We start from the raw sequence: 115,343 nt of genomic DNA on the forward strand, positions 1-115,343 counted from the left end.
CGTATGACAACGTCTCATTTGCGCTCGCAGGGTTTGCAGTAGAAAATGCTACTAACACCCCTTTCTCAAAATATATGGAAAAAAATATTTTCAAACCATTAGATATGGAATCTACGAGTATGAGCTTTACGCCTGACCTTCTCAAAAGAATGGCTACCCATTATGGTCCCACTGGCGATCCGATTCCAACAAGTGGGAGCGGTTTAAGGGATACACCACAAGGAGGCATTTTATCTACTGCGGAAGACATGTCAAAATACATGATTATGCAACTACAGAAAGGAACGTTTAAAGACAAAGAAATTATAAGTAAAAAAGGCATAGATATGATGCATGCCTATCAAGTTTTTGATGATAAGACAGTCCCTGTTGCGACAATTGGATTTGAAACGCCTTTTAATAAATTTGCTAACGATCAACATGTTGTAATGAAAGGTGGAAGTATGCCTGGGCATCAATCACTGCTGATTTTAGTGCCTGAACAAAAAACAGCATTCTTCATGTCTTACAATAATGATTCAATGATGAGTATAGACATATATGAAGCTCTCATGGATCACTATTTCCCCGCTAAGAAGAATGAAGTAAAAACAAGTTATCTCCCGTTAGAGGAAAAAGAGGCTCATAAATACTTGGGTTTATTCCAGAACACGCGTTTCGCTGCCATTCGCACTCATTTTACTTATGAAAATGGGAATTTGATCATGGAGGGTGGAACAACGGGAAAACAAGTTCTCAAAATGATTCATTCATTGTTATTTGAGGATTCAGAAGGCAATAAAGTCGCTTTCAAAAAGAATTCAGCAGGAGAAATCACATATTTTCACTACACCTCTCCTAAAAGCCTTGATTTTGTAGCAGATGCTCAGAAAATTAACAACAAATCACCGTTTGATGACGTGCCAGCAAAGAGTAAATATAGAAGTCACATTGATAACCTTCATGCTCTAAACATTATGGGTGCTAAAACAGATAATCTATTTAATCCGATGGACACCATGACACAAGGAGAATTTGCGGATATGCTGTTACTTGCTCACGGATGGAACGGTTTTCCAGACGAATCCAAGGAGGCCAGGGAAAAAATGATAAATGGAATTCCAGAGTATAATCGTGCTACCCCGATTACACGACAGGTCGCAGCAACCATGATTCAAAACGTTAAGCAAATTCAAGACTTGAAACCGATTCGACCTGATAAAGCTATTAAAGTTAAATTACTTGATGCCGCAGACGACTGGGCAGTCCAATCGATTCAGGCACTTGCCTCCCAAGGAATTCTAGACCCTGATACTTCCATCAACGCTGACGGATCTTTTATGTTCCGTCCGAAAGATGTGTTACTGCGTCAAGAAGCAAGTTCCTTGCTGGATTTAGCTTTTGGTTATTATTCATTACCTATTAAACGACAGTAGATATTTATTCTAATTTAAATAATAAAAAAATAGGATGCTAGTACCTTATCAATATAAAGCTAAAATAAAACAAGAAATTTAACTTTATAAGATTTTTATAAAAATACAAACGATTCGAAGCATAACTCTATATATTTGAAATTTTTGTATTAAAAAAGGAACCTATTAGGAAATATGATAGGTTCCTTCCTTTAATTTAACAGACGTTATACACTGTAAATATGGTGAGTTAGATCTTCAACCTCTTCTAAAACAATTCTCTTAAAAGATAGAAATCTTACATGCTTGTAAGGTAAATGTAAGACAATTCAATATGAGGACTATAATACTTTAGATTAAATTATATATAGCCAATAAAAGAATAGGAGATAACAACTATGAGTATATTAACAGTCCGTAACTTAAGTAAAATTTATAATACAGGAAAAGTATCTTATAAAGCTCTTTCCAATATTGATTTGACAATACAAAAAGGAGAATTTGTAGGAATTATGGGAGCATCAGGAAGTGGCAAATCAACTTTACTGAATATGATTTCTACTATTGATGCACCAACATCAGGAGAAGTATTTATTAACGAAAAAAATCCCCATTGTTTATCTTCTAATGATTTAGCATTATTTAGACGCCGTGAACTAGGGTTTGTCTTTCAATCCTTTAACCTTATGAATACTCTAACTGTAAAAGAGAATATTGTTTTACCACTTACATTAGATAATATAAGTTTGAATGAAATGAACAACAAAGTAGAAGTCATTTCCAAAAAACTAGGGATTGAACAGATTTTAAATAAAAGAACCTATGAAATTTCAGGAGGACAAGCTCAACGAACCGCCATTGCTCGTGCCCTTATTCATTCTCCTCAATTAATATTAGCAGATGAACCAACAGGAAATTTAGATTCAAAAGCGGCAAATGATGTGATGGAACTCCTAAAGAAATTAAATCAAGATCAACAAGTAACTATGATGCTAGTGACACATGATCCCGTAGCTGCGAGTTACTGTGATCGAGTAATCTTCATTACAGATGGATCTTTTTATAATGAAATTTATTGCGATGACAATCGTTCAAAATTTCACAAAGATATTACAGATGCACTATCTTTACTAGGAGGTAATTAACATGAATTTTCGTCAACTTGTATATAATAATGTCACTCGTAATAAACGATTATACCTTGGACATTTTTTGAGTAGTACATTTGCCGTGATGATTCTATTTACTTTTGAATTGCTTGCATTTCATCCTAATTTCACTGGAAATCTTGTATCGACCAGTGAGACCATGAGTTCTTTAAGTACAAAAGGATTTAAAATTGCTCAATATCTAATTATATTTTTCTCCTTCTTTTTCATTCTCTATTCTATTACTATGTTTTTAAAAACAAGGAAAAAGGAATTTGGGATTTTATTACTCCATGGCATGTCTAACGCACAATTAAAAAAGCTAATTTTCATGGAAAATATGTTAATTGGATGTTCTGCAATTATTGTTGGGATTGGACTTGGATTAGTTTTTGGAAAATTAATCTTACTAATAAGTGGTTCCCTTTTCCTGTTAAAAGGTGGGCTTCCATTTCATTTTCCTACTAATGCAATTTTAGTGACATCTCTTATGTTTTTTATTTTATTTATACTTGTCTCTTTTTTCACTGTACGAGTAATGAAGGTATCACAGCTAATTGAACTCATGAAATCTGAAGAAAAACCAAAAGCGGAACCAAAGTCATCTAAATGGCTAGCTTTCTTCTCAATTCTTTGTATTTGCATTGGATATGCCTCAGCGTTTTATTTGGATATAGCATTAAAAAAAGGAATTGAGATATATGTTCTATTACTATGTGTTTTCTTAACTGTATTAGGAACATACTTTTTATTTACTCAGCTCAGCTTTTATGTCATTACAATATTGAAAAATCGTCAATACACTTTCTTTAAAAAAACCAATATGTTAATGATTTCAGAGTTAACATATCGAATGACAGATAACGCAAGAACACTCTTTCTAGTAAGTGTACTTTCCGCAGTTGCCTTTACCTCTATTGGTGCTTGCCTTTCTATTGGAAATGGCGCATTAGCGGCAGTTAACAGTCCTTATGCATTTGAATATAAATCATATAAACACAACAATGAGGAGGCATTTCATATTTCTCAAATAGAGAAACGATTACATAATGATGGATTCTCATATAAATTAGTAACTTCTACTGGTTTTAATACAACAAGACATGCAACACCAATTATGAAACTGACTGATTACAACGCAACTGCAAAAACACTAGGATACTCAGCAGAAACGTTAAATAAGGAAACAGACAGTCTAATCCTACCATCAAAAATATATTTGAGAGCAGCTTCTCAAGAGGAATTAAAGAAAATGTCTTCATCCCTTACACTGGAACACGGTAATATGAATTATAATTTTTCTGATAATAAAATATTAATGGATAATATTATCAGCCCATCTAATAATTTTTCTGTCGTTGTTTCGGATTCAATGTACGAAACAATACTAAATACACCATTAGAAGAAGCAAAGGTCGATCAGTATATAGACTATCGTTTCTTAATTAAAAACATGTATGAAACAGCAGATGTGGCTAAAAAACTTACAGAGATAATTCCAAATGATTATAGAAACGGACGCCCACCATTTATATTTGATTCCCCGGTATTAAAATGGTTAGAAGGTAAACAAGTGAATGCGATACTATCTATTCTTAGTGTACTAGTAGGAGTTGTATTTTTCGTGTTTACAATTAGTTTTCTTTACTTCCGTTTATTTACAGATTTAGATCGAGATAAAAGCCAATTTCAAATGCTTTCTAAATTAGGGTTAACTAAAAGAGAGATAAAAAAAATTGTAACCCAACAAATTAGTATATTATTTTTTATACCTATTGTGATTTCTGTTCTTCACAGTAGCGTGGCTTTCTTGGCAATAAGGTTTTTAGCACAGAGCAGGCACATAGACTTACCTATTGCAGGAAATTCTATTTTCATCTTCACGAGCTTTATTAGTGTACAAATAATTTACTACCTTATTATTAGAAGAAATTATTTGCGTCAAATACTGAAGTCCATATATTAAAGTGGAAAATGAGAGAAATGCTGGTGGTATTCTGTATATATACCTCTTACTTAAAATCAATTTTTTAGTAAGCTAATTAAATTCTTTATTTTACCAATGGAGTAACAACATATCTCTATCAAGCTAAGAAAATAAAATTCCTCTTAAAATGAAAAAATACGTTATTCCTTCTGCATAATTAGAGAAAGGAATAACGTATTTTTTACTTTATGGATAGTGTAAAATCTTAGCTTGAAGTCGATGTGATGTGCTCCTTTTTTAATTGATTCATGTTTATTCATTATCCGTGCAATCTTTTTTATCTATTATTCTTTATAAATTGCAAAATTTAAAACAGGCAAGGAATTCTATTTTTTATAAACAGGTGGAATACTTTATGGGAAATTGAAAATATCTTCTGGATCGTATTTAGCTTTCACTTGAGTCAATCGTTTGAAGTTTTCACCATAATATAAATCTGACCAATCTTTCATTATTCAAGGTGAAATAAAATTGTTTGCAAAGAGATTCTTCCGATATTTGGTATCATATACCTTAGATAAATTAGGTAGAGAAATAGAATTTTTTTAACAGGAAAATAATTTATAGCTGGAAGAATATAATTATATTAATGTGTTTTGAACTGTACCTTTAAGGAGACGTTGTCGATGAGAAAATATTTCTATTTCATTGAGCGAAAAAACAAGTGGATAACGTATCACTAACCCATAAACTACGTGGTTCCTCCTCAACATTGGAAGGAGAGTATCAGATTGAAGAAAATTTATTTAAATTCAATTGACAAAAGTAATTGGGAAAAAGCAATTAGACTGTCTGTTAAAGAAGAACAACAAACATTTATTGCATCCAACCTTTATTCTATCGCAGAAGTTCAATTTCTAGATAACTTCTATGCAAAAGGTATTTATCTTGATGAAAAAATGATAGGATTTACTATGTTTGGGATAGATTCTGATGATAATAATTATTGGATTTACAGACTTATGATTGATGAAGAATTTCAGGGGAAAGGTATAGGCAAACAAGCTATATATCTAGTTATTGATGAGATAAAAAGAAATAATAACGTAAACATTTCTATAATAATGAATTGAAACAGAGTTATCAGCTTTTGGGGAACAGTTAGCTAAATATTCTTTGTAAGTACTTGAATTCTCCACAATGACTTGTAGACTTATTAAAGAAAAGAATTTGATAGTGGAGCATTATAAGTAGAAAAGGATTAAACTTTTTTATAAAAGAATCAATCAACTGAAAATATTAAGAGCGTGTTTTGATTAACTTTTTTCAAAACACGCTCTTTTCTATAATTATTTATCAAAGTTATTAGTATCAATTTGAATAAGCTTCATTTAGAAGCAAAAACAATGTTCAAATAAAATTACGTCTAAATTGAACATACATACAGCCACAATTTGCTGTTTTCTAAGCTCAAAGTTTACCTCTCCAATAAGTGGAAATAATAAAACTATAAAGCATAAGATGGCCATTTTGTCCATCTTATGCTTCTTGTGGTTTACGATAAGCTTTTATTATTTAATTTTAATTTTGTTATTTTACAAGTGTTCAGTTGCAATCCGGTCCTATTTATGGTTCTCCTATTTGTAAAATCTATTTATTTTGTGCAATCTTAGCACCTTCATATAATTTATCCGTATAATTTTTAAGGTCCTGCCAATTATCCTTCGCTGTATTCAGATCTGCTCTTATAATCTCATCAAACAGGTCTAGATTAATGTTGTCAACACTGTCAATCAATGATTTATATTTTTTCTCCACGGTCCCCCACTGAGTCTTTATATTTTCAAGAGCAGTAACAGCTGTACCAACTGTTGCAGCCATATGTTCCGTTTTATTTTTGGCATCAGTCAAAATAACTACTTCTGCCTCTGCTCCAGAAATTCTGGACTTTAATTGTTCTATTTCTTGTTGTGCAGATGCGATATTCTTGTCAGTAGTGACAAGCAATGGTATACCAATCGGAGGCATAAATACAGATAAAGCTATATAGCCACCACGTTTATCATAGTTTTCTTTAATTGTATTATTACAATTCTCAATTCGTTGTTGTAGAAGCGGAATACCGGCGTTCGTACTTTCTAGAATATTCTCCAATTGATTAAAATCTTCTTTGAAATTTCTTGTATTTTCTGCTATTTCACCTTGAAAATTTTTCAATTTTTCTAACAGTACATCTAATTTTTGACTATTGTACAAAATACTATTGTACAAATTTTCTAGTTCATATTTTAATTTCTCTTTATCTTTTTGCTCTATAGCAGTTAGTAAAAGCTTATAACTTGCTTGAAACGTATCATTATAACTTACAATATTCTGATGCGTGTACATAATACGAGTTTTAAAATACATGAACCAAAAGTCGGCATTCTCTATTGCATCCCGTTGATGCTTAATCATGTTTGCTTGCAAATCACCATTTATAGAACTTATTTTACTTAAATCTGTCAGCTGTTGATTACTGATTGTATTGGCATATGAATCCATTGTAAGGATATTTGCCACCATTTTTCCCATTACTTCTTTAAATTCACCAGGACCAAGAGAATAGTTCTTCAAGCTTTCTTGCTGTTGGGATACAGTTGGTTCTGCTGCTAAAGTATGAAGTGGAATTACATTATTCGCTGCCATTCCCGTAATGATTGTTGACAAAATAATCTTCTTATATAAATTCTTATTCATCTTTTTCACCTACTCTTTTACATGCATCACATATTTTATTAAATTCATAAGCTTCTATTCTTTACTTCAAATGAATTAAGATTATTGCAAATAAAACAACATATTAAAATAGAGATACTCTTACTTTCTTATTCTATAATCTTTATTAAGTTTCATAACTATATAGGAAGTCTCCTGCTCAAACTTGAACAGGAGACTCATATTATGTGTTCTTCAAAAGGGAAACTTAGTATATTATATTTTTCATTACTTTACTAAATTATTGAAGTAATACTATTTTTTCTCTTCCACAAATTTAATCTCACTATTCTGAATATTTTCAGCGTACATTCTAATCTGCTCCCAATGTTCCTTCGCTGTATCCAGATCTGCTGTTATATCCATAGCAAGGAATTCTGGGTCAACCTTTTTAGCTTTATCAATCAATGCGTCATATTTTGTACCCATTACATCCCACGTAGTCTTTATATTTTCAAGAGAAACAATAGCTTTATCAATTGTATCTGTTAAATTTTTAATATCACCTTGCACTATCGTTAACCTACCTGACTGTAGTTTCGCCATTGAAATATCTTGTGTTAGCTTTATAATTTCTTCTTGTGCCTTGATTATCTGCTGCTGCGATGAAACTACTCCGTATATCCCACCTCCTAATATAGGTGCACCAATGGGCGCAAAAGGTGTAAGAACCAAATATGCACCAGCAGCAGTTGCAACCGACGATGCAATATAAATTTTGTTATTCTCATCGATTACTGCTTTATTTGTTTTGATTTGTTCCTGGAACAGTGGAATTCCAGCTTCTTCACCAGTTAAAATATTTACGATTTTTTCAGCATTCCCTTTTAAATTTTGTGTATCTTTTTCTAATTTGCCGCGAAAGCTTTTCAAATCATCCACTAATTTGGTAACTTGTCCTTTATTCTGTGAAATTTCACCATTCAACTTTGTAAGCAAAGCTGTTAGTTTGACTGGATCATTTTTATATTGTAATAAATAACGAGAATAATTTTGGAATGTTGTATCATAACTGATAATATTTTGATTCGTCGTAATTATTCCTGATTTCAAATTATTTAACCAGTATGTTGCATTTTCTCTAGTAATATTTTGGTTGGCTTTAATGTTTGTCTTTAAATCATCGCCAACTGAAGGTAAACCATCCAAATTAATATCTGCTTGTTTAAGTATAGTTAAAGCATACAGATCCATTACCAACATATTGGATTTAGTGTCCTTCATCGCATTATCAAGCCCTGTTGGTCCAAGGTAATAACTAGGGTATTTAAGGTCTTGATTTGCATGAATAGGTGCTGGTTCCTCTGCTGAGGCATATGATGGCATAATGCCACCCGCTACGATTGTTGCTATTAATGTAGATAAGGCCATTACTTTATAAGGTTTTTTCATCACATTTTTCTCTCCTTACATTATATTTTTAAGAATTATTGTTATTTATTCCACAAATTTTATCCTGTTACTTTTATTTTTGTAACACTCTCTTGATATTCCGTTGTTTGTTTTTTCAATTCATCTGTAAACTGTTTAAGCTCTTTTAATCGTACTTGTAATGAATTGGAATCTATTTTCGTATCAGCATTAAGACTTGTCCCCATTTGAATCATTATGTTATTAAAGGTGTCCCAACTACTTACTAGATTGTCAAAACTCTGAGTTTGATTTTTAACTGTTCTTGTAAAGTTATTTAATTGCTGCTCAATAAGTGTCATTTGAGTTGCTTGTACTTCAATATTCGATAAATTTTGTACCAATTGAATTAGTTGCTGTTGCTTCTGAGCAATAGCTTTATTCAGTTCTGTTACTTTATCATTTTTGAGTTGTCCATACTGGTTATAAATCGCTTCTAAATTAGACACGTCTACAGTTTTATCCTTAACTCCGTCTTTCAAAATATTAATAACCGACTTTGTAATATTTAAAGAACCGTCTAGATTTTCTTTTGGTAGAGCTAGAAGTTTTTCAAAATCTTCTTGAATGCCTACATTAAGTTGTCCCATTTCTGTTCTTAATTTTTCAATGTCTCCGTTTGAACTCTTATAAGATTCAAACGCTCTGATAACTTTAATAGAAAATTTATTACTATCTTCAACCAAATCGTCCTTAAAATTATTTAAGTCTTCTGAATTTATTTTTATATTATACTGAATTGTTTGCACGTCACCTTGAAGTAAATTAAAAATACGTACAAATGATGCTTTTGCTTGCGGATTTTCATTCATTTTTCCAGCTAGTTCAACCAATGTATTATAATAATTTGTAAATCTTATTCCGAAACTCTGTATGTCTTGATTTACTTTGAATAATTTTGGATTATATACATCCAACCAGTCTCGAACTTGGTTTCTTGCAGTACCTTGATCAGTTGTTATTCCATATATAGTATTTACATTAAGGTCTGGTTGCTGTAATATGATTAGCCCATATCCTTGAATTAATGGCGTCTGTGATCCTAATTTCGTAATCGAATTTGATAACCTATCCATAGCGGGTCCAAGTATACTGCTTGGTTGTAAATAAGTTGTATTACTTTCTGCAAAAGTATTTACAGGTGAGAAACAACTTGTAGATACTGCTGTAACTAATAACCCTGCGACTAACGCTTTTTTCATAGTGATCCCCCCATTTATTGTTGTCTTTTGATAAAATAGTTGGACTAAATTTTAATTAATTTGAAATCCAACATTACAACAATTAATATATATATATATTAATTTAAAGATGAATTTTAAGGAATATAAATATAGATTGTAAACATTTGTACATAATGCCCTACTATAAACTTATTCCCTAAGTCATTACATAAAAGACATATACGAAGATGATCTTGATTTTATATGTCTTAAAATGTAACTAACACCTTGTGTCCTTATTAAAACATCAAATTTTCAGTGCGTATATAGTAAAATTTTGTAGATTTTTGTATAATTTTATCCTTTTTTATTTTTTTATCTTAATTATTTAATATGTGTACAAATTAAAATACTATACTTCTAAAATTACTATGCAACTTCATTACTATAATTAAAATAATTATAATTTAATAATACCGATAAAAAGGTACCTAATTTAATTTAACTAGGTGAATTTTCATTCCCAAAAAATTATTTTAGCATATTTTTCAATACTCTTCGCTTATTTCTTCCTCTATATGGATATGTAAAATTGCATATCCATATAGAGGTAAGTTAACTATTATATATAGTCATAAGTAATAAGTTTCCAAATAACTATTATGCATTACCGATACATCAATATTAAGTTTCCATAACTTGTTGAAAACGTGAGAGTAACGGAACTTATCCATTACTTCTATAAAAATTATGCGTTGGATTCATCAGTCTTGAACAAAAAAATCCGACATGATCTAAAACAACTAAATGCCTCCTATAAAGTCAAAGAAACATATATGGGGTACCGGAAAATGCGGATTTAAAACGCTAAGACCATTTTCAAGTCGATCCCCCATTTTTAACAACGTTAAGAAAGTTTCAATGGTCTTAAAGAATCTAACGAGACCATTTTTGACATTTAACTGCTTATGTTAGATGTAAGGTATTCCAAATATTGATGGCAGTGATAATTTTGTTTAAAGCACTGGCTCTTTGCAATTGATGCTGTATGGTTCGTTCCCTAAGCAATCCCTGTTTTTCAAAGAAAATAGCTCTTGCCAGTCCATTCATGGCTTCTCCTTTATTCAATCCTATTTATATTTTTCTTCTTAGAGATTCACCTGAAATGTAATTAAGAATAAGAATGTATATATCACGAGCACGTCTCTAGAAGGAGTACCAACGAATAACGTGCACTCATTGTATTCATCGTTGACAAATTGAAATTTTGTTAAAACGTGGCAGTCATTTTTTGAAATTGATGAATGTAAAAATATTAAAAGAGAACGCCTAAATTGCCATTTATATGGACAACTCATTGGCATTCTCCTCTGTTTTTCTACGATGTTTCAAATGCGATGATTTCTACTTGAAAAGACAAAGCATGAGTGAATACATAACGATTTATATGATTAAAGATTACTTTCCGTTACTGTTTCAAGTGATAGCCGGTGGCGCAGAAGAACTTTTAAAAATTCTGCATCGTCTTTATCTACTACTCAAAAAGAACGGTCGTAAAGGTTCCGTTGCAAAGTTTTTCAAATGGAGCTAAGCTATAAGGAAAATGTGTTGAGGAGAATGATACATGAGATACTTTAAAGGGAAACAGTTCAAGAAAGACATTATTTTAGTAGCTGTTGGCTATTACTGTCGTTTTTCTTTAAGCTATCGTGATGTATCTGAAATCTTGAAAGAACGTGGTATTTCCGTTCATCCAACAACTATTATGCGCTGGGTTCATGAATATGGAAATCTAATCTATCAAATTTGGAAGAAGAAAAACAAATCAGCACTCCATGCTTGGCATTTGGTCATGGGAGTCACTTTTGTCTTGATGCGCCACTCGCTCGTTTAGAAGCAAAAATTGCAATTTCTACACTATTAAACCGTTTGCCAAATATACAAATACAAGGTGAAAGAGAGCAAATAAAATGGAAAGAAAATTATCTAATGAGATCTTTAGAAGAATTTCCTCTAAAGTTTTAACTCTTTTAGTTATTAACAAAGATTTTAGAGGGCAGTATCCTGCTATTTAGGCATACAGTAAGAATTTATCACTATTTTATTTAGAAGTAACAAATGGTTACAAATAAAGTTTTATCATTATTATATAGAAACAGAAAATATAAACTTAAAAGAATAAGAATGTAACAAAATTATTCTGATGTATATACTGATTAGCAAAAAAAGACTCCATTTTGATTAATCTTTTTCAAAATGAAGTCTTTTTGTTTGACGTAAAATCAAGGAATATAAATTTTTCTGATTAAATTCTATTCTAAACTAATAACATTCTTATGTTCTTTATTATAACATCCCTTGAGTTTAGTTAATTATCGAGTTAAATAACTTGTCTTACAGCTAAATCCTACTGATAGATATAACAAAAAGACGTTTTGACTACCTCTACTTTAAAAATAAAATGAATGGTAAATTATCTAGACGAGAATCAAATTACTTATCAATATGCTGAACAACAAGTGAAGCGTATTCTTTTGCTCCTGTTGGATTTAAATGAATTCCATCTGGTTCGAAATATGATTGATTTCCAGCACTTGCTGCATACCAATCAACTAGCACAGTATTTGGAAATTTGGAAGAGACTTCTTTTAATTTCTCATTAACTACGGCCTCCCACGGACGAGGTATTCTAGTATTAACTAATACAATTTCACGTTCATCACCTATTAACTGAATTAACGATTCTAGTTGCTGGGTAGTAAATGCTCCATTTGTACCTAATCCAATAATAACATGACTTCCTAAAGTGCCTTCCTTTTTCATTCCCTCTACTATCTCCAATGCTTGAGACATCTGTCTTCCAATTTTCGCATCAATAGTAATATTAGGAAAAGCATCTTTTAAATACGGAGAGACATCGATCATAATTGAATCACCAATGGCTGTAACAGTTTTAGGTTGTTTAATTTGTTTAGAGGAATCTTTATTTTCGTCCTCTAATGTTTTATCAACCGGTTTCTCTTCCTTAGTAACTGGATGAGCTGGTTCCTCATTTTTTTTCACTTGTACCGCCTCTGTCCTAACTTGTTTAGAATTGTCTTTTACTTTTCCGGCTGTTGAGAAACCAAAGATAACTGTTATGGAGAGGAATATTGTACATGCTAAAGCAACTCTATTAACGAATGATAAGTCTCTTATTTTCAAGTCCTTTAAACGAAGATTCTTCAATGCACCTTGCCGAATTGGATTTTCAATAAACTTCCACGAAAAATGTGCCATAAGTAGAATCAAAAAAACTTGAAAAATAGCTTTAGTAAAATGAGGTCCTTCTGTACTAGCTTGCGAGCTTGTCAATGTGATAATTGGATAATGCCAAAGGTATATTCCATAGGACCGAATACCAATCCAACGTAATGGTTTAAACCTTAAAAGCACACTAATTCTGCTAGTTGGATGAGCAAGGTTGGCTACTAATAAAGCAGTAACAACTGATAAAAATAACATTCCTCCACAATATAGGAATGAGTCATATTGATTTGTCTCCCAAAACATAATTAAAATAATAATTAAAGCGATTCCCCCAACTACATCTAAAACTAGACGGGCTGACGGAATAATTTTATTAGATAGTCTATTACTTGGCCAAAGTAGAGCGAGTACTGCCCCTATTAATAGAGAAAACGCTCTTGTATCGGTACCATAATAAACTCTACTTGGATCACTTCCTGGCTCATACAGTACAGCCATTGCAATTGCTGAAGCAATTGCTCCTAAAAAAATAAATAGTGTCATACGTGATCGTTTTTTTATGTAATAGAACCCTAAACTAAGTATGAATGGCCAGACTACATAAAATTGCTCTTCAACAGCTAACGACCAAAAATGATTTAAAGGAGTAGGTTGGCCAAAATTATCAAAATATGATAACTTATGATAAATGTACCACCAGTTACTAATATATAATACTGCTGCTAACGAATCTCCCCGCATTTTTCCTAGTAAGGAGTTATGAAATAACGTCACCCCTGCAAACACAATAATGAGCATAACAAACATTCCTGGAAGTAATCTTCTTGCCCTACGTATCCAGAAATTTTTTAAATCAATGCTTTTATATTTCTCCCACTCAGTAGCAAGTAGATCGGTAATTAAATAACCCGAGAGTACAAAGAAAACTGTAACGCCCAGGAATCCTCCAGGTATCCACTTATAGTTGATATGATATAACACGACGCCCAGTATAGCCAGTCCTCTTAAACTATCTAATCCGACCATATAACGATTATTTTTCTTTAATGGTGTGAGCATATATAATCCTCCCTTAAACTTTGCTGATATGTTTGGTTACTTTTTCTCATAAGTGATCATCAACAGAAAACAAATGAAAACTCTATGAATATAAGGAAAAGTACATCTATACAACGAAACTTTTATATAGCAATTCCTTAATTTGTAATTATGTTCTTTGTTACCAAGCAAAAAAGTCGAAAGAACATTATAAAATGCTTTTTCGACTTTTACAATATATCATTTAATTAACTAGTACTTGAATATCTCCTTCTAATATTTCACAATCCCAATTTATCCTTTTTACAGATTTTCAATATAAGAAGCTCGATGTAGGACTTTGATTTGTCCGTAGATAGAAGAATTTCAAGATACTTAAATTCATAAGTATTTCTCTGGCTTTTGCTCTTTTATTTCTATCTTCGCGCCTTTATAGAAACTTAATTTCTCCTTATTATAATCTATAGTATATTGATTGAACTTTTCTTTTTTCTTCTTCGCGTACCTTGAGGAAAGAGCCTTCTTGGTTAAAATAATAAAAAACACTCATTCTGATTAAGGACGAGTGTTTTTCTTTTTAGGTTATCTAACAGGGATAAACTTCCACGAGCTAGGTTTTTGTTTTTTTTCACCTAGTATAATCCAATTTTTCTTTGCATTTATATTTTCATAATTTAATGGATAGTCATCTGTAAAAATATTATATTCTGTAGGATTATCCAAGTTAATTTTAATTTTAAAATCAGCTAAACTATCAGATTTTTGAGCAAGGTGAATCCAACTAGAATAATTAGACCAATTTAAATATTGAAATTGATCGTAATTTGAGTGCTTCATGCGAAGGTATATACTTTCCCCGTGGTGTAGCTTTGCATCATTTTCTTTGTAGAATTCAAATTCCATAGGTGTACCAGATAAACCATTGTTTTCTTTATTTGCAAGTGTAACATAATCGTAACGATTTGCTATATACCATTCAAATGTTAGGCCTTGATAAGGAGATTCACTTGGTACGATATAATAGTTTTTCCCTGCTTCTATAACATTTCCTTCTATATCATAGATTAATGCAGTCTCTATACTTGGAGCTTTCACATTTTCAGTAAAAGTTTTAAACCATAGATTTAAAAAACCTGCTGTATTGCGCTGAGCTTCTCCTAAGCTTCGCTGCACAGCCGGGGTAACCATTTCTTGCCACAATTGTGCCTTACCACTATTATAATACTTAAATGTTTTATCATTAGTAATATTTTGGATTTCAGGTTTAGCTACTCGAGCTGCATAATCAATCCATTCTTCAGGTGTGGATAGAGAATTGTTATAATTCCCTCCAGTATTGACTGCAAATTGATTTTGAATGGTTGTAACATAATTTTCAAAGTAGCTATGATATTTTATAGCTCTCGTATCAATTGCGGTAAAATTTGCTGCATGCATAGGTTGAGTAGCATCTGTAAAGTAGTGGGTAGCTACTCCTAAGTAATAGAAAGCTTTTTCATAGTCCTTATTTCGTAAATGTTCTCCAGATTCATAAAAGTATTTCTTACCTTGTGTAAGAGCCGTTGGATTTGTTTCTCCTCTATAATTTTCTTTAGTATCAGGATCATAAAAGTGAGATTTCCATCCGCCTTTAAAAACGCCACCTATTCCTGTACCACCATCGTTAAACTCTGCATTATAATCTGCATCATATAATCCTTTAGAAAATAAATCTTTATATTGTGGATAATTTAAAAAGTCCACAGCCTGCTTATTTGCTTCAATATTAAATTCTGTTTTCATAATTTCAATAGCTTGTTTTGCAATCCATAAATGTGTACTTTTATCAGAATGATACGGAGCTTCTGCAGACCATCTTGCAGTAATAGGATCATTCTCATTTAAATCAATTTGATCGAGATGAGCATAACTACTTTGAGGACATACTCCTAAAATAGTTAAAGTCACTCCAGCTATACATAGTGTTGATACGATTTTTTTCATTTTTATCCCTTTCTAAATATAAAGATTCTTATGCGGATATTCATCTTATTCACGAAAGTTAAATAGCTCTAATAAAAGAGCGATTAGCAAAGGCTAATTTCTTAATTTCTCTCTTAATGGAATACCAACAAACATCGATTAAATTAAAAGTTTTAAATTAATCCTAAACAATAGTTTTTCTTCTCTACCTCTAGTTATATATAAAAGCGCGTCTTATTTAAACATGTTTTTTTATGTAATTTTACATATCCAAAAATAGGGAATTAAATAACCTTCCATTTATTATATTAATGAAAGAGCGTTGTCTCTAGATAATTTAAATTATGTTATTTTAAGTTAATAATCTATATCCATCAACTAAAGAATTTAGAATTACCCCAAAATGAAAAAATGAACTTTTTGAAGTGTTGTTTTGTTTGCTTTTCTATATTCACAAAAAGTAATCTAGGTATTAAGAGAAAAAGTTTTAGATTTGGAAACGTAAGTGACATTTCATTCGGTACTAGTTCCTCTAAAGAATCATATTCTCTAATACAAAAATTTCCTGATAAGTTGGATAAATCTTTAGCAAAGTTTGGAGAAAGAAATACTACGATGGCTTTCATATCTTTTACTGCTTCTGGAACAAAAGGCATTTGAGTTAAATTAAGCATCATGATCGCATACATTTTTTCTTGATAGCGGTCGACTGGGTAAGTTTCATTTTGTAATGAATAGGGAATCTTTCCAATCCAACTTTCATTTATAGATAAATCGGGTCTTTTTCCTCCTGTTTGAAAGATAGTTGCTCTTTTTCGTAGGATATTCTTTATTTGATCTATTTCCAAAGTATTTCTCCCCCTAAATTTATATTTTGTTTTCTCTTTATTTCAATGAATTATTATATTATATCAATATTGCAAGTTGTTTATTATAACAATTCTTTTGAAGGGTGCTGTTAGCAGTAACTTCACGTATCTTTTGTGGTTTTACTGTCAATTTAAAACAATTTTGTACTATACAGTAATAAAACCGAATTCACTTTTATTTAATCAAGAGATTTTGGTTTATTATTGGGGTAGCAACACATCGCTATAAAGCTAAGATTTTGCTCTACCTATATAGCAAAAATACGTTTCTTTACCTATAATTCTACAGAAAGAATAATGTAATTTATTCATTCTGAGGACCACATAATGAGTATAGGATATCCGAAAAAACTTGTTAAGGTTAGTAATTCCGTACTATTTCATTTCATACAAAAGGAATTTGCTCATTATTAACGAAAGTGTATGTTAACTAGATGAATTCATTCATATATCGTACTACAAATAAACATGAGAGCAACCTTATCCTATGATACATAATTATAATCCGTTTTGAAAACTAGTAAAATTAAGGAGCAATATTGTATGGGGAAAAAAGTACTGTTTTTTGGGGATTTCGGAATTGACGATACGATAGCTATCATATATGCGCATTTGACAGATAAAATTGATGTTATAGGAATTGTTGCAGACTATGGGAACGTACCTAAAGCTGAAGTTGTTAGAAATGTTCGCTTTTTACTTAAAAGTGTAGGTAAAGAATATGTAAAAGTTTTTGGTGGGGCGGAGCATTCCATGTCTTCAGAAACCGAAACTTTTTATCCAGAAGTTCATGGTAAATTTGGGATAGGTCCCATTTATCCAGGACTAGAGATTCAGACATTTGAGAATTTTTTCGAGGTTCTCACACTTATTAAACAGCATAAAAATGAGCTTATTATCGTGAATACCGGGCGGCTAACTTCACTTGCAACTTTATTTCTCCTTTATGGTGATGTGATGGAATATGTACATTCTTATTATATTATGGGAGGAGCTTTTCTATATCCAGGAAATGTTACTCCCATTGCTGAAGCTAACTTTTATGGCGATCCTGGATCAGCCAATATTGTAATGAGATACGCAAAGAATCTATCAATTTATCCTTTGAATGTTACACAATCGGCTATTGTAACACCGGAAATGGTCAATTATATCCACTCTAAAGGGAAAACTAAATTTTTAAAGCCTCTTTTAGACTATTACTATTATCAATTTTATCAAAAAAAAGTTCCTGGAATACAAGGTAGCCCGGTTCATGATGCACTTACTTTAATTGCGATTAATCGTGATGATATTTTTACGTACCATCAATCAGCAGTGACAGTTAATGTACTTGATACTGTAAGAGGACAAAGTATAGGAGATTTTAGGTCTACCTTTGAACCAGAAACATTCGGTAATCGTCCAAAACATAGGATTGCAATACAAATGAATTATGAAAAGTTTTTTAAGGAGTTTATGAATGTAATGACTGGCGAACTATTTTAGGTAAAACCCTTATATATAAGGATATGTTTTGCTATCAAGCTAAGATTTTAAAGTACCCCCTAAATGGAAATTTTATGTTTTTATAGACCTGAAATTTAATTTAATCGTGTTTGGGGGTAACTTATTTTCTTAAGTTGATGATGATGTTGTTGTTGAGACTCCTAAAACAATTTATGATTCTGGTACTGCGCATAATTATGGTAGATTTGTAACACCTATTACACAGTATATAAGCCAGGATCATATGTAGCTGTTATGAAACTTGGGGAGAATTATTATTATGGTGGCAGCTTAAGAATTACAAAATAATGAATGTTACTTTCACTAATGATAATATTTTTGATATTAAGACTGTTTTTATGAGCATTTCTTATAAGTATGATGTAACTGATTAAAGCCATTTTCAAAGACGACATATCGGCGATAATTTATGTCTATTTTGTATTGGTGTTAGCAAGTTCGTTTGCAAACTTGTTAGCACTTTTTTATTTAGATAATACACACACCTTCTTACATACTGATTATTTCCCCATTGAAGTACTTACGTTCAAAGGATATCCCTTTATTTCATGTAATTACATTGGAGAGGTATAGTAAAGTGGAGATCATTCGTTTCAATTCCGGAACGGTTCATTGGAAATAACGAGATTCTTAACTAATTAAATAAAGTTCCGAAATCACTAGTTACAGATGATACACAAGAACAACTTGAGCAAGAACTAATAGATTCAATGCAAATTTAAAAAGAAATATTGGTTTCACATTACCGTAATAACTGTATATCAATACGAATACATAAACACTATCCATATTGATATACAAATTTATCTTAGCTAGAGAGAGAAACTCCTACATCACCAATCCCTTGAATCATTTCAATTTTTACGTTAATTCTGTTTGGTGATCCTATAAGATTATCTGTTGAATTGCTTTCTACCTTTATATTTGGTCCAATAATAGTAACTAGATCTTTGCTAATGTGCAGTATAAAACCTTTGATATGAATATCTTCTAAAAATAATATAATGTATAAATTGGTTAGTTGATAATCACATAGTAATTTTTTAATTTCAGTTGTTTTTATTTCAATATTATTAGATTTATCTATTTGGTAATGAGATTCTTTTTGACTATATAATAATTGTGAATCATCTTGCGATAGTATGAATTTTTTAGGGGTTGGTGGATTGTTAAAAGTATCACTTAATTTTAATAAAACACGAGAGGATTTTTGGGTTTTTAATGGTTTTGCAAAAGCATCACTGGATTCTTGAGGTCTTATTGGTTTTACAGAAGCATCACTGGATTCTTGAGGTCTTATTGGTTTTACAGAAGCATCACTGGATTCTTGAGGTCTTATTGGTTTTACAGAAGCATCAGTGAATTCTTGAGGTCTTATTGGTTTTACAGAAGCATCACTGGATTCTTGAGGTCTTATTGGTTTTACAGAAGCACCAGTGGATTCTTGAGGTCTTATTGGTTTTACAGAAGCACCAGTGGATTCTTGAGGTCTTATTGGTTTTACAGAAGCACTAGCGGATTCTTGAGGTCTTATTGGTTTTACAGAAGCACTAGCGGATTCTTGAGGTCTTATTGGTTTTACAGAAGCACTAGCGGATTCTTGAGGTCTTATTGGTTCTGTTGAAGTATCAGGTGATTCTTGAGACCTTATTGGTTTTGTTGAAATATCAGGTGATTCCTGAAGCTCTGATGAATACGCAAAAGATTTTGGTGGAATAAAAAACGGGATAGGTTTTATATCAAATAATTTAAATTTAGTATTTTTTTGATTTGAACAGAGCTTACACATATAATCCCCTCCTATAAAAGTTTGTATTATATTGTAAACATGACTTGTATAAAAGTGATAGTGCAATTACCTAAAATCTTGATATTACTTATATTTTAGGTAATTGCACTATCACTAGTCTTGTATGTAATTAATTTTAAATTCCTTATTTGATAAATCGTTTATTTAAATTTTATATAATATTAAAAAAATGCACTAGGATTACAAATACCTAGTGCATTTTTAAGTTTGCTAGTTACGCTCCTCGATCATCACTAACTGATAAAATACTACTAATTTTCACACTAATTTGGTTAGGATTTTCAAGTGCATTTCCATTATCATTACTTTCTACTTCTACGCCTTCTCCATTACCACGACGAAGCGTAACAAAAGTTTCTCCGATTCGAGTAATAAGACCTTCTACGTGGAATGAAGGTAAAAATAATACAACTCTTGCTCCTACTAATTGAAATGCGCGTAACAAAGTACGGATTTCATCTTCATGATGTTCTGCCATTTTCATCAACCTTTCCTTTAAAATTTATAAAGTAGTGAAGAAGTCTTTTTGAATCAAACCTACTTACTATATGAAATGAAAACTAGTAAAGTAAATCTCATCTTATTTTAGAACTGCCTCACTGCTTTATAAGATAGACTATGTTTTTGATTACAATTTGCTTAGACTTGATCACTATTGATATAAAAACAAACGTCCTCACTATTTATTCAGAAAATTAAGATAATATTTTTAGAGGAATTTTCTATGAAAAATCTTGATAATTTCCTTACCAAAAATTACGATAATTTTCTATTTATTAAGTCAGATAAACTAGAATAGCAAACAAGAATATTCCTCCTTATAAAAGTGAATTTACCTTTACTTCACAGCAATTAACTTTGAATTTGCTATGATATAAAACATTTAGCTTTTAGAGTGTGTCGCACCATTGACATTTACTATTGCATTGATTTTGAATCCCCTCATATAAACTTTTTACAATACAAATACCTTTGGATTAAATACAGAATTTAAATTTAATGAATTATTAAATATATAATAAACAATCCACTCTTTTAGATACAATTAGAAAAATAATCTTACAATCATATTCTAAAATTGTTATTATTCACCTAGTCCAAGAGAGATGATACGATGAAGGTTTTCCAGTCGATATTTAGAGGATTTCACTTAATCAGTAGGATTGTTAATCCAATACTAAAGGCATTATCTAAAAGTAAATTTTAATTATATAGAACTAAAAAAAGGCCGCCCAATAGAACGGCTCTTACTTTTGTTAATCAAACTATTCTTTTAAAAAAACATTTAACATACACATTAATTAGTCAATAATAAGTTCTATCCTTCACTAATATTAAGACGACTTATTTATATTATTTTAGTCCAAGCCTTTTCTCGATAATATGAATATCTTGATAAAGAGGTTTGATTACACAAACCAAAAATTTATATGGAAAGAGTTTTTTTTATGTCACCACATCATTGTCATCCAAATGATCCCGAGCGTAACCTATGTAGAGAGTTTGCTAGAATTTTAGAAGGAAACGGAATGGTTACTCCAGAAGGAGTATGTTTAGTGCAAAAGTTTCGTAATATTAGATTTACTATTCTTGGTCGTAGAACAAGATCCCCACTCGTAAACCCTCAATTCTTTTCGTTTGAAGATGTTGATAGTAGAGGTAACGCATTAAATTTAGGAGAAACTGTTCTTTTACAAGAAGAAGTTAACCCATTATTAACTGAACTTAGAAAAAGAAATATTTTAGTTACAGCGGTTCATAATCATTGGTTATTTGAAGAACCACGGGCAATGTATATGCACTTTGAATCAATTGAACCCCCATTAGAATTTGCTAGAAAAGTAAGAGAAGCATTTAGAGTACTAAAAGCATAAGCTCATTTTATTTTTTTAGGGAGGAAATTAAGTCACTCCTCCCTACTTTTGTACTTATTTTTCAACTCACATATACCATACATAAGCTTCATTTGTTGCTGTATACTGTATGTTATGACGATCCATTGACAAAAAGTCATACAATTAAGGACATGTTTTTTATCAAACTATTCTTTTGTTATATTAAGCTTGCACTTGATATACTTCGCAATACCATCCTTTATAATCTTTGAAATACCATGTGATAGCACCTAATTTATTACGGTCATCAACAGGTTCACATTGTAGATAGAAAATACCATCTGCTTCATAAACTAAGTTACCCTTCACTTTGAATTCAGCTAGTTTATTCATAATTTCTTGAGCTAAATTAATTCCTAATCCGCCTGATTTCATTGTCCATTTCATATTATTACCCCCTGTCGACACTGATGGTCCTGATTGAATTGATTTACCTACAATTACTTCAGCTACAGCTTTAGCAGCCTTATCAAAGTTGGCACGGTATTTTTGCATATCAACCTCATTATCAATAAAACAAATTTCAGGTAATAGACCAGTCTTTGTTTTATTAATCCAACCTAATTCTGTTGTTAATTTAATGCCTCGGTCTCTCAAACCAAATGCATCAGCCATCGCCTTTGAAATCTTTGCTGCTAATTCTCTATTCCCGTATGAAGGATGCAGCCAAACTTCACAGCCTGTGCCACCTGGAGAAGCATTTAAATGAAACTGTAAATCTACATCACTATCTTTCACTCGTAAGTGATTATTTGCTGCATTGCTCCAAACTGCGGTTTGCATTGTACCAACTTCATCAGAACAATTCACATACTTCCATCCAGCTGCTTGTACATATTTAGCAACTGCATCAAGAAACTTTCTATCCTCTACATGTTCTTTCCCATAAACACTATTTGCACCTTGTACAATACTATTGTGACCACCTGAACCTGCGAAACAACCCATTATTCAACATCTCCTTTTAGTGTAAGTTATTTTTTTGTAATACATCTTTTTGCTGTAATCCTTTGTTGCTCAAATAATTGTTCTTCCACGCCATATACAAGGTGAATGCTCCTGTAATTACAGCTATTAAATCGTTTGTGATTTTGTCATCAATTGTTTGGTATCCGACAAGATTTAAAACACTATTAATTACAGCAATTACTAATACGACGTATCGACTAATTGAAGCTACATCATAATTCCTCATACTCTCACCTCCTCTCAATAAAAAAAGTGACCGTATATACGATCACTTCCCTGCGAATTTAAAAAGAGCCATTATCCCACCGGTGATAATAGCCCCAACTACTGTAGTACCAATCCAAAATACTAACTTATCTAATCGATCAATTCTTAAATGAGCACTTTTCGCTGATTGCTGCGCTTCAATTGCAACATCCTTAACATTACCAAGTGTATCTAGCTTGGTTTCTACTCTGGTTAATCCAACTAATAATTCTTTAAAGTCATCATGTTTTTGTTCTGGCATTTATTCAGCCTCCTTTTCAAAATAAAAAAAGACCAGCTATTGCTGCTCCTGCTCTGTTTGTGTGTTTTTTTCATTAGTTGGTGTTGGCGGTTCTTGAGATGGATAATTCCCTGTAAGTGATGTATAACACTCTAAACAAATATTCTTTTTCGCAAACCCCATATCCAGTGCGTACAAACGAGCTCCACGTTTACATATTTCGCATCTTGTTGCAATACGGAAATATATCGTTCCATCCGTTTCCCCCCACACCTCTACTTTATTCGCACCATATAAACCGGCATTGTTTAGCATATCAAAAGGAATTCGCACAAATACTCCGTTTTCGTTTCTTTCTGAATCTACTAACCTACCAGCAAACGGAGCACCTTGCCCCGCTTGTAAGGGATAACCTTGTAAATCTTTGTAATCATCCATATATTTTCCTCCTAAACGTTAGGTAGCTTGTACCATTGTCCTCCCATTCCCATAAAATAAAACCCATAGCCTTGACCGCCATCAAAGAAACGAATGGACCCAGCTTGGCCCATTTTATTACGCCCTAAATTTATTCCCTGCTTTAGAATAGGTTGATTTATGAATACACCCTTCTCTGTACTTATTTCAAAGGTCTGCCCATGAGCAGCTGGACCTATGTTGTTATTTACGCTGCCTATAGCAATTCTATTAAACGGTTGAAGACCATCGGCCCTTTCTGATGCCGCACGATCCCAATTATACATGCAAGCATAGTTACCACTAACCAATGTTATCCCTGAAACACAAACAGCTCTACCCGCAGAAACTTGCGCATTTGCAGCTGTAACTTTAATTACAATCATATGTTCTTGTGGATTGTAATTGTTAGGAACGGTAAACGTGAAATTATACCTTCTAATTTCACCATAAAATGTAGATGGCTCTGGAAAATCTTTATATATTTCGTGCCAAATTTTATAACTCACTTCATCCAATGGCATAACAAAGCATACCTGCAATCGTGGTTTTGCAGTTGTACGCACACCGTTAATCTGTGCGGTTCTATAATGTGCTGACAATGTATAAGAGTTTCCTGGATGAATCCCGTTTTGAACCTTTGTTTCTGGATAATTATACGTGTCGACACGGACTGCATTTACCATTTGTTCATAGTTAAATATAAAAGTGTTATTTTCTATCACTACACCGTTTCCTTGTACTTTCCAAGGTAGACCGTATCCAGCACCAAACCCCTGATAATTGGGGTTACCTATGTTCAATTTTGGAACACTAGAAAAATCATGATCGGCTATTAAATTTCGTTTTGGCATAACGGTTGTTTTCGTTCCCCATTCATCTTCAAAAAGGAAGTCTAACATTTTAATAGTAACGCCGTTTTTATCGATGGTAATTTTATCGCCATTAACTTTGATGATATTCGTATCAATACCCTTTGTAGTTAACCATTTCACCATTGTATCGGCATTAATGGCTACCTTTGAAACATCAATTTCTAATTTTTCCGATGAAAAGTGAATAGCTGCGATGATATTCCCTTTTTTAACTTCTGCAAGGATTCCTTCATCAAGAACCTTAAGTTTAGAACCCGTTTCTTTTACATAAGCGGCGTAAGTCTCATTAATAAACTTTTCTTGTTTCTTCGATGTTATCTCGACACCATCTGCTGTCGCTTTTATTTCCCTCTCAATGTCCGTTACTTTTTTATTGTAATCTTCAGTAGCTACTCTATTGGCTATATCTTCTAGCATTTTGTCAGCATCCGTTTGATCTTTCGGATGTAACCAAAATTCTGTAGCTAAAGAGCAACCGTGCATCAGTTACTCTTCTGGAAAAATCCTATGTTATTACTATTAGTACGATAAGTGAAATTTTATTCTTTTTCCAATCACTTAATGATGCTAGATTCATCTGCATCCATATTATTAAGTAACTAGAAGAAGAGCAAAAGCTCTCCTTAATAACGGTATCATTCAACCACTACCATCTGCTGGTTTCGGATTTTATGTGTCATCATTACGAACCATTTAGAATTTAAAAAACAAAATAGTGAGTTGTGTTTTCCGCCACTTCTCACAATACAAATATAACATGCCAATTCCAAAATAACCGGCGCACTTCCTGCCAAAAAGCGGTCACGAGTCTGCCAATTATTTTGTATTATTCTTTTTACTATCATCAGTAGATGATCGAAGCCCTAACAAATACAGTACAGGCAGTATAACTAAAAATAAAACAGCACCCACTGCTCCTAAAATTGTAGATAAAAATTTTGAGCCTTTTCCATTCATACCCTATGTCGTACCTCCTTATTACCACGATCTTCACTTTAAACATTATATCCAAAGTATAGAACCCTCACAATTCAATACACCACTAAGTTACCCATATCTTATATTGTGTGTAACTGCCCCCTTCGCTGAATCGCTTGGTATCATTGATTTCATTTAACTTTCTCTTTTGAGTTACACAGTGCGAAAATTATGAGTAACTGTATAGTGATATCACCAACATTTTGCAAAATAACCTACGCTATGTGGAAAAATAAAATAGCTGCCCATATGGACAGCCTATTTACATAATTATCGTTATTGGAAGTCGTTTTAAAATTCTACATGTTTACTTTTTTCTTGTTCTTACGAATAAACCACAAAACCACAGTTAAAAATAATAAAAAAACCAGTAAAAAGAGCGGTATTTTTTGAATAAAGAAAAATCCTTTCCAAAAATCTAACCTAGTACTATCAGGAGAATCTGTTGCCATCCCACCTATAAAATAAGATAACGGAATGGTAAGTATATTTATCCCTAAACCGATCATTACGAATGATAGATTTTTACTCCAGATTTTTGGTAATGCAGCCATAATAAATAAAACTAATGCAGTACCAATTATAAGAAACAGTACTCCAAAATAAAATGCAAAATATAAAATAATTCCCATAATATCCCTCCAAGGCTTTAATTGTACCATCAATAAGGGTAATTTTGGTTGAATATGATATTCATAGAAAGTTAACATAGCGTCTCATTATAGGAAGGAAATATCAATCACTGAGCATTAATATTTTTTAACTGGGTAACAGTTCCAAAACTGATTTTTAATAGAAAAAAAGGGTTACAGATTCGATTGTAACCCTTTTTCCAAATCTTTTTTGTTTTATACGGTTCCTATAATGATTATAGGACTGAAGTATGATTCGAAATAGCGTTGATTATATGATTCCAATCGTCACAGTGAATCTCGTGACCCGATCCTTCTAGGGTTAGTAACAAAGCATGGGGAATTTCATCAACAAGAGCAAGACCATGCTCGTATGGAAGCACTATATCCTCTGTACCATGGATAACCAAAGTAGGTATATTGATTCCTTTTAACTTCCCTTCATAAGAATCATCACCTTTAAGAAGGGAGTGATTAAACATACTGAGTAGGTTATTTGCTCGTTTTATTTCTTTTTCTACCTGCTTATAAACCCTCTTCTCATCGAATTTATGATTTGAACCACAGAGTAAAGCTGATCCTGCAACCAAGTAATTTGCAACAGATTCTTCATCTGACCAATTTAGTTTGGCCGCATTAGCATGGTAAGCGAGTATCTTCTCATCGATCGGAGGTAAATTCCTGTTGTTGTCTTCAGAACCAAAAATACCTGATGCAATCAAAGTTATACTTAGAACTCTCTGAGGGTTCCTTAAGGCTACAATTTGAGCAATCATTCCACCCAATGACATTCCAACAATATGTGCTTCGTCAATATGATATGCATCGAGTACTCCAATCGCATCATCAGCCATATCTACCACAGTATAGTGGAAACTCCCCGGTTTATAAGTAGTTGACCGTCCGACATCTCTATTATCATAACGAATAACATATCGGCCGGTATCAGCTAATTGTTGACAAAATTCCTCATCCCAATAAACCATTGAACACATGGCTCCCATAATCAGTAAGACTGCTGGATCTGCTGAATCGCCAAAGCTCTCTGTACATATATCAATTTCATTAATTTTAATAATCTTTTCAGTCATGATTAACTCCTCATTTCATTCGTATTTAGTTAATAAAAAAGACACAATCAAATAAACCCACATATTTTTTTAAAAAAATAGTTAGGCATAACGAATTGTGTTTAAAATTAACGTAAACGAATGAACTTGATAATCATGTTAAACACTCTCCTATAAAAAGGGAATAAGGGTAAAACCCTTATTTTGATTATAACATAGCTCTATCAGTATTAATATAGGTTCACTTTTTCTTATTTTATAATTTTAAAAATAATTCCTATTGTATGAATCTGCACTCTTAGTTGAAGAAAAGACGATGTATACAATATCCAAACCTAATTAACATAACGTCTCATTATCGACAGAAAGGAACCTTCTATTTTGTTCTATGGATCTATGCATTTTTTATACATTCCTATCCTAGCGCGATTTTAGGGTTATTGTTTGTTACTAGATTAGCCAAAAAACTGTATAAAACCTTGCATACTTTTAACGTGTTTTTTCAAAAATACTACGATACCCCTAGATTTAAAAAAAAATAAACAATGATTAGATTTTAAACCTAGTCATTGCTTTATCCATTGCATCTTGGTTAACACCTATATAACCTAACGTGACCTTCTCTGACAAGTGATTGAATATCTCCATGAGTAATGCTATGTTTTTTGTTTGCATGTACATATGGTATCCGTACGTCTTTCTTAGGGTATGCGTTCCGATTTCATCTAATCCAAACTCTGCCGCTGCTCCACTTAATATCTTATATGCCATGCTACGACCGATTGGACGATTCTTGCCTTGCCTACTTTGTAAAAGGTATTCATGATCTTCTCTTTCTTCTATAAACCATTTTAGTTCTCTTTTTAATGCTGCAGTAATTTGTATTCGTTTCTGTTTCCCTGTTTTCTTCTCTCTCATAGATATATGACTGCCTTTTACATCTCCTACCTTCAATTTCAAAATGTCCGAGATTCTCAGGCCTGTATTGATTCCCATAATAAAGAGAATGTAATTACGTAAGCTCTTTTCCCTAAAATACTCTTTAAGCTGTTTTATTTGCTCCTTATCACGTATCGGTTGAACAAAATTCATTATTCATTACCTCCTGTTTCTTCTGTCTCATAAACTTCTAATCTAAGAGCAAAAGCTAAATTATAAAATGCTCTGGACTTCCAACGACGATACGTACGTTCAGCCATTCCAATCTCGTTATAAATCATATAGTCGCATACATCCTCTTCTTCTAAATAACGCTTATTAATAATATCCCTCTGAATTCTTCCCGCACTACCATTACCTAAGCGACTTAAAAACTGATCAACGCGGAATGAAATTAACTCCAGCCACTCTTCACGTTCACTTTGTTGTAGATTTGCTATCGCTACATCTTCTAAAGGTTTTCCAACTGCATGCATAGGCCCATGTTCTCTCATTTCATAAGAAGGAGTGACTTTCATTTCCTTACGAATCATTCCGAACTGTCTATATATACGTACACTTTCAAGAACACCTTCTAATTTCTCTTGTGTTGCTGTTCTATCAATTTTTGGTAAGAAAGATAATTGTTTAGTCATGTAAGACCACTCCTTTTTATTTTTAGATTACTTTTGTCTTATTGCTCCACGTCTTCGTTCATAACAAGGTCTATGCATCCCCATTAAATCCTCAATTTCACGAGTACTAAATTCCTCTTTTGATTTTTTCTTATTTTTCTTTCCTTGCTTGGATTTCTTTTTCCATCCACGTAACTGATCCTTTAACCCCTTCATTTCCCTATCTCCCTTTTCAAAATAAAAAGGACACCTATTCCTAAAACAGCTTTAATTGCTGCTTTAACGAATTGGTGTCCTCTAGTTTTCTAGCCGGACTATATTCGAATGTTATTTTAAATATCCTAATAGTCACTATTAACATCATTAGTATATTTGCTGATTTCCTTCTCTTTCCCACACTTTTCACATTTATAATAACTAACTATCCCCATCTTACCAGTTTTAAAATCTTCATTGTCATGATTTTTAATAAGTTTATATCTATGTATACATTTAGGTTCTTTTAATTTATCAAACCAATTTCCTAACATAAATTAATCCCTCTCCTCTCAAAGATATTCTTTCTATTCCTATCCTCTTAAGAATGCCTTAGAAAATATTTCCAATCAATGAAACGTGGTAGCTTGTTTTTCTATAAACAAAAGGATTATTTTGTTAAATAATCTTAATAAATTTTCATCTTTTCATATCCATACCTTCTTGAATAAATCCTTAAATCTTGTCCATCCTATAAATACACTTAATTTTTGAACTTCCTTCTTAGCTTTTCTTTAGGAGAGCAGTTAGCTTTTGCTAGCTGTCTTTTTTGAATTTGTTCGAATAAAATTCTAAATTATGCCCAATACTATAAATGGGCTGATACAGCTTGAATTCACAGTGACCTCTGTAATATTCTTTTCCCCTTTCTCTGAGGGCCGAGCAGTTAACAATTGTTAACTGCTCTTTTGAATTGAGTTAATTATAAATTTTTCGTATTTCTCTTCTACACCATATATTTTTAACCTAAGTATACAACTCAAAGTGTTACCTCCTATCTTAAAGAGTACTTATGCATAGTGCTCTTTTTTATTTTACTTATTTCTACAAAATGAAAATCCCATTAGATATTTGCACGTTAATAAATAATCCTCATATATTACCATGTGCTCTACACAAACCTAAGAAAAATCAATTTATTAAAGGCACTACTCATTTTAATTTTTTTGAATAAGCTCTCAAACACTACACACACTATTTATAAGCCATATATACTAGTGGCTTCACTCTTTTTGTAAAGGAATGAGAAGTCAATTTATCTTAAATGGCTAACTCATTCACCCCACAGGCAGGCAAAGTTTCTTTGCCTGCCATATTTGTATAACTTTCTTAATTTGAATCATACTATTCAGGAACCTGTTTACCAATACGAGTCAATTTGATGTTTTGAGGTTTCCTCCTTCTAGGACAAGCAATTTTGCTTGTCCTATTTTAATTAAAGTACTATCTATATGTCTCCCTTCCTCTGGCTCTAAATTTTATTTTTTAGTATTAATAATATAAATTTGTACATTATAAAAATGTTCCACACTATTATGTGGGTACAAAAGGAGGAACTAATAATGGATAAACGTACTGAGAAAAAAGTTGAAGCTGTAGCACGTAAAGCTGCTGATTTAGAAGTTTCACAAGAATTAACTAGCCTTAAAAATCAAATTCAACAGTTACAACACTCTTTATCTCAAACAACTCAAAGTCAACAACAGGGATTACAGCAAGGTCAACAGCAAGGTCAACAACAAGGATTACAACAAGCTAATCAATTAATGCAACAACTTCAACAATTTAGTCATCAATCTCAACAACAAATGCAACAAGCTGATCAACAATTACAGCAAACTATCCAACAGGCTATTCAAACATTAAACCAGGGATTACAGTACTTACAATCTAATCAAACATTAAGTCAAATTAATCAAGCTATTGCACAGGCTCAAACACAAGTTGATCAGGTAAGCCAGCAAATGGGTGGTCAACAAAGTCAGCAAATGGGTAACCAACAAGGTCAGCAAATGGGTAGCCAACAAGGCCAACAAATGGGTAACCAACAAGGCCAACAAATGGGTAACCAACAAGGCCAGCAATTTGGTAACCAACAAGGCCAGCAACAATTTCACTAAGAGTATTGACAGTAGTCCCAGCCGTAATAAATTTTCTGCAACTTATATAACAGTAAGCAAACTCCAATTTCTTTTTGTTAGTTATTACTAAAGTAAAAACTAACACTATTTTTTTGAAAGAGCACTTCTGTAAGTGCTCTTTTCATTTCGAGAATAAATAGCTTTTTATTTAAATTTTTTCACCTTTTAACTGGACAAGCATATATTAATGTATGGAGGCAATCCACTCATAGAAATCTACCTTTCTTGTTTAAGAGTACGCTTATATGTGTACTCTTTTAATTTATTATTTATTAAAGATTTAGCTTTAGGACCACACCATTCTAAAAAAGGATGCATATACTGTCTTGTTTCCTCTTTCAATATATGTCGTGGTAAAGAGCGCTTTTTTAGCGCTCTTTAGTTTTAAAATAATGATTTCTTTTTAAATTTGCACATACACTAAAAAAATACATACAATATAATCGTGATCATTCTTCCCAATACAATTTTGGTCATAGAACGCTTTTAAAGGCTTTCTTTTTATTTATTACTAAATAAGGATTTTATTAAATAACTGAATAAAATTAAACATTCTGTCAATAATAACCAAAATACAATCTGCTTCTTACCCAGGTTGTATCGAATGGAGCAGTTAATGCAAATGACTGCTCTATTTTAATTTTCATTACATAAACTTGATATTTTTGTCCATACTATACAAAACTCACGAAATATTTATACTTCTTAAATTCGTGGATGTAATGTTCTTATAGCAGTTAGCCCATGCTAGCTGCTCTTTTGTATTTAGTTAAAAATAAGTTTTAGGTCTTATTCCTTTTCTACATCATATAATTTTAACCTAAACATCCAGCTCAAAGTGTTACCTCCTATCTTAAAGAGCACTTATTCATGGTGCTCTTTTTTATTTTTTTCTTTCATTTCTGAATAACATTTTTAACCCTGTTCATACTATCTTTGTAACTTAAAGTTACAAACTATTTCTGTAAGCGCAGCGTTTCTTTTGTACAACAAGCAGTTAGTTTTATTAACTAGCTGCTTCGTTGTGCAAAAGAAAGATTTTTTAAACTGCACACTTAGTAAGAACATACATAAAATATAATGCGGTATTCTTTTTCAATATTAGTTTTGGTCATGGAGCGCCTTAAAAAGCGCTCTTGATATTTGCAAATAACCATTTCGTTCAAACATACACACCATTTATATAAACTAAGCATATATTTACATAGACAAGACATAGCTTTTACTTTACATGCACAATTTTTGTGCATGTTTTTTATTTAACAAAATAACTATTTTGTTAAAAATCTTTCTTCATTCTTTTTAGATCAAGTAACATATCTTATTAGATAAGGATATATCCCACAAAATTTTGAAAGGAGGACTTTTTATTAACACAACTTTAATTTCTCATTTTTATAACGAAGAGTATCTGCTTCCGTGGTGGTTAATGCACCACACAAAATTATTTGATCATGGCATTCTTATTAATCGTGGATCTACTGATCGTTCGGTTGAATTATGCAAATTATTTGCACCTCATTGGGAAATTCGTGAATCAAAGGTATTAGAGTTTGATGCCATTTTAGTTGATCAAGAAGTAATGAACATAGAAAAAGAAATTACGGGATGGAAAATGGTGCTAAATACCACTGAATTTCTTTGCTGTGTTGATAAGGAAGCCTTTTTCTCATCTCTTGCCAATTTAGGGCAAAACATGTATGCTATTAGGACTATTCTGATGGTGGATGACCCTGCTCACGGTTATACCGATCCGAGATACGGAATTCCCCTTGTCAAACAGCGTTATCATGGGAGAATAATCCCCCCAAATCCACCTGTTCCATACTATGGCGGTAGATTAATCCACCATTATTCGCATGGTAACTATTGGGCTGGGCGGCATTGGTCACCTCATCCATTTATCGTTTACATGTATCCTGCTTTCGTTTTAAAATTCTTTTACAGCCCCTGGAATACAGCTATGAAAAACCGAAAATTACAAATTGGGCCTACTCTTTCTAAACATAGCATCCAGCGTGGCTTAGGTACTCATCATCTGGCAACACTAGATAAATTAGAAAAAAATTATATACACTTTACAACCTCAACTACTGATCTTCGGTTAAACCCGGAATATCAAGTTTTATTTCCAGATTTATGTTTTCCTAACTTACAGTAATGTCCTAAAAAAAACATTCATATATATTTACCAGATGCACTTTGAAATCCCAGAGTATCGAATACTTTTATGAGTCGACTGACCAACAATATTCGATTTATCTTTAAAAATTTATTAAAAATAACTTAGATACAAAAAAGCTACGTTTTATATAGGATAAAAATTTTTTTACGCAAAGGAGCTTGATTATTTGTGAATTTCCAAAATGATAACAACTCTAACATTCACAAACCTTGCACTTGTCCATCCCCCACGGCTAACAGTTTAAATGTTGTTCAAACTACCCCATCAATAGTTTCTGTAAATTCCGCGATTCCACTAGATACCGTGGTAAATTCTAATGGTACGGCAATCTCGTTCACACCACCAACAACTGTTTTACTTGAAGGTGGAAGAACCTATTTAGCAATCTATGAAGTGCAAGTTATCATTCAACCAGGAGGTAATTTGGCAGGTATCACTATGTATCTGAATAATAATCCAATCATTGGATCTGGTACTTCTCTGGGATATACTGCAGGATTCACTTCTGTATCAGCACCCGCAATTTTCACTACACCTTCAGGTATAACAAGTACTCTTACTGTTAATGTAGGACCATATTCTAATACATTAAATACGTTGGGCTTGACTCTTGCTGTTGTAGCATTAACATAATAAAATCTAGTTCTCTCTACAATGATTTTCTTTGTTCTTTAATTATTTTTGAGGGCTAGCCTCTAGGAATTCAACATAACTACATAAAAAAAAGAACATTATTTGGTTCGATAATACTAGGTGACTCGGCTAGCACAATTGCTGAGTCACCTATTTATCTATAATAAAATAACGCTTTGGTTAAAATTTTTGATTCTGCCTTTCAGTAATACAAGCTGATTCAATTTCTTCAAAATCTCCTTTTTCTTCATCAAAATCAATGACAGCATAGCTGAGAACTACTAAAAATTCTTTTCCACAAACGTTACAAGAAGAATCATCAAATGCATAAACTCCTTTAATTGTGTCTGAATTTTGCAAATCATAATCAGCATTTTCGAAAATTACAAGACCATTACACCCTTTAGCGTTAAATCTATGTGCTTCGATAGCCATTTCTCATTCCTCATTTATTAATAAAATTCAAATTGTCCCAACCACGTATCGAACTGCGTAGCCGGGATTTCTTCACCTACTTGGTGCATCTTTTATGTCTATTACTATGTAATTTACTAGCAGTGATCATTTAATTTAACACAATTACATCACATTCTCATAGCATGTTTAATCATTTTCATTAAACATAAAATATAGTATAGTACCGAAAATAAAAAACATTTAAAAAAAAGAGAATGTCTTCAAAAGTTAATCTGTGGATACTTTTTTGACATTCTCTTTTCTTATTTCAAAGTTTTCAAACAAGAAACTTATAAGCGATTATACGAATGTTAATAATGCTTCATTAAATTCTTTTGCATGAGTTGCGTTTAATCCATGAGGACACCCTGTATTAGAGCAAGTTTACTATCAGGAATGGAATCATATGTACGTTTCCACTTAACTCAAAAGGTACAGTTGCATCAGAGTCACCGTGAATCATAAGATTTAATATCAAATGTAAAAGTTACCAATATATACATATAAACCAGTATTATAGTTTGATACTAATTTATTTGATTCTTTTATTTATGTGCTTGTTAATTTAGCATAGATGATAAAAAATAAGGTTAATTGTCCTATTATCACAATATTCGGCACTACTATAATTAAATTAATAACAAAAAAGACTGCTAAAATTCCTAAAAACAAGCATAAATGATAAATATTCAAGCGGTGTTGTTCAAACCTGTATTGATGAAAAACAATTGTAGTTGACAGGAAATAGAGCAATACAGAACCAAAAACAAAATATAAGATAAAAGAATAATAGACCTCATGTAAAAATAATAATCTAATGGATGCTGCAACCATACTCAAAGACATTAAAATAAATAGATGACCGTAAATAATAATTTGACCAGAAGTTTGTCTAGACTTGTCTAGTTTCTTCTCCATGTTATCGAAATATTGCCACCACATCGAAATAATGAGGATAAATGAAATGATCGCAAAGCTTATTGAATCCCAATTTCCTTGTTTAGGTTGAATGACCACAAGAGTGCTTACAAGAGCTTCCCCAAAGAGAATAATGGAAAATAGACCAAATCTCTCTAACAAGTGGGCTGTATTTGTAGGAACCTTTTCTAAACACTTCCTTCCAAGCAGTGGGACAATAATATCGATAAGAATCCCAAAATATAACACAGCATATCGAATCCAAGAATCAAAAAAGACGGATAATAATGAAATAACGATTCCAATCCAAAAATATCTTCCTAAAAAGAGTGCTGCTTTTTTTCGAGCCCCCTCTTCTATACGCTGGACAACAAGATATTGAATTGCAGTCACGACCCTTAAGCCAATATAGCCAATTAAAAAAGAAAGATAATAAGGATCAAAATCAGCTGATAAGCTTGATGTCATTATTAGGACAAAAAACATTTGCAGGATCAAAAAAATTCTTTGATGAAATAAATCTTTTCCAAACCTGTTAACAAAGATGGTTTGCCCTACCCAAGCCCACCAGATCGGAATAAAAATTAAGACAAATTTTACTAAATACTCTGGATGGATTTGACCATCTTCAACATGAAGTAAAACATGAGTCGCAGCCGTCACTGCCGCCACAAATAACAAATCATAAAAGAGTTCTAACCACGTCACTTTCTTTTCTTCCATTTCTGCACTCCCTCCTTATAGTTAATAGTATGCTAAAAATATATAGTAATTGGAAGAGAAAATAATATAGACATAAACCATTTCTCCTCATTATTGTATTCAACATAATCCCCTGGAACGTCAGTGTTACATTTTATATAGTTGATTACCCTTAAATTTTAATATTAAAATACGATACTTTTAGGCCATTTAGTTTTTCTCCTATTTTATCCGCTACGATTCTATCTCCACCATATAGGGGGCACCCTACATGCCTATCAACTTAAGAAGTTTTAATATCTTTAAGTACAAAAAAACGTTATCATTTCTAAACAGGATTGGTCACCTCCCTGTCAAGTAGACAGTAATAAAAATAGTATTATGCCACGGCCTTTTCCCGATATTCTATCGGGGAAAGGCCGTGAAGTTTTTCTTGGAACCTTTCTGTATTATAGAAGTGAATATATTCTTGAATTGCTCGATAGGCCATTTCATATGTTTTTGGGCGCACTAAATACAACTTCTCTGTTTTTAAATGTGAGAAGAATGATTCGATACACGCATTATCAAAACAGTTTCCACGTCTAGAATGACTGCCGACAAATCCTAATTTCTCTAACTGTTTTGCGTAGGATTTAGATGTATATTGAAACCCTTGATCTGAATGGAAAAGGGGCTTAGTGGTTAATGACTTCTCTTCTAATTGACGTAATGTAGTTAAAACCAAATCTAAATCATTTCTTGAAGATAGCTCCCAGACAACAATTTCATTGTTGTATAGATCTAACACAGCTGACAAATAGGCAAATTGTTCTCCGATTCGCACATAAGTAATATCTGTTACGAATTTTTGATTTTGCTTTTCGGCCTGAAACTATCCATTCAAATGATTTTTAAATATCACAGATGTTTTTCTTCCATAAAACGGACGTTTTTTTTGAATGATAGATTGAATATCCAGCTCTCTCATGAGACGACGAACACGTTTATGATTCATTACCATTCCTTATCGAGCTAAAGCACGAGTCATGCGTTTATACTCATAGTAAGGGTGCTGACGATGAATAGATAAAATATGTTCTTTATGCCACATATCCCTTTTCTGACGTAAACGCTGTACGTTATGATATTTCCGCCATTTATAGTAGCCAGCCTTAGAAACTTCTGTGATTTGAAACAGCCATCGAAGTGGATAGGCTTGGCGTAATGAATCGATAAGAGAAAATCGTTCTTTCTTTAGGACCATTCCTTCCCGTGTAGATTTGAATTGCGCTTTTTTAAATACTCAACCTGCGCCTTCAAATAAGCATTTTCTTCTACTAGACTATTAAAATTCTTTTGATTCCAGACACCACGTTGATCCTCAAAGGACTCCCCCTGTTGCGCACGTTTTACCCACTCAATAATCTGGGCATCGCTCTTCATACCGAGTTGTTCACGAATTTCTCGTAATGATTTTCTCGCTTTTAATCGAAGACGAACTGCTTCTCGCTTTAGTTCTTCTATATATTTTTGAAATGATTGTCCCTTTCTTGCCATAAAAAAATCCCCTCCAGATAAAACAGTATTGAGTCCATCATATCAGATGGACTCTTTTTTTACTGTCTACCTATAGGGGGTAATACCATAGGGTTCCTCCTTTTCTTGCTACTGATAATGATGCGCTATGTTAACCAAGCATGTATATCATATACATGACCCCTATAATTTCCTGATTTTTTACAATAAAACCTAAAAAAATTTGAGTGTCGGGGCTCAAATCCAATAAGATAACATCTGAGTCGGAAAATTAAAAAGGAAAAATAACCTTTAATAAAGAAAATTTATTTATATACGGTATACCATTACATTGCCATCTAGCTAAAATTTTATAGTACTCCCAGAACGAAAATTTGTGATAACTTGTAAGTAAAAAGCTCATTTTTTGTTTTGGAGTATTCGCTTTTCTTGATTTGATGGTGACAAAGTGGTACCCATAAATCTAAACTACCCACTGCACACAAAAATCCAAATAAAGGGAATGAAAAATACCAATACGTTTAACATTATTCCGATTTTTGCCCAAATATTTTTGTTTTCTATATATGATAAAACAGCTAGGATAAAACCAATCGCACAAAGAAATGTTGTTGAAAAAATCGAAGCTCCAAATAATATAGTAAATATGATTCTGTATTTAACATTAATAAAACATATCATTAATAAAATAGGTATTAAAATTGATATGCTTATATTTATACTACTTTTTTTCATCATAATATCCCTTTCTAAAATAGCATATGAAGAGAGCGCAAATGGAAGGTTCTTTATAGGGTTACGGCCAGCATTTCGGAAAAAAACCACAAGTGAAATAAGTAATAAAAAGTCAATTTTATTTTTACATAAACTAGGTTTTTCTAAACAAACACGTCTATTATCACATGTTTTCACATTAATATAAACATTTAAATGAAGACGAAAAACTTCAGCAATAACAATTTTTAAAAATATAAATCATAAATATATGCTCTTCTTACATATATAATACAGAGCTTGTCTTATTAAATATTAAGTTATGTAAGAAGGGAGAATCCCCTTGAAAAAAGTATTATTATTTGGAGACCCAGGTATAGATGATTCTTTGGCAATTATATACGGTTTATTGCATCCTGAAATTGAGATTGTTGGAATTGTTACAAGTTATGGAAATGTTACAAAAGAACAAACGACTCGAAATGCTGTTTACTTATTACAATTAGCTGGAAGAACAGATATCCCTGTTATAAGTGGTGCCTCTTTACCATTTCTCAATGGTTTCACTGCTTATTATCCAGAAATACATGGTGCAGAAGGACTTGGACCTATCCAACCACCAGAAAGTGTAGCATCAATTCCTATTCATAATTTTAGTCTAATTCTGTCAATTATTGAAAAATATAAGGAAGAATTAACAATTGTTGATGTAGGTAGATCCACTTCTCTTGCAATCGCTTTAAACCTTTGGAAAGAAACAATGCAAAGCATAAAAGAAATATACATAATGTCCGGAGTATTTCTTCAACCAGGAAACGTCTCACCTGTAGCTGAAGCAAATGCATATGGTGATCCAGTTTCAACCCGGTTTGTAATTAATCAATCTAAAAATTTAACAATAATTCCTTTAAACGTAACAAATTCAGCTATTTTACTTCCAAATGAAGCAAAATATATTGCAGAACACACTACTACCCCATTTAAATCATTAATTAAACCAATTTATGATTATTATTTTAGTGCCTACAAAAAATTAAACCCCAGTATTAAAGGTGCTCCTTTACATGATGTTGTTGCAATGAGTGCAATTGTCAATCCAGATTTTCTTCAATACATGTATCGAAAAGTAGAGATTGATTTAGAATCTTTAAGGGGACAGACTGTCGCAGATTTTCGACCAGGTGCAAAAGATAAGGGAGCTAGAATTGGATTGAAATTAAATCGAAAACAGTTTATTAAGAATTTTATGGAAATTATGATAGATAGAGGAACAAATTAGGGGTACAGCCACATCACTATCAAACTAATAAAACAAAATTCCCCCTAAAATGAAAAAATACGCATTCTTTCTGTAGAATCATAGGAAAGGGTGGCGTTTTTTATGTCTGTTTCTGTGTCTAATGAATTACAACTATTTGCTCAAGAGATTCAAAATTTTTTATCTCCAAATACCTTACGGGATCTTGCTAGAGATGTTGGTTTTGTACAACGAACTAGTAAGTATCAAGCAAAAGATTTAGTAGATTTATGTGTATGAGTGAGCCAAAATGTAGCTATGACTTCTTTAACTCAGTTATCTAGCTGTTTAGAAAGCATCAACAGAAGTACCCATTAGCCCTGAGGGACTGAATCAACAGTTTAATAAAACGTCCGTCCAACTTTTACAACACCTACTAGCAATTACTAAGCAAAAAATGGCCTCATCTATGCCGATTCCTTCTCCATACACTTCTATTTTCAAGCGGATTCGTATTTTAGATTCAACTACATTCTCCTAATTAATTTAATATATTGGATAATAATACCGATATCTACCTTATTGGCTAGATTATAATGGGGCGGTACGTCTAATTATTATAAACAGGCTTCTATATGCTAATCTTTTCTACCGCTTTTGTTTGACGATACTAAGGCTTCCACATTGCTTCTTTTACTGCAATCTTGATATCGTTATCACTTAAGTTCTCTCTAGCAATACCTTCTACAACTGCTTCAGTAGCTGCTGCGAAGATTCCATCTATCATAATGCTTGCACGTACAACAATTGTTCCAAGTCCTAACTCTGGGAAAAAGAAAGCACCCGCATTATCCTTCCATTTTATATGCTTTTCTAAACTTCATGGAAATAAAAGGAATAAAATAATTGTTAAATTGGATGCTGGATATAAGAAATATTCCAAGGGTACTCCATTTTAGTTTCCAAGGAAACTAAAATGGAGTATAATTATATACGTACAATAAATATCGTTTACAAATTTATTATTGTACACATTTTTGCATTAGCTCTTAATTACGAAAATAAATGGAGGGCATAAAATGGAAAATTATTATGATGTAGCGGTAATTGGTGGTGGTCCAGTTGGACTTATGACAGCATGTGAATTAGCTATTCAAGGCGTAAAAGTTGTCGTTTTAGAGAGAAGGTTAAATCGGATACGAAATTCTAGAGCACTCACACTTCACCCCCGCTCCTTAGAATTAATGGCTATGAGAGGTATTGAAAATCGATTTTTATCTAGAGGGAAGAAATCAGATACAAGCCATTTTGCTGCCCTAGATGCAAGATTAAACTTTAAAAATCTAGATACTGATTTTCCATATACGCTTTTTATTCCCCAATCTATTACAGAAGAAATATTAGAAGAGCGTGCATTGGAATTAGGTGTAAACATTAAACGTGGTCATACTTTAAAAAATTTAAAACAGTATGAAACATTCGTACAACTAGAAATAGAACGAGGAGAAACAACATATAAAATAGAAGTTCCGTATGTAGTAGGCGCTGATGGCGCAAGAAGCGTAGTTCGTGAGTTATCACATATACCTTTTAATGGAACAGATACAACAACTACTGCTATATTAGGCGATGTCATTTTAGAAGATGTACCAGATAACCCATTTTTATCTACATCTAATATAAATGGGATAATAATGATGGTACCTATTGCACCTAATGTATTTCGTTTTGCAATTGTAGATCCTAAGAATCAGACAATACCTGTTCATGTTGCTGTCACAGAAAAAGAGCTTATAGATAGTATTTATAGTATTACAGGTGAATATATTCAAATTAAAAGCTCAATATGGCTTTCTCGTTTTGGAAATGCAACCAAACTAGCAAATACTTATCAACATAAGCGTGTATTCTTGGCAGGTGATGCAGCGCATATTCATTTCCCTGCAGGAGGACAAGGTTTGAATGTAGGCCTACAAGACGCTTTTAATTTAGGATGGAAATTGGGACTCGCTATAAAACAAAAAAAATATGAAAGCCTATTAGAAAGTTATCATATTGAACGACATGCTGTGGGAAGACAATTTTTCAAGGAAGTACAAGCACAAGAACAATTAATGATAAACTTTTCAAATGCAGGTATAGAATTAAGAGAGTTATTCTCGCATTTACTCACATACCCAGAGGTGAATCAAGATTTAGCTGAAAGAGTAAGTGGCTTGGGAGTTATATATACTTCTATGTATACGAAAGAACGGCACCCATTGACAGGGAAAAGATGTACAAATTTAACTATTTCTTCTCAAAATAAGAAAACTTATAAACTCTTTGAATTGATGCAAGATGGTAAATATATTTTATTAATACATCCGTCTTATAAAGAAGAAATAGATAAAATGAACATTGATTCGTACACAAAGGTGGTTGTAGGAGAAATACAGGATTCTCAGTTAAAAAATATAGATGTCATTTTAATTCGCCCCGATGGTCATATAGCTTACATTGAGTATGACAAAAAATAAATGTAAAAAAATAGAAATAAAATTGAATAATTTTTAAAAAATCCTATTTATTAGTATAGATGGTTTTATACTAAACTATTTATAGCATAAATTTAGAGGTTTCTAATATAACTTTAAAACACTAGAATATAAAATGACCCCCACAACTATTAGCGGGGGTCATTTTATATTAAATAAAGTGCATTGAAATCACTTTCTAATTAAATCTTTCTAATTAATTCTCTATTTCGGATATTAATACTGATATCTAGCCCAAATACTACATTCATATTTTTTCAACTCTAAAGTTATCGAGAATACTACACATTGCTTTCGAAATTCTTCATATATTCCAATAATGTATAATAATGTTAATCTAGGGCGTTCTCATCTGTTCCAACTGGTGATTTAAAAAAGAGTGAAAGATGTTCCATTATTTCTAATCTGCCCTAACCAATTTTCAAAGTCAATCGTATCCCATACCTCTTTTCCATCTCCTGGAACAGGAAAATCATCAATTCTTACTTTATGATTTGTATGACTGTTAGCTATCAAAAGTAACGACTAATCAAGTAAGCTCGTAATAGCTACTAAGTGGCGGGTGGTTCACTTGAATAACACTTATTAAGTTAACAGTGAGATTAGTATAAATAATCAAATCCTCAATAAAATATAGAGGAAAAATTATAATTATATTGAATATAATAACATGTTTTTAAGTATACCTTTAAAGGGGTGTTGTCGATGAGAAAATATTTCTATCTGATTGGGCAAAAAAACAAGAGGATAACGTTTCACTAGCCCATAAACTACGTGGTTCCTCTTCAATATTAGAAGGAGAGTATCAGATTGAAGAAAATTTATTTAAATTCTATTGACAAAAGTAATTGGGAAAAAGCAATTAGACTGTCTGTTAAAGAAGAACAACAAACATTTATTGCATCCAACCTTTATTCTATCGCAGAAGTTCAATTTCTAGATAACTTCTATGCAAAAGGTATTTATCTTGATGAAAAAATGATAGGATTTACTATGTTTGGGATAGATTCTGATGATAATAATTATTGGATTTACAGACTTATGATTGATGAAGAATTTCAAGGGAAAGGTATAGGCAAACAAGCTATATATCTAATTATTGATGAGATAAGACGAAATAATTACACCAATATTCCGTTAATCATGATTGGATATAATCCTGAAAACCTTACTGCAAAATTTGCATATAAAAAAGCAGGATTTATTGAAACCGAATTATCATCTTGGGGTGAACAGTTAGCTGAGTATTCCCTATAAGCACTTAAATTTTCCACAATGACTTTTAAACTTAAAGTAATGGGTCAAATAGTTGAGCAATATAAGTAGAAATGATTAAATTTTTTATAAAAAATAATCAACTGAAAATATTAAGAGCGTGTTTTGGTTATTTTTTTCAAAACACGCTCTTTTCTTTGTCTACCTGCTAGATTCAGCAATGAAAATATTTTTAAAAGGATTTGGACTGTTAGCACTACACATACTGTTTAAACTGACAGCCAACGTATGTTTACCGCCAAGTGTACCTTCAGTAAAAGTAATGAATCCTGGAATGTCACCTGTATGTTCCCATATTGGGACACTGCTTGGAAGCTTAGTTTCATTGATTCCAAGACCGTATGAATAAAAAAACAGAAGGAGTCTATCGTGACAGACCCCTTCTAAAAAAAACAATGATTATATACATATTGGAAATAAATTTATTTTACTAATAGTGAATATTCACCATTTTTATCATCAAATTTATACACATTCAGATAATATTCCCCTGGTTTCGCTACGAATTTCCCCTTTATAGTATTTCCTTCATCTTCACCACAAGCTACGTAATTTTGCATATCTGATTCATGATAAAGTACCCATGTCATCCCAATATTTTGTTCATTTACCACAGAAATCTCTACTTCTTTTGGATCTGTAACATTAAACGTATAAACATCTGTTTGATCAGGAGTAATCAGATTTCCTTTTACAAGTTTATTAAACGGGAGTACCTTCTCCTCTTCAAGGGATTCACCTATTTGCGGATCTTGTTTTACAGTAATTTTTGTTTGTTCTTTACTTTCTTTACCTCTACTATCTTTTACTGTTAGTTCCACAGTATAAGTTCCTTTTTCTCCATATACATGGGTAGGATTAGCTTCTGTACTTGTTGTACCATCTCCAAAGTTCCATAGATAAGAAATAACTTTTCCATTTTCACTTTTTGTACCATCGCTATGAAATTGAATCTCTTCATTTACTATCCCGCTGTATGGTCCATTCATATTTACTATAGTAGTCGTTTTTTCCTTTTCCTCTGTTGCAACACCATGAAAAACAATATCATATTCAAACTGGTTAGCTGCATTCACACGATAGTTTACGAAATAGGCTGTAACTGTTTTATAACCACTCCAACCTTTTTGGGATAACTGCTCTAAAGTTTGGTTTACTTGTTTACTCATCGCTTTCCAATCTTCAGACTCACCTTTTGATGTACCACCTGTGTACTTGCCTTCCACGGTAAATGTATTAAAGAATTGCGACTCATATTTTGTAATTTTGGCACCTTTTATATTTGCTACATCCACAATTTCGTTTTTCACTTCAGCTAGCGGCTTTGGTGCGTGTTGAATTAAATAATCATTTGTTACTTGCGGTACATTATATTTATCTTGATTATCAATCAACTGCTGCATATACGCTTGATATTCTGCATTCAATTGTGTATTGTTGCTCAATGATTCACGATATGAGTCATAATTTTTCACATCGTTTGTACGGATTAAATCTTGAAGCTTATCAAATGTTTCAAATTGATGATTATACAAATATGACTGTAGTGCAAAGGAATACTTATAAAAGTCCCATGATCCATATTTTGAGAACAAAGTTTGCTTTGCTGTATAACGGCTTGCTGGATTAGATGATAAGCCACTTATCATACTTTTACGCGGAACAACATTATTTGTACGTGTAGATCCTGCAAAAAATTCTGCATTCCCTTCTTGGAACCAAGTTAATCGTTCATTTTGATACATTTCTCCGCTTCCAAATAAACCAGGAACCTCATATCTTCCTTGTAAATAGTGAGTGAATTCATGACGGAACAACTCTTCTAAACTATAAATACTCTGCTTTGGCGTACGCTCATATGTAAAGAAAGTCCCCTTCTCTTCAATATAAATTCCACCGTTGTTTGTTTCATATCCATATAATTGTCTATTTAATTGATATTCATCTGGATTATTATAAATTACTATTGTTAGTACATCATCAGCATTTCCCGGTTCTAGTGCTTTATCATTACCAATTACACGGTGATATTGTGCTTTTACTTCCTTGGCTGCCCAATATAATCTCTTAATTTTTTCTTCTGTTACTTTATCTCCCGTCTTAAAGACAATAGATCCGTCATCAAATGTATATGTTTTAGGTAAGTATTGTTGTTTCCCTTCTTCACGTATTTTCTGTAAATCTACTGCATTTCCACTATAATCTTTTCCACCATAGTTTGTTTTCATTTGTTCTACTGCTACAAAATAAGCTCCACTTAAACGAGGATACAAGTTCATCGCTTGTGTAATAACTTCCAATCCTTTGTTTGGATTACTATGAAATTTCCCTAAACGTCCTGCATAATAAATGCCATTATTAATTAACCAACTATTTTCATTTGTTATATTCCCCACGAGAGCAATTCTACTAACCTCATTTATAAAGTTATCAATCTTTCCATACCACATTGTTTCATTAGGTTTCTTATTCGTATCCTGTAAATAAGACTGTATATCATAATCAATTCCTTTTACAATTTCATATACAGCTTGTCCTTTTGCATAATTACTTACATACGTAGAAAGGTTATCATTATAGTGTTTTAAAATATTTATCGCATACTGCACTGTTTCAGTATCACTAGAAGCATTACTAATTAATTTTCCATACGCAGCTATTACCCTATCTTGCTCGGCTGTACCTAATGCAAAGTTGGGATTTCTTGCAATTGCTTTTAATGCTGGTAAACATTTGTCATGGAAGCTTCTCTCTTTTAAGTAACTTAATTCATTATTATAATATCCCACATAAAAAGCAGAACGTAGTACTTCAACAAATGTTTCAATGCCCTTTGAGTCCTCTTTAGTAAACGATTTTCCTCGTTGTCCTAATTCATTAATGATAACGTTCATGCGTTCTTTATTCTGATAAAATGCTTTCGTATCTTGATTAAATTGAAATAAATCAGTAATTTGATTCCAAGAAATTTTTGAGAGTGTGTCAATGAGTTCGTTATCAGGCATTTTATTCAGTTCTGCCAGAGAGTAGCTTTGCTTTAATTGAATTTCATCACGTTTCATAACCAGAGTAGGACGTTGTGAAAAATCGCCTACTTTTAAACGCTCTTCAAAAGTCAATGTTTCGTCAGTTTTTGTAGCATGTACGATTTCATCTTTTGAAGTTTCTGTCCCAATTGGTTTTATCTGTAAGATATTATAGGGTACTTTTTCTTCTGCTGATACCTGTGTTTGAATACTTCCAAATGATAATGCCACCGTACTAATCCCAATCATCATTTGAGTAAATTTTAAATTCTTATTCATAATGTTTCCTCCAATTATATATTCCATCAAAGAATATAACATTTTATATACAGTAATTATTTAAATATGTAACATTTCATATTACATTACATGTATTTATAGATAATATAATTCAAGGAGTAACATTATTAAATTACTTTCTTCTTCCCATCCTTTCATATGAATTATTTAATTTTTTTATTTTTTATTTACATATTCGTTATACGAATCCAATATCTCTAGTAAGGTCCCGTTAGATATTTGGAGAAAATAGTTATAATTCATCAAATAAAATATACCTAATCGCATATCTATATAGTGAGATACTACCTCATGTTTGTATACAAACAATTCACGATTTGCATACTGTATTAAGAGCCCTCCTATGACATAGAAATCTTAGTCACTTACTCTAAAAAATCCACACCCACCAATACCTCTGTAGATGTGGATTTTTAACTTTATTTAGAAATGTAAAATATTTAAAAATTCTATCTATGTAATTTATAAACTTACAAATTATAACGTAACTAATCCTATTCAACACATACATATGGCACTAGCAGTTTTTAATTTTTTATCATCTAAAAAAAGAATTATGTACTTTTATACCGATACATTCTAAATAATGGCACTTACAATTATTTAAGGATGTGAAATACTAGTGGGTATAACTCCAAATACTTTTTAGTAATTTCATGAATCGGGAAATTGAATCAGTTGTAGATTCATTTTTTAATAAGGGATATTTTATAATGTAGGATTATGTATTAATGAAGAAATAATTCTGTTTACAAGATCATCTGTTATCCACTCTGTTTGCATATCGTCGGAATCACTTTGATTCATCGAATCAATAAACTTTTTAAATTTCGGAAATAAGACTATGGAGGTAATCCAATAAATAGCATGGCTTGTCGAAAAGAAATGAAAAACTCCTTGTTCTTTCCCTTCCAATAAGATTTCTTTTAATTGTCCAAAATTCCCAATAATATATGGTTTTATTTTTTCTAATTGTGAACTTTCTTTGATAATTGCCTCATATGCAAGCGTTCCAATTTCAGGATGTTGTTTTATATGTGCAATAAAGAAAGTTAAATATTGTCTTAGAGCAGTTTTAGGATTATGCTGCGTTTCTTCAAGAAAATTTGGTAGTTTTTTTGCAAAACCATATTTTTTAAATACCTCTAAGTAAAGGTTCTCTTTTCCGTTAAAATAACACGAAGCCATAGCAACATTCACCTTTGCTTCTTTTGCAATTTCTTGGATACTTGTACCATCATATCCACTCTCTCCAAATTTTTTCTTAGCCGCTTCTAAAATATTTTCAATTGTTTGTTCGCGAGATTTTCCCATTCTCTACACCTCATATTAAAATTAATGAATTTCAAAAAAATATTATGTGCTTTATATCACAACTTTTCCATAAGATTTAATTATATATTTCGAATAATAATTTAACAAATAATTGAATATTAAGCACTCCTTATAAAACCCTTTTCTCCCCACTAATAAAAAAAGGCTGGAGACTATCTATTTCAATAGTTAATCTCTAGCCTTTTACTGGAATAATTAAAAGTTAAAGGATATTGGATTTTTTAATCTCAATAATTTATTTTACCACTTGTACAGATGCTGGTTTCCACCCCTGATTCTCTACCCAATCAATATTAACCTTATATTTTTTATTATTTTGTTTATCTCGTACATTACCGTAGGCTTTATTATTACCATTATTTCCAATAAAATCGAAAATCAATTGGCTCTCTGGAACATCAACAGCATAAGAGATTGCTTTTTTCATCTCACTCCAATCTACTGTTCCTTCTTTAAATTTCATTTCAGGTTTTGCTCCTTGCTCTGTACCAATTGGCTTCCATGAAGGATTAGTTTGAGGATCCTTTTCTTGAGATACCGTTTTTTCTTCCTCTTTATTTTCATTTCCGTTCGTTTTTACCGTTTTTTCTACTTTTTGTTTCCCTTCTAACTGTGCTGCTTCTTTATCTTCGCTTTTCTTTTCTTCTATCTTTGCTATTTCTTTATCTTCAGTTTTCTTCTCTTCTAACTTTGTTGCTTCTTTACCTTCAGTTTTCTTCTCTTCTAACTTTGCTGTTTCTTTATCTTCGGTTTTCTTCTCTTCTATCTTTGCTGTTTCTTTATCTTCGGTTTTCTTCTCTTCTATCTTTGCTGTTTCTTTATCTTCAGTTTTCTTCTTTTCTATCTTTGTTACTTTCTTTTCTTGAGCAATTGCTTTCGTTGATGTATTAGAAGGGGTAAACAATTGGTATGTCACTATACCAACTGTCACTAATACCAAAGTAAATGCAATATTAAAAATTGCCTTTTGACGACGATTCTGTTGTTTTTCTTGAAATCTGCTTACTTGTCCCATTCTTCAAACCTCCGTGTTTACTTTCTCCTCTACTCTTTATGTATTATCCCTAAAATTCTTAATATTTTTATTAAACAATAGAAATAAACTACACTTTCCATACAGGATTTCATATCATAATATAATTTGTGTTTTTTCAAGTATCTGACATATGTTATTCAAAATAGTTTAATACATTAAAAATTGATAAGCTTCTGCACTTAAGAAACCTTCAATTTTATTCAAAGGTGATTCCAATTACGTCCACATTAGATCTCCTGTAGAAAGCTTTTTAACAATTAAACCTCTTCTTCCCTTATTAATAATTTTAAAATTAAATTTCCCTCTATAGTATAATAAAGATGTTTCGTTTTCTAATGGGGTATGTCGTAAAATCAAAAGAGATTTTATCTCTTTTACCTTCTTTTCAGAGTAAAGTTCACCACTAGGAAATTCTATTATTCCTAATGTAATCTTTAATTCGCTCTCATCAAAAGTCCACTCTTTATTAAGTTCTCTTATCTTTTGTATAAAGCTTCTTTTGGTTTGTCCTATATAGAGCAATGTTACATTCTTAGCATATACTCTAGAGATTGCAAATATCCCCTTCTTAGAAGCTTCTTCCCTATTATAAAAGTCATTTATACTATACATGCCATACCACTTAATATGTACTGTTTCTATGAATCTCACCTCATTTTTAGACAATATTATAATTTCTGAATGTTCAAATTATTATGAGCGCATAGTCTTGATTACTTGAATTATAAATTGTGCTTTTCAATAATACATTTTATTATTACTAATTTCAATAATGAAGAAAAAATACAATATTATAGTTTAATTACAAAGCTGTATAAAAAACAAAGTGATATCGTGCCACATATTTTCTTTTTTTACAATATCAAACTATCGCGAACAAAATTTAGAAAGTTATGGAATAAAAATAGAGATGTTTTTGCAACTCATTGATTTTTTACCAAACACGTATAAAAACCAATAATATGAAAATAAACGACTGGCTAAAAGTTTACTTGCAATAAAATAAAAAAAGAACCTGCAAATTTGCAGATTCTCCTGATAATGATTTATATAAGTAAGACTCGAAAATATAATACAATGATTCAAAAATAAGTTCAAGTAAATCCAAAGAACCCGCTGGAGTTCGGGTTCTTTCAGAAGTGATGATGTTTTCTCGGATTTGCAAAGTGAGAAAATACAAGAATATAATACATCGAGATTTAGAGAATTTCAATACTTAAATTAGAGGTTATTTTAATATGATGTAACATCAGCATTTTGGAGGAATAGCAATGAATACCTTATACATTTCCAGTCTACATAACGCTTTATTATCAGTAGAAAGAAAAAGTAAATCCCTACTTTCACAAGAAATCCGCCTTTTTACTCTATTCATTTTTTGATACATTCCCATCCACGGTTTTAGGGTTCTCTTTTGTACTGTGTTAGCCGAAAAATTTTATAAATCATAATTCGTTTTTCCTCCACCTGTTTCACCCTTTCTACACCCTAGTTTTACAAAATAAGAGGTCATCAAAACTTATATTTATTACTTTCTGTTATCTCCTCTCTCTTGTTCTATGCATAGTCTATTTGAATTTTTATTAGCTACTAAAAAATTTACAGGACGATTAAAAAAAGCCAAGTGCATTGCACTCGGCTTTATGGTCGATTAAACATTTTTACTTCAGACGTATTAAACTGATGTAGATAGTCTTTAGTAGAAGTATAGCCTGAATTCATGAGTGTTTTCTTTTCTTCTTCTGTGATATCGAAATTAAATGACGGCGTAAAGAATGTATTGATAAATACAGTGCGGGCAGCATCTTCTTTGGTTGTTTTTCCACTCTCATGACCTTTGATCATGGTTTGAGACAAATTCCATGCAAAATGAATAAGAGAATGGCCAATATGATGTTCTGTTGAAGTTGCGATATGTTTTAACATGGCAACCTCGGCCTGAGATTCTAAACGGAAACCTAGTGTTTCTTTGTTGTAGACAATTTCATCTGTAGGATCAAAGAAAGATGCATTGTATTTCGTGTGTAAGCTTCTTAGTGTAGAATGATCCTCCATATTGCTTATCAGTTTATTAACCTCGTCAATCGTATCTGTGGTCGTGAAGTGTTCTTCCTTATTCACAAAACTTTTCCGATCAAATAAACGAATTGGGTAGTTATCGAGTACACCTCCGTCTACATAATAATCTTTATCCCATTCCACAGATTTAAAAAAGAATGGGATGGACATCGAAATCCGCACAGCAACTACTAACGGGACATCAGGTGTCGTTTCGCGAGAGAACGTACGAAGCTCGTGTGTAGAAACGTTCGTTCCTTGGAAAAACACGTCTTTTCCTGTTTTGTCATACAACTGCTGAAAAGTTGTGTCCTTACTCCCTGTCCACTTTTCAACAATCTTTCCTACCCACTCAGTGAAGAAATCCCCTTTATAGATACCAAAACCATCAAAAAATAAACGAATGTTATCTTGTACAATCGAAAAATCATCATCTTTAAACGCTTTGAAATTCATGTCTTTGTGGATTTTTACAAGATCTGCGAATGGAATAGAAAGACCTAAAAGTAATGCAGTAATCGCTCCTGCTGAAGTACCCCCAAATCGTTGTATTTCTGGTAAAATCCCTTCTTCATTTAGTGCACGGATGGCACCTATATAAGCGCTTCCCTTTACCCCGCCACCTTCAAATACTAAGTTACGAAATGGATATGCCATTATATACCTCCAATAGAGAAATTTTCGATCTGTTATAGTATCGGAATTATATTGAAATATATTCCAAATCTTATTAAAAAGGTTTCATGTCCTCCGATACGTATGGCCAAATTATCTTTATTTAATGGATGAATTGTTTGAAAGAGAAGGAATTTGCTTGGAATGGTAATTTAGTAGGATAGGAAACAGGAAGCGGAGCGCATCTTTGGATACACTGACTAATATCCCCTTTTGAAATTGTATATAACGTAACTTCTTTTCCAATGCATCCTCCTAGTAAAATCACGAGTAAGAAATCAAGGAACAACCTATATTTCATAAAGTCCTCACTCTCTTTAACATGCAATCCAGTAAAATATTTTTTTCAAATACGTAGAAATATGGTTTAACCAGTAATCAATGATCAGGTCTTCTTAACTTAAGTAAACCTAAATCTATTTGTCTCCATACAGAAAGAGATAAATAGTTTTGTTCCTATTCATGAAATAGTACAATATATGCAAAATTACATATCTAATTAATTGCTTTTAATGTTATATTTTAATAGCGATGAATGCTATTATTTCATAAGTTGTCAACAAGCGTTATGTATGTATGAGAAAAAGGAAGGAGCCAAATAGGCCCCTTCCTTTTTCTACTAATTAACTAAATTACTCTCTGGTAAAAATTTAAATAGTAATGCTCATTTACAGGCGTCTCATTATGCATTAAACATGCTAACTTTGCTTGCTGTCGGAAAAATTAAAAACGATAGCAAGCAAAGTTATTAAGAGACAAAAATTCATCAACACGAAGACAGATTTGTCTTGGCTAGATAAATTTGGTGATAAATACAGGAAGTAACTCTTACGATTCAATGATTCTTTTTCCTGCCTTCTACCCTTGCCACTTCTGTTTCATGACTTGTAAATAGAGATCTTCAAACTCGTTAAAATGGACGCGAAAAACACCTAATGTATCGATATAAGCAGAAATCACATCTTTTTCATTAAAATGGATACCTTCCTGTGCTAAGTCATAGCTATCATTAAGGCTGTATAAATCAAAATATTCTTCTTCCCAATACAAGCCTCTATTTACTAGTAATCGAGTAGAGCAAGTAATAGCTTGTTTAATATTCCATTTCTGAGCTACTAACTTTTCATTTAAGACTGAAAGAAGGATGTTTACCGAGGGGTTTTCATCAACTATGCGGCTATATGACAGTAAAGCCGATTCTATATATATCAGCTTTGCTTTAGACATTAAAGATATCTCCATAATTTCATATGGCGGGTGATCATTTGCTTCAATCAACCTATCGCACCATGAAATAACCTCCTCTCTATTCCAAAGTCCGCAGCCTAGTCCTAATGCATACAAGTGGGCTAAAGTTTGATAAGATTTCAATATGTTTCACCTTCAATTTAACTGTATAGTGGTATTGCATTCATTTTGGAAATAATCACGCTTAGTAATAAATATAATAAGCTGCCCAAACGGACAGCTTATTTGCATTAAAAACGCTACACATGAACGTTTGCTTTTTTTCGACGCACAAGCCACCAAACTAAAGATAGCAGTACTAGGGGAAACGGAAATATCTGAATAAACAAAAATACTTCCCAAAAATCGTGCATCGTACTACCAGGGGAATCTGTTGCCATCCCGCCAATAAAAAAAGACAATGGAATGACAAGTATATTTATACCTAAGCTAATCATTAGGAATGATAGATTCTTCTTCCAGATTACTGGTAATGCAGCCGCGATTAATAAAACCAATGCAGTACCCAGTATAAGAAACAGTGCTCCAAATAAAAATACAAAGTATAAAATAGCATTGATTAAAGGTTCCACAATAGCCCTCCTAAGGATTCATTCTATAGAAACACTCATGTTATTTAGAAAGTCAGGATGCTATACCTCTTAGTTGTCTTTCAATTTCTTCATCGCTATAGTCTTCATTTATCTGCTTAGAATACTTAATCTACTTGCTTATATTCTGGACTGCGTTAGGACATATGTTTCTATTGTACAACCAGCTGGCAAGAAACCCACACTTATCCCTGCTAATACGGTACCTTTAAAGGCTCTGTTCATATTCATTTGCCCCTTTTATCTTTTCGTATTTTTTCTCCATCCATAGACAGTCCATTATGAACGTTTTCATTATAAGTATTGTCTGCTGTTACTGTTTTACTTTCCTTACTATCTGTTTCGGCCCTGATTCTTCTCATTTACCGTTTCAGTATTACGCTTCAATCCGCATTATCATCACATAAAAAGGACATACCTATTCATATATACTCCTTTATTATTTTATATTGAAATAAATAATGGTTCAAAGTTATTTTGTGAAAATTATACAAAAATTAATAATTCATCGATTACCCAACAATAGATAATATGGATAAAGAAAAAATACTAGAGAATATCACATTGTAGTAGTCTCTAGTATCTTTTCATAGTATTTTAGCGGCTATGCAATACGGAGGGATAAAAAAGGACCTCTTACGGAAAGATAAGAGGTCATCAATAAGATAAAAATGTTGTATTTGAAACACGCGAGTTTCTAATTCACATCATAACACAATATATTCATATATTCAATATATACATTTAAGATAAGGAATATTACATCATTGAAGATTACGGTAAACCAGGAGATAGTGCTGAAAATGAACCTACTTTGCGCAACATTTTCCAAAAAAAGTATGCGGATGTCGCACCTGCTAAGACATTTTGAATAATCTTTGCAGCTGCTACATCAACGGGTAATTTATTGTATTTCCAATCTAGAGAATCAATTGTACAATCCCATACTTTTAAAACTAGTGAAATAGATCTTTTTAATTACATACTTAATTTATTTTTTAATGTCCAATATTTTTCTCCATTAGCTTCAAAAGAGAATTCTACCCATCCATTCGGATCTTCACGATAAATAAAGATGGTTGTTCCAGGAGTTACTGTACCAACTTTATTCTCCTCGACAGCTACATCTGGTCTACTTTTAATTTTTAAATTAAATGGATAAGGTACCTGATAGTAAGTAGCTGATGATACAACATTTGAGCTTGAACCGTCTGCATACATTTTATATGGAATTTCATTAGATAACGCGTCGACATCTAATGTTTCAGGATTCTTTGGTAATTTTTTTGCATATGTATAGTCTTCTACACGAAACGGTTTAATACGTTCCATAATACCCGCAATTTTCTTAGCCCAGCCTTTATCTGATGCATATTTCACGTTCATGCCAGTTAATGTTGACCCGTTATAATACATACCACTTTCTTCTAAATATCTTTCTCGTACATAATTAGCATTATAAGCAATACTATCGCCGTAGCTTGGTAAATATTTCGCATATTTAAACGGATCTCCATCATATGCACGTAGACCGAATAAATTATGTTTTTGATATGCGATTTCTGATTTTCCGTATCCAGATTCTAAAATCGCATGCGCTACTAAATAATGAGCACTCACGCCATATTGATTTTGCGCATTGATAAAATCTTGTCCATGTCCAACTAAGGGACTATCTGAATGATATTTTGCAATAAAACTATCAATCTCTTGAGCTGTAATTTTCGAAGCCACTGTTAAATTTAAATCTTCATATGAGGTAGCAGTAATAACCTCTTTTTCATCGTTTAAATTTTGTTGTAACATATCTGTTTTTGCAGTAAGTTGAGCAGCTTCAGCACGTGTTATAAATCTATTTGGTTGCCAACCGTTCTCGGTACCATTAGAAATTTTTAAATCTATTAAAATATTGGCATGTTTTTCTCCCCAATGCCCTTTTAAATCTTCAAATCTAACCTGCTCGTTATGATTTGCTGTGCTTTGTAGTTTATATGCATTTACTAGCATGGTAGCCATAGCAGCACGAGTTACTTTTCCGGATGGATTAAAGATTCCATTCCCTTCACCTTTAACAATACCAGCTTTTTCAGCAGCAGCAATATAAGGAGTAGCCCAGTGGTTTTGTGAATCTGTAAAAGATGGTTTTGCATTAGGCTCAATTTTTATACCTAAAACTTTTGTCATAATTTTTGTAGCCGAAGCTCTGTCTAAGGAGTCATTTGAACCAAAAGTTCCATCTGGATAACCATTTAATACCTGTTTATCAACTAAATAGTTAACGGATTTATCAGCCCATGTAGGAACATCAGGGAATTTATAAGTATCTGCTAAAATATTAGAAGAATAGGATAATATAGCTCCTGCAAGGATACCTGTTGCAATTAATTTGTGCTTCATTAAAATAAACACCTCTACCATTGTATTTATCAAATTGAGATTTTCTATTTTTATATTTACATGTTTGTAATAATAATAAAATCGTATTATCACGCATTCAATTTGATGTAACGAGTATAGTTACTTATATACACAAGTGTCAATGAATTTCTTTTACAAAAATACATAATATTTACATGATTTTATAATTGACTTATGTATAAATTTTGTAAAGGACTTTTTGATAGATTTTACCTGAAGAAATCTCTTTAGTTGTTAATTTGCCAATCTTTCTCGTTTACTATTAATCAATTAAAAAAAGAATTTTTTGTTTAAAAATCTTAAGTTGATGGATGTGTGAACGTACCGCTACTAAAATTCTTGCTTTTAATTTATTATTACTGTATTATATTTACGTATCAATATAAGGATTATGGTATATAAAAAGGAATCAAGTCTATAAGTAAGATTTAAATCCTTTTCCAATTCAAAAAGATTTTGCCAAAATCTAATATAATTTATGCTTATCTTTTTAGTATGTATCTAGTAAAAACATATTTTTTATCCATAGAATTCTGTTTTCAATGATATGAATTAGTGTTCTAAACAAGGAATCCTACAAAGTGATCTGAAAAAACTGAGAGATATTGTATGTAGTTTGCTCATCTCCAGGTACTACAATAAAAGAGCCTTACCTCTCTAGGCAAGACTCTACTAGTTTAGTTGTATACTATTTACATGATAACTAAGAAACAGAAAACATATAACACCAAATAACAGCACCCTATTACTCCTCCTACAGCTAATACCTGTTTAACCCAACTCTTAAATTTTTGATTACTGTAAATCGCTTGCACTCTTTCCATATTTCCTCCTATTAAGGAGAACCCTTAAAGACTCTCACCTCGCTATAGTACCATTAAAAAATGAATAATAGAGATCTAATGTATAAATATGCAATATTGCATACGGAAATGTATTGTTATTATTGTAAGCGCTTACTATAATAAGGTTATAAAGATTTATCACATCTTAATACGAAAAAGAGGAGAGAATAATATGGAAATCGCGATGGCAGTTTTAAAATTTATAGGTGGAGCAATCCCATTAATTCAAGAACTTCTAAAAGCATTTATGTAAATTCACTATTTAGCAATTATTTATAAAAATTATCATACAAATGATCTGTATATCAAAAATGAATTGGCTTACAGATCATTTGCGTGATCAAGGTCCCTTTAACATGACTAAGGGGCCTTTTTAAAATTTAAAAATAATTAAGGTTACGTCACATCACCATCAAGTTAGCAAAATAAAATGAAACTTTAACTTGATGGTGATGGGGTAACAGTTGTGATTTAGAGATAAGATGAGATTATACAAAGTTTTGCACGTCAGCGATACCGGAAATAAACTTCGCCTTTAGTAGCAAGAATCCCCAATAAAGATAGTCAACTTGCCTATTTAGGAATAGGAGTGTCAATTTAAATGATGCGTTCCAAGGCACTACTCTTCTTCTAAAATAGCATAATAATATTCATCCCACCATTCATTCCCATGTGGTATACACTTCCTGAAATAGCCTTCCCTTCTCATTCCAATCTTCTCCATTACTCGATATGATGGGGTATTTTGTGGCTGACATGTAGCTATAATCCTATGTAATTTCATTTCCTTAAAGCCATATTTCAATGTAGCTTGTGCTGCTTCAGAAGCATATCCTTTATTGAAATATTTAGGATTGAACACCCAACCAATCTCATATGTATGCTCACCAAAATATTTATGAAAAACTATATGACCAATCAGAATATCTTTATCAATTAATACTACAGGAAAGTTCTTAGCGTTTTCACCAATGTTTTCATTCACAAAGTTTCTTGTATTTTCTTCAGTAAAAACCCCTTCAGGTATGTATTTCATAACATTGATATCTGATGTATACTCATGAACAGCTTGCCAATCTTTGAACTCAAATTTTCGTATTAATAATCTTTCTGTTTTTATAAACATTTACTTTCCCCCTCAAAAAATTGCAACTATATTTAAACTCCACTTTTAAGGTGAAAATACGGGCCAAACAAACTATCTTACAGCTTGACTTTAGAAACTTTAGGGATAATGCTTTGACAAATATATTATATAACAAATATTAACATCCACGGGATTTGTTTTTGAAAATTATGTTAATTAATAAAGAAAGTAGTTTTTTCTTAGATATTATTGTTAATAACTGATGGTATCATTATATTTCATTCTGCAACTTATTTAGAAAAGCTATGTACATTTCGAAGAAGTTCTTCAATAAGTTTTGTTTTTTCATTTACCTTTGTGGCATATGTGAAATCACCATAACAATATGGATACCTAAAATTATTTTTATTTCCACCACAAGTATACATCGCTGGATTTTGATCAACTTTCATCTTAGAAAATTTTTTGGCCGAATCCTCCGAATGTTGTTTAACTTCTTGACTAGCAATAAAATCAATATACCCTGGCCCCATATTATAACTTTGAATAATTGTATCCATGCTAACATCCTTGTCCGTTCCATATTTGTACATTTTAGCAAAGTGCTTTACCCCCTGTTCAATGCTCAAGCTTGTCTCTTGAATTTCATTTGGCTTTAATCCAAGTGATTCAGATGACTGCATAGGATCGTTTCCCTCACCTCTACTCTCTTGATACATAATTCCTAATAAAATTGGTGTTTTCTCTCCTAAATTATATTTTTCTAATTCTTTTTTTAAGGTAGACTCATATTGCAATACACGTTTTTCGGTGGCTTGCGCTTTATTTTGTTGAATATTGGTTTTATGATTAAAATATAGCATTCCAAGTATTGTTCCTAAGCCTAAAATACTAATAAGGAACACTTTTATAATTTGTTTTTTACTTGTATCCTTCATATATTCCTCCTCGTATAAGAAATTCAATTTTTCAAAGGTAATTGGTTATATACAAACTATGTAATGAACATCTATCTCCCGCCCTTTTTAGACTCATATATCAATACTTTAAGGTTTCAAGTTTAATATAAAAATTTAAAGATAAGGTAAAGATAAGATAAAGATAAAATAAAGGGTATTTTTAGCGTACTTTAAAAGATATTGCTACAAAGGGATATATGGGACAACTTGTTGATATGAATGGATTTAGTGATAATTGAAAGGTTATTGTACAAGTTATTAATTATGGAGACATCATTCCAGAAGATTTAACCTATCTTTTCAATATGCTTTATATAAAAACTACAACATAACATATAATAAAAAACGGCGAACCCTCCACCTAGGAGAATCCACCATCACAAATAACTAATTATTTCACACCTATTTTTTTTGCTTTCCTAGGGAGCCCGTCTTCCAGCACTTCCTCCCAAGCTGTTACACCTGGAATATGATATGATTGCATTTGAAACAGGGCTTTGGGAAGCAGCAGCTGTTCAGCAAAATTTTGATAACTCAACCGCTACAGAAGCGATGAAACAATCCTTATACTCTGTATGGAAAGCTGAGGAACTTGAACAATTATTTACCAATATGAAAGAACAAAAAGAAAAAGAAAAGCCACTCACATTAGCTGGTTTTGATATGAATTTGTTTTATAAATCTTCATTCCGCCCTTATGCAAAAGAATGGTTGCAAAAAGTAAATCCTGAAGTAAAGAGTGAATTTGATACAGCAGTTTCAGAGTTGATTGAACTGGATAGGTATTACAATAAAAATAAAACATATTTCAAAAATGATATTAGACTTTACGAAGATGCAGCAATACAATTATGTTGGCCCAAATATGATGGATTATCTTCCACAGCGTATCAAAGACCAAATGGACACAATTGGTGTATTTGCGTATAGTGGAAGCAGTTGGGATGATGTTAATGAAGATGTTATTCCTGTACATAATGAACATGAAGAACCAAGCGTTGAAAAAATCATCAGCCCAGTAGGAAGTCCCCATGTTTTCGTTAACTTAAAAGGAGAAAGTAACCGACCAGAAACTTCATGGATGTTTACTCCTACTGCAGCAAGTTATTGGGGAAATAAATTAAAAGAAGAAATCATGATTCCGACAGAACAATATGATGGCATTCTCTGGTTAGAAAAAATATCACCTTCTGTACTGAAGTGAAAAATAAGAGCCTCCAATAAAGTAATGGAGGCTCTTTTCAATTAAGTTAGAATTTGAGGCAAAGGCGCTAAGAAAGTCTTTATACTGCTTAATGTTTATTTGTACTCTATAACCATTATTTTGAACAATTTACCATTCCCCTTCAACTTGTACATATGGTCCTATAATCAATTTCCGCCTTTACAAAGAGTCCTGCGGTGTTCATCATGATAAACAGTTAACAAGAATAGCGAAGCAACGGCCTTGGAAATATGAAAATCCGCAAGGACTCGGAAACAATATATTTGGAATGTCTAATAATTCAATTTCATGAAAAGAATGACGGAATCTCGCAGCAATTGCAAATGCCATCACATCCACTCCCAGCTATACGTAAAGCACAATTAGTATATCAATAAGATCTATGTTTCGTGCAGAAATCCCCTTTTTCTCCCCAGACTTATCTACAAGAATAAAAAAGGAAACACAAGATATGTTCCCTTTTCACTATTTGTTTTCTACAATTTTAATTCCAATGTTTCTAGATGTAGAATAGATCCGATCCCTGGCAGGTAGACATCTTCCTCCTTCAGCAGGGATAAGGAAATTTCCGTTTCTACTAGTGACGGAAGATTGCGCACGCCAAATAATAATACTTTTCCCCCTATTGCCCAAATGACGCGGGGTATGCATGGAAATCGTAAGGTTGTTTATGTATGTAATTGTTCCTGTTCTTAAACATTTTAGGGTATCTATTTTTATTATATTTTGCTTTTTTAGTATCTCTTATTTTTATTGTTTGATTGTTATGACTGGCACTTGCTCGGTTTCGGAAATTTCACTGTAACCATAATAAAGTAGAAAAAACAATAAAATAATTGTCCAAATAAATATAAACACTTTGTAACTATACTTCATATGAAAAACCTCATTTTCCCTATATAAGTGAATGTACATACATCCCATAAATCCGATTACATAAATTATCAGATATTTCAGTAGTAGAGAATCATTAAGTATTAGAAATTGTTATTCATAAACATATCCAAGAAATCTTCAAAAAATATCATCTAGACATTTCATAAAAATGCACAGATAATATTTTTACGTTTAGCTAAGTAATGCTTATTATGTAATAAATCTTTATCTCTATTTCACCTTAATGTTTATATGTACAAGAGTCTGTGTAGCAACTAGGCTGTACTTTAAATATGTACTAAATTGTGTGTGGGAAAGGAAGCACATTTTATTTAAAGTTGTTACTTTAAACCCTTTAATTAGTTAGTAGTCTTCTTCATTCAGACAGAAAGGAAATTTAAAGTGTGCACGTATTTTCAACTCAGACTCTTTACTACACACACTCCTATACACATAAAACATCTATACCTTTCGTAACATTAAGGAAACAAAAGAGAAATGACATAGAAATGATTATAATATTTCGTAACATTTTTGTAACACAAATGTAACACAATGCATTTAATCGTACAATACTTTTTTAGCTAATTATCAACAAAGCATTGTTAATGTCATTAAAAGTACTTAAGTCTGCACTAATCGCAAACGCGGAACCGCCATCTTGTTTAATTTGATCCACTACACTTTCTGCTTCTTCTTTTCTTTTACTATAGTGAACAACGACTAACGCACCAGCCTGTGCCAAATGTAAGGCAATACTTCGGCCTATCCCTCTACTAGCCCCTGTTACCAATGCAATTTTCCCCTTCAATTTATTCATCTCATCATCCCCTTGTTTAAAAAATTCTACTTAGTTATATCACAAGATACCCTTTGAAATGTTGCTCACTAATTTGATATCCATAAAACCAAAAGGCCCACTCATAATTATAAGAGTCGGCCTTTTTACTTCACATATTGCATCCCTAACTGTTATGTACTTTGTATTAAGTATAATAAAGAATCTAGATGGTATTATAAGTAAGCTTAAACTAAAGTCAATTCATATACATTTTGCTTAGAGTTTCTGCATTTAAACAGTTCGTTTAGGCTTCTATGCATATATTCAATAAAATTTCAGCAATGCCTGTATTTATCATCATTAATATTTTTGTTTCTTAGGCATGAGCATACTTTGAAAAATCCTAAAAACTAGTTGATAATCTTTTAGAATCTAACTTTCCTATAATACTCTTTGCTATTTCTTCAATATTTTCATTTAGAAAGAAATGATTACCTTCAAAAGAATGAAAAGTACACGTTTTACTTGTGTATCGTTCCCATTTTATTACTTGATCATATGTAGTAAATTCATCATTTTCCCCATTAAATATAAGAAAATCAATATCACATGGTTGTGTATTTTTGTCATGAATATACGTCTCAACGATTTTAAAATCTGCTCTTAGAATAGGGAGAAAGATCTCCATTAATTCTTCTGATTGCAGTACCCCAGATGGTGTACCTCCCATTGCAATAACTTCTCTTTTAAATTGTTCGTTAGAAAGATTATGTCGGATATTTTTTATTTTACTATTTGGATGATTTCTACCGGATAAAACAAGAAATTTAGGCAATACGCTTTTAGAATCTTGTATTTTTCTAGCTACTTCATAGGCAATCAAACTTCCCATACTATGCCCAAATAAAATATATGGCGAATCATCTATCTGCATAACGATATTATTATAGACATCATTTACCGCTTCTTCCATACTTCCGTACAAATTTTCTTCAATTCTATATCCTCTACCAGCTAACTCTATCGGCACTATCTCAATATATGGATTAAAGTAATTTTTCCATTTTGCGTAACTAAACGCAGATCCCCCAGCATGTGGAAAACAAAAAAGTTTAGTCTTCTGCATTGATTTTCTCCTTACTTTCAAATTTGTATATATTTTGGCAAATTGTATAAATGTCTTTAATTATTATCTCTTGTGGAAATTCATCTCTTGTTGCACAAACAGATAACTTATAATTTGGATCAATGTTATATTGTTTAAAGTAAAAGTTTTTAGGTATATTCTTGTATGAAATTAAAGTTCGTGACTCTTTTTTTATAGAGAATGAATTTAACGGGATATAAAGTCCTTTTCCAATCGTTTTGATATAACTTTCTTTTAATGTCCATAAATCATAAAAATAATTAATTTGTTCATCAGAATTCATATTAGATATATCATAAAATTCATCCGCTGAAAAAAATTCATGTGCTAATTTAAAAGCCTCTATTTCTGAAACTTTTTCTATATCAATACCCACATTAAAATTAGCAGTAGCACAAACCACCCATTCTCCTGAATGTGACACATTAAAATGAAAGTCAGAAAATTTTTCAACAAAAGGTTTTCCATACTCATTATATCTAAATCTAATTTCTTCATTATTAATTTTATACTTTTGGCAGATTAGAGATCGAATTAGTAAATCTCCTATCAGAGTTCTATTAATGTCGCATGAATTTAATAAACGCTTCATTCGTTCTTTCTTCTCATTTGAAACTAAGTTACTAAGTTGCTTAAGCAAATGACTTTCAATATTCTTTGGTATTTTCACAGCTTGAATTTGTATAATAAATCACTTCCTTTTTTAAAGAATTACTTCATATATGAACGTTACAGAAACTCAAATTAACTTTATTAAATTGCATATACAATAGAAAAGGTGCATATTTACATATCAATGAAAATATGCACCTTCCCTCAGTAATATCATCAGGCATTCGCTTCTATTACAAAGATTTCTATGTCTCTACCAATTACTTTTTACATTATCCCCTTAAAAAGTAATGCTCTTAATATATTCATTATTCCCTACACTTGATATGCAGGTATTGGTCTCCCCTTTTCGTTCATTGCGTTGCATCTTTTGCACTCTCTACTTTTCAGTTAATGAAAGGGATGTTTCTTTTATCCCTTCAAATTCATTTAATAGGTACTTAGCTATCTGTTCAACTGCGGGGAAGTCTACTATTTCCTCATGTGATCCAGGGACTGAATACCTATTTACTCTACCTTTTAATAAAGGTCCCCAATCTGTAAACAACTCTTTTCCTTCCTCAGCACTAAAGTAGAGAACTTCTCCAGAGTATGGTATTAAATCATGCTCTGCCATTAAGTTCAGACATTTCCTATGAGCATTGATAACTTGCTTCAAATTCATAAGATCTGCATCAGGCGGGAGTACTCCCTCCATAATTAATCGCTCTACAAGCATATCTTGTTCATGGAAGAGGCCTTCCCCCTGCTCAGTAAAATCTCTAGGAATGAAATGCTCATATATATATGAGAGCATATCCTCCGTTGTTTTATAGTCCTGCTCTGAAGGTACTTTAGTATCCATTAGTATCAACAACTGAACTTCCTCACCTTGATTCTTTAGTACAGTTGCGATTTTATAAGCAATTGCACCGCCTAAAGACCATCCTCCAAGACGATATGGACCTTCTGGCTGAACACGTTTTATTTCTTCGATGTAAAGTTGAATTACTTCCGGCAAAGTTAACTCGTCAATTTCTTTCTTTTCTATAAGAGGATTCTGTAAACCATAAAATGAACAATGGTTCTTAAGCAATCTTGCTAGTTGAATGTAACAGAATACATTCCCCATAAACGGATGAACGCAGAAGAAAGGTCTTTTCTCTGATTCTTGTAGTGGAACTAGCGCTGCTACAGATTTCGTCATATCATGCTTATCACGAATAAGGCATGCGATTCCTTCCACTGTTGGATTCTTAATCAATGTAGACACCTTAATCTCTTTTCCAAACTTCTCCTTAATTTTTGAAACTAATTTAATTACAAGGAGAGAGTGTCCTCCTCTATTAAAGAAATCATCATTTACATAGACATCTTCTATCTGTAACACATCCTGCCAGATTTTAATCAACTGATATTCAATTTCATCCCTTGGAATGATTGGTGTAGAAACGTTATTTTCTCTTAGAATAGTTAAATTGTTCAATGCCTTTCGATCAACTTTTCCATTCATTGTAAGAGGAATCTCGTCTACCTTAATAAAGTGTGCGGGAACCATATAATTCGGTACTTGTGTCTTGAGATATTCACGCCAATCATGCATACTACCATCTCCAACTACATAAGCAACCAATCTCTGCTCTCCTAATTTATCCTCTGTTACCAAAACTACTGCCTCTTTTACCAATGGATACCTCTCTATACTCGCTTCAATCTCTTCAAGTTCAATACGAAAGCCCCTAATTTTCACTTGATTATCAATTCTTCTCAAGTAATCTAAATTACCATCAGGTAAATAACGAACCAAATCTCCCGTACGATATAAACGCTCTTCTTTATTAAATGGATGACGGATGAATCTCTCTGCTGTTAATTCTGGACGATTCAAGTATCCTCTCGCTATACCTGCACCACCAATATATAGCTCACCTGTTACACCAACTGGGACAGGTAACAAATTTTTATCCAATACATAAGTTTGAACGTTTGGCAATGGGCGCCCAATTGTTATTCTCTTACTATCTGTTTGGATATGATAACACGTTGCATCAACCGTACATTCTGTAGGACCGTATACGTTATAAAAATCAATTTTTTCAGTCTCTACTAGCTGTTCCCATAATGACGGCATAATTGCTTCACCACCGACTAATATCTTACTTGGTACATGAACATCAGCACTTATTTCTAGCAATCCTCCATCTATTAGTAATTGAAGTAATGAAGGTGTCATATCAAACATTTCCAATTTATTCTCCCTAATATAGGACACAAATTGTTCCGGATTAGTGCGAACTTCACTTGGGATAATATATAAACTTGAACCATAAAGCAACATTTGTAATTGCTGAATAGATACATCAAAGGCAATTGACGCATTCAAACCGACGCGCATATTATTAGGTATCTCATGTGAGAAAACTTCTTTTTGTAAACCATAGGATAGGTTTATTACACAATTGTGCTGTACTAAAGCCCCCTTTGGATTCCCTGTCGAACCAGAAGTATAGATAACATACGCTAAGTTTTCCCCTGTTACCTCACATATTGGTGAAAGTTTGCTTTCTTGAGAAAGCATTGCTTGGTCCCTATCTAGGCAAACTGTCTTGATGTCTTTAGGTATCCAGCCTAGTAATACTTCATGTGTAACTAACACTTTAATTCCTGTGTCTTCTAAAATATATTGTAGGCGGCTTTCCGGATTCGATGGATCTAATGGAACATAGGCTGCTCCAGCCTTCCAAATTCCCATGAGACCAACAACCATCTCAACTGAACGCTCAAAGCAAAGGCCAACTAATGACTCTGTCCCAATTCCACATTTCTGTAAATGATGGGCTAATTGATTAGCTCTTTCATTCAGCTCTCGATATGTTAGTTGCTGTTTTTCATCTACCACTGCCAACGCGTCAGGCGTACGATTTACTTGCTCTTCGAATAGTTGATGGATTGCATTCTCACGTGGATAGGATATAGTATTATTATTCCATTCTTCCAATAGCTTTCTTTGTTCAGCTTCCGTAATATATACTAGCTCCGATAGATTTTGATCAATGCTTTTGAGCATTTGCATTAACACTTGGTGTAAATGACCCAGCATTCGTTCAATGGTTACTCTATTAAACTTACTACGGTCATACATTAACTTTAACGATAACTGGATTCCTGGAACTACAGCTAACCCTAATGGGTAGTGGGTTTGTTCTACCCCTTCCAATTCACCAATTTCCAGATTTTCTGAAGACTCCTCTTTCACTGGATAATTTTCAAACACATATAAACTATTGAATAGCGGTATTCCTCTAGGAACTTCACTCCACCCCTGAATCTCTGTCAAAGAAGCATACTCATATTGTCTTCTTTCTATCTCTTCCTCTTGTATCTTCTGCAACCAATCTATTAATTTTATATCATCCATCAATTGAATTCGCGTCGGTGACGTTGTAATGAAAGGACCTACGATGTTTTCAACATCAATAATCTCCGTAGAACGCCCTGAGCTTGTTACACCAAAAACAATGTCATTTTCTCCACTATATCGGCTCATGAGATATGCCCATGCACCTTGAATTACTGTACTCAAAGTAAGTTTATTGCGTTTCGCCCATCCTTGTAACGCTTGAGTCTGCTCTTCTGATAAATACGTAACCTTCTCTGTGTAACCTTTTTCTTCCTCTTTACTTTCTAAGCCCAGCAAAGTTGGGGCAGTAAAACCTTTTAGCTTCTCTCTCCAGAATTGTTCCGCCTGCTCCTTATCCTGCTCTCTTAACCATTGGATATATTTCTTATATGGTGAGGACTTAGGTAATTTCACAGCTTCTCCATTCATTCTCTTCTGATAGACTGTAAGTAATTCATTAAATACTAATGGTAAACTCCATCCATCCAGTAAAATATGGTGATGGGTCCAAACAATCCGATATTCTTCCTCACCTTCTTGAATGACTGTTACCCGCATCAATGGTGCTTCATCAAATTGGAAGGCTTGTTTTCGATCTAATGCCAAAAAGACTTTTCTTTTTTCCTCTATCTCTTCACTTGTCATTGTACGCCAGTCTTCTTTGTTCACTTTAAATGGGATATTTTCATACACCACTTGTACAGGTTCTTCAATTTCGTCCCATACAAATGCTGTACGAAAAATTTCATGCCGCTGAATTACAGATTTCCACGCCTGCTCAAATGTAGGAATATTCATTTTTCCTCGAATCATAAAACTCAATTGCACTATATACGGTGCAACATGTTCATCCCCTTGGTCATGCAATGTGTGGAAAATCATACCTTCTTGCAAAGGTGATAGTGGATATAAATCAGTAATCTGATTGTTCTTTCCGCGATGCATTTTGTTTAGTACATTTGTCAAACCTTCTTGGCTAAGATTAGTCATTGCAAAATCCGAAATGGTCAGTGCAGATTCTCTATCTGAAAATTGAATCAATGTACTCAGTTGATATAGCATATTCTGTGCAATACTTTGAATCGTTGATTTGGCAAATTGTCCAACATTGTATACCCAAGTGAACTGAAGTTTTCCATCCGTTACAACCCCAATTACATCAATTACATGCGATCGCTTGGAACCGGCAGCATGATCTAAACGCTTAAATTCATTCTCCGGAATAAACATTGCATCGCTAGAAAACATTTGGTCAAATTGTCCAAGATAGTTAAAACTAATAGACGGTGTATATTGGGAGCTTAATTGCTCACACATTGTTGCGTTCATGTAACGCAACACCCCATAATCAACACCCTTATTAGGAATTTTGCGAACTTGTTCTTTAACTGCTTTTAATGCTGCAATTGGCGTATGAGCACTAGTAATATTTAAATGAACTGGGTAAATACTTGTAAACCATCCCACAGTTCTCGATAAATCAACATCTTCAATAATCTCTTCTCGACCATGTCCCTCTAAATCTACGCTCAATATCGGCTGCCCCGTACATGCTGCCATAGCTTGTACTAATGCTGCTAATAATACTTCATTGATTTGGACATGGTGAGTGCTTAAAGTCTCTTGCAATAACATACGGGTCTCATTCTCATTTAACACCACAGTAATTTCCTCAGTTACTGCGCTTACTGGATTACTTATAGTACCATCTACCGGCAATTTAACTACGTCTTGTTCAGCCTGCTCCTCCCAGTAATGTAGCACTTCTTTTGATAGTCCAGTTTCAGCGTAATGATGTAATTTCTCCGACCATTCTTTAAAAGATGTACTCTTCATAGGTAATTGAATTTTCTGCCCTTGGACTACTTGCGTATATGCTGTTTGCAAATCTTCCAATAAAATTCGCCAAGAAACACCATCCACGGCTAAATGATGAATTGTCCAAAATAATCGGCCAGCGTGCTCACCTTCATCAAAATACACCATTCTCATTAGCGGACCATCATGTAAATTCAAACTTTCTTGTGCAACATTAATCTCTTTTTGAATAACCTGATGCCAATCCGCTTCCGGCACTTCGTCTAATGAAATGACAGTAAGCATCAATTGTTCTTCTATTCCTTCATTCCACTGTTTCCAAACCCCATTAGGTAAACGTTCATATCTTAAACGCAGAGCATCATGATGAAGTAGAAGGTTACCTGCCGCCTTTTCCAGTGATCCTATGTCCAATTTCTCTTTCGTTCTAAAGAACATGGATTGATTCCAATGATGTGGGTTAGGATGATTTTGTGCAAAAAACCTTTGCTGAATAGGTGTAAGTATCGTCTCTCCAGTTATAATTCCTTGTTCAGCTTGTACACCTTGTTCTTCTTTGACTACTTGCGCCAACTCAGCAATCGTTTGGTGTTCAAATATTTGTTTTGGTGTCAATTGTAAACCAGCTTGCTTCGCGCGCGCGACAATCTGAATGCTAAGAATTGAATCTCCACCAATTTCAAAGAAGTTATCATTCATACCAATACGTTTTGAACCTAGCACACGTTCCCAAATGATAGAAAGCTTATGTTCACGTTCATTTCTTGGGGCCGCGTAGCCTTCTTGTGTTCCTTGATAATCTGGTATAGGTAACGATTTCCGATCAACCTTTCCATTTATGGTTAGCGGTAATTCTTTCATTTCGACAAAGTAGGAAGGTATCATATGGATTGGCAGTTTTGTTTTAAGATACTCTCGCCATTCTTCTACACTACCTTCGCCCACTACATAAGCTACTAACCTCTTATCTCCCGACTGATTTTCCCTAACTATTACAACTACCTCTTTTACCAAGTCATGCTCTTGTAAAGTCGACTCAATCTCCCCAAGTTCGATTCGAAATCCTCTAATCTTCACTTGATTATCCATTCTTCCTAAGTAGTCTATATTACCATCAGGAAGATATCTCACAAGATCGCCTGTTCTATATAACCTCTCGCCTTCTTTGAATGGATGAGAAATAAATCGTTCGGATGTTAACTCTGGACGATTCAAGTACCCCTTTGCTAGACCTGCTCCTCCGATATAAAGTTCCCCCATCACACCAACTGGAACTGGCAACCTATTACTATCTAATACATAAGTTTGGACGTTAGGCAATGGACGCCCAATTGTTACTCTATTACTATCTTTTTTGATAGGATAGCATGTTGCATCAACCGTACATTCTGTAGGACCATATACATTATAAAACTGTATTTTATCAGTCTCTACTAGCTGTTCCCATAATGACGGCATAATTGCTTCACCACCAACCAGTACCTTACTTGGAACATGAACGCCATCGCACGTTTCTAACAATCCGGCATCTATAAGTAATTGAAGCAATGAAGGTGTTATATCAAAGATTTCTAACTTGTTCTCCCTAATATAAGCTACAAACTGCTCCGGATCACTTCGTACTTCATTCGGAATAATATACAAACTTGAACCATAAAGCAGCATTTGTAATTGCTGGATAGATGCATCAAAGGCAATTGACGCATTTAAACCGACATGCATGTTAGATGGTATCTCATGTTCGAAAACTTCTTTTTGTAAACCATGCGACAAGTTTAGTACAGAATGATGCTGTATCAAGACACCCTTTGGATTCCCCGTTGATCCTGAAGTATAGATAACATACGCTAAGTTTTCTCCTGTTACTTCACATTTTGGTGAAAGAATGCTTTCTTGTGAAATCATTGCTTGATCCCTATCTAGACAAACTATCTTGATTTCTTTAGGTATCCAGTCTTCCAATGACTCGTTCGTAACTAATACTTGAATTCCAGTGTCCTCCAAAATATATCGTAGACGACTTTCTGGATATGATGGGTCTAATGGAACATAGGCTGCTCCAGCCTTCCAAATCCCCATAATACTAACAATCATCTCAACTGAACGCTCAAAGCAAAGTCCAACCAATGATTCATTCCCAATCCCGCATTGCTGAAGATAGTGGGCCAATTGATTAGCTTTTTCATTCAGCTCTCGATACGTTAACTGCTGTTTTTCATCTACCACTGCTACCGCATCAGGTGTACGATTTACTTGCTCTTTAAACAGCTGATGAATCGTACTTTCCTGTGGATATGCTACAGCATCATTATTCCACTCCTCCAACTGTTTTTGCTGTAATCCTGACAATATAGGCAACTTAGCTAATGATTTATCAGGATTCTCCACGATTACATTCAACCAGTTCCCAAAATGTTCAGCCATGGATTCAATAGTTAAGCTGTCAAATAAATCAGTTCTATAAACAAAAGTAAGTAATAAACCCTCTTCCACTTCTGCAGCAGTTAAACTTAAATCAAACTTAGCGATAGGAGCATTACTTTCCATTACTTCTATATTTCTTCCATGTAGTTCTGGTAGCTTCTGTCCCGTATTTTGCAAAGTAAACATGGTTTGGAAAATCGGAGAATGGCTTGTATTTCGTTCAGGTTGGATAACCTCTACAATTTTCTCAAACGGAACATCTTGATACTCATACGCCTTCAATGCTTTTATCCTCACTTGAGACAACAACTCTTGAAATGCCGGTGCATTACTTAAATCAGCTCGATAAACCAATGTATTGACAAAGAAACCAATCAGCCCTTCAATTTCTCGATAATTTCGATTTGCAATTGGGCTGCCAACAATAATATCCGTTTGTCCCGTATAACGAGCAAGGAAACTTTGATACGATGCCAATAAGGTCATGAAAAGTGTGGCCCCTTCTTGACGACTTAGTTCGTTTAATTTATCCAGTAATGAGCGCGATAACAAAACATTATGAGTTAATCCATGGTGGGTTTGCACTGGCGGACGCGGACGATCCATTGGTAACATTAAGACTGGTAACTCACCAGATAATTCTTCCTTCCAATATGCAAGTTGTTGATATAGTACTTCATCTTTCAACCATTCTCTTTGCCACTGAGCAAAATCGGCATATTGAACTGGTAGTGGTTCCAGTTCTGCTTGTTTTTCACCAATCGTATTCTCATAAAATGCCATCCATTCTTGAAGTAAGATTTCCATCGACCATCCATCTGAGATAATATGATGCATATTACACAGAAGAACCCATTCTTCTTCTGAAATTCTTATAATTTGTCCACGGAACAATGGCCCTTGTTCTAAATCAAATGGAGATTCGACTTCAGTTTGAATCCATTGCTCCAACTTTCTTTCTCTCTCCTCTAATGAAAGCTTAGTTAAGTCCATTTGTGGCAGAGAACGGAAAATATACGGTTGAATCTGCTGCACAGGATGGCCATCCTCTTCATAAAATACCGTCCGCAAAGATTCATGACGCTCTATCAACTGATTCCATCCCAACTCCAATGCTTCAGGTAACCAATTCCCTGTAAGGCGGCATACCATTGGCATATTATAAAGGGCACTATTAGGTGCAAATTGATCAATAAACCATAAGCGCTGTTGGGCATAAGATAGTGGAATATTATTTCCGCGTTCCATCGGCACCAATGGTGGAATTTCTCGTTTTTCATTCCCCTTACGTAACTGATCCATTCGTTTCGCTAATGCCTCGATCGTTGAATATTCGAACAGTTCACGTACTGGCAATTTGATTTGAAAGACTTCCTGTAAGCGTGAGACCACTTGTGTAGCAAGTAGAGAGTGACCACCAAGCTCAAAGAAAGAATCCTGAACACCAATGTCTCCTATTCCTAGCACTTGACTCCACACTGAAGCGATAAGTTCTTCCAGCGGAGTTCGTGGGTATACAGTATTTTCAGCGGATTGTTCACTAAGTATAGGTAATGCCTTCAAATCAAGTTTTCCATTCGGTGTAAGTGGTAAAAATTCCATCTCAATAAAGTTTGTTGGAACCATGTAATTTGGTAAATGTGTTTGTAGATGTTCTCGCCATTCATGGACACTTCCTTCACCAACTACATAAGCTACTAATCTCTTATCACCTTGATTATCCTCTCGTACCAATACAACTGCTTCTTTTACAGAGGAATGTGACTGCAAAACAGCTTCTATTTCTCCCAATTCAATCCGGAAACCACGAATTTTCACTTGGTCATCTATACGACCATGGAACTGGAGATTACCATCAGAAAGATAACTTGCTTTGTCTCCTGTGTAATAGAGACGTTCTCCTGACTTGAAAGGATGTGGAATAAATTTTTCCTTTGTAAGATCCGGACGATTAGCATATCCACGTGCAAGACTCTTCCCTCCAATATAGAGATCTCCAATTACCCCAATTGGTACTAGCTGAAGATGAGAATCTAATACATAAACTTCTGTATTCGCAATCGGTCGACCAATCGATGGCGTACCTGTTGTCACTCCTATAGGTACATAACTATCTGTGGTAACGACTGTATTTTCCGATGGACCATACTGATTAATTACCGCAAAAGGAATATCGTTAGATGGATACTGTGTTAATTGATCCCCACCAGTAATGATAAAACGAAGATCCGTTTTATCTGGCCAAGATAATTTCAAGAGTCTTTCCAGAATAGGCGTAGGTGCAAAGCTAGCTGTTATTCGTGAATTAATGAGCCAGTCCCTTAGTGCTTCTGGATTAATTCTCAGTTCCTCTGTTGACAAGTAGAGTGCTGCACCAGCAGTTAGATACGGCCAAATCTCCTGGACAGCCGAATCAAAAGCAACCCCTGCAATCTGAGTCGCACGATCCTCTGCTGAAATATGATAAACTTCCTGATGCCAAGAAACCATATTCATTAATGAGCGATATTCAACCATGACACCCTTCGGTTTTCCTGTAGAACCAGAGGTATAGACAATATAGGCTAAGTTCTCTGGATTTATTTGACGTGTAGGTGCGATTACGCTTTCCACCGTTAATTCTTCTAACCTCACCATTTCGACGTGTGCGAAATGTCCTTCTTGTCCTTCCGCCGTCACTACAAATTGAATTCCTGCATCTTCAATCATGTATTCTAACCTTGATTTTGGATACAACGGATCTAAAACGACATAAGCTCCACCAGCTTTTAAAATGCCTAGTAAACTTGCCATCAGCTCAGCTGACCTCGGAAGATAAACTCCTACCACTGACTCTGGGGCTACTCTCTTTCGCTGTAAAACATTTGCCAACTGATTTGCTTGTGCATCCAGTTCACCATAAGTCCACTGTTTTGTTTGATCAACTACCGCAATCGCATCCGGACGCCTTGCTACTTGCTCCTCAAATCTGTCGCAAATAAGACCCTGATGAGACATTTCCATTACAGTGTCATTCCATGTTTCTAATAACAAAGTACGCTCGGGTTCTGATAGCATGCTCAGGTCATGCAACGGATTTTGTGGGCGATGAGAAACTTCATGTAGCCATTTCTCAAAGTGTCCTGCCATCCGTTCAATAGTAGTAGCATTGAATAAATCCTTATTGTACTCAAAAGTAAAAAGTAATCCCTCTTCCGTTTCAGCTGCCATTACACTTAAATCAAACTTTGCAATTGGACTATGGCTTTCTATCATTTCAATACTTCTACTAGATAACACCGGTAACTCTTGTTTCATATTTTGCAAGATGAACATAGTCTGGAAGATTGGCGAATGACTTGTACTTCGCTCCGGTTGCACAACTTCTACAATTTTTTCAAATGGAATATCTTGATATTCATACGCCTTCAATGCCTTTTGACGAACCTGATACAGTACATCTTCAAATGTCGGTCTACCACTCAAATTAGCTCGATAAACCAGCGTGTTAACGAAGAAACCAATTAGTCCTTCAATTTCTCTATAATTCCGATTCGCAATTGGGCTTCCGACCAGAATATCTTCTTGTCCCGTATAACGAGATAGAAAGCTTTGATATGCAGCTAAAAGCGTCATGAAGAGCGTAGCCCCTTCTTTTCGACTAAGTTCATTCAATTTATCATGTAGCGTGCTTGACAGAACCATAGTGTATGTCGACCCGTGATGAGTTTGTATTGCGGGACGCGGGCGATCCATAGGAAGTTGGAGTACAGGAAGCTCCCCAGACAATTCTTCCCTCCAATATTGGAGTTGTTGATCAAGCACCTCCTCCTTTAGCCATCCTTTTTGCCACTGAGCAAAGTCAGCATATTGAACCGGTAATGGTTCAAGTTCCGCTACCTTTCCATCCGTTGCTTTCTCATAAAATGCCATCCATTCTTCAAGTAGGATTCCCATTGACCATCCATCTGAAATGATATGATGTAGAGTACAAAGGAGTATCCATTCTTCCTCTCCCACATGCAAAATACTTGTCCTGATTAATGGACCTTCTGTTAAATCAAATGGCACTTCTGTTTCTTGTTGAATTAAACGTTTAACTTCTTCTTCTTGATCTTCAGAAGAAAGCATAGTTAAATCCGTTTTCGGAATTGATTGAAAAGCATACGGTTCAATTTGCTGTACGGGTTGACCGTTCACTTCGTGAAAGACCGTCCGCAGTGATTCATGACGTTCTATTAGTTGATTCCATCCCGTTTCCAATGCTTCAAGTAGCCAATTCCCTGTAAGGCGGCATACCATTGGCATATTGTAAAGGGCACTATTAGGTGTAAATTGATCAATGAACCATAAGCGTTGTTGGGCATAAGATAGTGGGATAGCTTCTCCTCGTTTCATTGGTATTAGCGGCGGAATCTCTCGTTTTTTATCTCCTTTACGTAACTGATCTAGTCGCTTTGCCAGTGACTCCACCGTTGTATATTCAAATAGTTCACGTACTGGTAATTCGATTTGAAAAATTCCCTGTAAACGTGAAACTACTTGAGTAGCTAGTAGTGAATGACCACCGATTTCAAAAAAGGAATCCTGAACATTAATATTTTTTATTCCTAACACTTGGCTCCAAACGGAAACGATAAGCTCCTCCACTGGTGTTCGTGATGAAGTAATATCTTCACTTATGAACTGTTCTTCTAATTCCAGTAAGGCTTTCCGATTCACCTTACCATTTGGAGTGAGTGGCATACCTTCAATTTTGAAAAAGTATGCCGGAACCATATAATGTGGCAGTTGCTTCTTGAGATATTCACGCCACTCCCCAGTATCGCCTTCACCCACTACATAAGCTATTAACTGCTTATCTCCTGGTCGATCTTCCTTCACCAACACGACTGCCTCTTTTACAGATGAGTGATCATGTAAAGCTGCTTCAATTTCTCCCAATTCAATTCGGAATCCTCTAATTTTAACTTGGTTATCTATTCTTCCAATATATTCTAAGTTACGATCATTCATATATCTCACCAAGTCACCCGTTCGATATAATCGTTCCCCGTCCTTAAAGGGATGCGGAATAAAACGTTCAGTAGTTAAATCCGGTCGATTGAAGTAGCCACGTGCTAATCCTACTCCTCCAAGGTAAAGTTCCCCTGCCACACCAATCGGGACCACTTGTTGATATTGATCTAACACATACAACTCTGTATTATCAATCGGACGACCAATCGGAATAAGCATTGGTTCTTTTTCTAAATCACAATCGTAATAAGTCACATCCACAGTTGCTTCAGTAGGACCATACAAGTTAATTAACTTTGTTTGCTGAGCATTGTAAAGGATCCCCTTAAACCGGCGAACCTGCTCAGTGTTTAACGCTTCTCCACTAGTAAAAACTTGAATTAAAGACGATACATCCCTTTTCGAATTATATAGTTCCATATAATCTAAGAAAGTAGATAACATCGACGGAACAAAGTGCATGGTGGACACACGATATCGTTCAATATACTCCTCAATCACCGCAGGATCTTTCTCTCCTCCTGGTGGAAGTAAACAAACACGTGCTCCTACAAATGACCACCAAAATAATTCCCAGACAGAAACATCAAACGAAAACGGTGTCTTTTGTAGGATTGTATCCTCCTCAGACAATGGGTATTTTTTCTGCATCCACTGTAGGCGATTGATAACAGAATGATGTTCAATCATTACCCCCTTTGGATTTCCCGTCGAACCCGAAGTGTATATAATATAGGCTAAGTTATTTGCTGTTACTCCACTTACCGGAGTTAAATTACTCTCTTTAGAAATCATCACTTGATCCCGGTCTAAACAAATTGCTTGAATATCTTTAGGTAACCAGTCCTGTAGTGCCTCTTTTGTTAACAGCACTTGAATTTGTGAATTCTCCAAAATATATCTTAGGCGGTTTTCGGGATAACTTGGGTCCAGTGGGACATAAGCCCCACCTGCCTTCAAAATCCCAAAGAGACCAATAATCATATCAGGAGAACGTTCAATACATATACCAACCAATGATTCAGGTCCGATACCTCGTTTTTGTAGAAAATGTGCCAATTGATTCGATTTTTCATTCAGTTCTTGATACGTTAGCTTTCCACCCTCATAAACTACCGCCACTGCATCAGGTGTCCGTGCAACTTGCTGCTCAAATAGCTCATGAATCATACGATCATGACCATAAACTACGTCCGTATCATTCCATTCTTCTAGGAGTTGTTTTTGCTCAGTATCCGATAACATTGACAGCTTTGTATATGATTCATCTGGATGATACGTGATTTCATTTAGCCAGTTCTCAAAATGTACTGCCATACGTGCAATGGTACTACTATCAAATAAATCCGTGTTGTATTCAAATGAGACGAATAGACCTTCTTCCACTTCATAGGCAGTTAAGCACAAATCAAATTTAGCAATAGACATATTACTTTCTACCATTTCAATACTTCTATCAGGCAAATCTAGTCGTTCTTGTTTTATATTCTGTAGCGTAAACATGGTCTGAAATATAGGGGAATGACTCATGCTTCGTTCAGGTTGCACAGCTTCTACCACTTTTTCAAATGGGATATCTTGATATTCGTATGCTTTTAACGCCTTTTTCTTTGTTTGGTTCAAAATCTCCCGAAAAGTAGGGGTGCCACTCAAATCTGATCGATAAACCAACGTATTAACAAAGAAACCAATTAATCCTTCTACTCCCTTATGGTTCCGATTTGCAATCGGGCTACCAACTAGAATATCTTTTTGTCCCGTATAACGAGCAAGAAAGCTCTGGTATGCGGCCATTAAAGTCATAAATAAAGTAGATCCTTCTTGTCGACTTATATCCTTCAATTGACTGAGCAATTTATAAGGAAAAATCACATGATGCGTAGCCCCAGAGTAAGTCTGCTTAACCGGCCGAGGTCGATCCACTGGCAGTTGTAAGATAGGAAGCTCCCCAGACAATTCTTCCTGCCAATACGTAAGCTGACGATTTAGCACATCACCTTGCAACCACTCCTTTTGCCACTTCGCAAAGTCTGCATATTGAATGGATAATGAACTTAATTTAGCAGGATTTCCACCCATTTCTTCTTCATAGAAAGCAAGTAATTCATTAATGAATATACCAATGGACCAAGCATCAGAAATAATATGATGCATCGTACACAGTAATAACCATTCATCCTTCTCTAATTGAACAAGCTGATTACGAATTAAAGGACCATTCATTAAATCAAATGGTTCTTGCGCTTCTCTCGCAATTAAACTATCTACCTCTTTTTCTTTTACTTCTGGAGGAAGTTGAGAGTAATCTCTTACAGGTAATGCTCTAGGAAGGAATTCGGCAATTTGTTGCACAGGTTGTTCTCCTACTTCTTTAAAAACAGTTCGTAATGATTCATGGCGTTCAATGAGTCGATTGAATCCCTTTTCTAATGCTTCAGGTATCCAATTTCCTTTTAGATGCCATACTGTTGGAATATTATATAAAGAACTGTTTGGGTTAAATCTGTCCATAAACCACAAACGTTGTTGTGCATAAGACAACGGGAGTGCTTCTTTATTCTCCTTTTTTTGCATTTGCTTCTGAAGCCATGCTCTCTTCTCAGGAGAAAGTGAACTCAGCTTTGCAAGTAAATCACTTCTCATTTTTTTACCCCTTCCTCAATCAAATTACTCTCGAATATCCCTTGTGCTTCTTCCTCTGATAGCTCCTCTAATTGCTTAAGTAGTTCCAGTAATTCTTCATCATTACTCACTTCTGCTTCTTTTTGAACATAGTCTTGAAGACTTACATTCTCCTTACTATCATTCTGCATTTCTTGATTTTTGTTATCGAGCAATTGATCAATCTGTTCTGCCAATTGCTGCACCGTATGAAACATAAATAAATCATGCAATGGTATCTCGATTTCAAAAGCCTCTTTAAGATTGGAAACAGCTTGCGTAGCGAGTAGTGAATGGCCACCAATTTCAAAAAACGAATCTTGAATTCCGATGTTTTCCATACCTAAAACTTCATGCCATATTGAAACGATTGTTTTTTCCGTAGACGTACGAGGAGCAATATAACCACTTGCTATCTCCTGTTTCTCTGGTGCTGGTAAAGCCTTCCTATCAATTTTCCCATTAGGAGTGAGTGGAAATGCATTTAATCCAACAAAATAGGCTGGGATCATATAATTTGGTAGTTGACCCTTGAGATAATCACGCCACTTTTGAGCATCTCCGTCTCCTACAACATAGGCAATTAAACGTGGGTCGCCAGGATAATCTTCCCGCACCATCACAATAGCTTCGTTAACTAGTGTATGCCTTTGTAATGTCGCTTCAATTTCTCCTAGTTCAATCCGGAACCCACGAATTTTTACTTGATGATCGATTCGTCCAACATACTCCAAATTTCCATCCGGCAAATACCTTACTAAATCTCCAGTCCGGTATATTCGCTCTCCTTCTTTAAACGGATGCGGTATAAAACGATTTTTCGTTAAGTCAGGGCGCTTTAAATATCCACGTGCTAATCCTGATCCACCAATGTACAACTCACCAACTACACCAATTGGAACCATTTTTTGTTCAGCACTTAGTACATATACTTCTGTATTGAATATTGGTTTACCAATCGGTGGAACCCTATGCATGACACCCTTTTCTAATTCCATATACGTGGAATACGTAGTATCTTCGGAAGGTCCATATAGGTTGTACACCTTTTCAATCGTATTTCTCTCGTATAAATCTTGAACAAGCGAATATGGCAATGGTTCTCCAGCCAAATTCATCACCTTTACCGAAGAAGGTATTGTTTTTGCTCGAACCAGTTCCTTTGCTGCCGATGGCACAGTATTAACCAAAGTCACACCTTTGGAAGACAACTTCTCTAGATGTAGCGCATTTTCAGTGACAATCACCTTACCACCCATCGTTAAGGGAACAAATACTTCAAAAACGGATAAATCAAAAGATAGCGAAGTTGAAGCTAACACTCCCGCTAATTCCTTTCGGGAATACGTGTGATGCGCCCAATGAATCATTGTTACTGTATTCCTGTGCTCAATCATTACTCCCTTTGGATTTCCAGTGGAACCTGAAGTATAAATAATATAGGCTAAGTTATCGCCCGTCACTTCACTCGTACATACCGTAGTTACTTCTTGTTCTATTTCTGCTCGATTACGATCAATACAAATCACGTTGACGAATTTAGGTATAGCCATTTTTTGTTGTAACTTTTCCTGTGTCACCAGTACCTTTATTTGAGCATCTTCTAAAATGTACTGCAGTCGACTTTCCGGATACGCTGGATCAATTGGGACATATGCTCCTCCCGCCTTTATAATTCCTAAGAGACCGACAATCATCTCGGATGAACGTGTAACGCAAATGCCAACTAATGATTCGCATGTTACACCATTTTTTTGTAAATAATGTGCCAACTGATTCGAGCGTTCATCCAACTCTCGATATGTTAGTTCTTCATCTTCGCACACTACTGCAATTGCTTCTGGTGTTTTTTTCACCTGTTCTTCAAACATTGTATGAATCGTACTTTCTTCCATATCTATAACACGCGATTTATTCCATTCCTCTAGTAGTTGCTTATATTCTACTTTCGATAACATATTCAGTTCTGATAGTACACATTTTGGATGAGAGACAATTTGATTTAACCAATGTTTAAAATGACTTGCCATACGTTCAATGGTTGTATCATTAAACAAATCAGTATTATATTCAAAGGTTAGTGATAATCCTTCTTCCGTCTCAGAAGCAAATAAACTCAAATCAAATTTGGCAACAGAAGCATGGCTTTCCATGAGTTCCATTTGTCTTTCAGATAGCTGAAGAAACTCTTGTTTCGTATTCTGTAAAGTAAACATAGTTTGGAATATTGGTGAATGACTTGTATTCCGTTCAGGTTTTACGGATTCTACCACTTTCTCAAATGGGATGTCCTGATACTCGTATGCTTTTAGCGCTTTTTTTCTTACCTGCGACAAAAGTTCTTGGAACGTCGGATTTTCACTGAAATCAGCTCGATAAACCAACGTATTTGCAAAGAATCCAATTAATCCCTCAATCTCTTTCACATTTCGATTAGCGATTGGGCTTCCAACTATAATGTCGTCCTGTCCTGTATAACGAGAAAGGAAGCTTTGATACGCTGCCATCAATGTCATAAATAAAGTGCACCCTTCTTGCAGACTTAAATCTTTGAGCTTTTCCTGTAGGGAATTCGCCACTATTAAGGACTGACTTGCACCACGATGGGTTTGAACTGCAGATCGAGGACGATCCATCGGTAATTGTAAAACCGGTAGTTCCCCAGATAATTCTTCCTTCCAATATTGAAGGTGCTGATTCAAATTCTTCTCTTTTTGCCATTCCTTCTGCCACATGACAAAATCTGCATATTGGATAGATAACTCCTTCAATTCCACTGGTTTTCCGGTTAGTGCTCCTTCATAAAAAGCCATCCATTCTTCAAGTAAGATTCCCATTGACCATCCATCTGAAATAATATGATGCATCGTACAAATGAGAACCCACTCTTCCCTGTCCACTTTCAATATTCGTGTTCGAATCAGAGGATCTTGTCCAAAATGAAATGGTTCCTCAGCTTCGTTTTGAATGAGCCGTTTCATTTCTCTTTCCCTATCTTCCAAAGAAAGATCTGTTAGATTCGTTTGAGGAATATGTCTGAACACATGAGATTGAACCTGTTGAAAAGGTTCACCCTCTTGTTCTAGAATTGTAGTCCTTAATGATTCATGACGCTCCAACAATTGATTCCATCCGACCTCCAATGCTTGAATTGACCATTTACCTGTTAAGCGACACGCTGCATGAATATTGTACATAGCACTATTTGGCATTAATTGATCAATAAACCATAGACGTTTCTGCGCATAGGAAAGTGGGATAACTTCTTCTCGTTTCATAGGTACAAGAGGAGCAACCTCTCGTTTTTTATCTTCTTTTCGTAACTGATCCACTCGTTTCGCCAATGCTTCCACTGTATCGTGCTTGAAAAGTTCACGTAATGGAATTTTAATTTGGAACAGTTCTTGCAATCTAGAGACGATTTGAGTAGCAAGTAGTGAGTGCCCACCACGTTCAAAGAAGGAATCTTGAATACCAATATTTTCTGTTCCTAACACTTGACTCCAAACCGAGGCAATAAGCTCTTCCGATGGCGTCCGGGGTAGCACATTTAAATCTTCAATAGCTTGCTCATCAGGTGCTGGCAAGGCCTTTCGATCAATTTTCCCATTCGGAGTAAGCGGGAAGTGTTCTAACTCTATAAAGTGCGCTGGAATCATATGATTTGGTAATTGGTTTTGTAAATACTCTCTCCACTCTTGGGTATTTCCATCGCTTATTACATATGCAACCAATCGTTGATCACCTGGACGATCTTCTCTAACTAATACAACAGCCTCTTTAATAAACGAACATTTTTCTAAAATGGCTTCAATTTCTCCTAATTCAATCCTAAAACCACGCATTTTGACTTGATGGTCCATTCTACCTATAAATTCTATATTTCCATCAGTTAGATATCTTACTGAATCTCCTGTTCGATATAGTCGTTCTCCCAATTGGAATGGATGCGAAACGAATTTTTCAGCAGTAAGATTCGGACGATTTAAGTATCCACGTGCTAAACCAGCACCACCAATATATAACTCACCCTCAATTCCTATTGATTGCAAGCGTTGATTTTGGTCTAATACATATAATTGCGTGTTCTGTATTGGCTGCCCAATAGAAACAAATTCTTGATTAGGCTGAATATCAAATGCATTGACATAAATAGTGGCTTCAGTTGGCCCATAAAAGTTGGTTAATTTCACTTGTCCACTATAATTCCATTTTTGTTGAAAACGTCTAACTAACCCTGAACTTAGTTCTTCTCCACCAGAAAATACATGGCGTACGGACGAACAATTCATGTTCAATTCAATATGATTGAAGTAATCTAAGAAAACAGATAACATCGAAGGTACAAATTGAACTATAGTAACCTGATGTTGTTTAATCACTTCAGCTATAATAGAAGGATCTTTTTCTCCACCTGGAGGTAGGAAAGATACACTTGCACCAACGTGAATGCCCCAAAACAATTCCCAAACAGAGACATCAAATGAGAATGGCGTTTTCTGCAAGACCACATCTTTTTCAGAAAGCGGATATTTATGTTGCATCCATTCTAGATAATTAATTACTGAATGATGCTCAATCATTACTCCCTTTGGATTCCCTGTAGATCCTGAAGTATACATAACATACGCTAAATTTTCTCCTGTTACACCACTTATACATGGGGTTGTTTCTTCTTTTTCAATTGCAGTGTAATCTTTATTCATACAAATCGTTTCTATATTTTCAGATACAAACAAATTTTTAGAATTCTCTTCCGTCACTAGTACTTCGATTCCAGCATCCTCTAATATATATCGAAGTCGACTCTCTGGATAAGTAGGGTCAAGTGGAACATACGCTGCTCCTGATTTTAGAATACCTAATAACGCTATCATCATTTGTAATGAACGTTCCATATATACCCCAACTAGAGACTCTGGGCCTACACCATGCTTTTGTAAATAATGAGCTAACTGATTTGCACGCTTCTCCAACTCTTTATAGGTAATTTGTTCATTTTCGTAACTAGCCGCGATTGCTTCCGGTGTTTTTTTTACTTGCTCCTCAAACATCGTATGAATCATGCCTTCAGCCGAATAATTAACTTGAGTATGATTCCATTCCTCTAGTAACTGTATTTGTTCTTCTTCTGTTAAATGAGTAATTTCAAATAGTTTTGAATCTAAGCTCTTCGTCATCTGAATTAATATTTGCAATAAGTGATTCTGAATCCGATTTATTGCTTCTTCATTAAAATAGCTTCGATCATACATCAACTTTAAAGTAATTTTCTTACCGGGCATTACAATGAGTGTTAAAGGATAATTTGTTTGTTCCGTGCTTTTAACATCTAGTAATCTTAAATCATCATTTCTCTCATCTTGAATTGGATAATTTTCAAACACATACAAGGTATGAAATAAGGAGCAATTTCGCGGAACCTCACTCCAGCCTTGAATATCTATCAACGAATTATACTCATACTGTCTTCGTTCCATTTCTTTCATTTGTATTTTACGAAGCCAATCTACTACTGATGTATTATCCGTTAATCGAATTCTGGTAGGTAATGTGTTAATAAATAGCCCCACCATATTCTCTGCTCCTATTAAATCAGTAGGACGTCCAGCGCTAGTTACGCCAAATACGACGTCACTGTCACCGCTATACCTACTCATCAAATAAGCCCATGCACCTTGTACTAACGTATTCAACGTTAATCGATTATTTCGTACCCACTTTTGTAAACTCTCAGTAAGTTCCTCAGATACTTGATAAGCACACTCTCCATAACCCTTCTCTTGTCCTTCATCCTTTCTTTCCATTGCTAATGGAGTAGGTGCATAGAACCCTTTTAATTCTTCTTTCCAAAATTCCTCTGCTTGACTTTGATCTTGTTTATTTATCCATTGAATATATTTTTTATAAGGAAGAGATTTAGGAAGATTCAACAATTCTCCCTTTATCATCTTGAGATAAACTTCCATCACTTCACTAAGGATCAATGACACACTCCATCCATCTAGCAAAATATGATGATGTGTCCAGATAATTCTCGTTTCCTCTTTTGCTTCTTTAATCGCAGTGACTCTCATCAATGGTGCTTCATCCAATAAAAATCCTTTCCTACGATCTGCAGTCAAAAACTGTTGTAATTTCTTCTCGTTCTCCTCATGCGAATAGGTACTCCAATCCTCTTGATGAATAGTAAAAGGAAGACGTTCGTAAACTGCTTGTAGAGGTTTTTCTACTTCTTCCCAAACAAATACTGAGCGCAGAACCTCATGTCGTTGAATAACATATTCCCAAGCTTTTTCAAAAGTAGCAACATCCAATTGCCCCCCGAGCAAGAAACCTACTTGTACAATATAGGAAAAAGAATGTTCATCATCTTGATCGTATAAAGTATGAAACAGTATTCCTTTTTGCAAAGGTGATAAACCATATATATCAATAACGTCTCCCATTTTTACACCCTCTTCTTTGTTAATTTAAGTAATACTTTGCTTAAGCTTTCTTCCGTAAGATCCTCTGCATCAGCAAAATCTGATACCGTAAAAGCAGACTCTGTTGTTGGTTTATTTATAAGTTGATGGAGATGCCTTAACATACCATCTGCTATCACTTGAATTTTTAATTTAGAAAACTGTTCCCTACTATACATCCAAATAAAATGTAACTTTTCATCTTTCACCATTCCGATAACTTCAATTAGATGAGATGGTTTGGAATCTGGAGCATGATCTAAAAATGTAAACCCTGCCTCTTGCACAAACAAAGATTCCTTTGAAAACACCTGATCAAATTGGCCCAAATAGTTAAAGCTTATTGAAGGCTTTTGCTGATAAAACGGAAGTATTTCTTTATTCAAGTAACGTAAAATACCATAGTCAACTCCGCGATTTGGAATTCGACGTAATTGTTCTTTGACAGCCTTTAACCCTTCAATAGGTGTCTGAGTTCCTTGAAAATTGAGATGAACGGGATAAATACTCGTGAACCAGCCCACTGTCCTTGATAAATCAATACCTTCAATCATCTCTTCTCTTCCGTGTCCTTCTAGATGAATAGAAACAGTTTGCTGATTTATACAATCAACGATAGCTTGTCCTAATGCCGTTAATAGTACCTCATCAATCCTTGTCTTATGAGTGACTAGAACTTCGTGTAACAATGTTTGTGTTTCTTCTATTCCTAGAGTCCTCGTCACTTGATCAATCGATTCTTCTGTTGTTTCTTGTATTGGATAGTCCATTGGAATTTTCATCGTTTCTTTTTCTACTTGTTCATTCCAATAATTTTGTACTTCTTTTGAAATACCCGAATCACTGTATGTCTGGAGTCGTTCAGACCACTCTTTAAAAGATGTACTTTTCGCAGGTAAGCGAACTTCTTGACCTTGTTTCATCTGGTTATATACCACCTGTAAATCTTCCAATAGAATCCTCCATGACACTCCATCTACTACTAAATGATGAATCACCCAGAATATTCGATCATTTCCAGTCAAGTTATCTTCAAAGTACACTACTCTCATTAACGGACCAGTAACTAAATTGAAACTAGCTTGATTAATGTTCATCTCTTCTTGTATTATTTTATTCCACTCTTTTTCATTAACTTGATTACGTTTTACAACATGGAGTACTGACAGCTCATCAGTCCCTTCATTTCTCTGCCTCCACGTTCCGTTTGGTAACTGTTCGTACCGGAAACGTAAAGCATCATGATGTTTCAGTAAATTTAATATCGCTCCCTCTAGTAATTTCACATTCAATCTTTCTTTTACTCTTAAAAGCATTGATTGATTCCAATGCTCTGTATGTGGATGTTCTTGCTCGAAGAACCAGCACTGAATTGGAGTAAGAGGCACATCACCTATCACAATTCCCTGCTCCGCTTGTACTCCCTGCGTTTCTATAGCCACTTGTGCCAGCTCAGCGATAGTTGGGCATTCAAACATTTGCTTTGGAGTAAGTTTTAACCCCACTTGACTTGCTTGAGATATGATTTGAATACTGAGAATCGAGTCGCCACCAATTTCAAAGAAATTATCATAGATTCCCACCTTTTTAACACCTAATACTCGCTTCCAAATGGTAGTCAGTATCTGTTCGTTACTATTCCGAGGGCCAACACATTCACTATTAATCTGCTTTTCCTCTGGCATAGGTAAGGCCTCACGATCAACTTTACCGTTAGCTGTAAGTGGAATAGCTTCCATCGCCACAAATCCCGAAGGAACCATATAACTTGGTAATTTCGCTTTAAGATACTCTCTCCACGCATCTACATTTCCATCTCCTACAACATATGCTACTAATCTTTTATCGCCCGGCTGATCTTCTCTTACAATTACAACTGCCTCTGTTACAGATGCATATGTATTTAAAGTAGACTCAATTTCCCCAATCTCAATTCTGAAACCACGTATTTTAACCTGATGATCAATTCTTCCACGATAATCTAGATTCCCATCTGGCAAATACCTAGCTAAGTCTCCTGTCCGGTATAATCTTGCTTTCGGATTACTACTAAATGGATGAGATATAAAACGCTCTGCTGTTAATTCAGGTCTATTTAAATATCCACGTGCCAATCCTGCTCCACCAATATAAAGTTCACCATCAACACCTATAGGAACAGGTTGTTGATAAGCGTCTAGTATATACACTTCTAAATCGGGAATCCGCTTTCCAATATTACTTCTTGAAGCATGCTGCACATCATCTAGAGTAATTGGATAATATGTAACATGAACTGTAGTTTCGGTAATTCCATACATATTAATTAACTGTGGTTTTTTCTCCCCATACCTTTGAAACCACGGTAACAAGCCAATAGGTTCTAACGCTTCTCCGCCAAATATCACGTAACGCAGCTGCAAATTTTTATTCTTATCTTCTTGTTCACACACTCGTATTAATTGGCGGAATGCGGAAGGTGTCTGATTTAGAACTGTGACTTCTTCCTCCACCAATAATTGATAAAAATCCTTAGGTGATCGACTAATCCAGTACGGAACAACAACTAATTTCCCACCATATAATAACGCTCCCCAAATTTCCCATACTGAGAAATCAAATGCATACGAATGAAAAAGCGTCCAAGTATCTTTTTCATTAAACTGATACAAACAATCCGTCGATTTAAATAACCGTATAACATTGTGATGCTCTATCATAACGCCTTTTGGATTTCCCGTTGATCCCGAAGTATAGATTACATATGCCAGATTTTGGGGACCGACACTAGAAACCGGCAAAGTCTTACTTTCTTTCCCAATCTCATCTTGATCACGATCCAGGCAAATCGACTCAACATTTTCTGGTAACCAGTTCAATTCTTTTAAACTTTCTTGCGTTACGAATAACTGAATGCTAGCATCTTCTAAAATATATTGAAGTCGCTGCTCTGGATATGTTGGATCAAGTGGAACATAAGCCCCACCAGCCTTCAAAATTCCTAAAATACCTACAATCATTTCGAGGGAACGTTTAACGCACAGTCCAACTAAAGTATCAGGTCCTACTCCCTTTTTCTGCAGATAATGAGCTAACTGGTTTGCACGTTCATTAAGCTCCTTATAAGTAATTTTTTCTTTTTCATACGTAACTGCAATAGCATTTGGATAAATCATCGCTTGCCGTTTGAACATTTCATGAATAGTTACTTGAGGCGGGACATCCAGTTTAGGATTGTTGAACTCAACTAAACTTTTTCTTTTATCTTCCTCAGAAATGATTTCTATTTCAGCCACCTTCTGCTTTGGGTTTTCAAAAATATTTTCCAGTATCACTAGCATAACGTTAAAGAATCGTTCTATCTCTTCCTTAGAAAATAGCTCCTCACGATAATCAATATGTAAATGTAAAGAGTCTATATCAATTAGATTTTCAATATGAACTGCAAAATCTTGTACTTCTTCACGGTTTGGAATCCATAGTGAGTCACCACTTTCATCACGATCCCTATAATCAATCGTAGTTCCGAAAAGTCTCACATTACTGTTATTCTCTTTATTAATCTGCTTTAATAACAAATCAAATGGATATTTCTGGTGTCTTAATGATTTACTTTGTTTTCTGGACACTCTACTAATAAATGAAAGTACTTCTTCTTCTGGATCAATATCCATTCTTAAAGGAACTGTACTCACCATCATTCCAATCAATTTTCGTTCCATTTTAGTCATACGGTTGCCGTAAGCCATTCCTAAACCAATATCAAGCGATGAGGTCCACCGATACATGGACAACGAGAAAGCAGCAACAAAAAGAGTATACAAACTAATTTTGTAATCTTCAGAAAATTTTTCTATCTTTCTCTTCAAATGTTCCGTTAATATAAACGTCTCACGTGATGCTTTTGTACTAACTTGGTACATATTATAAGGCTTCAATCCAGTCACAGATGGCAGTGTTTTAAATTCCTCTAACCAAAATTTTTGATCTTTTTGAAAGCGACTACTATTCAAGTATGTTTGTTCGTTGGTCAGAAATTGAACATATGAATTTTTAATTTCGCCTTCCTCATTCTCGTTATGCATGTCATAATAATATTTTGCAATCTGCTCAGTAAATATTTGAATTGATAAACCATCCATAATAATATGATGAACATTTCCAAAGACTGCACATTCATTATCGTTTAATTTTATTAAAGCGAAATAGTATAAATTTGAATTAAATAATGTAAACGTTTCTTTTGTTTTCTGCTCAATCCATTCCTCAAGCAAATTTGTATTCTCCACATTACTGAAATCAAAAAACTCAAATTCTTGTTCTTCATGTTTAGTAAAATATTGTTTCGGTTCCTGATGCCCATTTTCTTTTAACCTAATGCACAGACCGTCATTTTCACTGATAACGCGATTCACAACTTGGTTTAATTTTGAATAATTCATTTTTCGATGAAGTTTAAATAAAAATCTTAAATTACATATTCCTTTATCAGAATGAACGACTTCTGTATACCATATTCTTCGCTGCGGATGGCTTAATGGATAGCATTCCTCATTGGTCATAAAAATCTTCCCTTCAAAAATTATTTGCTCTTATAGGTTCGTGTTTATGTTTAGCCCATAAATATTTCTGCAGTGAAACTCCAATTACTCCAATAATAACAAGCCCAATCCCTCCATAAACATAGAGTTGAGTTACTCCAAACAAATGCACTAATGGACCACTCATAGCAGGAGAAATAATTAGAACTGCGTTTGTTAAACTGCTTTGTATACCAAATACTCTTCCTACTTGATCTTGATCGGATTCTATTTGTAAAATGACTTGATTAGATACAAGCATCAGCCCACTTCCGATACCAGCGATAAAACTAATTAAATAGGCTAAAACGAAGACCGTACCGGGCGTTATCAAACCAATCCCCCCAAAACCAATTCCCATTAAAACCATACCTCCACATACTACCCAGCCATATTGAAATTGTTTTAATTTCTGAGTTAGTAATGCACCAAGTATTCCGCCAAGACCAATAATAGAAATGATATATCCCATTTTACTTTTATCATGTGGGAATAAGCTCTTAAATAAAGTTGGGAATTGTGAGTCTACTAATTGTAATACTGCCATGGCTATTGTAACGAAAATCATGGTTGATAATATTATCCGATTAGATAACACATAACCCCACCCTTGTACCCAAGCGGTCCAAGTACTTTGTTTTTGCTTTTCAACAAATTCTTTCGATATAGTTTCTTTAAATTTTATTGTGGGTATCAGAACCAAGGTAGCTAATAAACAACTTATAGCTCTTATAATGAGGCAGAACTCTGGTTGAAACCAGCTCAGCAACATGCCCCCTATAAGTGGGCCTACTATCTTTGTACCCTGCTCTACTATTCCGTTGATACTTACTGCTTTAGTAAGCAAGTCCGGGGATACAATCTGTCTTGTTAGTGTTTGCTGTGCAGGATAATAGAAAACAATAAAAATGGAACGAATCATTAATGCCACTAAGAGCCAGTGGATATCTTGTACAAATAAAAGAGCAATTGTTATTAGACCAACCATTAGATTACAGAACATCATAATTGGAATTTTTCTAAAACGATCCGCAATAACACCTGCCCATGAGCCAAAAATAATTCCAGGAAGTGCATATGCAACAGGGATCAACCCAATCATAGTAGGATCTACTTCCCATTCAAACCCAACTATAGTCATAATCGCTAACATATCAATAAAAACACCAAGCATAAGCAATGAATAGGCAGAGAAAACTTGTAAATAAACCCTATTTCCTAATAGGCCTTTTGAATCGGTAGTTTTCATAAAAGCAAGCTCCTTAAGTTACTAATATAAACGCTTTTGCGTATAAGGTACCCCTTTATTAAACCTAATTAATTATTATTAACATCTCACCTAGAATTTAACTTCGTCAAAACTCAAACCAGCCTTATTTTTCATATATTTGAAATAGTCAGACAAGCAAAAGCGTACCTATTTCTTCATTTTTATATCAACTGTTACAAAATATATCTTTACCTTACACTAATAACAGCTAAACGTTGCCTTAATATACCCCTTTACAGTCGTTTACACATTCAATTCACATCCTTTTTAAAGTTGGCTTTTTTCTATCTCAAATACTATCACACAAATATTTCACCTACTATATTCATAAAGTTGAAATATTTGAATCAGAAAATTCGGATAAAAAACCAAATCCACAAATCATAACAAACTATTATTTATTTATATTTTCATTTTATAGATAGCTTTAACCATAAGGGTATCAAGAATTAAGTTTTTTAATTTTATTAACATAATAGTTTAAAGAGACCGTAAATCCTACTAAACAAAAAAAATATACAATAAAGTATATTTTTTTCTTATCCTACATATTTTCTATGCAAATTAATTCCAATAACTAAAGTTGATAATAAAAATATAATATTACCAATCACTAATGTACTCATAACAAGAATTGAATAATATAGTATTAATACTTCTGCACCTACTACCTATTTTATTTATTGGATATTTATACTTCAAAAAAATTACACATCATTCACAATTAGGATACATACCCAAAATATGATTTGAACGTTTTATTATATTTTAAGATAATATAAAATCAGTTTTTCTATAAGAGAACTTAATTTTTATGTAGTACGAAATTGTTAGTAATACAGTATATACTAATTTAGTTATAAAAACATTTAAAGACCACCTATTTCCATAAGTGATCTTTCTTTGTGATTCTGTATTTGTGCACTACTGTAGAAATATATCGTAGAAACGCTTTGTTTGCTAAATGTTTAATTCTTCCATTTACTAAAAAACATAGCTTCATACACTTAATATCATATTCGTTACATTGCAAACTATTATTTTGTCTTCTGTACAGGCAAACTACTAAAAATTAATTCAGCAACTTTTACATATCCTTTTGAGTTTGGATGAATTAAATCCTTAGACCAAAGCGTATTGTCATTAACTAAATGATGATTCCAAAAATCAACATGATGAAGCTTATACTCTCTGCTCAGTGAATGTATAACTTCATTTGCCTCTAATAATTGTTCTTTTATTACTTGTTTTTTTTCAGAAGCAAAAGGAAGCCTAACTGTAAAATCTGGAAGGTTTGCTATAATAATATCAGCCCCTGCTTTACTTAATGTATCTATCATAAAATCCATATCGTTCTTATATGCATCATGATTCCAACGTCCTTTTAAAACATCGTTTGCCCCTGCAATGAGACTAACCAAATCTGGATTAAAAGTTAACGCCTTTTCCAATTGCTGCGAGCGAATTTCTTTAGTTACTAACCCACGCTTTGCAAAATTGGCATATTCTATATCATTTTCACACAGTTGAACAAAATGATCTACCCAGCTTTTTAATGCAATTCCCTCAACTTGATCCCCTATCCCCTCTGTAAAACTATCACCAATTGCTACAAATCGCTTCCACATATGTATTCCCCCTTTATTATTAACCATATCTATACTATACAATAGCTCACACCGTAATTGTTATTTCTAAGTGGTTTTCGATTTCAATTATATTCCACTTTACTATATTTACATTCAGAATCGGTCATATTCATATATTTACTAAAGAAATAAAATCTATCTAGGAATTATACTTTTTTCAAAAAATTTGTTGTTCTTTGTTTCGCCCAGTTGATACATTTCTTTTCGATTAAATGATATGAAACTATAGAAAAAAGTAGTGTCATTGCAATGCACAAAGTAAGAAGAAAAAATTACACCCTGACATTCCAAGCTATCCACATAAGAATCTATAGTACTTTGAAATCTTTTGTTTCAAACTAATATTTAGTTGTATCCTATAAAATTAGCTTTTTACTATATCAATCGAACGATCCCACATACCACTAAAAAAAGATCCTGTTTTACGTATAAAACGTGTAAGCCAATTTGCTTGTTCGACATCAGATTTTGTTACAAGGTCTATTTGTAATGATTTACCTGATAAGAAACCAGAATCTGTATTATCTTTAGGAGAGATAATCATTTTACTAATAGTTCCCCCCTCTTTAATAGGCGCTCCTTGTTCCATATTGGATACTTTAAATTCTTTTTTATAAATGTCTTTATTGCCCTTCGGCATTGGAAGTGAAACAGCTTGCTTCGTTTGAACTACTACATCTTTTTCTTTTGCATTTGCCACTCGAACTGTTTCATGTCCTTTTATTACTGAATCTTTTCCGTAGACATTCTTCACTTCAAAATTCGCAAATCCATAATCGTATAATTTCTTTGTTTCATCAAAACGTGCCGTATGAGATTTTGCTTTTATCACTACAGAAATTAGTCGCATACCATTTCTTTCTACTGTACCAGTGAAACAATCTCCCGCTTCTGGAGTAGTTCCTGTTTTCAAACCATCTACACCTTCATATTGCTTAATTAAGCCTTTTAACATCCAGTTAAAGTTCGCCATATCAATTGGATATTTACCACCCTCTTGGAATGTTTTTTTAGGAATTTTTGCTGTATTTAATATTTGGGGGAAATCTTGAATAAGACGTTGTGCTAAAATTGCACAATCCCTTGCAGACATTTTATTTTTCTCTTCTAGAGTTGTCCCTTCTAGATGATATCCTTTTAAATCTTGATTTGTTAAGCCAGTAGAGTTTACAAACTTATAATCTTTCATACCAAACTCTTTTGACTTATCGTTCATCATTTTTACAAAATTGACCTCTTTACCAGCAATCTGTTCAACTAAAGCAATTGTTGCACCATTTGCAGAGTAAATTGCCATTGCCTCATATAACTCTTTTACCGTATAAGAGCCACCATTTTCTAATGGAACATTTGATAGTGAACGATCTTGCGAAATCTTATGTGCATATTCAGAGATTTTAACTTTTTGATCCCATTTAAGTTTTCCTTTATCCACCGCTTCATGAACTAAGTATTCGCTCATCATTTTTGTCATACTAGCAATTGCCAATGATTCATCTGCATTTTTTTCATATAAAATTTTCCCGGAATTTGCTTCTATTAAAATTGCTGATCCTGCTTCAACGTCTATAGCAGGATCTGTTTCCGCTGCTGCTTTTCCAATTGTAACGACCATGCTACAAAATATTGTAAGCACTGTTACTATTGCAATAACTCTCTTGCAAAACATACCTTTCACTTCTGTTACCTCCAATTTCTTTGTACTCAAAAAAAGCGTTATTCTAACATAATCCCGCAAAAAATAGACAGTGTTCTCAAATTGTATATACATATAAAACGTTAGAATCGCTTTCATATAGACCACCTCATCCGACACTTTTAGGTGCGCTAATACTTTGTATTCCCACACATATCCTTATTTTTAATCCCCTTATATTTTTCAAAATGATTCACACTTTCATATTTTTTAGGATTACAGTTAATAGACAATCTAAATAATACATTTGTTCCACATTTACAAAAAATAAAAAACTACACCCTATACTGGATGTAGTTTTCCTAACTGATTTATTTATTTTTCACTTCATTTTTATAAAAAGCAAATAATGGTTCGATGGATGGACTAGACAACAGCGGAATTGCCTTCTCAATCAATTTCCTATCCCAATCAAACCAACGCATTTCCATTAACATGTTTATTTCTGTATCAGTGAATCGTTTCTTTATTTCCTTAGCAGGATTTCCACCAACTATTGTATACGGTGGAACATCTTTACTTACGACAGATCCTGCAGCAACAATTGCACCTTCACCAATAGTAACGCCAGGCATTATTATAGCATTCATTCCAATCCAAGCATCACTTTGAATGACTGTATCGCCCTTTGGTTCATATGATTGTTTGATTTGCTCAGCAAATGGATATACTGTAATCCATTCTGAGTGATGATTATGATTACCACCCATTAAAATGACTACCCCACTTGCAATGCAAACATAATTCCCAATAATGAGTTTATCAAGATGCCATCCCATCTGTTCAATTGGATTGAAAAGTGCTTGAGACTTAGCATCTCCCCACAAATACCTTACACAGCCATCTTCAAAATTTTGATGGCTATAATAGCCTGAATAATAGGAGTACTCTCCTACTTCAATGAGTGGATTTGTTACTATATCTTTTATATACTTTGTTTCTGACCAATGATTAAATAATGGATACTTCATAACTTTATTCCTCGCTTCTAAGTATTATATATTTTGCTATTTACTTAGAAGCTTACTACGACTGCTACATTTTTTAGCTTTCTCAAACGACGAATCATTATCTTCAAGCCTTTCTTTTATACTATAAAAAAGCATAACGCAATATATTACACTAGTCAAATTGTGTAATTTTGAACACATCTTAAACAGCGTAATACTGCAATAGGAACGTGAAAACACTCTAACTTTGATCCAAATAATATATTGATTACATTTAGTTTATATTTTGTAAAAAAATTTTAATTGCCATGACAAAGCAAACAATAACCACTATTGGTCGTATTAATGACGTCCCTTTTGTAAGCACCATCTTCGCTCCAATATACGATCCTATAATTTGACCAAGCATCATAATCAACCCAATTGTCCAATCGATTTGGCCAAAAATAATAAAATATAACAAAGCAGCGAAATTACTTGTAAAATTCAAGATCTTAGCATTTGCAGTTGCTCTTGTAGCACTATATCCATATAAAAGAATGAATGCTAAAGCAATTAAACTACCTGTTCCTGGGCCAAAGAAACCATCATAAAATCCAAGGAATGGAGCCACTGTTAACGCAAACAACAACATACTTATTTTTCTCGGTCGATCTTCGTTTGCTATATTTGGAGATAATAGAAAATAAAGACCAATAATAATAAGTAAAAAAGGTAATATCATGATTAAATATTCTGCTCGTATCTGTAAAACAAGCCATCCACCCAAAACGGATCCCAAAAAGGTCATTAAGATGGACAAACGCATTTCTTTAAGATTAATTTCTTTCTTCTTAATAAAAAACACTGTTGCCATGAGAGTTCCGCTACTCCCTTGTAGTTTATTAGTCGCTATCGCTACAGAAGGAGACATACCTACTAATAACATTATCGGGATAGTTATCATACCACCGCCCCCAGCAATCGTATCTATCCATCCTGCTAATACAGCTACTAAAAATAGTAGTATAAGTAATTCAATAGTAAAATCCATACAAAGAATATGGGAAGGCTTGAGCTATTATAACCCAAACCTCCCCATCGTCCCTCCTCTCTTTAAACTAGTTAATTAAATCTGTAAAGTAACTTTCTTTTTGATCACGTAATCGACTGGAAACGTATTGTCTGCAAACAATTCTTCTTCCATATTTATTGTTTCCAATCGGGATTTTATATTCTTCCTCAGATAACCTTTCCCTACCATGAGTTACATTTGTTTGTTTACCATAGTATGAATTTGGTATAAGTAATAAATCTTCAGATGTAAGTGGAACCTTATAAGTAGGCGTTGTTCGTAAGAGTTCTAAAAACATGTCAAATTTCAATTTTTCTTCTTCACTTTCTCCCACATAAATTAATCTATTTTCCGCTCCATTCAAACAAGTTGCAATAATATCACCATTATCATCTAAAAATATAATTTGGTTTATTTCTCCTACAAATCCCGATATTTCACCATCAGCCATTCCTGCGATATGAGCAATAGGCATTTTACTTACCGCCAATATGTCATCTTTACTGAAGAAATTTTCTTCAAGATGCTTTTGAAGTAATTTTGGGGTTCCAATATGAGTTTGAGTTTTTAAATTTAACACTCCTTTTAATAAAAGAGCATCAACTCTAGTAAATTTGCCACAAGTAATTTCAGACACTATTCGTTCCACGGATTTATTAAGTCTATTTGATACAATTTCTAAATTCGTATTGAATGTTTTCAATCTTGCTTCAATATCTGATTGGTCTTTCATATCTGTATACACTGTGGCATCGTTATGTTGATAAAAGTTCCCGCCACCGGTGCTTGCACCGACATTTCGCAAAACTTCATCGTTGTTTAAAGGTGAAATGAGATGAAATCTATTTTTCCCTGCATGTTCGGATGGGTGAATTAAAGCATCATAATTAAAAAGTGTGGCAAAAAGCCATGTGACCCATTCTGCATAAAAATATTTTTTCATTCTATCGTGTTCGTCTTCGCCATAATTAAAACCTCTGCGATTTTCCCCAGGTAATAGTGTTTCCATAGGATCACATGGAGTATTTTTAATAAGAGTAGGTGGTACGTTTCCACCACAATTCGCTATTTTTATTATATGTAGTAGGTTTTTCATATCTGAATTCGGATTTTTCTTTGAATAGTCAATCAAACAATTAAGCCACTCTTTTGAAAAATATGCTGCTATTTCTTGATCACAAGTATAAGGATTATGAGTTTTCAATTCATTTTCTATCAGATTCTTCATTTTATCCTTCAATACATTAGGAATGCTAATTTCTTCAATTTCTGTAATCTGCAGTATTCCTTTATTCATTATAAAACCTCCGTTGTTTTATTTTTTATACCCTATCTTCTATTAAACAAACTATCCATTTCTTTTTTGCTCCTTCGCTTTTCGTCAGAGCTATTAGAACTACCGATTTACAAATAAAAAACGTGGATTATAAGAGATTTCTTCTTAGGTACATTTCCCCGACGAACCTCTATTGAATTGGTAAATTTAATTTAAAAATTTCTTTCATTTTCTAAAGTTTTCCTAATTTTAAAATCAGAATTTTCAATACAACTATGTTAACATTAAAAATATAACACGAAACCAAAAAATGTAAATGAATAGTTTTTTTATAAAAAATAGTCAGACTATTTATGAAGTAATTCGTACTCCATTGAACGAACTACGGCCCCTCAATTTTATTGATAACAATAAAAAAAACCCCTAAATTGATAGAGGGATTTTTTTCAAGTATATTCTATTTTAAAGTTCTTACTTACCTTTTACCCCGCTATTTGCCGGGCAGTAAGACCCCTACTTCGAAATACAGCGGAAGCAAAGAAGTTAGGTGGGGGTCGGGCTGCCCATAAAAGCAAGATTGGTGAGGGCTGATAATCAGTGGGGATGAACAAAACTCCCCCTGATTAAAGTTTCACTTTATTTTAAAAGATATTGCTGTAACTTCTTTATTAACAGTTCCATCCCGTTTGGACTTACAATAATCTTCCCATTCGCTAACGAAATATTGCTGTCTGAAATATCCCCTGTAAGTGCACAAGCTCTTGGAGATTGATATTTTCGTAAAATAATCTGGTCCTCTTCTATAAACATTTCAAGAGAATCTTTTTCTACAATTCCTAAACTCCGTCTTATTTCCATTGGAATAACAATACGCCCCATGCTATCTGCTTTACGAGTAATTCCTCTTGATTTCATAAAATGCCACCCTTTATATTTATCTAATATTACGGTATTTATTTTAGCAATAAACAACAATTAGGAATAGTTCGTATTACAGTACTTTTTTTAGAAATAAATAACAATTAGGAATAGTCTATGTTAGAATTCTTTCTTGTTTATTCTTGATTTTTAATATATTTTTCCTTGATCATTTTTATATATTGTTTTCTTTCAGTTAGTTCAAATATAAATAATGCTTTTTTTATGTCTGTTAAACCAACTTCATTAGAGTGCTGAACTTTCAATAAAATTGCACCTTTTTCAAAAAACAATTCACCTAATAAGTATAAAGTATTCATATTTATCGCTAATTTTATACCTATTTCACTATACTTTATTGCTTCTTCATATTGATTTGCAAGGTGTAAACATTTTGTTAACGTATGAATGAGTCTTAATTTGATTTCTTTTTCTCTAGGAAATTCTATCTTATTAAAATTAATTAAACTTTGTTTTAATATATTTATACTTTTCTCATACTCTTCATTTTCTGCATGTATTATAGCAATTGAATTCATTATGCTTATTTCTTTTTCTGATAAAAAGTTACTACTACTTAAGGTTTGTTTTAGTGCTCTATTTAAAATGTCAAAGGCATTACTTGTTGCTCCATTTACATAATATATAGCAATCGCTTCATGCCATAATAGAAATTGTTTATCTTCTTTTGATTGAAAATTATTCTCATCTTTCTCTTTTTTTACTATTTCGTAAAGCTCATTATATTGTTTTTGTTTCACACAATCTCTCATTACACATTTTACATTTTCAATATATTTTATTTTTTTATTTTTGGTTAGTGCGAATATATAATTTGGATCAATACCAAGTCTTTCAGATAATTGATACAACAATATGCTAGATGGATAAATAATACCTTTTTCTATCTTACTAATTTGACTTTGTGAACATATTCCATGACATAATTCAGATTGTGACATGTTTTTTTTCTTTCTAAGTTCTTTAATAATAATACCAAGATTGTAGAATTCCATCTTTCCTCCCTCAAATGTAACACTTTATGAGTATAAGAATATTTCCCAACTTTTAATGTAATGTAAAATTAATATAGTTACAATTATTAATTATATGGATTTATAGTTTCTTTTACAAACTTGTATCACAATACGAGAAATTATTAAAATATGGTTCACTAATAATTAATGGGAGTTTTATTCCCCCCCACTGATTATCAGTCCACTCCAGGCAGGCTTTTACAGGGATTTCGACTTCTTTGCCACATCTAAATTTTGAGGTGGGAGTCTTACTATCCGCAAATAGCCTGATTAAAATAAATATGATTTTTCACCTTTATTTCTTTTAATAGTTTCTTTTGATTTTTATATAAATAATTTCGAAGGAGCGTATTTTATGAAAAGAATGTTGACCGAAAGAGAGTTAGAAGTAGCTATTTATGTAGCAAAAGGATATACAGATGCAGAAATTTCCAAAAAAATATATGTTACCCCTCGAAGAATTTCAACGATAATTAATCATATTAAAGAAAAATGGCATATTAATTCTAGAGTGGAATTAGGTATTTTAGTTTATCATTATGGTTTTATAGATGCACCCTTATTTTCAAATAAAAAAATTCAGCTATGTAAAAAGGTTGTACAATAGATAGCGGAATATAACGAGTTTAAATTGCAAATAAGAATAGAAGAGCAGACAAACTTTTATTATTTGGTTTACTCCATCACTTTTTAAATTTCATACATTAATATAAAAAGGTTAGAGAATTAACTTCTCTAACCTTTTTATATACACTATTAGGTTTCAAACAGTAAAGATGCCCTAATGCTACCATTGATCCTGTTCCCTATTCAACCTTATATAAACACAAAAAAGAATCAGACATTACACTATTCAAAACCAGTTACAATTCTCTCTTTCATTTTCTGTAATACTTCACTGCTCAATACTTTTTGACCAGCAGGAAGTTTTAATATGGCAGCGGCACCTTTACTAAGGTATATTTCTTGATCATTATTTTGATTTACTACCAATATTCCTTGCCCTTCAAATTCGAAATAACTAATATCTTTTGTTTCATTTGTATTATTTTTTATTGCTTTATATAATCCATATAAATCTTTACTTCTATTTTCTCCGCCCGTTCGAATCGGTTCAGTATCATTCGCAACAATCAGTCCTTCTGGCTGCTCACCCTTCATAATAAACCACAGCTTTTCATTTGTTGGTAATAGTAAATGCTTAAATTCAGAGCTATTTAAAATTTGCTGTGCTGGAATAGTTGCATAGATTGGTAATGAAAATGGAGATGTTGTTATTTTTTCAAAACTTAAATTTTCAGAAGAACCTCCCTTACTATATTGATAATCTTTTAATGCGATCGATTGTACTGATTCACTTTTATTTTTTGATGCATAACTAATTTTACTAGCAAAAATAATAACGGTCATTAAGCACATGCACGGTATCACAAGCTTAAGTAGTTTTCCCATTTATGAACCTCCGCTTTTAATATTATTAGTTTGCATGGATATTATAAACAGTTTCACTCCACCAAAAATTACTATTGTTATGGAACGTACTGAAATTATGATTATAATGATCACCATACCAAGGGTCCATGTATGTTATATAATCTGTTCCATTTGTCCCTTTATAAAACCCATCAAGTACTAAAAAGTGTCCGATGTTAGCGCCATTTTGCCACATAATGAGTGCAATCATCGGCTGATTACTATTAATTTGACTTTTGAACCAATCATACGATTTTGCTCCAGAACTTATAGCTGAGCTAACCCCATATCCGGATAATCCATATTGTATTTCACGTGAAGTTGCAGGATTATTATATGATCCACCCTTAACATACCTAACGTACTGATCTTGTGAAGGAGTTTTTCCAAAATAATTTAAAACTGAAACCGAAGTGCCTGCCCAACACCAATTTGACCTTTCTTGTAATATGTTAGGTACAGATAATTTACGATCTATTGATGTATTTGGAGGATTTCCATTAATATACGCTGACGTTACATATACTTTTTTTCCATCTTTAAAATAATAAAACCAACGATTATCTAAATTTCCTGTCCAGTAATCTTTAACCGCTTCACCATACTCCCATCCTTTAAAAGATACTGTTGTATTTCCGGGAATCACATCTACAATATTTGCATTCAAACTTTTTGCCTCTCTAACATTTACATTCAATGGAGCTGTTGTTCCTGAAAATTCAACTTCTTCTGCTATTATTTTCTGAACACCAATAAAACTAAATGTGAAGAACAATAAAAACATACAAACAATAAAATGCTTTCTTTCCTTCATTTCTCCACCCCTTCATCAGTACTAAAAAACATCAACAATTCATCCTTATTAATTGTTCAAGCTTAATATTACATACTAACGAAAAATGACTTCTCATAAATTGAAACTTTAATCAGTAGTGGTTTTATTCATCCCCCACTGATTATTAGTTGAACCAATCGGGCTGCCCGGCAAATAGCGGGATAAATTCCAATACAAAAAAGGAGCCTATAAATTTTTATAGGCTCCTTTTTATTCCGTCGTTATTACTCAGCTAATTCTTTCGTAGCCTTCATTACATCAACGAAGAATCCCCAGTTATTCACTACAGAAGAGATACTGATATGTTCATCTGGAGTGTGGACGTTAAAGATGTCTGGTCCGAATGAAATTGCATCTAATTCAGGCATTTTTTGAACGAATGCGCTACACTCAATCCCCGCATGTACAGCGAAGATTTCAATTTCTTTATTGTATTTTTCTTGATGTACTTTTTCAAATAAATTACGAATTTGTGAGTTTGGATTGTATGGCCATTCTGGATACTCTGACTCTATTTCAAATGTAGCACCAACTAATTCAGCAATATATTTTATTTCTTCTGCAACATGTTGTTTTAAACTACTTACAGAACTTCGCACTTCGTTACGTAATTTAATTTCATCTCGCAATGTTTCAATAACACCTAAATTCGTTGAGCTTTCTACAAGACCTTTAATATCCATGCTCATGCTTTGAATGCCATTTGGAATTAAGAATAATGATGAAATAAGCTGCTTTTGTGTCTCTTTAGCAAATACTTTTTCAACTGTTTCATCCAATTTTGTCAGTGTAACATGAACATCTGGATCAACAGCACGCATTTCTTCTTGTAATACACGTGTCCATGATTCTAATTTTTCTTCTACTTTTCCTACATCTTCTGTACGAATTAAAATTGTAGCTACACTTTCACGCGGAATTGCATTCGTTTTTAAACCGCCGTGAACTTCACTTATGTTAAACTCCATATGTGCTGATAAATCACGTAATACTCGTCCTAATACTTTGTTCGCATTACCGCGTTGTTTATCAATTTCCATACCAGAATGTCCGCCTTTTAGACCACCAACATATAGACGGTATGCATCCATATTCGCTGGTGTTTCATCCCAAATTACGGGAATTGTTTCAACAGCTTTCGCACCACCTGCACTACTTACAAGTAATTTATGATCTTCTTCAGAATCAATATTTATAAATATCTTTCCTTCAAAATGATTTGGATCAATAGCAAAAGCCCCACCCATTGTCGTTTCTTCTTCAGTAGTGATAACGACTTCAAGTGCTGGATGCGGAATTTCTTTTGAATCTAATAAAGCTAATGCATACGCAACTGCAATACCATTATCAGCACCTAGAGTTGTTTGATTTGCATATAACATGTCCCCAATGATTCGTAATTCAATTGGATCTTTTTCAAAATCATGTACTGTTGCTTGATTTTTTTCGCAAACCATATCCATATGACCTTGAATAATAATAGCTGGTACATTTTCATAACCAGCTGTTGCTTCTTTTTTAATAATGACATTTAATGCTTCATCTTGAATGACTTCTAAGTTACGCTCTTTTGCAAAGCCCACTAAATAATCACTAATTTCCTTTTCATTACCTGATCCTCTAGGAATCTTTGAAATTTCTGCAAAATGATAAAATACAGGGTGCTTTGTTAATTGTTCTAAAGTAGAATACATGTTCAAGCTCCTCTCAAAATGAAAAAATAGTATGTAAGTCTTTTATCATTATACCATGATTCATTATTTTACCTTTCTTTTAACTTTTATTGTTTATTTTATATACAACAATTTTACAATGTTGCAAGAGCGTTGTAATCTATATCGATTTTTCTCATTTAATAATAGTCGTATACTTTTTAAAGAAACACATTAAAGGAGATAAAGAAAATGAAAAAGTTTTTAGCAATTATTACACTATGTTTATTACTTTCTAGTTTTACTATTGGCTGTGAGAGAGCATCACTAAATAGAATTAGTAAAGATGTATATTACATGCAAATAAAAGGCGAAGGAACTATTGAAAAGGTAGATGGTAGAAACTTACGAAACTATACGCTGCCCGCATATGATGAAGATGGTGTTAAAAAACAAATTACATTTAGGAGTACAAAAAAAGAAAACGCCCATAAATTAAATGAAGACGCGTTTTTACGCCTTTATGTAGATCAAGATGATAATAGCAAAAATGAAATATCATCAATTGAAGTAAAGTCCTATGAAGAGATTCAGAAAGCAGATTTACCTGAAAAAGTAAAAGATAAGTTTACTATTAAATAAAAAACAAAAGAAAATGCTCTATGCATTTTCTTTTGTTTTTTTCACCTGTATATATTTTGAACTACTATTATTCATCAGTTTCTCTAACCGATTTATATTCTCCGTTAATGCACCTTTCACAAGAGAGAAATCTGTATTTGATTCTTCTTTTTTTTCTTTAAAAAACGAAGACTTTTGTGCATTGACTTCAGCCATCTCTTCTCCCCCTTTTCAAAAAGATACAACCTTTTATTTATATTATATAGCAAATGTAGAAAGAGTGTACACTTATGATTTTCTTTTTAATTCTTCTTCTAATTCTTCTACTTGCTGCAACGTATCCCCTTTTATTAAAGAGAAATCTGTTGTATCTTCATTATCTTCTTTAAAAAAATCATTGTCATAATCTTTTACCACTACAATCACCTCTACCTGCTAGTGTAGGAATGATTGTCCAATTTTATTCAACTTTGTCGGATTTTGTTTTTAATTTATGTATAGAAGAAAAGGACAGAAAAAGATTCTGTCCTTATTTACTAAAATAACTATGATGTATTGTTAAATTATATACATTTTCAAAATCCCGATCTTGCAGGTTATTTTTCTTTCCATCAATAACAATGAAAACATCACTTACTATTTTTGCTGGTATAATCCCGACATTTTCTACTTGCACCGCTTTCTGCTCATTCAATTGCTCGATATGTTCTAACGGAACGATAATACTAAATTGCGAGCGAATACCACGAAAGTTTGTATTTAATTCCTTCGCGGCTTCAAAAACAACAATTTTCGCGCCAATCTTTTCCCCATATGAATCTAAAAATGCATTTAAGCTCTTTGTATATTCCTCTTCCGTATGCCATTCCATCGTACCGAATACTGCTGGATTAACATTTTGAATAATTGTCGTGTATATTTCCCCTCTCGCTTTAGATGCAATTAATGATCGTTTTATTGATTGAACTGTCTTGCCAATATCGCTAAATTTCGCACCCCATATTTCTGAAATATTAGGCGTTAAAATGAACGCAATATCAACAAAAATAACCATTGCAGTAAACATTAAAAGATTTTTCCAGAGGGTTAAATCAATTCCTTTTATCATGAAATACACGGTGACAGATATGATAAACAAACCATACCAAGTCTTTCTAATACGTTGCTTTTTCTCCTCGTACAACTCCTCATTTTTCCAATAAAAGAAAACAAGGACTACAAAGACAATCGCTAAAACAAATAAGCCAATTCGAATGTTAGAGATCATTAATCACATCACCCTCCATTCAAAAAACTACTCACGATATCATTACATGCGCAAGCTGCTCTCTTTATGACAAAAGACGTGGACAAGCTTCTAAAATTAGCTACATCGCATATATATTAGAAAGTACCACGTCTTTTATCCTTTTATTTGTGGGCAGTAAGACCCCCACTGATTAAAATTTCACTTTACCATGAGTCTATATTGTATATGTAGACAAGCATTCATTTCAAATTTTCGTATTAAAAAGAAATATGTTTCGGAATTTCCCCTTCAGGTACTTCTCCATCCATACTTAAATAATAATGACGAATCGGACGTAAGTTTTCGTCTAATTCATAAACAAGCGGAATGCTAGTGGGAATATTTAATGAAACTACACCATCACTTGAAAGGTTATCTAAATATTTTACTAGCGAGCGAATTGTGTTACCGTGTGATGAAATAATTACTTTATTACCACTTTTTAATGTCGGCGCAATTTCTGAATGCCAATAAGCAAGTACTCTCTTCTCCGTATCCTCTAAACATTCAGTTAATGGAAATTCACCTTTTTTGAGTGTTTTATATCTTGGATCGGTCGCTTCATATCGAGGATCGTCTTCAGTAAGAGCCGGTGGTCTTACATCAACACTTCTTCTCCAAATATGAACTTGCTCCTCACCATATTTTTGTGCAGTTTCATCTTTATTCAGCCCTTGCAATGCACCATAATGTCTTTCATTTAGCTTCCAAGATTTATGTATTGGAACCCAAGTAAGATCCATCTCATGAAGTACAATCCATAACGTCCGAATTGCGCGTTTTAATACTGATGTATAAGCCACATCAAAAGTATATCCGTTTTTCTTTAATATTGCTCCTGCTTCTCTCGCTTCACTTAATCCATTCTCTGATAGATCAACATCTGTCCATCCAGTAAAGCGATTTTCAAGATTCCATAAGCTTTGTCCGTGACGAATAAGTACAAGTTTTATCATTATAATTCCCCTTTCGGAAATGTGAATTTTATTGTTCCATTGCGTACACGTATAAAGTATCTAGTAATGTATCTTTTTATCCATTCACTCTATGACCAAATCATAGTTGCCAAATGTATGGATAAAATTTGTTCTTTTTCAAACGATAAAAACAGAAGTTTTTTCATTATTTTTGATCGACTGGTATTTCACGTTTCGATATCCAAGCATCAAAACCTGATCGGCTATTTGCCATTTCATTCATAACTTGGTGCCAATTGTCCTCACATGATTCACCAAATTTTGAAAAAATAGCACCCATTTGTTGTCTTTGTACATCACTCAGTTTCTTTTCTAAATCTGCACCATGTTCTGTTAAAGACAACTGTTTCACACGGCGGTCATGTGTAGCTTCATTACTCTCAATTAAGCCCTTTTCCACAAGTTGACGTAGTGGCCCGTGGAGAGCTTGTTTACTTATTTCTAATAATGATAATAACTCATTTACACTTATCCCTGGAAAACGTGCGATAAAAAATAAAATTCGATGATGTACTCGTTGAATGCCATATTCTTTTATAATTTCATCTGGCTTTTCAGTAAATGTTTTATATGCAAAATAAAATAATGCTAATGCCTCATTCATCTGTTCTTCTTTATGTTGTGTCATCTACTTTCCCCCTGTATGTAAATTATACCACAATCTAGTAATGAATATTTTAATCAACGCATTAGAACTTATTTAGTCTATTGAAACATTCATTGCATAATTAGGAGATGATTCATTTGAAAAAACAATATACTATAAGTGCATATTTATTGGATAGACTACACGAATTAGGAATTGAACATATATTTGGGGTTCCTGGTGATTATAATCTTGCCTTTTTAGATGATGTAGTAGCACATGAAAATTTAAAGTGGATTGGCAATTGTAATGAATTAAATGCTGCATATGCAGCAGATGGGTACGCTCGCATAAAAGGAATCGCTGCTCTTATTACTACTTTCGGAGTTGGAGAATTAAGCGCTATTAACGGTATTGCTGGCTCATATGCGGAAAACGTGCCAGTTATAAAAATTACAGGTACGCCACCAACAAAAGTAATGGAAAATGGAGCAATCGTCCATCATACGTTAGGAGATGGAAAGTTCGATCACTTTTCCAATATGTATCGAGAAATCACTGTGGCACAAACAAATGTAAAACCTGAGCATGCTGCTGAGGAAATTGACCGTGTTTTACGTGCATGTTGGAATGAAAAACGCCCGGTTCATATTAATTTGCCGATTGATGTATATAATAAACCAATTAATAAACCTACAGAACCAATTTTATATAAACCGATTTTAAGTAATAAAGAAGCATTAAATAAAATGCTTCTACATGCCATTTCAAAAATAAATAGTGCCAAAAAACCTGTTATTTTAGCTGATTTTGAAGTAGATCGATTTCACGCTAAAGAAAATTTACATCAATTCGTAGAAAAAACTGGGTTTCCCATCGCGACGTTAAGTATGGGAAAAGGAATATTCCCAGAAAAACAGCCTCAATTTATAGGGGTTTATACTGGTGATGTAAGTTCTCCGTACTTGCGAAAAAGAATTGATGAATCTGATTGTATTATTAGTATTGGTGTGAAGTTAACTGATACTATTACAGGCAGCTTCACACAAGGTTTTACAAAAGAACAAGTTATAGAAATCCATCCCTACACTGTGAAAATTATAGATAAAAAATACGGTCCAGTTGTAATGCAGGATGTTTTACAACATTTAAGTGATTCAATTGAGCATCGTAATAAAGATACCCTTGACGTTAAGCCATTTATTTTAGAATCATCACCTTTTACTGAAGAGTTCATTCCAAAAGCACAAATGGTCACACAAAAACGTTTTTGGCAGCAAATGTACCATTTCTTACAAGAAAACGACGTCTTAATTGTAGAGCAAGGAACACCTTTCTTTGGTAGTGCTGCTATCCCTCTACCTAATAACACTGCATATGTAGGACAACCGTTATGGGGATCTATCGGCTACACACTGCCTGCTCTACTTGGTACACAGCTCGCCAATTTATCACGGCGCAACATTTTAATTATTGGTGATGGTTCTTTCCAAGTAACTGCCCAAGAGTTATCAACTGTACTACGTCATAATTTAAAACCGATTATATTTTTAATCAATAACAACGGATACACTGTTGAACGTGCCATTCACGGCCAAAACCAACCTTATAATGATATACAAATGTGGGATTACAATAAACTATCAATGGTATTTGGGGCAGAAGAAAAAAGTCTAACATTTAAAGTAGAAAATGAATCAGAATTAGCAGCAGTCTTAACAAATATAACTTTTAATAAGAATCAACTTATCTTTATTGAAGTTATAATGAGCCAAAGCGATCAACCTGAATTGTTAGCTAAACTCGGAAAAAGATTTGGTCAGCAAAATTCTTAATATAAAAGCATAACCTAATTATACAATTGGTAGTGTAAAACTTGTTTTGAGAATAGTTTCGACAATCAAAATACATAAGGAAAAGGATGAAAAGCACCATCCTTTTCTATTTTAAGAGCGTTCTTCGACTAACGCCCCGTGCGACAAGCAAAAATTCTTAATCCATCTTTAACTTTATAGCTTTTGTCGCAATAAATGTTTTAATATGCTTATCTAATATCCTTGTTCCACCAAAATCATCCTCATAAAAACCTGTTATAGCAAAACCAGCTTCAATTTGGCCTTGGATTTGGTCTTCTAAAGTATGCGCATATTCTATTGTTTGATTTGAATCGATGTAATCTTGAACTTCATCCTCTGGTAAATAATCCAATGTTGATGAAGGAATTGAATGTTTAACATCAAGAATACCTTTTTGCTCTTGGTTATCATCAAAAATCCATAGTAACGGATTTGTAAATCCAGCAATAAGAATACCCTTATTCTTTAAAACCCTAGAAACTTCATTCCATACAAGATGAACATCTTTTACAAACAAATTAGAGACAGGATTTACAATAATATCAAAATATTCATCCTCAAAGTCACCAAGGTCTGACATATCTCCTTGTACGGTTTTTAAAGTCAAACCATCCCGTTTTGCTACCTTTTCATCTTGTTCCAATTGCTTCTTAGATATATCAGTAACTGTTACATCTGCTCCAGCAGCAGCTAGAACAGGTGCTTGTTGTCCGCCACCTGATGCTAAGCAAAGTATCTTTAATCCATCTAATGACTTTGGAAACCACTTTCTAGGAACTGATTTTTCCGTAGTGACTGTAATCTCCCATTCACCTGATTTGCTTTTCTCAATAACCTCGCTACTTACAGGCTGCGTGTATCTAGAACCTTCTTCAACCTTCTTATCCCATGCATTACTGTTTTGTTGTGTAGTATCCATTGCGATTAGTCCTCCTAACGATCTAGTTGCATTCAATGTGTAAGCTTAATGCTTTCCTTTTTCTATTAACCTGCCTAATAGTTCATACATAGTTGTCTATATTTACATTAACAGATAAATGCAAAAATTACTAAAAAAATTCTAAAAAGACAAAAAATTACACATCTATTCCATTCATTTAAACTAATCATAGAATTGTTAACTTTTAAACAACTCACTTCCACATAAAAAAAGCATTCCAAACCTGTTGACAGTTGGAACGCTTTTTTATGTTATTTAATTTTTCAAGCTTTTAACTAAATCGATTAAACAAATAAGTTACGCTTTTTCTTTTTTATTCAGCAAGAGTTAACTGCCAAGATACACCATACTTATCATTTAACCAGCCAAACTTTTTACTAAACGGATAAGAACCTAAAGGCATAAGAATTGCTCCATCCTGCGCTAGTTTATGAAAGACCGTATCAATTTCTTCTTCTGTCTCACAAGTTACATAAAGAGACATAGCTGGAGTGAATGTAAAATTATGATTTACATAACTATCAATACACATAAACTCTTGGCCATTTAACGTAAAAGTTGCATGAATTACAGTTCCCTCTTTACCAGGTCCATTTTCATCGTAGCGAGAAATACTTACAATTTCCGATTGATCAAATAGCGACGTATAAAAATTCATCGCTTCCTCAGCTTTGCCTTCAAACATTAAAAACGTAGTAATTTTTTGATTTGTGTTACTCATATGGAGACAGCCCCTTGTTATATATTTATGTAAAACATAAGTCGGCCAAAAACCGAACGTATATTCCTATAAGTGTATTGTCTATAAAAACGATGAGTTTGTCAATTATCTACTTTATTATTTCTTCTTAAATAATGCTGTCCAAAGAAATGATTCTCCAAACATTTCTTTCGGTCGTTTCATTTGTTTCATCCTTCTAATCTCAATTACCTCAAATTCTTTAAATATCTCTCTTAACTTTTCTTCCGAGTATGCAAGACCACCTTGTAGACTCCATCCTCTATATACATCCCAATCTGTTATTTCCGAGCCATTTCGCTCATCTAAATCGCCTGCCGCAAAACATGTTAATCCGAAATAACCACCCGATTTTAATGAGTTTTTAATTAAATCCACATAATTTATTCTTCTATGCGGTGGAATGTGATGCAAACAGCCCGAATCGTATACAAAACCAAATTCGTTTTGAACCTCTAAATTAAAAATTGAATCACAAATAAAATGAATTGCTACCCCTTTTGCCAATGCCCTTTCTTTAGCCCAATTAATGCCTTCTACAGATAAATCCACTGCTGTTACATCAAATCCTTGAGTCGCTAAATAAATGGCATTTCTACCTGGACCACATCCAAGTTCTAATACCTTCCCTTTTAAAACTCTCTCTTTTTGTATATACGAAACTAGATTCTCATCTGGAACATTTTCAAAAAACGGAACATCCTTTTCTCTATTCTCATAAAACTCATTCCAAAAGGGTTCAGCAGGTCTTAATAATGAATCAAGCATTTTTAAAATGTCTTCTTGTGTGTGTAACATTTCAGTTTTCATTAATACCCCTCCATTTTTTAATAGTCAGAAAATTATTATATATCTTTTTGAACTTTCAAACAAAGAAAAAACTCCTACATTCAATAGGAGTTTTTTCTTTAAAATCCAAGTACATCTTGCCATTTTAGCAATTTCTCTTCCCGTACTTTCAAATAATCATGTTCCTATTTTCCCATCCGTATTTCACTAACAATTTCTCAGTCTGCCAAAAAAAGAACTCTTTCTGTTTTCGCTGCTACCTTTACAACATGAGTCACTTAAGAAGAATACTTTGCTGAAAAATAAAGCCGATTTCGTTAAGGTATATTTTTGCTAACGCCTCTTCTTTCATACATGATATTTCATACAATCATACTTTTCTAATAAAATAACGTTTTTGTTCACTTTTTTGATACATTTACGAAACATTCATGTGTTATCTTCATTAAGTTCTTTTCTTTTTATAATGTCGTGTGAGATATACCAACAGAGGAAGCCCTAGATTCCCTAATCCTAGGGCTTTTTTATAAGAATTTTATACACTTTATTATTTCCACCAACTTTTCAAATTGTATAAACATAATATAAATTTTTTATGTTATATTTTTTGATGGCCTCTTATCTTTCCGTAAAAGGCCCTTTTTTCAAATAACGCTTTTGTTTAATTTATATTTAAAAAGTTCCTTTTCATAAAGAGTTCCCTTATATGTTATACTCATTTTTAAATAATTGTATAAGGAATGTTAAAAATGGATGATAGATCGTCAAGACAATGGAAATTGCGACAAAAGTTAAGAGCACTGAAAACAAAAAACAGAAATGATACAAACCCTTTGTTTAATGAATGCCTTGAATCCCTAGGAAACGAAACTGTCATTTTCCCCCAAGAAAAAAGCCAGCAGATTGCTACTATTTTAATGAATTTATTTCCTATAACTGTCTCTGGAAGAATAGATTGGGAACAGATAGATAATCAATTCATAGCTTCGAACAAAGAACAACTAATTTCCCTTATTAGAGCAAACCAACTAGATTTTGATGAACAGATTTTTATAATATGGGATAACTATGAAATCCCTGTAGTAAGTACAAATCTTGATAAAGTATTCCAATCACTAGTTGACGTTGATGCAGTCAGTTTTTATTATTGGCTATTAGACAAAGAATATAGATTCGTAATTGAAATAAATGATGAAGAATTGATTAGGGTTGGGTTTCGCTAATACTCTAAGCATATGAAGCTAGTTCCTTTCATTTCTTAATATTTTCTTCGTCACCACCGCTATTATTATCATTATGAAACTAATAGCTAATATAGGTAAATAAATTTTCGTACTGAATCCTTCAAACATAAAACCATATACGATTTGCCCAATTGGTGCCATACATTGAGATACCGCTGCTATAATTGCCATCACTTTTCCTAGATTTTCATTTGGTGTTTTCTTTTGGACTACAGTAATCACATAGATGGATACAATTGTCATAATCATCGCAATTAGAATAGAAGAAAGTATAAAGAGGATAAATGGTGGATAGATTCCTAAATTGAGAATAAATGGTGTAACTGATAGTGCCACTGGCATTACTAATAAAGCTATGATAAGCATCCAATTATATAATGTTTTCATCTGTAACTTTTTAGCAAAGAAACCGATTGACAATGCCCCTAATATGGTTGCAAAATCAATTAATCCCATTCCAATTCCATACATCGTATCGCTACTCTGCATAGTTACTCGTAATATAATAGGTCCTCCAACAACAAATAACGGTGTCAAAATTAAGTTTAGTAAAGCTGCAAGTAACATAGCCTTCAAAATAAAAGGTTGCTTTAAAACATAAAGAAAACCTTCTTTCATATCTTTTATAATTGTCGGTATGATATGGCTTTCTTGCGCTCTTTTAATAAAAGGTATTGTAATAAACATTTCTAAAATTGCAGATAAAAAGAAAGCAAGACAACTTATTATGACGAGCATTTTCAAACCAATTATGCCATATAATATTCCTCCTAGTACAGGTGCAACTATATTAGATAATGCTTGCACACCATTTATGATACCGTTTGCTTGTTCTAACTTTTTCTCTGGAACTAATTGCGGAATACTTGCCATAACAACTGGTGAGTACATTGCACTAATGACTGCTAGTAAAAACATAATTGCTCCAATCAATAAAATAGATACCGATTCAGTTAATAACAAAACTATAAAGCTTAATACAATAGCAGCGTTTATAAAATCCAAAATGACCATTACATTACGGCGGTTGAAACGATCTGCTATCGCTCCGCCAAGAGGAGCTAACAAAAACGGGATACTCGTTATGGCATATAACCCTGCAAATATATCGGCACGTCCTGTTATATCTAGCACATATAAAGACAGTGCAAAACGTAATAGTGTTGAACCTAAAATAGTAATAATTTGACCACTTACCATTAAGTGAAAATCTTTCAAGGAAGATTGAATACTTGCTGGCATCCTCATCACATCCTTCATTTAGTCTAGACCGACTGCCGGTCTATAACACCCAAACAGAAAAAAGCTATTTCTGTTTCATTAAAACCTCGATCATATAATCAAAGGACCCTTCTTTCGCTCCAACAGATACTTCCATCATTTTAATATAAGCCTTAGCTCTTCTCATCATTTCTTCCGGTTTCCACTGGAATAAACCATCATCAAATATGACTTGTGCTGAAGAGAGTAATAATTCAATTGTTTCTTGTGGGTATGGAGTATAAAATATGCCTTCTTCTATTCCTTGCTCTAAAACTTCCGTTAATACAGGAGATAAATGTATAATGGATTGCACTAAACTTTTCTGATGCATTTCTGCATTATTTGGTTGATGGAATTGTTCAATCATTTTTTCTTTGACATCTCCTGATTTTGGTGATTGTTCCATTAAAATTTTAAATAACTTATCTAAAACGGGGATATCGGGATTGGAGACAATCCTTTTCGCCTTAGTGACATCCTCTTTAATAATCCTCATAATGATTTCATCCATTACTTCCTCCTTCGACTTAAAATAATGATAAAACGTCCCCTTTGCTATACCAATTTCTTTTAAAATATCATTCACGGTTGTTTTCGTATAACCTTTCGTAAGAAACAAACGCTCAGCTGTTTCTAAAATTTCCTTTCTACGCTCCTCATACTCCTTTACAATTCGCATTCAAGTTCTCCTTCCCACCAGACCGACTGTCGGTCTATTAAAATTATATGTTTAGTTTGCAAAAAGTTTCCTATTATCGTACATATACAACACCATACTTTCTATTTCCTTTATAAATTTTTATTTTTTAACGTCCGCTCAATTTGTTTAAAACGTATCTCATGTTTCTTATCGTCACCTTTCATTTTAGGAAAAGAACGATGCCTCCGTTCGATCTATGTACTTATCAATGGAGTATTTTGTTGAGTTCCAATATGTAATATTGCATATTTCGCACTTTTAATTTTTTATATGTGATAATTTATTTATAAAAATATAAATTATTAATAAGGGTGATTTATATGAGCAAGTTCCGAAAGAAGATGATTAAATATTTGCAAACATTTTGGGGATGCTTAGCATTTGGTGTATTAATGTTTGCTATCTTCTTAATTACGGATTTAACATATGCATCTTTAAATACATTAGGCTGGAGAGACTGGCTAGGTTCTGTAGCAGGCGCAACCATTTTATCTGTTGGGATG

77 protein-coding genes and 20 pseudogenes (2 of these 97 cut by a window edge) are annotated in these 115,343 nt (G+C 33.4%); 25 read left to right on the forward strand and 72 right to left on the reverse strand.

Features of this window, described 5'->3' with window-relative positions; genetic code table 11:
• The 3 genes from ACTFP3_RS22060 to ACTFP3_RS22070 all read left to right on the forward strand — a co-directional run.
• Positions 1-1,415 carry the 3' portion of a serine hydrolase gene (locus ACTFP3_RS22060; RefSeq protein WP_113303079.1) on the forward strand. It extends 616 nt beyond the left edge of the window, so only the last 1,415 of its 2,031 coding nucleotides appear in the window; its start codon lies beyond the left edge, outside the window; it ends in the stop codon at positions 1,413-1,415.
• A gap of 377 nt (positions 1,416-1,792) precedes the next feature.
• Complete coding sequence (locus tag ACTFP3_RS22065; protein ID WP_000025975.1) at positions 1,793-2,539, forward strand: ABC transporter ATP-binding protein; 747 nt, start codon at positions 1,793-1,795, stop codon at positions 2,537-2,539.
• A gap of 1 nt (position 2,540) precedes the next feature.
• Positions 2,541-4,508, forward strand: a complete 1,968-nt coding sequence (locus ACTFP3_RS22070) for an ABC transporter permease (RefSeq protein ID WP_440011278.1) — start codon at positions 2,541-2,543, stop codon at positions 4,506-4,508.
• Positions 4,509-4,882: 374 nt separating this feature from the next.
• Here ACTFP3_RS22070 and ACTFP3_RS22075 read toward each other — a convergent pair.
• Positions 4,883-4,981 (reverse strand): annotated as a pseudogene (locus ACTFP3_RS22075) (BBE domain-containing protein); the annotation flags it as partial.
• Between the two features lie 279 nt (positions 4,982-5,260).
• On the opposite strand from ACTFP3_RS22075, the pseudogene ACTFP3_RS22080 reads away from it, so the two are divergent.
• Positions 5,261-5,651, forward strand: a pseudogene (locus ACTFP3_RS22080) (GNAT family N-acetyltransferase).
• A 468-nt stretch (positions 5,652-6,119) separates the two neighbouring features.
• Here the strand turns inward: ACTFP3_RS22080 and nheC are convergent.
• The 4 genes and pseudogenes from nheC to ACTFP3_RS22100 form a co-directional block, all read right to left on the reverse strand.
• The gene (gene nheC, locus ACTFP3_RS22085) at positions 6,120-7,208 is read right to left on the reverse strand and encodes a non-hemolytic enterotoxin subunit C (protein ID WP_440011279.1); all 1,089 of its coding nucleotides are present in this window, start codon (positions 7,206-7,208) and stop codon (positions 6,120-6,122) included.
• A 273-nt stretch (positions 7,209-7,481) separates the two neighbouring features.
• The gene (gene nheB, locus ACTFP3_RS22090) at positions 7,482-8,618 is read right to left on the reverse strand and encodes a non-hemolytic enterotoxin subunit B (RefSeq protein ID WP_440011337.1); all 1,137 of its coding nucleotides are present in this window, start codon (positions 8,616-8,618) and stop codon (positions 7,482-7,484) included.
• Between the two features lie 59 nt (positions 8,619-8,677).
• Positions 8,678-9,838, reverse strand: coding sequence for a non-hemolytic enterotoxin subunit A (gene nheA / locus ACTFP3_RS22095; protein ID WP_440011280.1), 1,161 nt, complete (start codon positions 9,836-9,838; stop codon positions 8,678-8,680).
• A 930-nt stretch (positions 9,839-10,768) separates the two neighbouring features.
• Positions 10,769-10,984, reverse strand: a pseudogene (locus ACTFP3_RS22100) (Tn3 family transposase); the annotation flags it as partial.
• Between ACTFP3_RS22100 and ACTFP3_RS22105 the strand changes: the two are divergent.
• The 3 pseudogenes from ACTFP3_RS22105 to ACTFP3_RS22115 all read left to right on the forward strand — a co-directional run.
• Positions 10,982-11,357: pseudogene (locus ACTFP3_RS22105) on the forward strand (IS4 family transposase); the annotation flags it as partial. The pseudogenes ACTFP3_RS22100 and ACTFP3_RS22105 sit on opposite strands and share 3 nt — an antisense overlap.
• Positions 11,358-11,423: 66 nt before the next feature.
• Positions 11,424-11,648: pseudogene (locus tag ACTFP3_RS22110) on the forward strand (IS6 family transposase); the annotation flags it as partial.
• A pseudogene (locus ACTFP3_RS22115) lies at positions 11,639-11,824 on the forward strand (cytochrome P450); the annotation flags it as partial. The pseudogenes ACTFP3_RS22110 and ACTFP3_RS22115, both read left to right, overlap by 10 nt.
• A 468-nt stretch (positions 11,825-12,292) precedes the next feature.
• On the opposite strand, the gene ACTFP3_RS22120 reads toward ACTFP3_RS22115, so the two are convergent.
• The 3 genes and pseudogenes from ACTFP3_RS22120 to ACTFP3_RS22130 all read right to left on the reverse strand — a co-directional run.
• The gene (locus ACTFP3_RS22120; protein ID WP_326036844.1) at positions 12,293-14,107 is read right to left on the reverse strand and encodes an acyltransferase family protein; all 1,815 of its coding nucleotides are present in this window, start codon (positions 14,105-14,107) and stop codon (positions 12,293-12,295) included.
• Positions 14,108-14,668: 561 nt separating this feature from the next.
• Positions 14,669-16,069, reverse strand: a complete 1,401-nt coding sequence (locus ACTFP3_RS22125) for a zinc dependent phospholipase C family protein (protein ID WP_326036845.1) — start codon at positions 16,067-16,069, stop codon at positions 14,669-14,671.
• A gap of 437 nt (positions 16,070-16,506) precedes the next feature.
• Positions 16,507-16,896, reverse strand: a pseudogene (locus tag ACTFP3_RS22130) (DUF1963 domain-containing protein); the annotation flags it as partial.
• Positions 16,897-17,460: 564 nt separating this feature from the next.
• On the opposite strand from ACTFP3_RS22130, the gene ACTFP3_RS22135 reads away from it, so the two are divergent.
• Both ACTFP3_RS22135 and ACTFP3_RS22140 read left to right on the forward strand, forming a co-directional pair.
• A complete protein-coding gene (locus tag ACTFP3_RS22135; RefSeq protein ID WP_440011282.1) occupies positions 17,461-18,405 on the forward strand; it encodes a nucleoside hydrolase in 945 nt (314 codons plus the stop codon).
• 160 nt (positions 18,406-18,565) lie between these two features.
• A pseudogene (locus ACTFP3_RS22140) lies at positions 18,566-18,714 on the forward strand (DUF5065 family protein); the annotation flags it as partial.
• A 520-nt stretch (positions 18,715-19,234) separates the two neighbouring features.
• Here ACTFP3_RS22140 and ACTFP3_RS22145 read toward each other — a convergent pair.
• Positions 19,235-20,215, reverse strand: a complete 981-nt coding sequence (locus tag ACTFP3_RS22145; protein ID WP_440011284.1) for a hypothetical protein — start codon at positions 20,213-20,215, stop codon at positions 19,235-19,237.
• 235 nt (positions 20,216-20,450) lie between these two features.
• Positions 20,451-20,720: a hypothetical protein gene (locus ACTFP3_RS22150; protein ID WP_016512752.1), complete on the reverse strand. Its 270-nt coding sequence runs from the start codon at positions 20,718-20,720 to the stop codon at positions 20,451-20,453.
• A 946-nt stretch (positions 20,721-21,666) separates the two neighbouring features.
• Here ACTFP3_RS22150 and ACTFP3_RS22155 point away from each other — a divergent pair.
• Positions 21,667-22,110 (forward strand): DUF1259 domain-containing protein, encoded by a 444-nt coding sequence (locus ACTFP3_RS22155; RefSeq protein ID WP_440011286.1) that lies wholly within the window; start codon positions 21,667-21,669, stop codon positions 22,108-22,110.
• A gap of 183 nt (positions 22,111-22,293) precedes the next feature.
• On the opposite strand, the gene ACTFP3_RS22160 is transcribed toward ACTFP3_RS22155, so the two are convergent.
• The 12 genes and pseudogenes from ACTFP3_RS22160 to ACTFP3_RS22215 all read right to left on the reverse strand — a co-directional run bounded on the left by ACTFP3_RS22160 (position 22,294) and on the right by ACTFP3_RS22215 (position 29,681).
• Complete coding sequence (locus ACTFP3_RS22160) at positions 22,294-23,079, reverse strand: N-acetylmuramoyl-L-alanine amidase (protein ID WP_326036930.1); 786 nt, start codon at positions 23,077-23,079, stop codon at positions 22,294-22,296.
• A 16-nt stretch (positions 23,080-23,095) separates the two neighbouring features.
• Positions 23,096-23,326, reverse strand: a complete 231-nt coding sequence (locus ACTFP3_RS22165; protein WP_326036931.1) for a phage holin — start codon at positions 23,324-23,326, stop codon at positions 23,096-23,098.
• Positions 23,327-23,368: 42 nt separating this feature from the next.
• Entirely contained in the window at positions 23,369-23,608 is a 240-nt protein-coding gene (locus ACTFP3_RS22170; RefSeq protein ID WP_001115042.1) for a hemolysin XhlA family protein, read from the reverse strand.
• 36 nt (positions 23,609-23,644) lie between these two features.
• Entirely contained in the window at positions 23,645-24,025 is a 381-nt protein-coding gene (locus ACTFP3_RS22175) for a hypothetical protein (protein WP_326036932.1), read from the reverse strand.
• Between the two features lie 11 nt (positions 24,026-24,036).
• Positions 24,037-25,389, reverse strand: a pseudogene (locus ACTFP3_RS22180) (phage tail spike protein); the annotation flags it as partial.
• Positions 25,390-25,734: 345 nt separating this feature from the next.
• A complete protein-coding gene (locus ACTFP3_RS22185; RefSeq protein ID WP_326036933.1) occupies positions 25,735-25,875 on the reverse strand; it encodes a hypothetical protein in 141 nt (46 codons plus the stop codon).
• 320 nt (positions 25,876-26,195) lie between these two features.
• The gene (locus tag ACTFP3_RS22190) at positions 26,196-26,528 is read right to left on the reverse strand and encodes a hypothetical protein (RefSeq protein WP_140337326.1); all 333 of its coding nucleotides are present in this window, start codon (positions 26,526-26,528) and stop codon (positions 26,196-26,198) included.
• 236 nt (positions 26,529-26,764) lie between these two features.
• Complete coding sequence (locus ACTFP3_RS22195; RefSeq protein WP_006924004.1) at positions 26,765-27,619, reverse strand: alpha/beta fold hydrolase; 855 nt, start codon at positions 27,617-27,619, stop codon at positions 26,765-26,767.
• 528 nt (positions 27,620-28,147) lie between these two features.
• Entirely contained in the window at positions 28,148-28,690 is a 543-nt protein-coding gene (locus ACTFP3_RS22200) for a site-specific integrase (protein ID WP_440011289.1), read from the reverse strand.
• Positions 28,690-29,172, reverse strand: a complete 483-nt coding sequence (locus ACTFP3_RS22205; RefSeq protein ID WP_317188289.1) for an ArpU family phage packaging/lysis transcriptional regulator — start codon at positions 29,170-29,172, stop codon at positions 28,690-28,692. The genes ACTFP3_RS22200 and ACTFP3_RS22205 overlap by 1 nt, the downstream gene beginning before the upstream one ends.
• A 27-nt stretch (positions 29,173-29,199) precedes the next feature.
• A complete protein-coding gene (locus ACTFP3_RS22210; RefSeq protein WP_326036981.1) occupies positions 29,200-29,367 on the reverse strand; it encodes a hypothetical protein in 168 nt (55 codons plus the stop codon).
• A gap of 125 nt (positions 29,368-29,492) precedes the next feature.
• A complete protein-coding gene (locus ACTFP3_RS22215; protein ID WP_326036982.1) occupies positions 29,493-29,681 on the reverse strand; it encodes a hypothetical protein in 189 nt (62 codons plus the stop codon).
• A gap of 1,068 nt (positions 29,682-30,749) precedes the next feature.
• On the opposite strand from ACTFP3_RS22215, the gene ACTFP3_RS22220 reads away from it, so the two are divergent.
• From ACTFP3_RS22220 to ACTFP3_RS22230, 3 genes are all read left to right on the forward strand, one after another.
• Complete coding sequence (locus ACTFP3_RS22220; protein ID WP_440011292.1) at positions 30,750-31,307, forward strand: hypothetical protein; 558 nt, start codon at positions 30,750-30,752, stop codon at positions 31,305-31,307.
• 1,450 nt (positions 31,308-32,757) lie between these two features.
• Positions 32,758-33,489 carry a glycosyltransferase family 2 protein gene (locus tag ACTFP3_RS22225; protein WP_440011339.1) on the forward strand — a complete coding sequence of 244 codons (732 nt, stop codon included), beginning with the start codon at positions 32,758-32,760 and terminating at the stop codon, positions 33,487-33,489.
• Positions 33,490-33,681: 192 nt separating this feature from the next.
• The gene (locus tag ACTFP3_RS22230) at positions 33,682-34,146 is read left to right on the forward strand and encodes a hypothetical protein (protein WP_149215670.1); all 465 of its coding nucleotides are present in this window, start codon (positions 33,682-33,684) and stop codon (positions 34,144-34,146) included.
• A gap of 180 nt (positions 34,147-34,326) precedes the next feature.
• Here ACTFP3_RS22230 and ACTFP3_RS22235 read toward each other — a convergent pair whose 3' ends face one another.
• From ACTFP3_RS22235 to ACTFP3_RS22255, 5 genes and pseudogenes are all read right to left on the reverse strand, one after another.
• Positions 34,327-34,581 carry a hypothetical protein gene (locus ACTFP3_RS22235; RefSeq protein ID WP_326036984.1) on the reverse strand — a complete coding sequence of 85 codons (255 nt, stop codon included), beginning with the start codon at positions 34,579-34,581 and terminating at the stop codon, positions 34,327-34,329.
• Positions 34,582-34,902: 321 nt separating this feature from the next.
• Positions 34,903-35,077 (reverse strand): annotated as a pseudogene (locus ACTFP3_RS22240) (alpha/beta fold hydrolase); the annotation flags it as partial.
• Between the two features lie 74 nt (positions 35,078-35,151).
• Positions 35,152-36,243, reverse strand: coding sequence for a low temperature requirement protein A (locus ACTFP3_RS22245; protein ID WP_434714369.1), 1,092 nt, complete (start codon positions 36,241-36,243; stop codon positions 35,152-35,154).
• Positions 36,244-36,601: 358 nt separating this feature from the next.
• Positions 36,602-37,761: pseudogene (locus ACTFP3_RS22250) on the reverse strand (IS3 family transposase).
• A gap of 447 nt (positions 37,762-38,208) precedes the next feature.
• Positions 38,209-38,478, reverse strand: coding sequence for an amino acid carrier protein (locus tag ACTFP3_RS22255; RefSeq protein ID WP_440011340.1), 270 nt, complete (start codon positions 38,476-38,478; stop codon positions 38,209-38,211).
• 319 nt (positions 38,479-38,797) lie between these two features.
• Between ACTFP3_RS22255 and ACTFP3_RS22260 the strand changes: the two genes are divergently transcribed.
• Together ACTFP3_RS22260 and ACTFP3_RS22265 are read left to right on the forward strand one after the other, a co-directional pair.
• Positions 38,798-39,733 carry a nucleoside hydrolase gene (locus ACTFP3_RS22260; protein WP_434714367.1) on the forward strand — a complete coding sequence of 312 codons (936 nt, stop codon included), beginning with the start codon at positions 38,798-38,800 and terminating at the stop codon, positions 39,731-39,733.
• Between the two features lie 102 nt (positions 39,734-39,835).
• A pseudogene (locus tag ACTFP3_RS22265) lies at positions 39,836-40,226 on the forward strand (IS4 family transposase); the annotation flags it as partial.
• A gap of 135 nt (positions 40,227-40,361) precedes the next feature.
• Here ACTFP3_RS22265 and ACTFP3_RS22270 read toward each other — a convergent pair.
• A pseudogene (locus tag ACTFP3_RS22270) lies at positions 40,362-40,532 on the reverse strand (malic enzyme-like NAD(P)-binding protein); the annotation flags it as partial.
• Positions 40,533-40,770: 238 nt separating this feature from the next.
• Here ACTFP3_RS22270 and ACTFP3_RS22275 point away from each other — a divergent pair.
• On the forward strand, positions 40,771-42,210 hold the full coding sequence (locus ACTFP3_RS22275) for an FAD-dependent oxidoreductase (protein ID WP_434714365.1): 1,440 nt from the start codon (positions 40,771-40,773) through the stop codon (positions 42,208-42,210).
• Between the two features lie 387 nt (positions 42,211-42,597).
• On the opposite strand, the gene ACTFP3_RS22280 is transcribed toward ACTFP3_RS22275, so the two are convergent.
• The gene (locus tag ACTFP3_RS22280; protein ID WP_434714363.1) at positions 42,598-42,744 is read right to left on the reverse strand and encodes a hypothetical protein; all 147 of its coding nucleotides are present in this window, start codon (positions 42,742-42,744) and stop codon (positions 42,598-42,600) included.
• Between the two features lie 294 nt (positions 42,745-43,038).
• Here ACTFP3_RS22280 and ACTFP3_RS22285 point away from each other — a divergent pair, with 294 nt between their 5' ends.
• A complete protein-coding gene (locus ACTFP3_RS22285; protein ID WP_434714361.1) occupies positions 43,039-43,485 on the forward strand; it encodes a GNAT family N-acetyltransferase in 447 nt (148 codons plus the stop codon).
• Positions 43,486-43,644: 159 nt separating this feature from the next.
• Here the strand turns inward: ACTFP3_RS22285 and ACTFP3_RS22290 are convergent.
• From ACTFP3_RS22290 to ACTFP3_RS22330, 9 genes and pseudogenes are all read right to left on the reverse strand, one after another.
• Positions 43,645-43,845 (reverse strand): annotated as a pseudogene (locus tag ACTFP3_RS22290) (peptide hydrolase); the annotation flags it as partial.
• A gap of 80 nt (positions 43,846-43,925) precedes the next feature.
• A complete protein-coding gene (colA, locus tag ACTFP3_RS22295) occupies positions 43,926-46,808 on the reverse strand; it encodes a collagenase ColA (RefSeq protein ID WP_440011294.1) in 2,883 nt (960 codons plus the stop codon).
• Positions 46,809-47,537: 729 nt separating this feature from the next.
• Positions 47,538-48,143, reverse strand: a complete 606-nt coding sequence (locus ACTFP3_RS22300) for a TetR/AcrR family transcriptional regulator (RefSeq protein ID WP_440011296.1) — start codon at positions 48,141-48,143, stop codon at positions 47,538-47,540.
• A gap of 256 nt (positions 48,144-48,399) precedes the next feature.
• Entirely contained in the window at positions 48,400-49,179 is a 780-nt protein-coding gene (locus tag ACTFP3_RS22305; RefSeq protein ID WP_440011298.1) for a DUF1510 family protein, read from the reverse strand.
• Positions 49,180-49,416: 237 nt separating this feature from the next.
• Positions 49,417-49,851 carry a sodium:proton symporter gene (locus tag ACTFP3_RS22310; protein WP_157418885.1) on the reverse strand — a complete coding sequence of 145 codons (435 nt, stop codon included), beginning with the start codon at positions 49,849-49,851 and terminating at the stop codon, positions 49,417-49,419.
• Positions 49,852-50,841: 990 nt separating this feature from the next.
• Positions 50,842-51,915 (reverse strand): patatin-like phospholipase family protein, encoded by a 1,074-nt coding sequence (locus ACTFP3_RS22315; protein WP_025709603.1) that lies wholly within the window; start codon positions 51,913-51,915, stop codon positions 50,842-50,844.
• 876 nt (positions 51,916-52,791) lie between these two features.
• Positions 52,792-53,304, reverse strand: a complete 513-nt coding sequence (locus tag ACTFP3_RS22320) for a hypothetical protein (protein ID WP_000844534.1) — start codon at positions 53,302-53,304, stop codon at positions 52,792-52,794.
• Between the two features lie 116 nt (positions 53,305-53,420).
• Complete coding sequence (locus ACTFP3_RS22325; RefSeq protein ID WP_440011300.1) at positions 53,421-53,753, reverse strand: hypothetical protein; 333 nt, start codon at positions 53,751-53,753, stop codon at positions 53,421-53,423.
• A gap of 245 nt (positions 53,754-53,998) precedes the next feature.
• Positions 53,999-54,133, reverse strand: coding sequence for a hypothetical protein (locus ACTFP3_RS22330; protein WP_002024095.1), 135 nt, complete (start codon positions 54,131-54,133; stop codon positions 53,999-54,001).
• A 398-nt stretch (positions 54,134-54,531) separates the two neighbouring features.
• Here ACTFP3_RS22330 and ACTFP3_RS22335 point away from each other — a divergent pair.
• A pseudogene (locus ACTFP3_RS22335) lies at positions 54,532-54,624 on the forward strand (peptidase M56); the annotation flags it as partial.
• Here the strand turns inward: ACTFP3_RS22335 and ACTFP3_RS22340 are convergent.
• Positions 54,612-54,725, reverse strand: a pseudogene (locus ACTFP3_RS22340) (polysaccharide deacetylase); the annotation flags it as partial. The pseudogenes ACTFP3_RS22335 and ACTFP3_RS22340 sit on opposite strands and share 13 nt — an antisense overlap.
• 24 nt (positions 54,726-54,749) lie before the next feature.
• Complete coding sequence (locus ACTFP3_RS22345) at positions 54,750-56,168, reverse strand: S-layer homology domain-containing protein (RefSeq protein ID WP_440011302.1); 1,419 nt, start codon at positions 56,166-56,168, stop codon at positions 54,750-54,752.
• A 933-nt stretch (positions 56,169-57,101) separates the two neighbouring features.
• Between ACTFP3_RS22345 and ACTFP3_RS22350 the strand changes: the two genes are divergently transcribed.
• Positions 57,102-57,287 (forward strand): hypothetical protein, encoded by a 186-nt coding sequence (locus ACTFP3_RS22350; RefSeq protein WP_063547319.1) that lies wholly within the window; start codon positions 57,102-57,104, stop codon positions 57,285-57,287.
• Between the two features lie 366 nt (positions 57,288-57,653).
• Here ACTFP3_RS22350 and ACTFP3_RS22355 read toward each other — a convergent pair whose 3' ends face one another.
• Positions 57,654-58,160, reverse strand: coding sequence for a GNAT family N-acetyltransferase (locus ACTFP3_RS22355; protein ID WP_000470146.1), 507 nt, complete (start codon positions 58,158-58,160; stop codon positions 57,654-57,656).
• Between the two features lie 251 nt (positions 58,161-58,411).
• Complete coding sequence (locus tag ACTFP3_RS22360) at positions 58,412-59,059, reverse strand: lysozyme family protein (RefSeq protein WP_000655733.1); 648 nt, start codon at positions 59,057-59,059, stop codon at positions 58,412-58,414.
• A 471-nt stretch (positions 59,060-59,530) separates the two neighbouring features.
• Between ACTFP3_RS22360 and ACTFP3_RS22365 the strand changes: the two are divergent.
• Positions 59,531-60,284 (forward strand): annotated as a pseudogene (locus ACTFP3_RS22365) (erythromycin esterase family protein); the annotation flags it as partial.
• A gap of 204 nt (positions 60,285-60,488) precedes the next feature.
• On the opposite strand, the gene ACTFP3_RS22370 reads toward ACTFP3_RS22365, so the two are convergent.
• The 16 genes and pseudogenes from ACTFP3_RS22370 to ACTFP3_RS22445 form a co-directional block, all read right to left on the reverse strand.
• Entirely contained in the window at positions 60,489-60,635 is a 147-nt protein-coding gene (locus tag ACTFP3_RS22370; RefSeq protein WP_006929300.1) for a hypothetical protein, read from the reverse strand.
• 1,150 nt (positions 60,636-61,785) lie between these two features.
• Positions 61,786-62,001, reverse strand: a pseudogene (locus tag ACTFP3_RS22375) (SDR family NAD(P)-dependent oxidoreductase); the annotation flags it as partial.
• Positions 62,002-62,365: 364 nt separating this feature from the next.
• A complete protein-coding gene (locus ACTFP3_RS22380; RefSeq protein ID WP_006918054.1) occupies positions 62,366-63,088 on the reverse strand; it encodes a thioesterase II family protein in 723 nt (240 codons plus the stop codon).
• Positions 63,075-63,779: a 4'-phosphopantetheinyl transferase family protein gene (locus tag ACTFP3_RS22385; RefSeq protein WP_042866929.1), complete on the reverse strand. Its 705-nt coding sequence runs from the start codon at positions 63,777-63,779 to the stop codon at positions 63,075-63,077. The genes ACTFP3_RS22380 and ACTFP3_RS22385 overlap by 14 nt, the downstream gene beginning before the upstream one ends.
• Before the next feature lie 321 nt (positions 63,780-64,100).
• Positions 64,101-78,983, reverse strand: a complete 14,883-nt coding sequence (locus ACTFP3_RS22390) for a non-ribosomal peptide synthase/polyketide synthase (protein ID WP_440011306.1) — start codon at positions 78,981-78,983, stop codon at positions 64,101-64,103.
• Positions 78,980-85,450 (reverse strand): amino acid adenylation domain-containing protein, encoded by a 6,471-nt coding sequence (locus tag ACTFP3_RS22395; RefSeq protein WP_440011308.1) that lies wholly within the window; start codon positions 85,448-85,450, stop codon positions 78,980-78,982. Before ACTFP3_RS22395 ends, ACTFP3_RS22390 begins: the two co-directional genes overlap by 4 nt.
• Before the next feature lie 2 nt (positions 85,451-85,452).
• A complete protein-coding gene (locus tag ACTFP3_RS22400; RefSeq protein ID WP_440011310.1) occupies positions 85,453-90,009 on the reverse strand; it encodes an amino acid adenylation domain-containing protein in 4,557 nt (1,518 codons plus the stop codon).
• A 13-nt stretch (positions 90,010-90,022) separates the two neighbouring features.
• Positions 90,023-91,276 (reverse strand): MFS transporter, encoded by a 1,254-nt coding sequence (locus ACTFP3_RS22405; RefSeq protein ID WP_000858613.1) that lies wholly within the window; start codon positions 91,274-91,276, stop codon positions 90,023-90,025.
• 1,058 nt (positions 91,277-92,334) lie between these two features.
• The gene (locus ACTFP3_RS22410) at positions 92,335-92,925 is read right to left on the reverse strand and encodes an SGNH/GDSL hydrolase family protein (RefSeq protein ID WP_113303325.1); all 591 of its coding nucleotides are present in this window, start codon (positions 92,923-92,925) and stop codon (positions 92,335-92,337) included.
• A 167-nt stretch (positions 92,926-93,092) separates the two neighbouring features.
• Positions 93,093-93,218, reverse strand: a pseudogene (locus tag ACTFP3_RS22415) (acyltransferase family protein); the annotation flags it as partial.
• 92 nt (positions 93,219-93,310) lie between these two features.
• The gene (locus ACTFP3_RS22420) at positions 93,311-94,624 is read right to left on the reverse strand and encodes a D-alanyl-D-alanine carboxypeptidase family protein (protein WP_011110099.1); all 1,314 of its coding nucleotides are present in this window, start codon (positions 94,622-94,624) and stop codon (positions 93,311-93,313) included.
• A gap of 329 nt (positions 94,625-94,953) precedes the next feature.
• Positions 94,954-95,613: a CatB-related O-acetyltransferase gene (locus tag ACTFP3_RS22425; protein ID WP_000876938.1), complete on the reverse strand. Its 660-nt coding sequence runs from the start codon at positions 95,611-95,613 to the stop codon at positions 94,954-94,956.
• Between the two features lie 253 nt (positions 95,614-95,866).
• Positions 95,867-96,625, reverse strand: a complete 759-nt coding sequence (locus tag ACTFP3_RS22430; protein ID WP_440011312.1) for a TSUP family transporter — start codon at positions 96,623-96,625, stop codon at positions 95,867-95,869.
• Between the two features lie 67 nt (positions 96,626-96,692).
• Positions 96,693-97,943, reverse strand: a complete 1,251-nt coding sequence (locus ACTFP3_RS22435) for a hypothetical protein (RefSeq protein WP_063536373.1) — start codon at positions 97,941-97,943, stop codon at positions 96,693-96,695.
• Between the two features lie 615 nt (positions 97,944-98,558).
• Positions 98,559-98,837, reverse strand: coding sequence for an AbrB/MazE/SpoVT family DNA-binding domain-containing protein (locus tag ACTFP3_RS22440; protein WP_000842216.1), 279 nt, complete (start codon positions 98,835-98,837; stop codon positions 98,559-98,561).
• A 140-nt stretch (positions 98,838-98,977) separates the two neighbouring features.
• The gene (locus ACTFP3_RS22445; RefSeq protein WP_000397979.1) at positions 98,978-99,856 is read right to left on the reverse strand and encodes a helix-turn-helix domain-containing protein; all 879 of its coding nucleotides are present in this window, start codon (positions 99,854-99,856) and stop codon (positions 98,978-98,980) included.
• Positions 99,857-100,232: 376 nt separating this feature from the next.
• Here ACTFP3_RS22445 and ACTFP3_RS22450 point away from each other — a divergent pair, with 376 nt between their 5' ends.
• Complete coding sequence (locus ACTFP3_RS22450; protein ID WP_000827560.1) at positions 100,233-100,484, forward strand: response regulator transcription factor; 252 nt, start codon at positions 100,233-100,235, stop codon at positions 100,482-100,484.
• A 242-nt stretch (positions 100,485-100,726) separates the two neighbouring features.
• Here ACTFP3_RS22450 and ACTFP3_RS22455 read toward each other — a convergent pair whose 3' ends face one another.
• The 3 genes from ACTFP3_RS22455 to pepD form a co-directional block, all read right to left on the reverse strand.
• Positions 100,727-101,329, reverse strand: coding sequence for a hypothetical protein (locus ACTFP3_RS22455; RefSeq protein ID WP_000517267.1), 603 nt, complete (start codon positions 101,327-101,329; stop codon positions 100,727-100,729).
• Positions 101,330-101,354: 25 nt separating this feature from the next.
• Entirely contained in the window at positions 101,355-102,164 is an 810-nt protein-coding gene (locus ACTFP3_RS22460) for a papain-like cysteine protease family protein (RefSeq protein WP_000664546.1), read from the reverse strand.
• Positions 102,165-102,409: 245 nt separating this feature from the next.
• Positions 102,410-103,879, reverse strand: a complete 1,470-nt coding sequence (gene pepD / locus ACTFP3_RS22465; protein ID WP_440011315.1) for a beta-Ala-His dipeptidase — start codon at positions 103,877-103,879, stop codon at positions 102,410-102,412.
• A 210-nt stretch (positions 103,880-104,089) separates the two neighbouring features.
• On the opposite strand from pepD, the gene ACTFP3_RS22470 reads away from it, so the two are divergent.
• Positions 104,090-104,479 carry a YxeA family protein gene (locus ACTFP3_RS22470; protein WP_426938091.1) on the forward strand — a complete coding sequence of 130 codons (390 nt, stop codon included), beginning with the start codon at positions 104,090-104,092 and terminating at the stop codon, positions 104,477-104,479.
• A gap of 18 nt (positions 104,480-104,497) precedes the next feature.
• On the opposite strand, the gene spoIISB is transcribed toward ACTFP3_RS22470, so the two are convergent.
• From spoIISB to ACTFP3_RS22495, 5 genes are all read right to left on the reverse strand, one after another.
• Positions 104,498-104,674 carry a stage II sporulation protein SB gene (gene spoIISB, locus ACTFP3_RS22475; protein ID WP_426938092.1) on the reverse strand — a complete coding sequence of 59 codons (177 nt, stop codon included), beginning with the start codon at positions 104,672-104,674 and terminating at the stop codon, positions 104,498-104,500.
• Between the two features lie 72 nt (positions 104,675-104,746).
• Positions 104,747-104,875 (reverse strand): hypothetical protein, encoded by a 129-nt coding sequence (locus ACTFP3_RS22480; RefSeq protein WP_000237818.1) that lies wholly within the window; start codon positions 104,873-104,875, stop codon positions 104,747-104,749.
• 112 nt (positions 104,876-104,987) lie between these two features.
• Entirely contained in the window at positions 104,988-105,725 is a 738-nt protein-coding gene (locus tag ACTFP3_RS22485) for a type II toxin-antitoxin system SpoIISA family toxin (protein ID WP_000624977.1), read from the reverse strand.
• Positions 105,726-105,964: 239 nt separating this feature from the next.
• Positions 105,965-106,702, reverse strand: a complete 738-nt coding sequence (gene gpmA / locus ACTFP3_RS22490; RefSeq protein ID WP_000594152.1) for a 2,3-diphosphoglycerate-dependent phosphoglycerate mutase — start codon at positions 106,700-106,702, stop codon at positions 105,965-105,967.
• A gap of 166 nt (positions 106,703-106,868) precedes the next feature.
• Positions 106,869-107,351 (reverse strand): MarR family winged helix-turn-helix transcriptional regulator, encoded by a 483-nt coding sequence (locus ACTFP3_RS22495; RefSeq protein ID WP_242283908.1) that lies wholly within the window; start codon positions 107,349-107,351, stop codon positions 106,869-106,871.
• A 107-nt stretch (positions 107,352-107,458) separates the two neighbouring features.
• Between ACTFP3_RS22495 and ACTFP3_RS22500 the strand changes: the two genes are divergently transcribed.
• Positions 107,459-109,144 (forward strand): alpha-keto acid decarboxylase family protein, encoded by a 1,686-nt coding sequence (locus ACTFP3_RS22500; RefSeq protein ID WP_426938094.1) that lies wholly within the window; start codon positions 107,459-107,461, stop codon positions 109,142-109,144.
• Between the two features lie 157 nt (positions 109,145-109,301).
• On the opposite strand, the gene ACTFP3_RS22505 is transcribed toward ACTFP3_RS22500, so the two are convergent.
• The 4 genes and pseudogenes from ACTFP3_RS22505 to ACTFP3_RS22520 all read right to left on the reverse strand — a co-directional run.
• Positions 109,302-110,084, reverse strand: coding sequence for a class I SAM-dependent methyltransferase (locus ACTFP3_RS22505; protein ID WP_440011318.1), 783 nt, complete (start codon positions 110,082-110,084; stop codon positions 109,302-109,304).
• 334 nt (positions 110,085-110,418) lie between these two features.
• The gene (locus tag ACTFP3_RS22510; RefSeq protein ID WP_000072493.1) at positions 110,419-110,826 is read right to left on the reverse strand and encodes a VOC family protein; all 408 of its coding nucleotides are present in this window, start codon (positions 110,824-110,826) and stop codon (positions 110,419-110,421) included.
• A 117-nt stretch (positions 110,827-110,943) separates the two neighbouring features.
• Positions 110,944-111,654: a class I SAM-dependent methyltransferase gene (locus ACTFP3_RS22515; protein WP_139849942.1), complete on the reverse strand. Its 711-nt coding sequence runs from the start codon at positions 111,652-111,654 to the stop codon at positions 110,944-110,946.
• 98 nt (positions 111,655-111,752) lie between these two features.
• A pseudogene (locus tag ACTFP3_RS22520) lies at positions 111,753-111,911 on the reverse strand (ABC transporter ATP-binding protein); the annotation flags it as partial.
• A 471-nt stretch (positions 111,912-112,382) separates the two neighbouring features.
• On the opposite strand from ACTFP3_RS22520, the gene ACTFP3_RS22525 reads away from it, so the two are divergent.
• Positions 112,383-112,856 (forward strand): CDI toxin immunity protein, encoded by a 474-nt coding sequence (locus tag ACTFP3_RS22525; RefSeq protein WP_440011320.1) that lies wholly within the window; start codon positions 112,383-112,385, stop codon positions 112,854-112,856.
• Between the two features lie 18 nt (positions 112,857-112,874).
• Here ACTFP3_RS22525 and ACTFP3_RS22530 read toward each other — a convergent pair whose 3' ends face one another.
• Complete coding sequence (locus ACTFP3_RS22530; RefSeq protein WP_440011322.1) at positions 112,875-114,119, reverse strand: MFS transporter; 1,245 nt, start codon at positions 114,117-114,119, stop codon at positions 112,875-112,877.
• Positions 114,120-114,183: 64 nt separating this feature from the next.
• The gene (locus ACTFP3_RS22535; RefSeq protein WP_001223581.1) at positions 114,184-114,819 is read right to left on the reverse strand and encodes a TetR/AcrR family transcriptional regulator; all 636 of its coding nucleotides are present in this window, start codon (positions 114,817-114,819) and stop codon (positions 114,184-114,186) included.
• A 341-nt stretch (positions 114,820-115,160) separates the two neighbouring features.
• Between ACTFP3_RS22535 and ACTFP3_RS22540 the strand changes: the two genes are divergently transcribed.
• Positions 115,161-115,343, forward strand: partial view of a hypothetical protein gene (locus ACTFP3_RS22540; protein ID WP_336456798.1) — the 5' portion only. Its footprint extends 30 nt past the window's final position; the window shows 183 of its 213 coding nt (coding positions 1-183); the start codon lies at positions 115,161-115,163; its stop codon lies beyond the right edge, outside the window.

Source organism: Bacillus cereus group sp. MYBK5-2, from assembly GCF_051915685.1.
In the GTDB taxonomy this organism is placed as follows: Bacteria; Bacillota; Bacilli; order Bacillales; family Bacillaceae_G; genus Bacillus_A; species Bacillus_A cereus.

Bases quoted from the DNA above. Each gene is read 5' to 3' on its own strand.
- ACTFP3_RS22440 (WP_000842216.1), bottom strand. From the start codon at position 98,837: ATGAAATCAAGAGGAATTACTCGTAAAGCAGATAGCATGGGGCGTATT.
- ACTFP3_RS22460 (WP_000664546.1), bottom strand. From the start codon at position 102,164: ATGAAGGAAAGAAAGCATTTTATTGTTTGTATGTTTTTATTGTTCTTC.
- ACTFP3_RS22145 (WP_440011284.1), bottom strand. From the start codon at position 20,215: ATGTGTAAGCTCTGTTCAAATCAAAAAAATACTAAATTTAAATTATTT.
- ACTFP3_RS22065 (WP_000025975.1), top strand. From the start codon at position 1,793: ATGAGTATATTAACAGTCCGTAACTTAAGTAAAATTTATAATACAGGA.
- ACTFP3_RS22190 (WP_140337326.1), bottom strand. From the start codon at position 26,528: ATGGGAATTATTTTATATTTTGCATTTTATTTTGGAGTACTGTTTCTT.
- ACTFP3_RS22275 (WP_434714365.1), top strand. From the start codon at position 40,771: ATGGAAAATTATTATGATGTAGCGGTAATTGGTGGTGGTCCAGTTGGA.
- ACTFP3_RS22330 (WP_002024095.1), bottom strand. From the start codon at position 54,133: ATGAGAAGAATCAGGGCCGAAACAGATAGTAAGGAAAGTAAAACAGTA.
- ACTFP3_RS22195 (WP_006924004.1), bottom strand. From the start codon at position 27,619: ATGACTGAAAAGATTATTAAAATTAATGAAATTGATATATGTACAGAG.
- ACTFP3_RS22380 (WP_006918054.1), bottom strand. From the start codon at position 63,088: ATGCAGAAGACTAAACTTTTTTGTTTTCCACATGCTGGGGGATCTGCG.
- ACTFP3_RS22395 (WP_440011308.1), bottom strand. From the start codon at position 85,450: ATGGGAGACGTTATTGATATATATGGTTTATCACCTTTGCAAAAAGGA.
- ACTFP3_RS22470 (WP_426938091.1), top strand. From the start codon at position 104,090: ATGAAAAAGTTTTTAGCAATTATTACACTATGTTTATTACTTTCTAGT.
- ACTFP3_RS22455 (WP_000517267.1), bottom strand. From the start codon at position 101,329: ATGGGAAAACTACTTAAGCTTGTGATACCGTGCATGTGCTTAATGACC.
- ACTFP3_RS22485 (WP_000624977.1), bottom strand. From the start codon at position 105,725: ATGATCTCTAACATTCGAATTGGCTTATTTGTTTTAGCGATTGTCTTT.
- ACTFP3_RS22525 (WP_440011320.1), top strand. From the start codon at position 112,383: ATGGATGATAGATCGTCAAGACAATGGAAATTGCGACAAAAGTTAAGA.
- nheC (WP_440011279.1), bottom strand. From the start codon at position 7,208: ATGAATAAGAATTTATATAAGAAGATTATTTTGTCAACAATCATTACG.
- ACTFP3_RS22360 (WP_000655733.1), bottom strand. From the start codon at position 59,059: ATGAAGGATACAAGTAAAAAACAAATTATAAAAGTGTTCCTTATTAGT.
- ACTFP3_RS22495 (WP_242283908.1), bottom strand. From the start codon at position 107,351: ATGACACAACATAAAGAAGAACAGATGAATGAGGCATTAGCATTATTT.
- ACTFP3_RS22135 (WP_440011282.1), top strand. From the start codon at position 17,461: ATGGGGAAAAAAGTACTGTTTTTTGGGGATTTCGGAATTGACGATACG.
- ACTFP3_RS22185 (WP_326036933.1), bottom strand. From the start codon at position 25,875: ATGAATGGAAAAGGCTCAAAATTTTTATCTACAATTTTAGGAGCAGTG.
- ACTFP3_RS22170 (WP_001115042.1), bottom strand. From the start codon at position 23,608: ATGCCAGAACAAAAACATGATGACTTTAAAGAATTATTAGTTGGATTA.
- ACTFP3_RS22530 (WP_440011322.1), bottom strand. From the start codon at position 114,119: ATGCCAGCAAGTATTCAATCTTCCTTGAAAGATTTTCACTTAATGGTA.
- nheB (WP_440011337.1), bottom strand. From the start codon at position 8,618: ATGAAAAAACCTTATAAAGTAATGGCCTTATCTACATTAATAGCAACA.
- ACTFP3_RS22500 (WP_426938094.1), top strand. From the start codon at position 107,459: ATGATTCATTTGAAAAAACAATATACTATAAGTGCATATTTATTGGAT.
- colA (WP_440011294.1), bottom strand. From the start codon at position 46,808: ATGAATAAGAATTTAAAATTTACTCAAATGATGATTGGGATTAGTACG.
- ACTFP3_RS22425 (WP_000876938.1), bottom strand. From the start codon at position 95,613: ATGAAGTATCCATTATTTAATCATTGGTCAGAAACAAAGTATATAAAA.
- ACTFP3_RS22210 (WP_326036981.1), bottom strand. From the start codon at position 29,367: ATGAAGGGGTTAAAGGATCAGTTACGTGGATGGAAAAAGAAATCCAAG.
- ACTFP3_RS22205 (WP_317188289.1), bottom strand. From the start codon at position 29,172: ATGACTAAACAATTATCTTTCTTACCAAAAATTGATAGAACAGCAACA.
- ACTFP3_RS22305 (WP_440011298.1), bottom strand. From the start codon at position 49,179: ATGGGACAAGTAAGCAGATTTCAAGAAAAACAACAGAATCGTCGTCAA.
- ACTFP3_RS22255 (WP_440011340.1), bottom strand. From the start codon at position 38,478: ATGATGAAAAAAAGTAGTATAAATATAAGCATATCAATTTTAATACCT.
- ACTFP3_RS22300 (WP_440011296.1), bottom strand. From the start codon at position 48,143: ATGGGAAAATCTCGCGAACAAACAATTGAAAATATTTTAGAAGCGGCT.
- ACTFP3_RS22510 (WP_000072493.1), bottom strand. From the start codon at position 110,826: ATGAGTAACACAAATCAAAAAATTACTACGTTTTTAATGTTTGAAGGC.
- ACTFP3_RS22150 (WP_016512752.1), bottom strand. From the start codon at position 20,720: ATGAAAATGGCAGAACATCATGAAGATGAAATCCGTACTTTGTTACGC.
- ACTFP3_RS22435 (WP_063536373.1), bottom strand. From the start codon at position 97,943: ATGAATAAAGGAATACTGCAGATTACAGAAATTGAAGAAATTAGCATT.
- ACTFP3_RS22245 (WP_434714369.1), bottom strand. From the start codon at position 36,243: ATGGAAGAAAAGAAAGTGACGTGGTTAGAACTCTTTTATGATTTGTTA.
- ACTFP3_RS22430 (WP_440011312.1), bottom strand. From the start codon at position 96,625: ATGGATTTTACTATTGAATTACTTATACTACTATTTTTAGTAGCTGTA.
- ACTFP3_RS22120 (WP_326036844.1), bottom strand. From the start codon at position 14,107: ATGCTCACACCATTAAAGAAAAATAATCGTTATATGGTCGGATTAGAT.
- ACTFP3_RS22515 (WP_139849942.1), bottom strand. From the start codon at position 111,654: ATGAAAACTGAAATGTTACACACACAAGAAGACATTTTAAAAATGCTT.
- ACTFP3_RS22505 (WP_440011318.1), bottom strand. From the start codon at position 110,084: ATGGATACTACACAACAAAACAGTAATGCATGGGATAAGAAGGTTGAA.
- ACTFP3_RS22070 (WP_440011278.1), top strand. From the start codon at position 2,541: ATGAATTTTCGTCAACTTGTATATAATAATGTCACTCGTAATAAACGA.
- ACTFP3_RS22345 (WP_440011302.1), bottom strand. From the start codon at position 56,168: ATGAAGCACAAATTAATTGCAACAGGTATCCTTGCAGGAGCTATATTA.
- ACTFP3_RS22315 (WP_025709603.1), bottom strand. From the start codon at position 51,915: ATGGCATATCCATTTCGTAACTTAGTATTTGAAGGTGGCGGGGTAAAG.
- ACTFP3_RS22410 (WP_113303325.1), bottom strand. From the start codon at position 92,925: ATGTGGAAGCGATTTGTAGCAATTGGTGATAGTTTTACAGAGGGGATA.
- spoIISB (WP_426938092.1), bottom strand. From the start codon at position 104,674: ATGGCTGAAGTCAATGCACAAAAGTCTTCGTTTTTTAAAGAAAAAAAA.
- ACTFP3_RS22200 (WP_440011289.1), bottom strand. From the start codon at position 28,690: ATGAATTTTGTTCAACCGATACGTGATAAGGAGCAAATAAAACAGCTT.
- ACTFP3_RS22125 (WP_326036845.1), bottom strand. From the start codon at position 16,069: ATGAAAAAAATCGTATCAACACTATGTATAGCTGGAGTGACTTTAACT.
- pepD (WP_440011315.1), bottom strand. From the start codon at position 103,879: ATGTATTCTACTTTAGAACAATTAACAAAGCACCCTGTATTTTATCAT.
- ACTFP3_RS22445 (WP_000397979.1), bottom strand. From the start codon at position 99,856: ATGGAATTCTACAATCTTGGTATTATTATTAAAGAACTTAGAAAGAAA.
- ACTFP3_RS22225 (WP_440011339.1), top strand. From the start codon at position 32,758: ATGCACCACACAAAATTATTTGATCATGGCATTCTTATTAATCGTGGA.
- ACTFP3_RS22160 (WP_326036930.1), bottom strand. From the start codon at position 23,079: ATGGGTTGTTTCGCAGGTTCAGGTGGTCACAATAGTATTGTACAAGGT.
- ACTFP3_RS22165 (WP_326036931.1), bottom strand. From the start codon at position 23,326: ATGAGGAATTATGATGTAGCTTCAATTAGTCGATACGTCGTATTAGTA.
- ACTFP3_RS22220 (WP_440011292.1), top strand. From the start codon at position 30,750: ATGGATAAACGTACTGAGAAAAAAGTTGAAGCTGTAGCACGTAAAGCT.
- ACTFP3_RS22235 (WP_326036984.1), bottom strand. From the start codon at position 34,581: ATGGCTATCGAAGCACATAGATTTAACGCTAAAGGGTGTAATGGTCTT.
- ACTFP3_RS22535 (WP_001223581.1), bottom strand. From the start codon at position 114,819: ATGCGAATTGTAAAGGAGTATGAGGAGCGTAGAAAGGAAATTTTAGAA.
- gpmA (WP_000594152.1), bottom strand. From the start codon at position 106,702: ATGATAAAACTTGTACTTATTCGTCACGGACAAAGCTTATGGAATCTT.
- nheA (WP_440011280.1), bottom strand. From the start codon at position 9,838: ATGAAAAAAGCGTTAGTCGCAGGGTTATTAGTTACAGCAGTATCTACA.
- ACTFP3_RS22370 (WP_006929300.1), bottom strand. From the start codon at position 60,635: ATGGCATTTGCAATTGCTGCGAGATTCCGTCATTCTTTTCATGAAATT.
- ACTFP3_RS22390 (WP_440011306.1), bottom strand. From the start codon at position 78,983: ATGAGAAGTGATTTACTTGCAAAGCTGAGTTCACTTTCTCCTGAGAAG.
- ACTFP3_RS22175 (WP_326036932.1), bottom strand. From the start codon at position 24,025: ATGGATGATTACAAAGATTTACAAGGTTATCCCTTACAAGCGGGGCAA.
- ACTFP3_RS22350 (WP_063547319.1), top strand. From the start codon at position 57,102: ATGCAATATTGCATACGGAAATGTATTGTTATTATTGTAAGCGCTTAC.
- ACTFP3_RS22400 (WP_440011310.1), bottom strand. From the start codon at position 90,009: ATGACCAATGAGGAATGCTATCCATTAAGCCATCCGCAGCGAAGAATA.
- ACTFP3_RS22155 (WP_440011286.1), top strand. From the start codon at position 21,667: ATGGAAAGAGTTTTTTTTATGTCACCACATCATTGTCATCCAAATGAT.
- ACTFP3_RS22215 (WP_326036982.1), bottom strand. From the start codon at position 29,681: ATGTTAGGAAATTGGTTTGATAAATTAAAAGAACCTAAATGTATACAT.
- ACTFP3_RS22450 (WP_000827560.1), top strand. From the start codon at position 100,233: ATGAAAAGAATGTTGACCGAAAGAGAGTTAGAAGTAGCTATTTATGTA.
- ACTFP3_RS22405 (WP_000858613.1), bottom strand. From the start codon at position 91,276: ATGAAAACTACCGATTCAAAAGGCCTATTAGGAAATAGGGTTTATTTA.
- ACTFP3_RS22355 (WP_000470146.1), bottom strand. From the start codon at position 58,160: ATGTTTATAAAAACAGAAAGATTATTAATACGAAAATTTGAGTTCAAA.